The 112,032-nt window shown below is 59.0% G+C and carries 111 protein-coding genes, 1 tRNA gene and 1 other RNA gene (1 of these 113 only partly in view); 62 read left to right on the forward strand and 51 right to left on the reverse strand.

The genetic code is table 11. The features are described 5' to 3' along the window. The coding region (locus tag LIX91_RS19005) for an IS3 family transposase (RefSeq protein WP_226488966.1) at positions 1-418 on the forward strand (418 nt) is incomplete at its 5' end. Positions 419-597: 179 nt separating this feature from the next. Here LIX91_RS19005 and guaD read toward each other — a convergent pair. The 4 genes from guaD to xdhA are packed head-to-tail and all read right to left on the reverse strand — an operon-like array spanning position 598 to position 6,731. After that, positions 598-1,911, reverse strand: a complete 1,314-nt coding sequence (gene guaD, locus LIX91_RS19010) for a guanine deaminase (protein WP_226488967.1) — start codon at positions 1,909-1,911, stop codon at positions 598-600. A gap of 17 nt (positions 1,912-1,928) precedes the next feature. After that, positions 1,929-2,768 (reverse strand): xanthine dehydrogenase accessory protein XdhC, encoded by an 840-nt coding sequence (gene xdhC / locus LIX91_RS19015; protein ID WP_003415822.1) that lies wholly within the window; start codon positions 2,766-2,768, stop codon positions 1,929-1,931. Then, a complete protein-coding gene (gene xdhB / locus LIX91_RS19020; RefSeq protein WP_226488968.1) occupies positions 2,765-5,284 on the reverse strand; it encodes a xanthine dehydrogenase molybdopterin binding subunit in 2,520 nt (839 codons plus the stop codon). The genes xdhC and xdhB overlap by 4 nt, the downstream gene beginning before the upstream one ends. Then, positions 5,277-6,731 (reverse strand): xanthine dehydrogenase small subunit, encoded by a 1,455-nt coding sequence (gene xdhA / locus LIX91_RS19025; protein WP_226488969.1) that lies wholly within the window; start codon positions 6,729-6,731, stop codon positions 5,277-5,279. Before xdhA ends, xdhB begins: the two co-directional genes overlap by 8 nt. Positions 6,732-7,007: 276 nt before the next feature. Here xdhA and LIX91_RS19030 point away from each other — a divergent pair, with 276 nt between their 5' ends. From LIX91_RS19030 to LIX91_RS19050, 5 genes are all read left to right on the forward strand, one after another. Next, on the forward strand, positions 7,008-7,667 hold the full coding sequence (locus LIX91_RS19030) for a GntR family transcriptional regulator (protein ID WP_004410596.1): 660 nt from the start codon (positions 7,008-7,010) through the stop codon (positions 7,665-7,667). A 4-nt stretch (positions 7,668-7,671) separates the two neighbouring features. Then, positions 7,672-11,160 (forward strand): chromosome segregation protein SMC, encoded by a 3,489-nt coding sequence (smc, locus tag LIX91_RS19035; protein WP_226488970.1) that lies wholly within the window; start codon positions 7,672-7,674, stop codon positions 11,158-11,160. 250 nt (positions 11,161-11,410) lie between these two features. Then, positions 11,411-12,274 (forward strand): cell division protein ZipA, encoded by an 864-nt coding sequence (zipA, locus tag LIX91_RS19040; RefSeq protein WP_003415827.1) that lies wholly within the window; start codon positions 11,411-11,413, stop codon positions 12,272-12,274. Between the two features lie 129 nt (positions 12,275-12,403). Next, positions 12,404-14,767: an NAD-dependent DNA ligase LigA gene (gene ligA / locus LIX91_RS19045; RefSeq protein WP_003423394.1), complete on the forward strand. Its 2,364-nt coding sequence runs from the start codon at positions 12,404-12,406 to the stop codon at positions 14,765-14,767. A 297-nt stretch (positions 14,768-15,064) separates the two neighbouring features. Continuing rightward, positions 15,065-16,231, forward strand: a complete 1,167-nt coding sequence (locus LIX91_RS19050; protein WP_032698400.1) for a putative zinc-binding metallopeptidase — start codon at positions 15,065-15,067, stop codon at positions 16,229-16,231. Between the two features lie 56 nt (positions 16,232-16,287). On the opposite strand, the gene LIX91_RS19055 is transcribed toward LIX91_RS19050, so the two are convergent. Continuing rightward, positions 16,288-16,776, reverse strand: a complete 489-nt coding sequence (locus LIX91_RS19055) for a GNAT family N-acetyltransferase (RefSeq protein ID WP_226488971.1) — start codon at positions 16,774-16,776, stop codon at positions 16,288-16,290. Between LIX91_RS19055 and LIX91_RS19060 the strand changes: the two genes are divergently transcribed. After that, positions 16,775-16,939: a hypothetical protein gene (locus LIX91_RS19060; protein ID WP_163023250.1), complete on the forward strand. Its 165-nt coding sequence runs from the start codon at positions 16,775-16,777 to the stop codon at positions 16,937-16,939. The two genes, LIX91_RS19055 and LIX91_RS19060, sit on opposite strands and share 2 nt — an antisense overlap. 62 nt (positions 16,940-17,001) lie before the next feature. Next, positions 17,002-17,098, forward strand: an RNA gene (gene ffs / locus LIX91_RS19065) — signal recognition particle sRNA small type. A gap of 179 nt (positions 17,099-17,277) precedes the next feature. Here ffs and LIX91_RS19070 read toward each other — a convergent pair. After that, the gene (locus LIX91_RS19070) at positions 17,278-17,931 is read right to left on the reverse strand and encodes a DUF1826 domain-containing protein (RefSeq protein WP_003415832.1); all 654 of its coding nucleotides are present in this window, start codon (positions 17,929-17,931) and stop codon (positions 17,278-17,280) included. 336 nt (positions 17,932-18,267) lie between these two features. Here LIX91_RS19070 and LIX91_RS19075 point away from each other — a divergent pair, with 336 nt between their 5' ends. Continuing rightward, entirely contained in the window at positions 18,268-19,392 is a 1,125-nt protein-coding gene (locus LIX91_RS19075; RefSeq protein WP_226488972.1) for a mechanosensitive ion channel family protein, read from the forward strand. Between the two features lie 5 nt (positions 19,393-19,397). On the opposite strand, the gene acpA is transcribed toward LIX91_RS19075, so the two are convergent. After that, positions 19,398-21,083: an acid phosphatase gene (gene acpA / locus LIX91_RS19080; RefSeq protein WP_003415833.1), complete on the reverse strand. Its 1,686-nt coding sequence runs from the start codon at positions 21,081-21,083 to the stop codon at positions 19,398-19,400. Positions 21,084-21,176: 93 nt separating this feature from the next. Further along, a complete protein-coding gene (locus LIX91_RS19085) occupies positions 21,177-21,971 on the reverse strand; it encodes a substrate-binding periplasmic protein (protein ID WP_032698367.1) in 795 nt (264 codons plus the stop codon). A 100-nt stretch (positions 21,972-22,071) separates the two neighbouring features. Here LIX91_RS19085 and dnaX point away from each other — a divergent pair, with 100 nt between their 5' ends. The 4 genes from dnaX to pdxB all read left to right on the forward strand — a co-directional run bounded on the left by dnaX (position 22,072) and on the right by pdxB (position 26,305). Continuing rightward, on the forward strand, positions 22,072-24,282 hold the full coding sequence (gene dnaX, locus LIX91_RS19090) for a DNA polymerase III subunit gamma/tau (RefSeq protein ID WP_226488973.1): 2,211 nt from the start codon (positions 22,072-22,074) through the stop codon (positions 24,280-24,282). Between the two features lie 61 nt (positions 24,283-24,343). Then, the gene (locus LIX91_RS19095; protein ID WP_002552818.1) at positions 24,344-24,670 is read left to right on the forward strand and encodes a YbaB/EbfC family nucleoid-associated protein; all 327 of its coding nucleotides are present in this window, start codon (positions 24,344-24,346) and stop codon (positions 24,668-24,670) included. 148 nt (positions 24,671-24,818) lie between these two features. Next, positions 24,819-25,073 (forward strand): sulfurtransferase TusA, encoded by a 255-nt coding sequence (gene tusA, locus LIX91_RS19100; protein ID WP_003315171.1) that lies wholly within the window; start codon positions 24,819-24,821, stop codon positions 25,071-25,073. Positions 25,074-25,162: 89 nt separating this feature from the next. Next, complete coding sequence (pdxB, locus tag LIX91_RS19105) at positions 25,163-26,305, forward strand: 4-phosphoerythronate dehydrogenase PdxB (RefSeq protein WP_226488974.1); 1,143 nt, start codon at positions 25,163-25,165, stop codon at positions 26,303-26,305. 74 nt (positions 26,306-26,379) lie between these two features. On the opposite strand, the gene LIX91_RS19110 is transcribed toward pdxB, so the two are convergent. Beyond that, complete coding sequence (locus LIX91_RS19110) at positions 26,380-26,550, reverse strand: PA1571 family protein (RefSeq protein WP_226488975.1); 171 nt, start codon at positions 26,548-26,550, stop codon at positions 26,380-26,382. A 286-nt stretch (positions 26,551-26,836) separates the two neighbouring features. Here LIX91_RS19110 and LIX91_RS19115 point away from each other — a divergent pair, with 286 nt between their 5' ends. Beyond that, a complete protein-coding gene (locus LIX91_RS19115) occupies positions 26,837-28,606 on the forward strand; it encodes an ABC transporter transmembrane domain-containing protein (RefSeq protein WP_103696233.1) in 1,770 nt (589 codons plus the stop codon). Between the two features lie 59 nt (positions 28,607-28,665). On the opposite strand, the gene LIX91_RS19120 is transcribed toward LIX91_RS19115, so the two are convergent. Both LIX91_RS19120 and LIX91_RS19125 read right to left on the reverse strand, forming a co-directional pair. Continuing rightward, positions 28,666-28,947, reverse strand: coding sequence for a pyrimidine/purine nucleoside phosphorylase (locus LIX91_RS19120; RefSeq protein WP_003343080.1), 282 nt, complete (start codon positions 28,945-28,947; stop codon positions 28,666-28,668). A gap of 112 nt (positions 28,948-29,059) precedes the next feature. Next, positions 29,060-29,602 carry an exonuclease domain-containing protein gene (locus tag LIX91_RS19125; RefSeq protein WP_003315164.1) on the reverse strand — a complete coding sequence of 181 codons (543 nt, stop codon included), beginning with the start codon at positions 29,600-29,602 and terminating at the stop codon, positions 29,060-29,062. Positions 29,603-29,854: 252 nt separating this feature from the next. On the opposite strand from LIX91_RS19125, the gene LIX91_RS19130 reads away from it, so the two are divergent. Next, positions 29,855-30,694, forward strand: coding sequence for a substrate-binding periplasmic protein (locus tag LIX91_RS19130; protein ID WP_032702763.1), 840 nt, complete (start codon positions 29,855-29,857; stop codon positions 30,692-30,694). A 35-nt stretch (positions 30,695-30,729) separates the two neighbouring features. Here LIX91_RS19130 and LIX91_RS19135 read toward each other — a convergent pair whose 3' ends face one another. Together LIX91_RS19135 and eat are read right to left on the reverse strand one after the other, a co-directional pair. Then, complete coding sequence (locus tag LIX91_RS19135; RefSeq protein ID WP_226488976.1) at positions 30,730-30,897, reverse strand: DUF2897 family protein; 168 nt, start codon at positions 30,895-30,897, stop codon at positions 30,730-30,732. Positions 30,898-31,015: 118 nt separating this feature from the next. Beyond that, the gene (gene eat, locus LIX91_RS19140; RefSeq protein ID WP_003415841.1) at positions 31,016-32,380 is read right to left on the reverse strand and encodes an ethanolamine permease; all 1,365 of its coding nucleotides are present in this window, start codon (positions 32,378-32,380) and stop codon (positions 31,016-31,018) included. 291 nt (positions 32,381-32,671) lie between these two features. On the opposite strand from eat, the gene pyrF reads away from it, so the two are divergent. After that, positions 32,672-33,370 carry an orotidine-5'-phosphate decarboxylase gene (gene pyrF, locus LIX91_RS19145; RefSeq protein ID WP_003415842.1) on the forward strand — a complete coding sequence of 233 codons (699 nt, stop codon included), beginning with the start codon at positions 32,672-32,674 and terminating at the stop codon, positions 33,368-33,370. 77 nt (positions 33,371-33,447) lie between these two features. Here the strand turns inward: pyrF and LIX91_RS19150 are convergent, their stop codons facing one another. Then, positions 33,448-34,455, reverse strand: a complete 1,008-nt coding sequence (locus LIX91_RS19150; protein ID WP_024648185.1) for an NADP-dependent oxidoreductase — start codon at positions 34,453-34,455, stop codon at positions 33,448-33,450. Between the two features lie 232 nt (positions 34,456-34,687). On the opposite strand from LIX91_RS19150, the gene LIX91_RS19155 reads away from it, so the two are divergent. Further along, positions 34,688-35,623 carry an LD-carboxypeptidase gene (locus tag LIX91_RS19155; protein ID WP_032702765.1) on the forward strand — a complete coding sequence of 312 codons (936 nt, stop codon included), beginning with the start codon at positions 34,688-34,690 and terminating at the stop codon, positions 35,621-35,623. 28 nt (positions 35,624-35,651) lie between these two features. On the opposite strand, the gene LIX91_RS19160 is transcribed toward LIX91_RS19155, so the two are convergent. Continuing rightward, positions 35,652-36,845: a benzoate/H(+) symporter BenE family transporter gene (locus LIX91_RS19160; protein WP_226488977.1), complete on the reverse strand. Its 1,194-nt coding sequence runs from the start codon at positions 36,843-36,845 to the stop codon at positions 35,652-35,654. 116 nt (positions 36,846-36,961) lie between these two features. Further along, on the reverse strand, positions 36,962-37,432 hold the full coding sequence (locus tag LIX91_RS19165) for a MarR family transcriptional regulator (protein ID WP_103696238.1): 471 nt from the start codon (positions 37,430-37,432) through the stop codon (positions 36,962-36,964). Between the two features lie 82 nt (positions 37,433-37,514). Here LIX91_RS19165 and LIX91_RS19170 point away from each other — a divergent pair, with 82 nt between their 5' ends. From LIX91_RS19170 to LIX91_RS19180, 3 genes are read left to right on the forward strand one after another with little or no spacing between them, the layout of a single operon-like run. Further along, complete coding sequence (locus LIX91_RS19170; RefSeq protein WP_100072661.1) at positions 37,515-38,681, forward strand: PLP-dependent aminotransferase family protein; 1,167 nt, start codon at positions 37,515-37,517, stop codon at positions 38,679-38,681. 39 nt (positions 38,682-38,720) lie between these two features. Beyond that, the gene (locus LIX91_RS19175) at positions 38,721-39,323 is read left to right on the forward strand and encodes a glutathione S-transferase family protein (protein WP_003343108.1); all 603 of its coding nucleotides are present in this window, start codon (positions 38,721-38,723) and stop codon (positions 39,321-39,323) included. A 30-nt stretch (positions 39,324-39,353) separates the two neighbouring features. Continuing rightward, positions 39,354-39,740 carry a lysozyme inhibitor LprI family protein gene (locus tag LIX91_RS19180; RefSeq protein WP_003415849.1) on the forward strand — a complete coding sequence of 129 codons (387 nt, stop codon included), beginning with the start codon at positions 39,354-39,356 and terminating at the stop codon, positions 39,738-39,740. A 21-nt stretch (positions 39,741-39,761) separates the two neighbouring features. Here the strand turns inward: LIX91_RS19180 and LIX91_RS19185 are convergent, their stop codons facing one another. Further along, positions 39,762-40,139 (reverse strand): glutaredoxin family protein, encoded by a 378-nt coding sequence (locus LIX91_RS19185; RefSeq protein ID WP_003315148.1) that lies wholly within the window; start codon positions 40,137-40,139, stop codon positions 39,762-39,764. A 73-nt stretch (positions 40,140-40,212) separates the two neighbouring features. Further along, positions 40,213-40,758 carry a GTP cyclohydrolase I FolE gene (gene folE / locus LIX91_RS19190; RefSeq protein ID WP_003343112.1) on the reverse strand — a complete coding sequence of 182 codons (546 nt, stop codon included), beginning with the start codon at positions 40,756-40,758 and terminating at the stop codon, positions 40,213-40,215. A 488-nt stretch (positions 40,759-41,246) separates the two neighbouring features. Between folE and LIX91_RS19195 the strand changes: the two genes are divergently transcribed. Together LIX91_RS19195 and LIX91_RS19200 are read left to right on the forward strand one after the other, a co-directional pair. Continuing rightward, positions 41,247-41,456, forward strand: a complete 210-nt coding sequence (locus LIX91_RS19195; protein WP_046270653.1) for a hypothetical protein — start codon at positions 41,247-41,249, stop codon at positions 41,454-41,456. A 91-nt stretch (positions 41,457-41,547) separates the two neighbouring features. After that, positions 41,548-41,715 carry a hypothetical protein gene (locus tag LIX91_RS19200; RefSeq protein ID WP_003405800.1) on the forward strand — a complete coding sequence of 56 codons (168 nt, stop codon included), beginning with the start codon at positions 41,548-41,550 and terminating at the stop codon, positions 41,713-41,715. 463 nt (positions 41,716-42,178) lie between these two features. Here LIX91_RS19200 and LIX91_RS19205 read toward each other — a convergent pair whose 3' ends face one another. From LIX91_RS19205 to LIX91_RS19215, 3 genes are all read right to left on the reverse strand, one after another. Next, on the reverse strand, positions 42,179-42,736 hold the full coding sequence (locus LIX91_RS19205; protein ID WP_226488978.1) for a Smr/MutS family protein: 558 nt from the start codon (positions 42,734-42,736) through the stop codon (positions 42,179-42,181). Positions 42,737-42,781: 45 nt separating this feature from the next. Further along, positions 42,782-43,099, reverse strand: coding sequence for a hypothetical protein (locus tag LIX91_RS19210; RefSeq protein WP_003396385.1), 318 nt, complete (start codon positions 43,097-43,099; stop codon positions 42,782-42,784). Between the two features lie 148 nt (positions 43,100-43,247). Beyond that, entirely contained in the window at positions 43,248-43,838 is a 591-nt protein-coding gene (locus LIX91_RS19215; RefSeq protein ID WP_004410186.1) for a cysteine hydrolase family protein, read from the reverse strand. 261 nt (positions 43,839-44,099) lie between these two features. Here LIX91_RS19215 and prmB point away from each other — a divergent pair, with 261 nt between their 5' ends. Next, complete coding sequence (gene prmB / locus LIX91_RS19220) at positions 44,100-45,008, forward strand: 50S ribosomal protein L3 N(5)-glutamine methyltransferase (RefSeq protein WP_226488979.1); 909 nt, start codon at positions 44,100-44,102, stop codon at positions 45,006-45,008. Between the two features lie 74 nt (positions 45,009-45,082). On the opposite strand, the gene LIX91_RS19225 is transcribed toward prmB, so the two are convergent. Together LIX91_RS19225 and LIX91_RS19230 are read right to left on the reverse strand one after the other, a co-directional pair. Beyond that, positions 45,083-45,886, reverse strand: coding sequence for a hypothetical protein (locus LIX91_RS19225; RefSeq protein WP_003396390.1), 804 nt, complete (start codon positions 45,884-45,886; stop codon positions 45,083-45,085). Between the two features lie 133 nt (positions 45,887-46,019). Further along, on the reverse strand, positions 46,020-47,048 hold the full coding sequence (locus LIX91_RS19230) for an alpha/beta hydrolase (RefSeq protein ID WP_003415856.1): 1,029 nt from the start codon (positions 47,046-47,048) through the stop codon (positions 46,020-46,022). A gap of 141 nt (positions 47,049-47,189) precedes the next feature. On the opposite strand from LIX91_RS19230, the gene aroC reads away from it, so the two are divergent. The 6 genes from aroC (at position 47,190) to LIX91_RS19260 (ending at position 52,388) form a co-directional block, all read left to right on the forward strand. Further along, positions 47,190-48,281, forward strand: a complete 1,092-nt coding sequence (gene aroC, locus LIX91_RS19235; protein ID WP_003436716.1) for a chorismate synthase — start codon at positions 47,190-47,192, stop codon at positions 48,279-48,281. 30 nt (positions 48,282-48,311) lie between these two features. Beyond that, entirely contained in the window at positions 48,312-49,475 is a 1,164-nt protein-coding gene (locus LIX91_RS19240; protein WP_226488980.1) for an MFS transporter, read from the forward strand. Continuing rightward, positions 49,472-50,086, forward strand: coding sequence for a methylthioribulose 1-phosphate dehydratase (locus tag LIX91_RS19245; protein WP_003415859.1), 615 nt, complete (start codon positions 49,472-49,474; stop codon positions 50,084-50,086). Before LIX91_RS19240 ends, LIX91_RS19245 begins: the two co-directional genes overlap by 4 nt. 80 nt (positions 50,087-50,166) lie before the next feature. Continuing rightward, positions 50,167-50,712 carry a 1,2-dihydroxy-3-keto-5-methylthiopentene dioxygenase gene (locus LIX91_RS19250; RefSeq protein ID WP_226488981.1) on the forward strand — a complete coding sequence of 182 codons (546 nt, stop codon included), beginning with the start codon at positions 50,167-50,169 and terminating at the stop codon, positions 50,710-50,712. A 16-nt stretch (positions 50,713-50,728) separates the two neighbouring features. Further along, the gene (gene mtnC, locus LIX91_RS19255) at positions 50,729-51,412 is read left to right on the forward strand and encodes an acireductone synthase (protein ID WP_226488982.1); all 684 of its coding nucleotides are present in this window, start codon (positions 50,729-50,731) and stop codon (positions 51,410-51,412) included. Between the two features lie 253 nt (positions 51,413-51,665). Further along, positions 51,666-52,388 (forward strand): helix-turn-helix transcriptional regulator, encoded by a 723-nt coding sequence (locus tag LIX91_RS19260; protein WP_003415861.1) that lies wholly within the window; start codon positions 51,666-51,668, stop codon positions 52,386-52,388. Between the two features lie 111 nt (positions 52,389-52,499). Here the strand turns inward: LIX91_RS19260 and LIX91_RS19265 are convergent, their stop codons facing one another. Continuing rightward, positions 52,500-52,778, reverse strand: a complete 279-nt coding sequence (locus LIX91_RS19265; protein ID WP_003315128.1) for a DUF3509 domain-containing protein — start codon at positions 52,776-52,778, stop codon at positions 52,500-52,502. 346 nt (positions 52,779-53,124) lie between these two features. Between LIX91_RS19265 and LIX91_RS19270 the strand changes: the two genes are divergently transcribed. Beyond that, a complete protein-coding gene (locus LIX91_RS19270) occupies positions 53,125-53,670 on the forward strand; it encodes an ankyrin repeat domain-containing protein (protein WP_003415862.1) in 546 nt (181 codons plus the stop codon). A 100-nt stretch (positions 53,671-53,770) separates the two neighbouring features. Further along, a complete protein-coding gene (locus tag LIX91_RS19275; protein WP_103696244.1) occupies positions 53,771-54,289 on the forward strand; it encodes a hypothetical protein in 519 nt (172 codons plus the stop codon). On the opposite strand, the gene LIX91_RS19280 is transcribed toward LIX91_RS19275, so the two are convergent. Continuing rightward, complete coding sequence (locus LIX91_RS19280; RefSeq protein WP_004410207.1) at positions 54,286-55,212, reverse strand: ZIP family metal transporter; 927 nt, start codon at positions 55,210-55,212, stop codon at positions 54,286-54,288. The two genes, LIX91_RS19275 and LIX91_RS19280, sit on opposite strands and share 4 nt — an antisense overlap. Before the next feature lie 155 nt (positions 55,213-55,367). Here LIX91_RS19280 and LIX91_RS19285 point away from each other — a divergent pair, with 155 nt between their 5' ends. The 9 genes from LIX91_RS19285 to LIX91_RS19325 all read left to right on the forward strand — a co-directional run bounded on the left by LIX91_RS19285 (position 55,368) and on the right by LIX91_RS19325 (position 63,659). Then, positions 55,368-55,559, forward strand: coding sequence for a PLDc N-terminal domain-containing protein (locus tag LIX91_RS19285; RefSeq protein WP_003315122.1), 192 nt, complete (start codon positions 55,368-55,370; stop codon positions 55,557-55,559). Positions 55,560-55,759: 200 nt separating this feature from the next. Then, on the forward strand, positions 55,760-56,620 hold the full coding sequence (speE, locus tag LIX91_RS19290; RefSeq protein WP_004410209.1) for a polyamine aminopropyltransferase: 861 nt from the start codon (positions 55,760-55,762) through the stop codon (positions 56,618-56,620). A 263-nt stretch (positions 56,621-56,883) separates the two neighbouring features. Further along, positions 56,884-58,971, forward strand: a complete 2,088-nt coding sequence (locus LIX91_RS19295; RefSeq protein ID WP_063313644.1) for an LTA synthase family protein — start codon at positions 56,884-56,886, stop codon at positions 58,969-58,971. A 190-nt stretch (positions 58,972-59,161) separates the two neighbouring features. Further along, a complete protein-coding gene (locus LIX91_RS19300) occupies positions 59,162-59,410 on the forward strand; it encodes a hypothetical protein (protein ID WP_032698242.1) in 249 nt (82 codons plus the stop codon). A 237-nt stretch (positions 59,411-59,647) separates the two neighbouring features. Next, a complete protein-coding gene (locus LIX91_RS19305) occupies positions 59,648-59,989 on the forward strand; it encodes a ribonuclease E inhibitor RraB (protein WP_003315117.1) in 342 nt (113 codons plus the stop codon). Positions 59,990-60,072: 83 nt separating this feature from the next. Further along, positions 60,073-60,285 carry a hypothetical protein gene (locus LIX91_RS19310; RefSeq protein WP_226488983.1) on the forward strand — a complete coding sequence of 71 codons (213 nt, stop codon included), beginning with the start codon at positions 60,073-60,075 and terminating at the stop codon, positions 60,283-60,285. Positions 60,286-60,450: 165 nt separating this feature from the next. Continuing rightward, complete coding sequence (locus LIX91_RS19315; RefSeq protein ID WP_003371557.1) at positions 60,451-61,860, forward strand: circularly permuted type 2 ATP-grasp protein; 1,410 nt, start codon at positions 60,451-60,453, stop codon at positions 61,858-61,860. A 12-nt stretch (positions 61,861-61,872) separates the two neighbouring features. Beyond that, on the forward strand, positions 61,873-62,832 hold the full coding sequence (locus LIX91_RS19320; RefSeq protein WP_003415868.1) for an alpha-E domain-containing protein: 960 nt from the start codon (positions 61,873-61,875) through the stop codon (positions 62,830-62,832). Next, positions 62,829-63,659 carry a transglutaminase N-terminal domain-containing protein gene (locus LIX91_RS19325; protein WP_153221596.1) on the forward strand — a complete coding sequence of 277 codons (831 nt, stop codon included), beginning with the start codon at positions 62,829-62,831 and terminating at the stop codon, positions 63,657-63,659. The genes LIX91_RS19320 and LIX91_RS19325 overlap by 4 nt, the downstream gene beginning before the upstream one ends. A gap of 54 nt (positions 63,660-63,713) precedes the next feature. Here the strand turns inward: LIX91_RS19325 and LIX91_RS19330 are convergent, their stop codons facing one another. Beyond that, positions 63,714-64,085, reverse strand: coding sequence for a rhodanese-like domain-containing protein (locus tag LIX91_RS19330; RefSeq protein ID WP_003415870.1), 372 nt, complete (start codon positions 64,083-64,085; stop codon positions 63,714-63,716). Between the two features lie 609 nt (positions 64,086-64,694). Here LIX91_RS19330 and LIX91_RS19335 point away from each other — a divergent pair. Further along, positions 64,695-65,423, forward strand: coding sequence for an amidotransferase (locus LIX91_RS19335; RefSeq protein WP_003415871.1), 729 nt, complete (start codon positions 64,695-64,697; stop codon positions 65,421-65,423). Positions 65,424-65,486: 63 nt separating this feature from the next. Here LIX91_RS19335 and LIX91_RS19340 read toward each other — a convergent pair whose 3' ends face one another. The 3 genes from LIX91_RS19340 to LIX91_RS19350 form a co-directional block, all read right to left on the reverse strand. Beyond that, on the reverse strand, positions 65,487-66,458 hold the full coding sequence (locus LIX91_RS19340) for a magnesium and cobalt transport protein CorA (protein WP_003343166.1): 972 nt from the start codon (positions 66,456-66,458) through the stop codon (positions 65,487-65,489). Positions 66,459-66,581: 123 nt separating this feature from the next. Next, complete coding sequence (locus LIX91_RS19345) at positions 66,582-67,271, reverse strand: crotonase/enoyl-CoA hydratase family protein (RefSeq protein ID WP_226488984.1); 690 nt, start codon at positions 67,269-67,271, stop codon at positions 66,582-66,584. 125 nt (positions 67,272-67,396) lie between these two features. Continuing rightward, on the reverse strand, positions 67,397-67,690 hold the full coding sequence (locus tag LIX91_RS19350; protein WP_003315106.1) for a DUF6388 family protein: 294 nt from the start codon (positions 67,688-67,690) through the stop codon (positions 67,397-67,399). A gap of 152 nt (positions 67,691-67,842) precedes the next feature. Between LIX91_RS19350 and LIX91_RS19355 the strand changes: the two genes are divergently transcribed. Continuing rightward, on the forward strand, positions 67,843-68,172 hold the full coding sequence (locus tag LIX91_RS19355) for an EthD family reductase (protein WP_046270239.1): 330 nt from the start codon (positions 67,843-67,845) through the stop codon (positions 68,170-68,172). 1 nt (position 68,173) lies between these two features. Here the strand turns inward: LIX91_RS19355 and LIX91_RS19360 are convergent, their stop codons facing one another. Continuing rightward, a complete protein-coding gene (locus LIX91_RS19360) occupies positions 68,174-68,593 on the reverse strand; it encodes a hypothetical protein (protein WP_003415876.1) in 420 nt (139 codons plus the stop codon). A gap of 157 nt (positions 68,594-68,750) precedes the next feature. Between LIX91_RS19360 and LIX91_RS19365 the strand changes: the two genes are divergently transcribed. Next, on the forward strand, positions 68,751-68,921 hold the full coding sequence (locus tag LIX91_RS19365) for a DUF6021 family protein (RefSeq protein WP_032702768.1): 171 nt from the start codon (positions 68,751-68,753) through the stop codon (positions 68,919-68,921). 66 nt (positions 68,922-68,987) lie between these two features. On the opposite strand, the gene LIX91_RS19370 is transcribed toward LIX91_RS19365, so the two are convergent. The 3 genes from LIX91_RS19370 to LIX91_RS19380 all read right to left on the reverse strand — a co-directional run bounded on the left by LIX91_RS19370 (position 68,988) and on the right by LIX91_RS19380 (position 70,724). Then, complete coding sequence (locus LIX91_RS19370; protein ID WP_226488985.1) at positions 68,988-69,362, reverse strand: c-type cytochrome; 375 nt, start codon at positions 69,360-69,362, stop codon at positions 68,988-68,990. Positions 69,363-69,428: 66 nt separating this feature from the next. Next, positions 69,429-69,959: a hypothetical protein gene (locus LIX91_RS19375; RefSeq protein ID WP_103688194.1), complete on the reverse strand. Its 531-nt coding sequence runs from the start codon at positions 69,957-69,959 to the stop codon at positions 69,429-69,431. Positions 69,960-70,220: 261 nt separating this feature from the next. Further along, a complete protein-coding gene (locus tag LIX91_RS19380; protein ID WP_100072651.1) occupies positions 70,221-70,724 on the reverse strand; it encodes a cupin domain-containing protein in 504 nt (167 codons plus the stop codon). Between the two features lie 215 nt (positions 70,725-70,939). Here LIX91_RS19380 and LIX91_RS19385 point away from each other — a divergent pair, with 215 nt between their 5' ends. The 4 genes from LIX91_RS19385 to LIX91_RS19400 all read left to right on the forward strand — a co-directional run bounded on the left by LIX91_RS19385 (position 70,940) and on the right by LIX91_RS19400 (position 75,850). Continuing rightward, positions 70,940-71,197, forward strand: a complete 258-nt coding sequence (locus tag LIX91_RS19385) for a DUF1652 domain-containing protein (protein WP_046270234.1) — start codon at positions 70,940-70,942, stop codon at positions 71,195-71,197. A 979-nt stretch (positions 71,198-72,176) separates the two neighbouring features. Beyond that, positions 72,177-73,100, forward strand: coding sequence for a DUF4238 domain-containing protein (locus LIX91_RS19390; RefSeq protein WP_226488986.1), 924 nt, complete (start codon positions 72,177-72,179; stop codon positions 73,098-73,100). Positions 73,101-73,481: 381 nt separating this feature from the next. After that, entirely contained in the window at positions 73,482-74,003 is a 522-nt protein-coding gene (locus LIX91_RS19395; RefSeq protein ID WP_226488987.1) for a hypothetical protein, read from the forward strand. 1,082 nt (positions 74,004-75,085) lie between these two features. Beyond that, positions 75,086-75,850: a hypothetical protein gene (locus tag LIX91_RS19400; RefSeq protein WP_226488988.1), complete on the forward strand. Its 765-nt coding sequence runs from the start codon at positions 75,086-75,088 to the stop codon at positions 75,848-75,850. A gap of 301 nt (positions 75,851-76,151) precedes the next feature. Here the strand turns inward: LIX91_RS19400 and LIX91_RS19405 are convergent, their stop codons facing one another. Further along, complete coding sequence (locus tag LIX91_RS19405) at positions 76,152-77,921, reverse strand: DUF262 domain-containing protein (RefSeq protein WP_226488989.1); 1,770 nt, start codon at positions 77,919-77,921, stop codon at positions 76,152-76,154. Between the two features lie 222 nt (positions 77,922-78,143). Continuing rightward, positions 78,144-78,593: a hypothetical protein gene (locus LIX91_RS19410; protein ID WP_226488990.1), complete on the reverse strand. Its 450-nt coding sequence runs from the start codon at positions 78,591-78,593 to the stop codon at positions 78,144-78,146. Between the two features lie 79 nt (positions 78,594-78,672). Here LIX91_RS19410 and LIX91_RS19415 point away from each other — a divergent pair, with 79 nt between their 5' ends. Beyond that, positions 78,673-78,921, forward strand: coding sequence for a hypothetical protein (locus LIX91_RS19415; protein WP_003436658.1), 249 nt, complete (start codon positions 78,673-78,675; stop codon positions 78,919-78,921). A 34-nt stretch (positions 78,922-78,955) separates the two neighbouring features. Here LIX91_RS19415 and deoC read toward each other — a convergent pair whose 3' ends face one another. Then, entirely contained in the window at positions 78,956-79,636 is a 681-nt protein-coding gene (gene deoC / locus LIX91_RS19420; protein ID WP_226488991.1) for a deoxyribose-phosphate aldolase, read from the reverse strand. Positions 79,637-79,744: 108 nt separating this feature from the next. Here deoC and deoR point away from each other — a divergent pair, with 108 nt between their 5' ends. Next, complete coding sequence (gene deoR / locus LIX91_RS19425; protein ID WP_226489005.1) at positions 79,745-80,509, forward strand: DNA-binding transcriptional repressor DeoR; 765 nt, start codon at positions 79,745-79,747, stop codon at positions 80,507-80,509. Between the two features lie 5 nt (positions 80,510-80,514). Here the strand turns inward: deoR and LIX91_RS19430 are convergent, their stop codons facing one another. The 5 genes from LIX91_RS19430 to LIX91_RS19450 form a co-directional block, all read right to left on the reverse strand. Next, on the reverse strand, positions 80,515-81,582 hold the full coding sequence (locus LIX91_RS19430) for an aldose 1-epimerase family protein (protein ID WP_226488992.1): 1,068 nt from the start codon (positions 81,580-81,582) through the stop codon (positions 80,515-80,517). Next, the gene (gene fucP, locus LIX91_RS19435) at positions 81,579-82,910 is read right to left on the reverse strand and encodes an L-fucose:H+ symporter permease (RefSeq protein WP_226488993.1); all 1,332 of its coding nucleotides are present in this window, start codon (positions 82,908-82,910) and stop codon (positions 81,579-81,581) included. Before fucP ends, LIX91_RS19430 begins: the two co-directional genes overlap by 4 nt. Before the next feature lie 29 nt (positions 82,911-82,939). Further along, positions 82,940-83,866 (reverse strand): ribokinase, encoded by a 927-nt coding sequence (gene rbsK / locus LIX91_RS19440; RefSeq protein ID WP_003437257.1) that lies wholly within the window; start codon positions 83,864-83,866, stop codon positions 82,940-82,942. Positions 83,867-84,148: 282 nt separating this feature from the next. After that, positions 84,149-84,238, reverse strand: a tRNA-Ser gene (locus LIX91_RS19445). A gap of 178 nt (positions 84,239-84,416) precedes the next feature. Next, positions 84,417-85,166: a 3-oxoacyl-ACP reductase family protein gene (locus LIX91_RS19450; RefSeq protein WP_226488994.1), complete on the reverse strand. Its 750-nt coding sequence runs from the start codon at positions 85,164-85,166 to the stop codon at positions 84,417-84,419. Positions 85,167-85,279: 113 nt separating this feature from the next. Here LIX91_RS19450 and LIX91_RS19455 point away from each other — a divergent pair, with 113 nt between their 5' ends. Next, positions 85,280-85,846, forward strand: a complete 567-nt coding sequence (locus tag LIX91_RS19455; RefSeq protein WP_226488995.1) for a cysteine hydrolase family protein — start codon at positions 85,280-85,282, stop codon at positions 85,844-85,846. 13 nt (positions 85,847-85,859) lie between these two features. Here the strand turns inward: LIX91_RS19455 and LIX91_RS19460 are convergent, their stop codons facing one another. The 3 genes from LIX91_RS19460 to mfd form a co-directional block, all read right to left on the reverse strand. Further along, positions 85,860-88,604, reverse strand: coding sequence for a DEAD/DEAH box helicase (locus LIX91_RS19460; RefSeq protein WP_004418371.1), 2,745 nt, complete (start codon positions 88,602-88,604; stop codon positions 85,860-85,862). 75 nt (positions 88,605-88,679) lie between these two features. Further along, entirely contained in the window at positions 88,680-89,204 is a 525-nt protein-coding gene (locus tag LIX91_RS19465) for a CsiV family protein (protein WP_003349009.1), read from the reverse strand. Between the two features lie 11 nt (positions 89,205-89,215). Then, positions 89,216-92,668 (reverse strand): transcription-repair coupling factor, encoded by a 3,453-nt coding sequence (mfd, locus tag LIX91_RS19470; RefSeq protein ID WP_004410256.1) that lies wholly within the window; start codon positions 92,666-92,668, stop codon positions 89,216-89,218. Positions 92,669-92,858: 190 nt separating this feature from the next. Here mfd and LIX91_RS19475 point away from each other — a divergent pair, with 190 nt between their 5' ends. Next, on the forward strand, positions 92,859-94,322 hold the full coding sequence (locus tag LIX91_RS19475) for a glyceraldehyde-3-phosphate dehydrogenase (protein ID WP_003315085.1): 1,464 nt from the start codon (positions 92,859-92,861) through the stop codon (positions 94,320-94,322). A gap of 146 nt (positions 94,323-94,468) precedes the next feature. Further along, positions 94,469-95,731 (forward strand): MFS transporter, encoded by a 1,263-nt coding sequence (locus LIX91_RS19480; protein WP_226488996.1) that lies wholly within the window; start codon positions 94,469-94,471, stop codon positions 95,729-95,731. Positions 95,732-95,794: 63 nt separating this feature from the next. Here the strand turns inward: LIX91_RS19480 and LIX91_RS19485 are convergent, their stop codons facing one another. Then, positions 95,795-97,087, reverse strand: coding sequence for an MFS transporter (locus tag LIX91_RS19485; protein WP_003415899.1), 1,293 nt, complete (start codon positions 97,085-97,087; stop codon positions 95,795-95,797). Between the two features lie 392 nt (positions 97,088-97,479). On the opposite strand from LIX91_RS19485, the gene LIX91_RS19490 reads away from it, so the two are divergent. After that, positions 97,480-98,502: an FAD:protein FMN transferase gene (locus LIX91_RS19490; RefSeq protein WP_226488997.1), complete on the forward strand. Its 1,023-nt coding sequence runs from the start codon at positions 97,480-97,482 to the stop codon at positions 98,500-98,502. Positions 98,503-98,667: 165 nt separating this feature from the next. Beyond that, on the forward strand, positions 98,668-100,062 hold the full coding sequence (gene sthA / locus LIX91_RS19495; RefSeq protein WP_003436620.1) for a Si-specific NAD(P)(+) transhydrogenase: 1,395 nt from the start codon (positions 98,668-98,670) through the stop codon (positions 100,060-100,062). Positions 100,063-100,104: 42 nt separating this feature from the next. Here the strand turns inward: sthA and LIX91_RS19500 are convergent, their stop codons facing one another. Next, a complete protein-coding gene (locus tag LIX91_RS19500; protein WP_100072639.1) occupies positions 100,105-100,827 on the reverse strand; it encodes a glycerophosphodiester phosphodiesterase in 723 nt (240 codons plus the stop codon). Between the two features lie 44 nt (positions 100,828-100,871). After that, on the reverse strand, positions 100,872-101,459 hold the full coding sequence (locus tag LIX91_RS19505) for a PilZ domain-containing protein (protein ID WP_046270214.1): 588 nt from the start codon (positions 101,457-101,459) through the stop codon (positions 100,872-100,874). Between the two features lie 102 nt (positions 101,460-101,561). Here LIX91_RS19505 and LIX91_RS19510 point away from each other — a divergent pair, with 102 nt between their 5' ends. The 4 genes from LIX91_RS19510 to queF all read left to right on the forward strand — a co-directional run bounded on the left by LIX91_RS19510 (position 101,562) and on the right by queF (position 105,784). Beyond that, complete coding sequence (locus tag LIX91_RS19510) at positions 101,562-102,812, forward strand: lipoprotein-releasing ABC transporter permease subunit (protein WP_004410272.1); 1,251 nt, start codon at positions 101,562-101,564, stop codon at positions 102,810-102,812. 7 nt (positions 102,813-102,819) lie between these two features. Next, on the forward strand, positions 102,820-103,503 hold the full coding sequence (gene lolD, locus LIX91_RS19515) for a lipoprotein-releasing ABC transporter ATP-binding protein LolD (RefSeq protein ID WP_016567727.1): 684 nt from the start codon (positions 102,820-102,822) through the stop codon (positions 103,501-103,503). Between the two features lie 75 nt (positions 103,504-103,578). Further along, on the forward strand, positions 103,579-104,823 hold the full coding sequence (locus LIX91_RS19520; protein WP_065087527.1) for a lipoprotein-releasing ABC transporter permease subunit: 1,245 nt from the start codon (positions 103,579-103,581) through the stop codon (positions 104,821-104,823). 130 nt (positions 104,824-104,953) lie between these two features. Further along, on the forward strand, positions 104,954-105,784 hold the full coding sequence (gene queF / locus LIX91_RS19525) for an NADPH-dependent 7-cyano-7-deazaguanine reductase QueF (RefSeq protein WP_226488998.1): 831 nt from the start codon (positions 104,954-104,956) through the stop codon (positions 105,782-105,784). Positions 105,785-105,936: 152 nt separating this feature from the next. On the opposite strand, the gene LIX91_RS19530 is transcribed toward queF, so the two are convergent. Next, the gene (locus LIX91_RS19530; protein WP_003315072.1) at positions 105,937-106,206 is read right to left on the reverse strand and encodes a DUF4404 family protein; all 270 of its coding nucleotides are present in this window, start codon (positions 106,204-106,206) and stop codon (positions 105,937-105,939) included. Between the two features lie 103 nt (positions 106,207-106,309). Beyond that, complete coding sequence (locus LIX91_RS19535; protein WP_003415907.1) at positions 106,310-106,918, reverse strand: hypothetical protein; 609 nt, start codon at positions 106,916-106,918, stop codon at positions 106,310-106,312. A gap of 199 nt (positions 106,919-107,117) precedes the next feature. On the opposite strand from LIX91_RS19535, the gene LIX91_RS19540 reads away from it, so the two are divergent. Then, positions 107,118-107,819, forward strand: coding sequence for a VacJ family lipoprotein (locus LIX91_RS19540; RefSeq protein WP_003415908.1), 702 nt, complete (start codon positions 107,118-107,120; stop codon positions 107,817-107,819). Positions 107,820-107,907: 88 nt separating this feature from the next. On the opposite strand, the gene LIX91_RS19545 is transcribed toward LIX91_RS19540, so the two are convergent. Further along, entirely contained in the window at positions 107,908-108,207 is a 300-nt protein-coding gene (locus LIX91_RS19545; protein WP_003415910.1) for a PilZ domain-containing protein, read from the reverse strand. Positions 108,208-108,474: 267 nt separating this feature from the next. On the opposite strand from LIX91_RS19545, the gene rssB reads away from it, so the two are divergent. Together rssB and rssC are read left to right on the forward strand one after the other, a co-directional pair. Continuing rightward, on the forward strand, positions 108,475-109,659 hold the full coding sequence (gene rssB, locus LIX91_RS19550) for a two-component system response regulator RssB (protein ID WP_003407019.1): 1,185 nt from the start codon (positions 108,475-108,477) through the stop codon (positions 109,657-109,659). After that, positions 109,656-110,141: an anti-sigma factor antagonist RssC gene (gene rssC, locus LIX91_RS19555; protein ID WP_226488999.1), complete on the forward strand. Its 486-nt coding sequence runs from the start codon at positions 109,656-109,658 to the stop codon at positions 110,139-110,141. The genes rssB and rssC overlap by 4 nt, the downstream gene beginning before the upstream one ends. An 85-nt stretch (positions 110,142-110,226) precedes the next feature. Here the strand turns inward: rssC and tal are convergent, their stop codons facing one another. Next, a complete protein-coding gene (gene tal / locus LIX91_RS19560; protein ID WP_004410285.1) occupies positions 110,227-111,156 on the reverse strand; it encodes a transaldolase in 930 nt (309 codons plus the stop codon). 353 nt (positions 111,157-111,509) lie between these two features. On the opposite strand from tal, the gene LIX91_RS19565 reads away from it, so the two are divergent. Continuing rightward, a protein-coding gene (locus tag LIX91_RS19565) for a M20/M25/M40 family metallo-hydrolase (RefSeq protein ID WP_004410287.1) crosses the window boundary here: on the forward strand, positions 111,510-112,032 show its beginning. 740 nt of this gene lie beyond the right edge of the window; the window shows 523 of its 1,263 coding nt (coding positions 1-523); its start codon is at positions 111,510-111,512; its stop codon lies beyond the right edge, outside the window.

Here is a 112,032-nt window from a genome sequence, read left to right on the forward strand (position 1 = left end):
GCCTGTGATGGACTTGTACAACGCTGAAATCGTGGCGTACGAAGTGTCTACCCGGCCGTGCTTTGAGCTGGTCACCAATATGCTGGACAAGGCGTTGCAGCAGCTGCAAGACGAGCCGAAGCTTGTGATACATTCGGATCAAGGCTGGCAATATCAACACGCGCAGTACCGTCAAAAGCTGGCGGTAAAGGGCGTTAAGCAAAGCATGTCACGTAAAGGAAATTGCTTGGACAATGCCGCAATGGAAAGCTTCTTTGGTACGCTGAAGTCCGAGTTTTTCTATTTGAAACGATTTGAAAGCATAGAAGAGCTGAAGGCAGGCCTGGATGAGTACATCCGCTACTACAACCATGACCGCATCAAGCTGAAGCTAGACGGCCTGAGCCCCGTGAAATACAGGGCTCAGGCGGTAAGCTAAAACTGTCCAACTTTTGGGGGGCAGTCCACTGGAGCGTAGGGAACGATAATCTCAACTTCGTGCTGATGCTTTGCGTCGGTCTGGCCAGGAGAATCAACTATCGTGCGACGCTCCGCGTCGTCATGCCGTTCTGGACGCTCCGCGTCCTCTTGGCACGCTGGAGCGTGAGGAACGAGGTGCTAGCCTCTGTCATGCACCAATCGGCCACCCGACCAGGTCTGCTTCACCGTCCGGTCATCACCGATGGTCATCAGCACGAACAGAATCTCTTCGATGGTCTTCGCCTGCTTCAAGCGATACGACAGCAGCGGGGTGGCGTTGTAGTCGAGCACCAGAAAGTCGGCCTCGTTGCCGGGCTTCAGGCTGCCGACCTTGTCTTCCAGACGCAGCGCCCGCGCGCCGCCCAGTGTCGCCAGGTACAGTGACTTGAACGGATTGAGCCGCGCGCCCTGCATCTGCATGACTTTGTAGGCCTCGTTGAGGGTCTGCAGAATCGAAAAGCTGGTGCCGCCACCCACGTCGGTGCCCAGGCCGACATTCACCTTGTGCTTCTCGGTCATTGGCAGGTTGAACAAACCACTGCCCAGAAACAGGTTGGAGGTCGGGCAGAAGGCAATCGCCGAACCGGTCTGCGCCAGTCGGGCGCATTGTTCGTCGCACAGGTGCACGCCGTGGGCGAACACCGAGCGCTCGCCGAGCAGGTTGAAGTGATCGTAGACGTCCAGGTAATGCTTGCGCTCCGGGAACAGCGCCTTGACCCACTCGATCTCCTGAATGTTCTCGCTGATGTGGGTCTGCAGGTACAGGCCGGGATGCTCGGTGAGCAACTGGCCAGCCAGACTCAACTGCTCCGGGCTACTGGTCGGCGCGAATCGTGGGGTCACTGCGTAACTCAAACGTCCTTTGCCATGCCAGCGTTCGATCAGTGCCTTGCTGTCGGCGTATCCGGATTCTGGCGTATCGACCAGATAATCCGGCGCATTGCGGTCCATCATCACCTTGCCGGCGATCATGCGCAGATCAAGTGCCTGGGCCGCGCTGAAAAACGCCTCGACCGATGCCTTGTGCACGCTGCCGAACACCAGCGCCGTGGTCGTACCGTTGCGCAGCAATTCCTTGATGAAGATGTCGGCCACCTGCGCCGAATGCGCGGGGTCGGCGAACTGGCTTTCGCAGGGGAAGGTGTAGGTGTTGAGCCAATCCAGCAATTGCTCGCCGTAGGAGCCGATCATGCCGGTTTGCGGCAAGTGAATATGGGTGTCGATGAACCCCGGTGTGATCAGGGCGTCCGGGTATTCAATCAGCTCGACATCGTCGTCGAGGCGCTCCAGCAAATCGGCAGCGTGACCCACCGAAACGATCTTGCCGTCCTCGACCATTAGCAAGCCGTCGGCAAAGTATTCATAGGATGCCTCCAGCACCACTTCGGCCGGGTCGGCGAGGCTGTGAACGATGGCGGCGCGGTAGGCTTTACGGCAGGAAACTGAACTCATGGCACTCTCGTTGTGACTCATTGCGACTGACTGCGGCGCGATGCAGGCAGCAGTCTGGCGATAGGTTCGGCGTTGGCGGTGTGTTGGCCAAAGCTGACATTGTAAGTGGCGATTATTTCCGCGGCGATCGACACCGCGATCTCGATGGGCAGCTTGCCTTTGACCTCGGCCAGGCCCATCGGGCAACGCATGCGTTGCAGCAGACTGGCGTCGAAACCGCGTTCCCGCAAGCGATGTTCGAACTTGACCCGTTTGGTTTTCGAGCCGATCAGCCCGAAGTAACCGAAGTCGCCACGCCTGAGGATGGCGGCCGTCAGTTCCAGATCCAGCTGATGGTTGTGGGTCATCACGATGCAATAGGTGCCGACCGGCAGTTGTGCGACCTCGTCGACCGGCTCGTCGTTGATGATCTTCGTCACGCCCTCGGGCATCGACTCGGGGAATTCCTGCTCACGGCTGTCGATCCAGCGTACCCGGCAGGGCAGGCTGGCCAGCAGCGGCACCAGGGCGCGGCCGACGTGACCGGCACCGAACACGGCGATCTGCGCGACGGGCTCGCCCATCGGTTCGAACAACAGCACGTTCACGCCGCCGCAGCACTGGCCCAGGCTTGCACCTAGGTTGAAGCGTTCCAGGCGCGTCTGCCGGGTGCCGCTGGCAAGCATCTCGCGGGCGATTTCCATGGCCTTGTATTCCAGGTGGCCGCCACCGATGGTGTCGTGGATGTGCTCGGCGCAGACCACCATTTTCGATCCGGCATTACGTGGTGTGGAGCCCAGCTCCTCGATGATCGTCACCAGAATGCCGGGTTCTCCACGGGCCTGCAGCTCGGCCAGGGCGCTGATCCAGTTGTTCATTTCTGCTCCAGGACAGAGTGATCCAGGCCAGGCGCCTTCGCGAGCAAGCTCGCTCCCACGGGGGCGTCCTGAATAGGTGAAGACGAGCCTGGCGAAGCTTCACTTGCTCGCGAAGATGCAGAAACAGTCGGCTCGGCCCTTTCGCTGGGGGCACGACGCGCAGCGCTGTTCTGGCGCATCTGTTCACAGCCCCACAGCACTTTTTCCGGTGTCGCCGGGGCGTCGATGTTCGGTTGATGACGGTAGTCACCCAAGCTCGCCACGGCGTCCTTGATGGCGCACCAGGCGGCGATGCCGAGCATGAACGGCGGCTCGCCGACGGCCTTGGAATGGAACACCGTGTCTTCCGGGTTCTTGCGGTTCTCTACCAGCTTGATGCGCAGATCGAGCGGCATGTCCGCCACTGCCGGGATCTTGTAGGACGCCGGGCCGCTGGTCATCAGCTTGCCCTTGTCGTTCCACACCAGTTCCTCGGTGGTCAGCCAGCCGGCGCCCTGAATATAGCCGCCTTCGACCTGACCGATATCGATGGCCGGGTTCAGCGACGCGCCGACGTCGTGCAGGATGTCGGTGCGCAACATCTTGTATTCGCCGGTCAGCGTATCGACGATGACTTCCACGCAGGCAGCGCCAAAGGCGTAGTAATAGAACGGCCGGCCACGCGCCTGGCTGCGGTCGTAAAAAATCTTCGGCGTCTTGTAATAGCCGGTGCTCGACAGCGACACCTGGCCCATCCATGCCAATTGCGCCAGCTCGGCGAACGGCAGGAGCAGCTCGCCGATCCGCACATGGCCGTTGCGGAACTCGACCTCTGCTTCGCTCACCTGATAGTGCCTGGCAGCAAACTCCACCAGCCTTTGCTTGAGGATTTCAGCGGCATTCTGTGCCGCCTTGCCGTTCAGGTCCGTGCCGCTCGAAGCCGCAGTGGGCGAGGTGTTCGGCACCTTGTCGGTGTTGGTCGCGGTGATCTGGATGCGCTCGATGTCCACCTGGAACACCTCGGCCACGACCTGCGCGACCTTGGTGTTCAAACCCTGGCCCATTTCAGTGCCGCCATGGTTCAGGTGGATGCTGCCGTCGGTGTAGATATGAATCAGCGCACCGGCCTGATTGAGAAAGCTGGCGGTGAAGGAGATGCCGAACTTGACCGGTGTCAGCGCCAGGCCTTTTTTCAGCACCGGGCTGCCGGCATTGAACGCACGAATCGCTTCGCGGCGCTCGGCGTACTGGCTGCTTTGCTCAAGGTCGGCGGTCATCTCTTCCAGCAGGTTGTGTTCGACCGTCTGGTAATAGTGGGTGACGTTGCGCTCGGTCTTGCCGTAATAGTTGGCCTTGCGCACGTGCAGCGGGTCTTTGCCGAGGAAGCGTGCAATGCAGTCCATGACCTCTTCGATGGCGACCATGCCCTGCGGGCCGCCAAAGCCCCGGTAGGCGGTGTTGGACGCTGTGTGCGTCTTGCAGCGATGACCGTTGACGGTGGCTTCGCCCAGGTAATACGCGTTGTCGGCATGAAACATGGCGCGGTCGACGATGGACGCCGAGAGGTCCGGCGAATAGCCACAGTTGCCGGCCAGATCCAGCTGTATGCCCTGCAAACGACCGTCATCGTCGAAGCCCACGTCGTACTCGATGTAGAACGGGTGGCGCTTGCCGGTCATCTGCATGTCTTCGAAGCGTTGCAGGCGCATCTTGGTGGGCTGGCCGGTCAAGCGGGCAACCACTGCGCACAGGCAGGCCGGGCTGGCCGCCTGGGTTTCCTTGCCGCCAAAACCACCGCCCATGCGGCGCATGTCCACCACTATGCGGTTCATCGGCACGCCCAGTACCTCGGCCACCAGCTTCTGGATTTCCGTGGGGTTCTGGGTCGAGCAATAGACGATCATGCCGCCGTCTTCGGTCGGCATCACCGAAGAGATCTGTGTTTCCAGGTAAAAATGTTCCTGGCCGCCAATGTGCAGGTTGCCCTGCAGGCGGTGGGTTGCGCGCGCCAGCGCAGCGGCAGAGTCGCCACGCTTGTGGGTATGGCTGTCGAGCACGAAATGCTTCTGGCGCAGGGCCTGGACCACATCCAGCACCGGTTGCAGGTCTTCGTATTCGATGATCGCCGCCATGGCCGCCTGGCGTGCAATGTCCAGGTCGCGAGCCGCCACCGCGAGCACCGGTTGCCCGACGAACTCCACCTTGTCGATGGCCAGCAGCGGGTCGCCGGGCAGCAATGGCCCGATGTCCTTGAGCCCCGGAATATCCTGATGGGTAATCGCGATGCGTACACCTTCGAAGGCGTAGCAGGGCGAGGTATCGATGCTGACGATACGCGCATGGGCACGGTCGGAAAGGCGTGCGTAGACGTGCAACTGGTTGGGGAATTCCAGGCGGTCATCGATGTACACCGCCTCGCCGGACACGTGCTTGTCGGCACTGTCGTGCTTGACGCTGCGGCCCACGCCGGTGTTCAGACCCTGCTGAAATACCGCCAGCATCTCGGCCTGGGTGCTGTTTGGGGAATGCTCAGACATAGTCAGTCACCCGCGTTGGAACGACTGGGGTCTGTAATTCGATGAAGTACTTGCGCAGCAGGTTTTGCGCGCTCAACAGGCGGTATTCCTTGCTCGCCCGGAAATCCGACAGCGGAGTGAAGTCCTCGCTCAGTGCCGCGCAGGCGCGCTCGACGGTTGCATGGTTCCATGGTTGCCCGATCAGCGCCTGTTCGCAGGCCGCTGCACGCTTGGGAATCGCTGCCATACCACCGAACGCTACGCGAGCCTCGTGGATGACGCCGTCTTCCAGGGTCAGGCGAAAAGCCGCGCAGACCGCCGAGATATCGTCATCCAGCCGTTTGGAGACTTTATAGGCGCGGAAAATCTGTCGCGCAGAGGCGGTGGGGACGATGATCTTTTCGATGAACTCGCTTTCCTGACGGGCCGTGGCCTTGTAGTCGATGAAATAGTCTTCCAGCGCCAGGGTGCGCTGACTGTTGCCTTTGCGCAGCACGACCTGCGCGCCAAGGGCGATCAGCAGCGGCGGGGAATCGCCGATGGGGGAGGCGTTGCCGATGTTGCCACCCAGCGTGCCTTGATTACGGATCTGCAACGAGGCGAAGCGCTGCAGTAACTCGCCAAAGTCCGGGTATTCGGCTTTCAGCGCTGCATAGCAATCGGTCAGCGGGGTTGCTGCACCGATCTCCAGGCGGTCGTCGAAACGCTTCACACCCTTCATCTCGTTGATGTGTCCGACGTAAATCATCACCGGCAACTGTTTGTGAAACTGCGTGACTTCCAGGGCCAGATCGGTACCGCCGGCCAGCAGACGCGCCTGTGGATGGCGGTCGTAGAGGTCCGCCAGATCCGCCACGGTCAGCGGAATGAAGCAGCGTTTTTCGCCGTCATTCAGTTCATCGGTGCCGGCCGGGGCGATGGCGCGCAGGCGTTCGACGGTCTGCGCCTGGCGCTGATCGAACTGGTCCGGCAGGCGCTGCGCGCAAGACTGCTCGGCGGCGGCCAGAATAGGGCGATAGCCGGTGCAGCGACACAGGTTGCCGGCCAGTGCTTCGTGGGCCTGGTGGGCATCGGCTTCGCTGCTGTTCTTTTGCAGGGCAAACAGCGACATCACGAAACCCGGGGTACAAAAGCCGCATTGCGAGCCATGACACTCGACCATAGCCTTCTGCACGCTGTGCAACTGGCCCTGATGCTTGAGGTCTTCGACGCTGATCAATTGTTTGCCGTGTAGCGACGCCATGAATGTCAGGCACGAATTGAGGCTGCGATAACGCAGCGTTTGCCCGCCGTCGTCGTCACTGTGCAACTCGCCCACCACGACGGTGCAGGCACCGCAGTCACCACTGGCACAACCTTCCTTGGTACCGGGCTTGTGTGCCTGCTCACGCAGGTAGGTCAGCACGGTCATGTTCGGATTCAGGCTGCGCTCGGTTTTTAGCTCTTGGTTCAAAAGGAACTGAATCACGGCGCAAAGCCCTCACGTTTATTGTCATCAGACATGTCGATGAATCTATCAGCTCTGTTTATTGGGTCAATTTGTTTCTGACCTCAGAGTCAGGAAATTGAGTTTTTCGGTCATCTGCCGATCAAACAACCTCTGGTTCTTGAATCGCCTGCCGGCTGTATTCAAGGTTTTGCGTATTTCGTGCCAGTTTCCGTGTTTATGGCCCTGCGCCACTCGCGCCGGTTGCGATACACTCCGCGACTTGCATGCGGAACTGGTTTTTTCTGAAGGATAATCATGACGTTCAAGGCCCCGGACAGCCTCGCTGAGCAAATTGCTCATCATCTTGCCGAGCGGATCATTCGCGGTGAGCTCAAGCCTGGAGAGCGTATCCAGGAACAGAAAGTCACGCAGGCGTTGAACGTCAGCCGTGGCTCCGTGCGCGAAGCACTGCTGATTCTGGAGCGCCGCCACCTGGTGGTGATCCTGCCGCGTCGTGGCGCACAGGTTACGGTGCTCAACGCACACAATGTCACCAGCCTGTGCTGCCTGATGAGCGAGCTGTACATTCTGCTGGCCAATGCGGTGGTCGAGCGCTGGAAGACCGAGGAGGATCTTGCGCCGTTCGTGCAGATACAACAGCGTCTGCAGGGCAGTTTCGAGCAGCAGGACGTCAACGCATTCGTCGAAGAGAGCTTCAATGTGATGCGCGCGGCCTATCCGTTCGCCAACAACCCGTACCTCGAGGAAACCGTCGAGAACCTGCAGCCTTCCATGAGCCGCAGCTATTTCCTCGCGCTCGAGCAACGCAAGGCCGATATGGGCGACTACCTGGCGTTGTTCGACGAACTGCTTGGCGCAGTGGTGGCGCGGGATATACCGAAGATTCGTGTCGTGCTGGTCAGCTACTGTCAGCGCAGCTGCCAGCTGGTGCTGGCCGCCCTGGCAAAGGGCTGACGCCGTGCGCCTGAAGTGCATCAAGCTGGCGGGGTTCAAATCTTTCGTCGACCCCACCACGGTGAACTTCCCCAGCAACATGGCGGCTGTCGTCGGCCCCAATGGCTGTGGCAAATCCAACATCATCGACGCCGTGCGTTGGGTCATGGGCGAAAGCTCGGCCAAGAACCTGCGTGGCGAGTCGATGACCGACGTCATCTTCAACGGCTCCACCAGCCGTAAACCGGTCAGCCAGGCCAGCATCGAACTGGTCTTCGACAACTCCGACGGCACGCTGGTGGGCGAGTACGCGGCATATGCGGAAATCTCCATCCGCCGCAAAGTGACCCGCGATAGCCAGAACAGCTACTACCTCAACGGCACCAAATGCCGCCGTCGCGACATTACCGACATCTTCCTCGGCACCGGCCTGGGGCCGCGCAGCTATTCGATCATCGAACAGGGCATGATCTCCAAGCTGATCGAAGCCAAGCCCGAAGACCTGCGCAACTTCATCGAAGAAGCCGCAGGGATCTCCAAGTACAAGGAGCGGCGCCGGGAAACCGAAAACCGCATTCGTCGCACCCACGAGAACCTCGCGCGTCTGACCGACCTGCGTGAAGAGCTCGAGCGCCAGCTGGAGCGTCTGCACCGACAGGCTCAGGCCGCCGAGAAGTATCAGGAATACAAGGCTGAAGAGCGCCAGCTGAAAGCGCAATTGTCGGCCCTGCGCTGGCAGGCGCTGAATGATCTGGTGGGCCAGCGCGAGGCGGTGATCGGCAATCAGGAAGTGGGCTTCGAGGCGTTGGTGGCCGATCAGCGCAGTGCCGATGCCAGTATCGAAAGGCTGCGCGACGGCCACCATGACCTGTCTGAACGCTTCAACCTGGTGCAGGGCCGCTTCTATTCGGTCGGCGGCGACATTGCCCGCGTCGAGCAGAGCATTCAGCACGGTCAGCAGCGGCTGCGCCAATTGCAGGATGACCTGCGCGAAGCCGAGCGTGCCCGCCAGGAAACCGAATCGCACCTTGGGCACGACACCACCTTGCTCGCCACCCTCGGCGAAGAGCTGGAGATGCTCGAGCCCGAGCAGGAAATGACCAGCGCCGCCGCCGAGGAGTCGGCCATCGCTCTGGAAGACGCCGAAGCGGCCATGCAGGGCTGGCAGGAGAAGTGGGACGTCTTCAATCAACAATCCGCCGAGCCGCAGCGTCAGGCACAGGTCCAGCAGTCACGTATTCAGCAACTGGAACAGAGCATCGAACGCCTTGCAGAGCGCCAGCGGCGGCTGGCCGAAGAGCGTCAACTGCTGGCCGCGGACCCGGAAGATGCGGCCATTCTGCAATTGAGCGAAGACCTCGCCACCCGCGACATGACCCTTGAAGAGCTGCACATGGGCGAAGAGCAGGCGGTCGAGCGTCTTGAGCAATTGCGCGAGGCGTTGCAGCACGCCAGTCAGGCGCAACAGCAGGCGCAGGGCGAGCTGCAACGTCTCAATGGCCGGCTGGCGTCCCTGGAGGCGCTGCAACAGGCTGCACTTGATCCGGACACCGGCACTGCCGAGTGGCTGCGTGATCAGCAACTGGCCGAGCGACCGCGTCTGGTCGAGGGGCTGAGCGTCGAAGCCGGCTGGGAACTGGCCGTGGAAACCGTGCTTGGCGCGGATTTGCAGGCGGTGCTGGTGGATGACTTCGACGGGCTCGATCTGACCGGTTTTCAGCAGGGCGATCTGCGTTTGCTCAGCACGGGTGCTGACACGGTTCGCGCGCCGGGCAGCCTGCTGGAAAAGGTCGACAGCACGGTTGATCTGTCCGCCTGGCTGGGCCAGGTGATTCCGGTCGAGAACCTGGACGAGGCGCTGGCGCGACGCGCACAACTCAGCGCCGGGCAAAGCCTGATCAGTCGTGACGGCTACTGGGTGGGGCGGCACTTTTTGCGTGTACGCCGCGCCAGTGAAGCGCAGAGCGGTGTGCTGGCGCGCGGTCAGGAATTACAGCGGCTGGGTCTGGAACGCGATGAGCGCGAAGCGACGCTGGCCACTTTGGAAGAGCAATTACTGGTCTTGCGCGAGCAACAGTCGCAGGAGGAAGACGCGCGTGAGCAGTTGCGCCGTCGCGTGCAGGACGAAACCCGTCAGCAAAGCGAACTGAAAGCGCAGCTGTCGGCGGTCCGGGTAAAAGTCGAGCAATTGACCCTGCGGCGCACCCGCCTTGATGAGGAGCTGGCCGAGCTGGGCGAGCAGCGCGCTGTCGAGCACGAGCACCTTGGCGAGTCGCGCCTGCAATTGCAGGACGCACTGGACAGCATGGCGCAGGATACCGAACAGCGCGAGGTGCTACAGGCCCAGCGTGATGCGCTGCGTGAGCGTCTGGACCGGATACGTCAGGATGCTCGGCAACACAAGGATCACAGTCATCAGTTGGCGGTGCGTCTGGGCTCGATCAAGGCGCAATACGATTCGACCCGCCAGGCGCTGGAGCGCCTGCGCATGCAGTCCGAAAGGCTTACCGAGAAGCGCGAGCAACTGAGCCTGAATCTGGAGGAGGGCGAGGCACCGCTCGAAGAGCTGCGCCTCAAGCTTGAAGAGTTGCTGGAACGGCGCATGGTGGTCGATGACGAAATGCGCATCGCCAAGAATGCACTCGAAGACGCTGACCGCGAATTGCGTGAGGCAGAAAAACGCCGCACCCAGGCCGAGCAGCAATCGCAACTGCTGCGTGGCCAGCTGGAACAACAGCGTCTGGAGTGGCAGGCGCTGACGGTGCGTCGCACAGCTTTGCAGGACCAGCTGCATGAAGACGGCTACGACCTGCACGGCGTACTCGCCACGCTGACGTCGGAAGCCAGTGAGCAGGCCGCCGAGCAGCAACTGGAAAGCATCGCCGGGCGTATTCAGCGCTTGGGCGCGATCAACCTCGCGGCCATCGACGAGTATCAGCAGCAGTCCGAGCGCAAGCGCTATCTGGATGCGCAGGATGCCGATCTGGTCGAAGCGCTGGACACTCTGGAAAACGTCATCCGCAAGATCGACAAGGAGACCCGAAACCGCTTCAAGGATACCTTCGATCAGATAAATAGCGGAATTCAGGCACTTTTCCCAAAAGTTTTCGGTGGTGGCTCAGCTTATTTGGAACTGACAGGCGAAGATTTACTCGATACTGGGGTGACAATCATGGCGCGTCCCCCTGGCAAGAAGAACAGCACCATTCATTTGCTGTCGGGTGGTGAAAAAGCCCTGACGGCGCTGGCGCTGGTGTTTGCCATTTTCAAACTCAATCCTGCGCCGTTTTGCATGCTTGACGAGGTGGATGCGCCGCTGGATGACGCCAACGTGGGTCGCTATGCACGCTTGGTGAAAGAAATGTCACAAACGGTGCAGTTCATCTACATCACCCACAACAAGATCGCCATGGAAATGGCCGACCAACTGATGGGGGTGACGATGCACGAGCCCGGCTGTTCGCGGCTGGTCGCGGTGGATGTGGAGCAGGCGATGGCGCTGGTGGATGCCTGATTCGACGCCTCGTTCTGCGGACAAGTGGCCGCCCGGAGGCCTGAAAATGAGACGCTGGTACATAAGATGGCAATTTGGGCGGCGAAGAGACGTAACAGACGGTGTAAAGTTACCTTTGGTCGTGCTAGTTTAGTGACCACTTTTTATTTTCGCGTGGGCGAATTGCCAGTCAGAACATAGACTTGGCACCACGTATTAAAGGGGTTTAGGCCCTTATTTTCAGATTTCTTCATTAGAGGCACTGGATTACATGGAAATCGGTCTGCGCGAGTGGCTGATCGTCATCGGCATAATAGTCATCGCCGGTATTCTCTTTGATGGCTGGCGCCGTATGCGCGGCAGCAAGGGTAAATTGAAATTCAGACTGGATCGGAGCTTCTCCAACCTTCCGGATGAAGAAGAAACCACGTCTGCCGAAGTGCTGGGGCCGCCCCGTGTGCTGGATACGCACAAGGAGCCGCAGCTCGACGAGCACGATCTGCCGTCCATGAGCGCCAGCCCGCGTGAAGGCAAGCGCAGCAACAGCGACAAACGCAGTGACAAGAAGCGCAAGGACGAGCCACAGCAGGGCGACCTGAACCTGGATCTCGACGGCCCGAGCCTGTTCACCGGCCGCGACGACGATTTCCCGGACGACAAGCCTGCCCAGCGCATCACCGAAGACAAGGACCTGCCTCCGGTTGAGGAAGTACTGGTCATCAGCGTGATCTCGCGCAGCGAAGGCGGTTTCAAGGGCCCGGCACTGTTGCAGAACATTCTGGAAAGCGGCCTGCGTTTTGGCGAGATGGATATTTTCCACCGTCACGAGAGCATGGCTGGCAACGGCGAAGTGCTGTTCTCGATGGCCAATGCGGTCAAGCCCGGCGTGTTCGACCTGGACGATATCGACCATTTCAGCACCCGTGCAGTGAGCTTCTTCCTCGGCTTGCCAGGCCCTCGTCATCCCAAGCAGGCATTCGACGTGATGGTTGCCGCCGCTCGCAAACTGGCCCACGAGCTGGATGGCGAACTGAAGGATGATCAGCGCAGCGTCATGACCGCGCAGACCATCGAGCATTACCGCCAGCGCATCGTCGAGTTCGAGCGTCGTGCGTTGACCCAGCGTCGCGGTTAAGCAAGCCCTTGGGCAGGTCCCCGATCATGAGCGTGCTGCGGTACGCCCTGTCGGGGCCTGACCTGAACAGAACAGAGCCAACAGATTAAGCAGCCTCGGCTGCTTTTTTGCTTTTTGAGAGAACACCGTATGAAGGCCGTCGAAACCCGAATTCTGGAACTCCGTGCAGAGCTGGATCAGCACAACTACCGCTACCACGTTCTGGATGAACCGAGCATTCCGGATGTCGAGTACGACCGCCTGTTTCACGAGCTCAAGGCCCTGGAGGCGGAAAACCCCCATCTGGTTACTCCTGATTCGCCGACGCAACGGGTCGGAAGCGCTGCCTTGTCGGCGTTCACCCAGGTGCGTCACGAAATGCCGATGCTCAGCCTGGGCAACGCGTTCGAAGAAAACGACATGCTCGAATTCGATCGGCGGGTGACCGAGGGGCTGGACTTGCCGGCCGGCGACCTGTTTGGCGAAGGCAGCAAGGTGCAGTACAGCTGCGAACCCAAGCTGGACGGCCTGGCAGTCAGCCTGCTGTATCGCGACGGCGCGCTGGTGCGGGGCGCGACACGCGGCGACGGAACCACCGGCGAAGACATCAGTGTCAACGTGCGCACAGTGCGTAACATCCCGCTCAAGCTGCAAGGCAAGGGCTGGCCGGATGTGCTGGAAGTGCGCGGTGAAGTGTTCATGTCCAAGGCCGGTTTCGAGCGCCTCAACGCCAGTCAGCTGGAAATCGGCGGCAAGACCTTCGCCAACCCGCGCAACGCAGCAGCGGGCAGTCTGCGTCAGCTGGATTCCAAGATCACCGCCAACCGGCCGCTGGAGTTCTGTTGCTATGGTCTGGGCCAGACGTCGGCAGAAATCGCCGACACGCATATCGGCGTGCTTGAAGCGCTGAAAAAATGGGGCATGCCGGTCAGTCGCGAGCTGAAACTGGCGAATGGCGTCGAGGAGTGTCTGGCCTATTACCGCGATATAGGTGAGCGACGCCTGGCGCTGACTTACGAGATCGACGGCGTGGTGTTCAAGGTCAATAACCTGGCAGCGCAGCGCGAACTGGGCTTCCGCGCCCGTGAGCCACGCTGGGCGATTGCCCACAAATTCCCCGCCATGGAAGAGCTCACCGAACTGCTGGATGTCGAATTCCAGGTGGGCCGTACCGGCGCAGTGACGCCGGTCGCGCGGCTCAAGCCGGTCAAGGTGGCAGGCGTCATGGTCGCCAATGCCACGCTGCATAACATGGACGAAGTGGCGCGGCTCGGCCTGATGATTGGCGACACGGTGATCATCCGGCGTGCCGGTGACGTGATTCCGCAGGTGGTGCAGGTCGTTGCCGAGCGCCGCCCCGAGAATGCCAGGGCAGTGCAGGTTCCGCAGACCTGCCCGGTGTGCGGCTCGCACGTCGAGCGCACGCAACTGATCAAACGCAGCAAAGGCAAGGAAACCGTCACCGAGGGCGCAGTGTATCGCTGTGTCGGGCGTCTGGCCTGCGGTGCGCAACTCAAGCAGGCGATCATCCATTATGTGTCGCGTCGCGCCATGGACATCGAAGGGCTGGGTGACAAGACCATCGAGCAACTGGTGGATGAGAAACTCATCGGCTCGCCTGCCGATCTGTACAAGCTGAAATACGAACAGATCATCGACCTGGAAGGCTTCGCGGAAATCTCCAGCAACAAGCTGCTCAAGGCTATCGCCGACAGCCGACAGCCGACCCTGGCGCGCTTCATCTATGCCTTGGGCATTCCCGATGTGGGTGAAGAGACGGCCAAGGTCCTGGCGCGTTCGCTGGCGTCGCTGGAGCGTGTCAAACAGGCCTTGCCGGAAGTCCTGACCTACCTGCCGGATGTCGGCCTGGAAGTGGCTTACGAGATTCACAGCTTCTTCGAGGACGAGCACAACCGTAGCGTCATCGATGCGCTGCTCGGTGAATGCGGGCTGCAATTGCAGGACCAGGGCGAGCTGGGCGCCGAGTTCGCGGCCAGCACCACACTGGAAGGGCTGATCGACAAACTGCACATTCCGTCGGTAGGGCCGGGTGCTGCGCAGAAACTGGCGGACCGGTTCGGTACGCTGGAGGCCATCATCAGCGCCGACTGGCTGGACATGCGTCAGGCACTGCCGGAGAAACAGGCCAAGTCGGTCCGTGACTTCTTCGACGACAGCGCAAACGCCGAACGCGCCCGCGCCATCGAAGCCCAGCTCAAGGACTTCGGCATGCACTGGCGCAGCGAGAAAAAAACCGTTGAAGGCTTGCCGCTGGCTGGCCAGACCTGGGTGCTGACCGGCTCGCTGGAACGCATGAGCCGCGATGTCGCCAAGGAAAAGCTCGAAAGCCTCGGCGCCAAGGTGTCCGGCTCGGTCTCGGCCAAGACCCACACCGTGGTCGCCGGGCCTGGTGCCGGCTCGAAACTGACCAAGGCCAACGAACTGGGTCTTACCGTGCTGGACGAAGACGCACTGCTCAAACGCCTGACCGAGCTGGGCGTGGCGGTTGATTGAGGGAGGCCGACGCTCCGTATGCCCTGATGATCGTGCGACGCTCCGCGTCGCATGCAGTTCTGGATGCTCTGCGTCCGATCTTGAGTGTGAGGGTGCGGCGTAGATCTGTGACGCGGAGCGTCACGCACTGCAATCCCACGCTGGAGCGTGAGGAACGATAATCCCCACTACCGTGCGACGCACCGTTTTGGCCCATGAACACGCTGTCAGCCTTATCATCCATGCCGCTCGATAATATTTTTGAACCCCTGAAGCGTCGGCATGATCTAGTCCATGCAAGGCCAACGGGAGATCGCCATGTACCGCTTCTTCGAGCAATTGAGTTCACGCATCACCGCCCCATTTGTCGGCGAATCCAAACGTAACAGCAAGGTCTGGCAGTGCACCTGTGGCCAGTCGGTGTTTTTCCCCAATACCCAATGCCTGGCCTGTTCTGCAGCGCTGGGCTACCTGCCTGAGCAGGGGCGTGTCGCTACGCTCGAAGCGGGGCCTGAGCCTACTACCTGGCGCCTGAGCGATGAGCCGGGTGCCGGGCTGTATCGGCGTTGCGCCAACCTTGGCACCCCGGCAGCCTGTAACTGGCTTTTTCCAGAGCACAATGCCGGCGAATTCTGTGTCGCCTGCAGCCTCAATCACACCATTCCAGACCTGTCCGTGATTGAAAACGGCGAGCGCTGGCGCAAGGTCGAGACCGCCAAACGGCGTCTGGTCGCGCAATTGATTTCCCTGGGGCTGCAGGTCATTCCCAAGACGATTGACGAAGAAGCTGGCCTGGCCTTCGATTTTGTCGGTGTCGATCTGGAAGGCAACCTGCCAACCACAGGCCATGCCAACGGCCTGATTACCCTGAACATCGAAGAGGCCGACGACGCACACCGCGAAGCGATGCGCGTACAGATGCACGAACCCTATCGCACCTTGCTCGGCCATTTCCGTCATGAAGTCGGTCATTACTACTGGGATCGGCTCATCGCCAATACCCACTGGCAGGACAGCTATCGCAACCTGTTCGGCGACGAGCGCGCCAGCTATGCCGACGCCCTCGATCACCACTACAAGAACGGCGCGCCGGACAACTGGCAGGAAAGCTTCGTCAGTGCCTACGCGACCATGCACTCATGGGAAGACTGGGCCGAAACCTGGGCGCATTACCTGCACATGATGGATGCGGTCGACACCGCGCTGGGGTTTGGCATGAGTGCTCGCGACATGGAGCTCGATTACCAGCCGTTTCCGCTGGAAGTGCTCTACGACCCTCAGCATCCGGGCGGCCCGGCGTTCCTGTCGTTCGTCAATGCCTGGATCGAGCTGGCGAGCATGCTCAACGAGCTGTCACGCAGCATGGGGCAGCCGGATTTCTATCCGTTCGTGCTGCCGCCAGCGGTTATCGCCAAGCTGCACTTCATCCATCTGGTGATTCAGGATGCCGGTGGCAAGGCTGATGAGGTTCTGCAGGCCCAGTAACGGGGGGCGTGCCTGACACGCTTCGGCGGCGTGTCAGGCATGTGTTCAAAGCAGGTTCAAAGCGTCAGGGTCAGCCTGCGCTCGAAGCCGATTCTCCCGCGATACGCCTCGCCGGTATCCACCCAGCCCTGGCCTGTATAAAGCCCGATGGCAGCCGAGTTGTCCGCATCCACCGACAGCATCAATTGAGTGATGTCCGGCCATTTCAGGCGCAACGCCGCAGGCAGTGCTTGCAGGCACGCCTTGCCCAGCCCCTTGCCCTGTTCGCGGTGATCGATCTGCAACGCATGCAGTGTCGCCGTCAGATCCTCCTGAGCCCAGTGCGGCAGACAGTCATAGCGTTTGAGCAGGAAAAACCCGACGGGCTTCTCGTCACCGAGCAACACGAAGCCGCAAATGTTCGGGCTGGGTCTGACCAGAAGCGTATTGAGTGCTGTGTAGATGTCGCCGGAGAACTGGATCTGTTCCTGCGTAACCTCGAGGTATCCGAGCTGCTGGCGTTGAGAGGCGCTGAGGTCGTGGTAGTCGACCAATCGAGTCTGCATGAGCAACCTGCTGGCTGATTATGTTGAGGCGGGCAGGGTACAGGATCGAATGGGGCCGTTTCGAGGATTTGTCACGCCGCAGAGCAATACGCATTTGCCTTTCAGCCCCGGCACACAAGTGCTTGAGCCCCCTCGAAATTTTTATCCGCAGCAACGGTTGTAAACTCGCGCAAGACCGGTACAATGGCGCGGCTCGCCAACTGGTGAGTGTCGTTATGGTGACCCCATCGGTCCCCCCGCAACGATTACCCGTGAACCTGGTCAGAGCCGGAAGGCAGCAGCCACAGCGGGAACATTGTGTGCCGGGGTGTGGCTGGTGGGGGCACCACCCATCTCAAGGCCCTTTCTGAAAGGCGCCTGCTCGTAAAAATAACAGCCTGTTCCTGTTTCGACTGCGCCCTGCGCTGGCGAGAACTTCGTGCGTCTGTAAAAACAGTCTGCCCGTCACGGAGATAACCGCCGGATGTCTCCAATCCGGCGGTTAATCCTGCGTGGCCTGCCTTACTGCCATCGTGCCAGGAAGATGGAGCGACCACTCTGATGTGGCGAGCGGTGTACTAGTTTGGGAATGCTGTCTTCGCAAATACCTTTGCCCGCAAAGAAATAGAAGCGGTCTTGCTTGGCTTCCCTGGTCCTCTGCTCGACAGCCTTGGCGTCCAGAGGCGTCATTTTCCCAAAATACCCCGCTTCAAATATTCCTTCCGATTCTGCGCGCTTCACGTATTCGGTGCCGCGACCCTCGATAGTGGCGATGCAGATGACCTTTTTTGGCCCTTTATCCTGATGCCATTGGTCTGCGCCCTGATTTTTGGCCCTTCGCAGTTGGAACTCATGAGGTCTCAATTGTCGCTGTTCCCCGGTGAGCGTGGTTGCAATGTCCTTCGCTACGGCCGTTATTGATCGTTCGTAGTCGGTTGCTTTCAGATCAATAACCTTTCCAACGGTCTCCTGTCTCCAGGCCGGGTTACTGAGACTGCTTTGCTCATGCAAAAAACGTCTTGTAGGTTCTGCTATGGGAACGGTGAAATACCCTTTCTCCATGAGTTTTGCCGTCTTTTCCTGAATCTGTTCCGGCTTCAGCTTCAACTCATCAAAAGGCTGGGGCTGGGTGTAGTAAGCCGATGTGCCAACTCCGCCGCGAATGCCGTAGGTCACGGATATTTTCCTCTGGTTGAATGTGGTGTTAATCACGAATTGGCCTTTTGGGCCGCTTGAACGCTTGGGGCTTGGTAGCCCGTCGCTCGGGGCCGTGAGTGGCAACTCATTGAGGAGCAGTTCCATGCTGTCCGATCAGTTTCGACGAACAGTGAAAACTCGGTGTGCGTTCAGGTGATCGATCAATAGCCAATTCAACTGAACCCTCACTTCCACACATCCCCTAACCCCTTACGCGTCGCTTGAAACCGTTTTACGGCAAGGGGCAATTCAAGTCGCTGCGGGTGTCACGGGCTTTTCGGTCAGGCGTCTCGCAGCAGTGGAGCCGGGGGCCGGATGGAACAGGACATCATCAGATTTTTCACAGACTCGCAATTTCTGGGCATATCGCTCGCTAACTGGATATTGGCTATCTTCGCCTCGACCCTGAGTTTTATTCTGGTCAGGGGCGTGATCGGTTTTGTGCTCAGAAAGATGCGTTCGCGTGCGGATGCGCCCAGCACGCATATGCGATACATCGTGGTGCAGGTGCTGTCGGGCACCAGTAATACCTTATTGCTGCTGGCTTCGATTCTGATCGGCATCGGCATGCTCGACCTGCCGGAACGCTGGCTCGGGCGGGTCAGCAGCCTATGGTTCGTGGTCGCCGCATTGCAGGTCGGGTTGTGGGCGAACCGGGCGATCGCGCTGGCGTTGCAGCGCTACTTCGTGCGTCACAACGCTGGCGGCACTTTTCAGGGCAGTGCGCTGGCCACGTTGAGTCTGTGGGGCGCGAAAGTGTTGCTGTGGGCCACGGTGGTCATGGCGATGCTGTCGAACGTCGGGGTCAATATCACCGCGTTCGTCGCCAGCCTCGGGGTCGGTGGTATTGCGGTCGCGCTGGCGGTGCAGAACATTCTGGGTGACGTGTTTGCCTCGCTGTCCATCGCCGTGGACAAGCCTTTCGAGGTCGGCGACTTCATCGTCGTCGGCGCGCTGTCCGGCACGGTCGAGCACGTGGGCCTGAAGACCACGCGGATCCGCAGCCTGGGTGGCGAGCAGATCGTGATGGCCAACGCTGACATGATCAACAACACCATTCAGAACTACAAACGCTTGCAGGAACGACGCATCGTCTTCGAATTCAGGCTGACCTATGACTGCTCGGTCAATCAGATCAGGGAAGTGCCGAAGAAAGTCGAAGCGATCATCAACGCGCAGAAGCTGGCGCGTTTCGACCGTTCGCATTTTCGGGGTTTTGGCGAGACATCACTGGAGTTCGAGACCGTTTTCATCGTGCTCGACCCCAGCTACAACGTCTATATGGATGTGCAGCAGGCGATCAATCTGGACATCATGGAAGCCTTTGCCGAACTGGATGTGCGTTTCGCGTTCCCGTCCCGCACGGTGTACGTGGCGTCCCTGCCACCGGTTAAAACCGCTCGTCCGACTGCGCTGGAGGCTGCCGACGCGACGACCTGATGGAATCAGGCCGGAAACTGCAGCGCGTTGGTCAGGTCGCCCATCGGCGTCTGGCCTCGCGCGATCATGGCCTCGTCGCGGCGTTTCAGACCGTCGAGCTTCTCCAGGCCATGCACGCGGGTGATCAGGCGCAGGATCGAGGCGGTGTCGTAAACCGTGTGGTCGACCTTGCCCTTGCGGGCGAAAGGGGAGATGACCAGCGCCGGAACACGGGTACCGGGACCGAAGCGGTCGCCTTTTGGCGGCGCGACGTGGTCCCACCAGCCGCCGTTCTCGTCGACGGTGATGACGATCACCATGTTGTCCCACTGCGGGCTCTTGCGCAGCACCTTGACCACCCGGTCGATGTGCCGGTCACCCGCAGCCACATCGGCGTAACCGGCGTGCATGTTCAGGTTGCCCTGGGGCTTGTAGAAGGTCACCGCAGGCAACTTGCCCGCTTCGGCATCGGCGAGGAAGCGATTGGTGCTCGACTCGTCACCCAGCCCACCATCACGCAGGCGCTTCTTGCGCTCTTCAGGGTGCTGCGGACCCTGCTGCTTGAAGTAGTTGAACGGCTGGTGATGGTATTGAAAGTTGGGGATTTTCGGGATCCCGGTGGAGTCCTTGAACTCATCCAGCGTCACTTGCCAGGCGCCGGCATACCAGGCCCAGTCAACATTCCTTTTCGACAGCTTGTCACCGATGTGCTCGTGGCTTTGTGGAACCAGCACGTTGGGCAGATCCGGTTTCGAGTAATCAGGGTTCTGCGGGTCGCGCAGCCAGGTTGGCCAGTACGGCGGGGCCATGGTGTTGACCGCGTAGTTGTCCGGCGTAATGGCGCTGGGGCCGAATTGTGGCGGCCCGTCCATGGCGCTGGCCGGCGACTTGTCGAGCGGTTTGAGGCGCGGGTCCAGCGGGTTGAAGCTCTGCAGGGTGGCGATTTGCGACTTGGCCGGAGATTCGGCGGCGTTCGGGTAAACAGGCGCGGTGGCTGAAATCAGGTACTGGTGGTTGAGGAACGAGCCGCCGAAAGCACCCTGGAAGAAGTTGTCACACAGCACGAACTCCTTGGCCACGTCCCACAGGCGCAGCGAGTACTGAGTCTGTGCGTAGTTGCCCATGGTCAGGCCGCCCGCATCCGCCCAGGCCACGAAACGGTCGTTCTTGCCGTCGTTGATCTGCATCTGGTTCTGGTAAAAGACGTGCCACAGGTCGCGGGTCACCAGGCTCAGCGGCAGGTCTTCACCGTTTGGTCCCTTGAGCGGGAACGGCGCGTTGGGCAGGTCTTGCTGAAACTGCTCGCCCACCGGATAGGTCACGCCATCGACGGTTTGCGGTCCGACCTGGAGCACGCCGCCCCAGGCCGGTGGCAGTTTGGACAAGCGCGTACCGTCGCGGTCGCGCTGCTCGTAATCGGAAGGCCTGAGCGAGGAGAGCGGCTTTTCGACACCGGGGAAATCGCCGAACAGGTTATTGAAGCTGCGGTTCTCGGCGTAGATCACCACAATGGTTTTCACATTTTCGCGCAAGGCGCGATCCAGCGCGGGTCCGGCAAGGTGATGATGCCGTTCGTTGTCGCCAGGCGGCTTCTCGTGGGCGGAAACGTAACTGCTAAGGGTGACACCTGCACCCAAGGCAGCCATCCCGCCCAGAAAACGACGGCGGCTGGGGTTTTCGTTGGTATCTTCGTCGTCTGGTCTGTCGCTCATCGCCAAATACTCGCGCTGGTTAATGTGTTACCAAAGATTTCACGCGAGCGTAACCATGGAATATGACGCTATTGCGACAGCGCAGATCAAGGATCAGGGGGTGGTGGGCGTGGTGTAGTGATCGATGATCTGCTGGATCTCGCCAGACAGACGCATCTGCACCAACGTGCGCAAAATTCTGCCCACCGGCAGTTCGGGGTTATTGCGGATCATGCAGGCGGCCGGCTGTTCGGCGACCATTGATATCGGCATGAGCTTCTTGCCGACAGGCAGGTTCCGGTTGGTCCATTCGAGGATCAACTGATTGGTCACCGCATAGTTGTAGCGCCCGGCCATCAGTTTGCCGAGCGTCTGGTTCTGCGTGCGTGCATCTTCACGGACCAGTTTATGCGCCTCGAAAAGATGCTGCAGGGCCGGGTAGGTGTAGCCCAGCACGGTGCCGACGGTTTCGTTGTCGAACTGCTCGGGGTAGGGGCCGGCAGCCGTTGCCGCCGAAGCGACCAGCCAGTCGCGCTGATAGAGAATCGGCAGGCTCCACAGGTAGTCCCCGGACAGATCCGGGTACCACGCCTGGGCGCTGTAGCAGTGCATGTCGACTTCGCCGCGCTCGAGCGCCGACTGGATACGCAGGCGCGGCATCACGTGATAACGGGCTTCGAGGCCCACATGGTGCGCAAGGCTTTGCATGATGTCGAACAGAATGCCGGATTCGGGACGAAAGTCGGTAATGTGCATCATCGGCATGGTCCAGCCTTCGTTGACTGCAAAGCTCAAGGTCCCCTGCGCTGCGCGGCCGGTTTGCGGCAACAGCAATAGCAGACAGAGCGCTGCTGCACGAGGCAGCCGCGGCGTGGTGAAGGCCCGAATAAAGCGCGTCAATTGAGTCATTTGCACAGCTTAGCCACAATAGAGACGGACACCAGATGCAATTTTGCCCCTGCTCGGCTAGCATTGGCGGTCTTCCGCTTAACAGTTGCGACGGTTTTAAATGAGTTATCAGGTTCTTGCACGTAAATGGCGTCCGCGCTCGTTCCGCGAAATGGTCGGCCAGGCTCATGTGTTGAAGGCCCTGATCAACGCGCTGGACAGCCAGCGCCTGCACCATGCCTATCTGTTTACCGGCACCCGCGGCGTCGGCAAGACGACTATCGCGCGCATCATCGCCAAGTGCCTGAACTGTGAAACCGGCATTACTTCGACGCCCTGCGGCACCTGTTCGGTGTGCAAGGAGATCGACGAGGGCCGTTTCGTCGACCTGATCGAAATCGACGCCGCCAGCCGCACCAAGGTCGAAGATACGCGCGAGCTGCTGGATAACGTGCAATACGCGCCCAGCCGCGGCCGCTTCAAGGTCTACCTGATCGACGAAGTGCACATGCTTTCCAGCCACTCGTTCAACGCCTTGCTCAAGACGCTTGAAGAGCCGCCGCCCTACGTCAAGTTCATCCTCGCCACCACCGATCCGCAAAAGCTGCCGGCGACCATTCTTTCGCGCTGCCTGCAGTTCTCGCTGAAAAACATGACGCCTGAACGCGTGGTCGAGCATCTGACCCACGTGCTGGGCGTCGAGAACGTGCCCTTCGAAGACGACGCGCTGTGGCTGCTCGGGCGCGCCGCCGATGGTTCGATGCGTGATGCGATGAGCCTCACCGATCAGGCCATTGCCTTCGGTGAAGGCAAGGTCATGGCTGCCGATGTACGTGCGATGCTCGGCACGCTGGACCACGGTCAGGTGTTCGATGTACTGACCGCACTGCTGGAAGGCGATGCCCGCGGGGTGCTGGAGGCGGTGCGCCATCTGGCCGAGCAAGGCCCTGACTGGAATGGCGTGCTCTCGGAAATCCTCAACGTGCTGCACCGTGTGGCGATTGCCCAGGCGTTGCCGGAAGGCGTCGACAACGGTCATGGTGATCGTGATCGGGTGCTGGCCCTGGCTCAGGCCCTGCCTGCCGAAGACGTGCAGTTTTACTACCAGATGGGCTTGATTGGTCGTCGTGACCTGCCATTGGCCCCTGATCCGCGTGGCGGCTTCGAGATGGTCCTGCTGCGCATGCTGGCGTTCCGTCCTGCCGACAGCGAGGACGCGCCGAGGCAGCCGCTAAAGCCAGTGGGGATCAGCCAGGCCACGGTTGATTCCCGAAAAGTAGTGGCTGATGCGACACCTGTTGCATCGGCAGCTCCCGCAGTGTCGACCGCCCCGGTGATGGCTGCGCCCGATCCAGCCTTCGAAGCGCTGCCGCCTGCAGCAGCCCCAATGCCGGTCTCCGTCCGGCCAGAGCCCGCGGTACAGCCGGAATCGAAGCCTGAGCCACAAGCCGCGCCGGTCGAAGACCTCGACCTGCCGTGGAATGAACCGAAATCCCCGGCTGCCGAAACTGCGCCGCCTAGCGAATCTGTTGCAGAATCTGATGTCGAGCCAGTGGCCGAGCCGGTTCTGGAGACCGTTTCCGAGCAGCCCGACCTGACGCGCATGCCGACGCCTGCGCCCGCCAGCCCGGTGCCGGCCGCACCTGAAGCCGAGTCTGCACAGCCGGCCGCCGAGCAGCCGGTCACGCCGGCAATGCTCGAAGCCATCCCGGACTCTGCGTATCTGTCCACGCACACCGATTCGATGTCTTCCGACTCCGGGCCGATGGGGCGTGACGACGAGCCGCCAGCGGATGACGATTACGTCGAGCCGGATATCGACATAGACCCGGCGTCCTACAGCTATCTGGACGAGCTGGCCCACGAAAGTGTCGTTGAGCTTGAAGCCGTCGAGCCCGAGCCTGCTCCAGCCGCCAAACCGGCCACTGGTCTTGCGGCCGAGTGGCTGGACGTGTTCCCCAAGCTACCGATCTCCGGGATGACCGGCAGCATCGCGGCCAACTGCACACTGATCTCGGCCGATGGCGACAACTGGCTGCTGCACCTGGACCCGGCGCACAGCGCACTGTTCAACTCGACGCAGCAGCGGCGCCTGAACGATGCGTTGAACCAGTATCATGGGCGCACGATCAATCTGAGTATCGAGCTGATCAAGCCCGAGCAGGAAACCCCTGCGCAGGCTGCTTCACGATTGCGTGCCGAGCGCCAGCGCCAGGCCGAAGCCTCGATCCAGGCCGACCCGTATATCCAGCAGATGCTGCAACAGTTTGGCGCTGTGATCCGGGAAGACACGATCAAACCGGTGGACGCGCCTGCGGTGCCGGCTCAATAACTGAACACAGGGCGCCGCTGGCGCCACGCAAACGAACCATCCATTTTCGAGGAGATATCCCATGATGAAAGGTGGCATGGCTGGCCTGATGAAGCAGGCGCAGCAAATGCAGGAAAAAATGGCCAAGATGCAGGAAGAACTGGCCAACGCGGAAGTCACCGGTCAATCGGGCGCAGGCCTGGTGAGTGTGGTGATGACCGGTCGTCATGACGTCAAGCGCATCAATCTGGATGACAGCCTGATGCAGGAAGACAAGGAAGTGCTGGAAGACCTGATCGCCGCCGCCGTCAACGACGCTGTGCGCAAGATCGAGCAGGCCAGCCAGGACAAGACGGCTTCCATGACCGCTGGCATGCAGTTGCCGCCCGGTATGAAGCTGCCGTTCTGACGGTCGCCCGGCTTATGAACAATGCCAGGCCCTGTGCCTGGCATTTTTCTGTCTGCCATGCGCCGCCACTCGACCACAGTACAACCATCAGCATTTGGCCTGATCGACTGAATTGAGCGACAATCTTCCCCCGTCTCTGGAGTGCCCCATGTCTGAGCCCATTGAAAACCTCACTGTCGACGCCGAGCTGGATGCCGTCGGGCTGTTCTGTCCGGAACCGGTGATGATGTTGCACCAGAAGGTGCGTGATCTGCCTGCGGGCGGTCTGCTCAAGGTCACTGCAACCGATCCGTCCACGCGTCGCGATATCCCGAAATTCTGTGTATTTCTTGGCCATGAGCTGGTTGCGGAGCAAGCCGAAGAGGGCACGTTCCTCTACTGGATCCGCAAGAAGTCCGACTGATCGCCACATCGCTGCAACCCGCGCCTGTTCACGACGCACCTGTTCCCGATTCGAGCAGGTCCCTGTTCGCCAGACCCAGAGAGTCCTCCATGCGCATTGTTGCTGACGAAAATATTCCCCTGCTCGACGCCTTTTTTGCTCATTTCGGTGAGATTCATCGTTTGCCGGGCCGCGCCATGGACCGAGCCGCGGTGGCGGATGCCGACATCCTGCTGGTTCGCTCGGTCACCGCAGTGACTCGCGAACTGCTTGAAGGCAGCTCGGTGCGTTTTGTCGGGACCTGCACCATTGGCACCGATCACCTGGATCTGGACTGGTTTCAGCAAGCCGGTATCCAGTGGGCCAGCGCTCCGGGCTGCAATGCGCGCGGCGTGGTGGACTACGTGCTCGGCAGCCTGTTGACGCTGGCTGAAATCGAGGGTGTTGACCTTGCGCAGCGCACCTACGGAGTGGTCGGTGCGGGGCAGGTGGGTGGTCGGCTGATCAGCGTATTGAAGGCTCTGGGCTGGAACGTACTTGTTTGCGATCCGCCACGCCAGGCTGCCGAAGGCGGTGACTTCGTCAGCCTCGACGAGATCCTGCAGCGCTGTGACGTCATCAGCCTGCATACGCCGCTGAGCAAAACCGGGGCGTCACCAACCTGGCACCTGCTCGACGACGCGCGTCTGCGTCAGCTCCGGCAGGGTGCCTGGCTGATCAATGCCAGCCGTGGCGCCGTGGTGGATAACGCAGCGCTGCACGACATCCTGCTTGAGCGGGAAGACCTGCAGGCCGTGCTGGACGTGTGGGAAGGCGAGCCGCAGGTCAACGTCGCGCTGGCTGACTTGTGCGTTCTGGGTACACCGCATATCGCGGGTTACAGCCTGGATGGCAGGCAGCGCGGCACGGCGCAGATCTATCAGGCGCTGTGTGGCTTTCTTGATCAGCCTGCGACGATCAAGCTGGACGATCTGCTGCCAAGACCCTGGCTGGCGCAGGTCAGTCTTGACGCGGCCTGCGACCCGGTCTGGGCGCTCAATATGCTGTGCCGTGGCGTGTATGACCCGCGTCGTGACGATGCGGATTTCCGCCGCAGCCTGACCGGTAACACCGCCAGCCAGCGTCTGGCCTTCGATGCATTGCGCAAGCAGTACCCGCCACGCCGGGAAATCGAAGGGCTGAAGGTAAGCCTGGAGGGCGAGTCCGAACCATTGGCGCACCTGGTGCGGGCACTGGGCGCGGTGCTGGTCTGATCGTCAACCGGGCTATCGGGCAATAAAAAACCCGACCTGGTGGTCGGGTTTCAAATGTCTGGTACGGCTCGGTTTTATTTTTCCGGTGTTACCCAGTACTTGTCGCATTCCTGGCAGGCAGCCTGAACCATTTCTTCGGTGATCAGGACTTCTTGCCCGTGCTGGTCGAGAATGGCACCGCCAACCGGCAGATTGGGCGTGGCTCGAACGACTTGAACTTCGTTGCTGCGCTCTTGCGGGTTCATGGTTTTCTCCTTTCATCAGGTAACGGCGTTAAGTTAACCGCGCTTGATGACCGGTCCGTGACAGGTACTGTCAGCCGCTCAAACGCGCTCCAAGTGCAACAGATATGATGCAAATCTGCCAGCAGGCGCTTAGATCGATGTCTTATAGCGGCCTCTGTAAAGCAGTCATAACCTGACTCTGCAAGCCGGCCGCAAGTTCATTCGAAATGATGTTCGGCGCGCCCGGCAACACAGGTGTAGGCTTTGCAATTCAGACAGATCGGGCAGACAGGCAGGTTCATCGTTCATGATTTCACGGATTACCCGACGTCATCGCCAGGCCTTGCGTCTGGCTGCGAGTTTCATCGCGCCGTATCGCTGGCAGGCGCTCGGCGCATTGCTGGCACTGGTCATTACCGCGGGCATCACCCTGTCGATCGGGCAGGGCATCAAACTGATGGTCGATCAGGGATTCATGACCCGTTCACCGCAGTTGCTCGAACGCTCGATCGGTTTTTTCATGCTGCTGACGGTCGGCCTCGCCGTCGGAACCTTCGCCCGCTTCTATCTGGTGTCTTGGATCGGTGAGCGTGTGGTTGCCGACTTGCGCAAGAAAGTATTCGATCACCTGATCGAACTGCATCCGGGCTTCTACGAGAATAATCGCAGTTCGGAAATCCAGTCGCGACTGACCGCCGATACCACGTTGTTGCAGTCGGTGATCGGCTCGTCACTGTCGATGTTCCTGCGCAATGCGCTGATGGTCATCGGCGGCATCGTGCTGTTGTTCATCACCAACCCCAAACTCACCAGTATCGTGGTGGTGGCGTTGCCGCTGATCATCGCGCCCATTCTCATGTTCGGGCGGCGGGTACGAAACCTGTCGCGCGAGAGTCAGGACCGGGTCGCCAATGTGGGCAGCTACGTGGCCGAGGCCCTGGGGCAGATCAAGACGGTGCAGGCCTACAATCATCAGCAGCAGGACAAACAGCGCTTTTCGCATACTGTGGAGCAGGCGTTCGAGACCGCTCGTAAACGCATCCTGCAGCGCTCCTGGCTGATCACGCTGGTGATCGTCCTGGTGCTGGGTGCGGTGGCGGTGATGTTGTGGGTGGGCGGCATGGACGTGATCAGCGGCCGCATCTCCAGCGGCGAGCTGGCAGCGTTCGTGTTCTACGCGCTGATGGTCGGCATGGCGTTCGGCACGTTGAGCGAAGTGATTGGCGATCTGCAGCGTGCCGCCGGTGCGGCGGAGAGGATCGGCGAGCTGCTTCAGGCGCGCAGCGAGATCAGCGTGCCGACCACGGACCTGCAGAGCCTGCCGCAGCGCATCAGTGGGCGCCTGGCGCTGGAGAATGTCACCTTCGCCTACCCGTCGCGCCCCGAGCGCAATGCGCTGGATGACCTGACCCTGAGCATCGAGCCCGGTGAAACCCTGGCGCTGGTCGGGCCCTCCGGCGCGGGCAAGTCGACCATTCTGGATCTGCTGCTGCGTTTTTACGACCCGATTCAAGGGCGCATCCTGATCGAGGGCGTGCCGATCGCGCAGCTCGACCCCCATGATCTGCGCCGCTGCTTCGCGCTGGTTTCACAATCGCCCGCACTGTTTTTCGGCAGTGTCGAAGACAACATTCGTTACGGTAACGCCACCGCGAGCCTTGAGCAGGTAGAGGCGGCGGCGCGCATCGCCCATGCGCATGAGTTCATTCTCGACATGGCCGACGGCTATCGTACGCATCTGGGTGAGGGCGGTGTGGGCTTGTCCGGCGGACAGCGGCAGCGTCTGGCGATTGCCCGCGCCTTGCTGGTCGATGCGCCGATTCTGTTGCTGGACGAGGCGACCAGTGCGCTGGACGCGCAGAGTGAGCACTTGATTCAACAGGCCCTGCCGAGCCTGATGCAGGGGCGTACCACGCTGGTCATCGCCCACCGGCTGGCCACGGTGCAGAATGCCGACCGGATTGCCGTCATGGATCAGGGGCGGTTGGTGGCCGTGGGCACCCATCAGCAGTTGATCGCCAGCAACCCGCTTTATGCGCGACTGGCGGCGTTGCAGTTCAATGCCGGGGTTGAATAGGAGAGGGCGAGAAGGGCGTGTGGGCAACGTGGGAGGTCAAGCCTCCCACTCGCTGAGCCTCAGCGATATTCGCACAGGTAGGCGGTATCGACTTTGACCTTGATCTGGAACTTGCTGTTGGCCGGTACGTTGAACTGGTTGCCGGTGGCAAAGGTTTCCCAGTCAGTGCTGTCCGGAAGCTTCACGCTCAACTCGCCGGAGATCACATGCATGATTTCCCGTTGCGCCGTACCGAACTCATATTCGCCCGCTGCCATGACACCGATGGTTGCCTCACCATCGGCCTGGGTGAAGGCGATGGATTTGACGGTGCCGTCGAAGTACTCGTTGACCTTGAACATGGGCGATTCCTTTTGAAAGGGCTGAAAATGGCTCGCCAGTATGCCCAACACGGTAAAACTCGTCACGCCCCTTGCACGTCGATGCTGACGAAGCGTCGACCTGCAGCGGCATTCAATTGGGCAGGATCAACGGCAGCAGTCTGGCAGTATTGCGCGCATCGACCAGAGCGCGGTGCTGCTGCCCGCTGAACTGCATGCCTGCCAGTTGCAAGGCACTGTTCAGTCCCATCGGCTTCTGTAAGTGGCGGGCCTGGGCGAAACGCTGTTTGAGATTGACGTGCGGCATGCTGGACAGCGCACTGTCGAGGTGATGATGGCGCCATTCCTCCTCCAGTTGCTGGCGATCGTAATCCCCCCAACTGGCCCAGCCCACGATGCGTGCACGGTGATGGCTCAACCAGCGCTCGAACTGCGGCCACACCGTCGTCAGCGGCGCAGCGCTGTCGATGCTGCTCTGGTTGATATGGGTCAGCTCGCGGCAGAAATGGGTCAGCAACGGCCTGCGTGCCGGGCGCACGAAGCGCTCGAAATGGTCCAGCTCGCGTCCGTCCTGGTTGACCAGCGTCGCGCCTATCTCGATGACTTCCATTTCTGCGACCGGCCATCCACCTTCTTCGGTCGTGGCCTCAAGATCAATCACCAGCCAGTGCGGCATCATCAAGCTTCCTTACGATAGTCAATGGCTTCAGCGTAGCCAGATTAACCCGTTGCGCACACTCTGGGCTTTGCATCGGCACCCTTGTTGTTACAACTGCCCCTACAGTGACCACAGGTGATTGCATTGGTGCCTCGCGGGCCGCTGTCACTCGCCTGGACGAATACTGCAAGCGCACCGCAGAGCACTGACGCCGTCGATTTGACAGTTGTTTAAATCACGGAAACCGCATAGCTTGAACGGCTTTGATTGATGTCGTGTTTTATGAAAAGACTTGCAGTGTTAATTGACGGTGTGGCGCGCGGGATCGTTACCGGTGTCATGCTCTTCATTCCGTTGATGGCAACGCAGCAGGTCTTCGCCGCGCAAATCGTGCGGGTGGCCGCAGTGCATTTCCCCCCTTACATGGTGCGCCCTGAAAAAGGTGAGGACGCCGGTCTTTTACCCAGGCTGGTCGAGGCACTCAATGGCGAGCAGGACGAATATGAATTCGTGATGATTCCGACATCGGTGCCTCGGCGTTTTCGTGATTTCACGGAAGGGCGTTTCGATGTTGCAGTCTTCGAAAACCCCGAGTGGGGCTGGAAGGACATTCCCCATGAACAGCTCGATATGGGGCTCGAGGATGCCGAGGTCTATGTGGCGCGCCGGGTGGAAGGACGCGGGCAGGATTACTTCGACACTCTGGCTGACAAACGTCTGGCATTGTTCAGTGGCTATCATTATGGATTTGCCAACTTCAATACCGATCAGAAGTACCTGAGCGAGCACTTCACCATTACCTCCACGTACTCCCACGACAGCAACTTGCTGATGGTGGTGCGCGGCCGCGCCGATATTGCGCCTGTTACCCGTTCGTACCTGATTGATTTCATGGCGCATAACAAGGAAGAAGCGGCGCAGTTGATGGTGTCCGACCGTATCGATCAGGTCTATCGTCAATATGCGTTGTTGCGCCCGAATGGCAGCATCGACGTGCCACACTTCAAACAGCTACTGGAAAGGTTGCGTGCAGATGGGCAGTTGGCGAAGATTTTCGAGCCACTTCATATCAAGGTGCTTCCGGTGAATGCCGAGATGCCCGGCAACTAGCAGGGGCAGGTTTTGCACCTGCCACCCGGAGGCTCTCAACGGTCGTTGGCGTCCTTGGCATCCATTTCTGCGTTGCGCTCGTGGACGCGCTTGAGCTGTTCTTCAGTGAGGGGCAGTTTGTTGGCTGTGTCGCGCAGCATCATCAGACCGCCGACGACCGAGCCAATGGCTACGAGCAGAATTAACCAGGCATACCAGGGCATAGCGCTCTCCTTGTTGTGATACCGGTTTGAGCAGCACAGCTGCCCAATGGTTCAAGTGTATGCGCCTTGAAAGGGTTGCGTACGAAAGCATTCGCCTGCAACCCCAAGAGCCTGGCAATTACTTCCCGGTCAGCATCGCGTCGGTCGGCGCGTCGGCGCGCGATTTGGCGGTCAGGCTGAAATAGATGAAGCCGATGGCCATCAGGCCCAGGAAAATCAGGCCGATCAGTGCGTTGAACCAGGCCATTGCCACCAGGCACACGACGGCCAGCGCCAGCGCGATGCCGGGCACTACCGGATAACCGGGGGCGCGGAACGTGCGCTCCAGGCCAGGCTCGGTCTTGCGCAGTTTGAACAGGCTGAGCATGCTCATGATGTACATGACGATGGCGCCGAATACGGCCATGGTGATCATCGCAGCGGTCAGCGTCATGCCGCTCAGGTTGATCAGGCCATCGCTGTAGATCGCGGCGATGCCGATCAGGCCGCCGGCGATGATTGCCCGGTGCGGTGTCTGGAAGCGCGAGAGTCTGGCCAGCGAGGCGGGCAGGTAGCCGGCGCGGGCGAGGGCAAAGAACTGGCGCGAGTAGCCCATGATGATCCCGTGGAAGCTGGCGACCAGACCGAACAGGCCGATCCACACCAGCATGTGCAGCCAGCCGGAGCTGTCACCGACCACGGCTTTCATGGCCTGCGGCAGCGGATCGTTGATGTTGGCCAGGGTGCGCCAGTCGCCCACGCCACCGGCGAACAGCATGACGCCGATAGCCAGTATCACCAAGGTCAGAATGCCACTGATGTAGGCCTTCGGAATGGTGCGTTTCGGGTCCTTGGCTTCTTCGGCGGCCATTGCAGCGCCTTCGATGGCCAGGAAGAACCAGATGGCGAAGGGGATGGCAGCGAACATGCCGGCAATGGCTTCGGGTCCGAAAGTCTGTGAACCGGCCCAGCCGTTCAGGGCGAAATTGCTGAAACTGAATGCAGGTGCGACGACGCCCATGAACACCAGCAATTCGGCGACGGCCAGAATGCACACCACCAGCTCGAAGGTTGCTGCGAGCTTCACGCCCACGATGTTGAGCGCCATGAATACGATGTAGGCGCCAACTGCGGCATGCTTGGGGTCCAGCCCCGGGTATTGCACGTTAAGGTACGCACCGATCGCCATGGCAATGGCCGGTGGCGCAAAGACGAATTCGATCAGGGTGGCCATGCCGGCGATCAGTCCGCCTTTTTCGCCAAAGGCGCGACGGCTGTAGGCGAATGGACCGCCCGCGTGCGGGATGGCCGTGGTGAGCTCGGTAAAACTGAAGATGAAACAGGTGTACATGGTGGCAACCATCAGTGCTGTTACCAAAAAGCCCAACGTACCCGCGACGCCCCAGCCGTAGCTCCAGCCAAAGTATTCGCCGGAAATCACCAGCCCGACGGCGATCCCCCATAAGTGAATCGTGCCGAGTGTCGGCTTGAGTTGCGTGCTCATTGTTATCTCCCTGAGATTCGATAATCGTTGAAACATCCTGTTGCAGAGGCCGTGCCAGTGCACTGTTCATTGTCGTGTTGCTTCAAAACAGGTCGTTTGTGGAACGTCAGGATGAACAGATTCACCCTGTTGTGCAGATTCGGTGCAGGCTAACGTAGCGATGGTCGCTGCAGGTGCAGGAAATCGTGACTTTTTACGACCACCACTGGACAAATGCTGTTCTATGGGTCCCGCCAGTGCGCCGGTTCGGCTACAATGCGCGCCGATTTCGACTTACCTGAGACCACGCTCATGTCCGCCTGCCAGACTCCTGTCATCGTCGCCCTGGATTTTCCGACCCGTGAAGCCGCCTTGCGCCTGGCTGATCAGCTCGATCCCAAGCTGTGCAGGGTCAAAGTCGGCAAGGAACTGTTCACCAGTTGCGCGGCCGACATCGTCGAGACCCTGCGCCACAGGGGCTTCGAAGTATTTCTGGATCTCAAATTCCACGACATCCCCAACACCACGGCGATGGCGGTCAAGGCGGCGGCCGAGATGGGCGTGTGGATGGTCAATGTGCACTGCTCGGGCGGCTTGCGCATGATGGCGGCCTGCCGGGAAGTGCTTGAGCAGCGCACCGGTCCACAGCCGTTGCTGATCGGTGTGACCGTTCTGACCAGCATGGAACGTGAAGACCTGGCCGGTATCGGTCTGGACATCGATCCGCAGGTGCAGGTGCTGCGCCTCGCTGCTCTGGCCGAGAAAGCCGGGATGGATGGTCTGGTCTGCTCGGCGCTGGAAGCGCAGGCTCTGAAAGCCGCTCACCCGTCATTGCAACTGGTGACACCTGGCATCCGCCCGGCGGGCAGTGCGCAGGACGATCAGCGTCGTATCCTGACCCCTCGTCAGGCACTGGATGCAGGTTCTGACTACCTTGTCATCGGTCGCCCGATCAGCCAGGCGGCTGACCCGGCGAAGGCCTTGGCGGCGGTGGTTGCCGAGCTGGCTTGAGTGGATGGATGCGTAGCGTCACGGCGCATTACCCGCCTAGCGGAGAAGGGCTGTGACGCTGCGAAAAGCCTGCGGGTTTATTCCACTTTCAGGATCAGCTTGCCCTGATTCTCACCGCTGAACAGCATCTGGAAGGTTTCCGGGAACGTCTCGAGACCGTCCACGATGTGCTCCTTGCTCTTGAGCTTGCCTTCCTTGATCCAGCCGGCCATGACCTGACCCGCTTCTGCAAAGCGCTCCGGGTGGTCCAGTACGATGAAGCCTTCCATGCGAGCACGGTTGACCAGCAACGACATGTAGTTGGCCGGGCCTTTGATCGCCTTGGTGCTGTTGTACTGACTGATGGCGCCACAGATCACTACGCGCGCGCCGACCGCCAGCTGGCTGAGAGCCGCGTCGAGAATGTCGCCACCGACGTTGTCGAAGTACACGTTCACGCCATCCGGGCAGTGGCGTTTCAGACCGTCCATGACGTCCTCGGATTTGTAGTCGATGGCTGCGTCAAAGCCTAGTTCCTCGGTCAGCAGACGGCATTTTGCCGTGCCTCCCGCGATGCCGACGACCCGGCAGCCCTTGAGCTTGGCAATTTGCCCGGCCACGCTGCCGACAGCACCAGCCGCACCGGAAATCACCACGGTGTCACCGCTTTTCGGTTGGCCGACGTCCAGCAGCGCCAGGTACGCAGTCATGCCGGTCATGCCCAGTGCCGATAGATAAAGCGGCAGGGGGGCAAGGCTGGTATCCACCTTGTAGAAGCCCTTCGGCTCACCGGCAAAGTAGTCCTGCACGCCCAGAGCGCCCTGGACGTGGTCACCTACGGCGAACTTTGGGTTTTTCGATTCAAGTACTTCACCCACGCCGAGGGCACGCATCACTTCGCCCAGCTTTACGGCTGGAATATAGGATTTGCCGTCATTCATCCAGCCACGCATTGCCGGGTCCAGTGACAGGTATTTGTTCCTGACCAGAATCTGCCCGTCGGCAAGTGCGCTGACCGGGACTTCCTGATAGGTAAAGTCTTCACGGCGCGCATCGCCCGAAGGGCGCTTGGCGAGCAGGAACTGGCGGTTGGAAAGATCGGTCATGGCAGGGTCTCCTGAAAAGGGTTCAAGAATGGATTCAAACGCTCATCGCGCCATTCGGGCAAGAAGCGATCACCCAGCGAATGCCGTTTGATCCATGTGGTTGATAGGAGTACGTTGAGCCGCTGGCGTTCAGACGGATCTGCGGATGAAACATGCTGACGACGGATATGGCTTGAGTCGCCCCCCCTCAGTGCTCTAGATTCCTTGTTCGATCAACGCTTGGACGACCGTGATGCCTGCTACCTCTTCGAACACTCTCCACCCCCGGGCTCTGCGAGCTGGCGACGCCGTTGCGCTGGTATCTCCGGCAGGGCCTGTGGACCCCGGCAAAATCCAGGCTGCGGTGGCGGTACTCGAGGGGTGGGGGCTGCGTCCACGGGTCTATCCGCATGCGCTGGGCAACTACTCGTTCTATTCGGGGACCGATGAAGAGCGGCTCGCTGACCTCAACGACGCGCTGGCCGATCCGGAAATCCGCGCGGTCCTGTGCACTCGCGGTGGTTATGGCGTGCAAAGGATTGTCCAGCAGGTGGATATGGACGCGGTGCGTTGTGACCCCAAGCTGGTGACTGGCTTTTCTGACATCACCGCGTTGCACGGTGCGCTGTGGAACCACGCGCGCCTGGCGACCATCCATGGACCGGTCGCTTCGCAGCTGGAACGTGGTGGCCTGTTCGTCAGCGGTATGCGCCATGTGCTGATGAGCACCGAGCCGGTCTTGCTCAAGGCTGATGCGGCCTCGCCAACGGCCAGGGTCAGAACCGCTGGCAGCGCGCAGGGCCTGCTGTTGGGCGGCAACCTGTGCATCCTCGACACCTCTGTGGGTACGCCGTTCATGCCTGATCTGAGCGGCGCGATCCTGCTCATCGAAGAGGTCAACGAACCCGCCTACCGGGTCGACCGCATGCTCACCCACCTGGGCAACTGCGGAATCCTTGCGCGTCTGGCAGGTATCGCAGTTGGCGAATTTACGCCTGCCGCTAACACTGGCCGCACCATCAGCCCCGCGGACGTGCTGCTGGAGCGGCTGGGCAGTCTCGGCATCCCGGTGCTCGGCGGTCTGCCGGTAGGGCATGGAGATCCCAATCAGGCAGTGCCCCTGGGCACCCATGCGATACTCGATGCCGACGCCGGAACCCTGCTGGTAGCCGCCGCCGCGCGTAGTTGATGTCCCTGCCGCGCTGTTGGCGGTTGGCCTAGTCCGCCTTGCGTGCGTTGAGGATCAGCAAGGTCAGCAAGCCTGCGACGATGCCCCAGAATGCCGAGCCTATGGAAAACAGCGTCAGTCCTGAAGCGGTCACCATGAAAGTGATCAAGGCAGGTTCGCGTTCCCTCGGTTCGGCCATGGCAACAGTCAGGCCATTGGTGATCGACCCGAGCAATGCCAGGGCAGCAATCGAGAGCATCAGCTCCTTGGGGAACGCACTGAACAGACCCGCCAGGGTGGCACCGAAAATGCCGGCTATTGCATAGAAAATCCCGCACCAGATCGCCGCTGTATAGCGTTTGGATTTGTCCTCATGCGCATGAGGGCCGGTACAGATGGCGGCACTGATCGCCGCCAGATTGATCCCGTGGCAGCCAAACGGTGCCGTGAGCAGTGAGGCAAAGCCGGTCACCGATATCAGTGGTGAGGTCGGCGGGAAGTAGCCGTCGGCCCGTAACACGGCCACACCGGGCATGTTCTGCGAGGTCATGGCCACCACGAACAGCGGGATGCCGATGCTGACCGTTGCCGCCCATGAAAACTCGGGAGTGGTCCAGACCGGCATGGCGACTTCCAGCGCCAGGCCGTCAAAGTCCAGCAGCCCCAGCATGCCTGAAATGCCGATGCCGACCAGCAGCGCGAGCAGCACCGAGTAGCGCGGCGACAGGCGCTTGACCAGCAGGTAAGTGAAAAACATGCCCAGCACCAGGCTGGTGTGGTGCTGTGCGGCAATAAAGATCTCACTGCCGATCCGGAACAGAATCCCTGCCAGCAAGGCCGCGGCCAGCGAGGCTGGCAGACGCCGCACGATGCGCTCGAAACTGCCGGTCACCCCGCACAGAATCACCAGCAGCGCGCTGGTGATGAACGCGCCAATGGCCTGCGGGTAGCTGACACCGCCCAGGCTGGTGATCAGCAGTGCAGCGCCGGGTGTCGACCACGCCACGGTAATCGGCATGCGGTAGCGCAGCGAGAGGCCGATGCTGCACACCGCCATGCCCATGAACAGCGCCCACAGCCAGGATGAAATCTGCACGCTGCTCAGCCCTGCCGCCTGGCCCGCCTGGAACATCAGCACCAGCGAACTGGTGCAGCCGGTCATCATGGCGATGAAACCGGCCACCACCGCCGACGGCGATGAGTCTGTCAGCGGGCGCAATGGCACCTTGAGGGATTGGTTCATGCTGGGCGTTCCTTGAAACGGGCAGGTAGCAAAGGGCGCCAAGCCTAAACGCCTGGCCGCTCGGCCTTGCAATACAGCGACACGAGTAAACGCCAGCACAGTTACAGCCGTGGCGTTTACTCGGTGTCAGCCCCGGCCGGGCAGGCGCCGGACTGCAGGGTCTGGCCCAGCGCCCGATTGACCGTCAGCCAGCCATCCACGGCATCCTGACCCGCCTCGGCGAACACCCGCTGCAGCAGTTTGACCTGTTCGCGGCGCAAGCCCTGTTCAAAAAGAGCGCCTTCGTCGGTGAGGCCCAGCAGCCGTTTGCGCTTGTCATTCTCGGGGGCCGCGCTGTGCACCAGATTCATGGCGATCAGCTGGCGCAGCGGGGCATTGAGGGCCTGTTTGCTGACGCCCAATACGGTGAGCAGCTCCTTGACGCTCAGGCCGGGGTAGCGGGCAATGAAAAAGACGATGCGCTGGTGCACGCGACTGAAGCCGCGTCTGGCCAGTATTTCATCAGCCTTGGCAGTGAATGCCTGATAGCCGAAGAAGAACGCTTCCATGGCCATTTTTTGATTGGCAGGTTTTTTAAGGTCAAGCATGTTGACGTATCCGGGTTGATCGTCGTAATTTGAGTCAACCAGTTTGACGTATTTCCAATTGTCTCGGCTACAGGTAACTGCCATGGCTTTCTCCGAACGCGTTTCCCGTCTGAAAAGTTCTCTGATTCGCGAGATCCTCGCCGCCGCTCAGCGTCCGGAAGTGATGTCGTTCGCCGGTGGTTTGCCCGCTGAGGCGATGCTGCCCAAAGTAGAGTGGGCCGACATGCCTGTTGCGCTGGGCCAGTACGGCATGAGCGAGGGCGAACCTGCGTTGCGTGAAGCGCTGGCCGCCGATGCTCGCGCCCTGGGTATCGACTGCGACGCCCGTCAGGTCATGGTGGTCAGTGGTTCTCAGCAGACACTGGACCTGGCGGCCAAGCTGTACATCGACAAAGGCACCGAAATTCTTCTCGAGGCGCCCACCTATCTGGCGGCGCTGCAGATATTTCAGCTGTTCGGCGCCGACTGCATCACTGTGCCGCTGCAGGCCGAAGGCCCGGACCTGCTTGCCATGCGTCAGCGTCTGGAGCAGCACACGCCAGCGTTCGCCTACCTCATCCCGACGTTCCAGAACCCCTCGGCGGTGCGCTACAGCCAGGCCAGTCGCGATGCCGTTGCGGCCTTGCTCGACGAGTTCGGTGTCACGTTGATTGAGGACGAGCCGTATCGTGAGCTGAGCTTTGACGGCGGCAGTGCCAGGCCGATTGTCAGCAGTCTGAAGACGGCCAGCTGGATTTACACCGGAACGGTTTCCAAGACGCTGCTGCCGGGCCTGCGAGTGGGCTATCTGATCGCCAGCCCCGATCTGTTTCCGCACTTGCTGCGTCTGAAGCAGTCGGCCGATCTGCATACCAATCGCCTCGGCCAGTGGCAGGCCTTGCAGTGGATTGGTACTGAGCACTATCGTGAGCATCTGGTAACGCTGTGCGAGTTTTACCGGGGCCGTCGTGATGCGTTCGAGAGTGCCTTGCAAACGCATTTTTCCGACCTGGCCACCTGGAACAGCCCGCAAGGCGGACTGTTCTTCTGGTTGACGCTGAAGCAGCCGCTGGACACGCGCACCTTGCTGGATACAGCGCTGGCGCACGATGTGGCGTTCATGCCGGGCGAACCTTTCTTTGCCGATCCGGACGCCAATCACGGTCACTTGCGGCTCAATTTCAGCCATATCGACCCTGCACGGCTCGATGAGGGTATAAAACGTCTGGCGTCGGTGGTCCGCGCAGCACACCTTCTGCAGGCCGCCTGATTCAAGACGTCAACATAGACGCAGCAAGGGAGCAGTCTGATGTACAAGGTTTATGGCGATTACAACTCGGGCAACTGCTACAAGGTCAAGCTGATGCTTAACCTGCTGGGCAGCGAGTACGAGTGGGTGCCGGTGGATATTCTCAACGGCGAAACCCAGACCCCGGCGTTTCTGGAAAAGAACCCCAACGGCAAGATTCCGGTGCTGGAGCTGGAAGACGGCACTTGCCTGTGGGAGTCCAACGCGATTCTCAACTTTCTGGCTGATGGCTCTTCATACCTGCCGAGCGAACCGAGGTTGCGCACCCAGGTGCTGCAGTGGCAGTTCTTCGAACAATACAGCCATGAGCCGTCGGTCGCGGTGGCCCGTTTCATCCAGTTCTATCTGGGCCTGCCGGCCGAACGCATGACAGAGTACCGCGCCATGCAGAAGGCCGGCTATCGCGCACTGGCGGTCATGGAACAGCAGCTCGACCGTACGCCGTTTCTGGTCGGCGAGAACTTTTCCATCGCCGACATTGCCTTGTATGCCTACACCCACGTCGCGCATCAGGGCGGTTTCGATCTGGCACCCTATACCGGGATCCGCCGTTGGCTGGATCGGGTCAAGGCACAGCCGGGTTATATCGGTATGCTGGACTGACACAGCCGTCATTTGAACAAAGGGAAATGTATGCGCGTTCCAATCGTACTTCTGGGCGCTTTCATTGCGCTGGGTATCGGCTGCTCGGCCCAGGCCGAGGACTGCGACGCCAATCAGGCCAGCATGAACCGCTGCGCTGCCAATGAACAGGCAGCGCTCGATGCCGATCTCAACAAGCAGTACAACGCGCAAATGGCGTGGCTGAAGACCCCGGCGAAAAAGCAGGCACTCAAGGATGCGCAACGAAAGTGGATAGCCCTGCGTGATGCCGATTGCCTGTATCAGGCGGGCAAGCCCGAGGACTCAGGCTCTATCTGGCCATTGCTGCAGTCGCAATGCCTGGCCGAGCAGACCCGCGTAAGACTCAAGCAACTGCAAGCCTATGTGGCCTGTCGCGAGGAAGGTTGCCCGCGCTGAGAGGCGCCGGGCAAACAGCGGTCAGATCGCTCCGAAGCGCTGGTTCAGGTAGTCGATGATCACCTTGGATTCATACATCCACACAGTTTTGTCGCCTTCCTCGATACGCAGGCAAGGCACTTTGATCCTGCCGCCCTCGTTAAGCAGAGTCTGGCGATCGAGCTCGTTGTTTTTCGCATCGCGCAACGCGACCGGAACATTGAGGCGGCGCAGGGCGCGACGCGTCTTCACGCAGAACGGGCAGGCATGGAACTGATACAGCGTCAGGTCCTGAGCCGCTTCAGCGACAGCCGCCTGGGCCTGCGGGTCACGTTTTTTCCTGCTCGGGCGAGTCAGGAAATCAATGCCGATAACGAGTTGGCCAAGGCCGACTCTTAACGCTTTCATGAACAAGGTCATACCTCTTGCGGGCGGTGGCGTGCCCAGCCGTGCGTTCAGCGTGCCTCACGGCAGGTGAACGCAGGCTGAACGATCACTTGATCAGGCTGAGAAACTCACTGCGGGTGGCCGCGTTTTCACGGAACTCGCCCAGCATCACCGAGGTGATCATGGCCGAGTTCTGCTTCTCGACGCCACGCATCATCATGCACATGTGCTTGGCTTCGATCACCACAGCAACGCCCAGCGCGCCGGTGACCTGCTGAATGGCCTCGGCGATCTGGCGGCTGAGGTTTTCCTGGATCTGCAGACGACGGGCATACATGTCGACGATCCGTGCCACTTTCGACAAGCCAAGCACCTTGCCCTGCGGGATGTAGGCCACATGAGCCTTGCCAATGAACGGCAGCAGATGGTGCTCGCACAGCGAGTACAGCTCGATGTCCTTGACCATCACCATTTCACTGGCATCGGAGCTGAACAGCGCGCCGTTGGTCACTTCTTCCAGGGTCTGCGTGTAACCGCGACACAGATACTGCATGGCCTTGGCGGCGCGCTTGGGGGTGTCCAGCAGACCTTCGCGCGAGACGTCCTCGCCCAGTTGCCCGAGGATGGCGGTGTAATTCTGTTCCAGTGTCACAGAGGGTGATTCCGTATAGGTTTCAGAGCGGTACGTTTGGGGCTGTACCGATTTTTTACCAATCGAGCTGGTGTCCCGTTTGCCGATCCCGCTCCAGTGGAGTTGGGCGATTTCGCATACGTAACCTGCGGATCTCGTTGATTGGCGATGAATGCGGGGTTTATCCCGGCGATTGGGCACATGGTAGCGTAGGTGTGCTCGCAGTTGTACTGCCGTGGCCTCGTAATGCTTTCGCAATCAGCGCCGGTTTTTAGACTTTGCCCGGCGTTGCGCTATAGCCCGGTGCTTTTCAGTGTCGCAGAAAAGCGAATGCAGGGAGCATGCGTTTTGGCTTGGGCTCTCCGACATGCGTTTCTGTTGCCTTGATTGGAGCGCTGGAATGACATATGCCGTAGCTTTTTCAAGCGTTTGCAAAGCAGACGTGAAGCGTATCCTTACTTCATGAAGGCGGCTTGTGAGATGCAGGCCAGAGTCTGATAGGAGGTTGGATGCCGAGTCAAAAGGACGAGCTGGAACTTGAGAAACTCCAGGCTGAGGTTCACAAGTTTGTGGCTGAGGCACGAAAAATGATCGCGGAGACCAATAAGCTCCAGCGCGAAACGAGCTTTTATCCATTTGTGGCGGCTGGTGGGTTGATCACCGTAATCGTTACTGCTGCCGCTTTCATCCACAAGCTCCAGGCAGCCAGTACCCAGTAGCGGACAGCGACTTGCAGCGCTTGAGATTCAGTCTGGACCAAGCGAAAGTGTGTACGCAACGCATGAATCGGCATTTCGAGAGAAGATGAGTATGAGTCACGATCAAGTCATTAAGCGGATGCGCGAAGACCTCGAGCAGTTGGGCAACGAGGTCCGCAACATGCCTGCCCATGAACCACGAAACGTTCTGGTGTCTGCTGCATCCGGTGCAGTATTTGCTCTGGTTTTTTCATGGCTTGCATTCAAGGTCTGGTTCTGAACGCCTGCGATAGCTATGCCAGGGCAGTGAGTCGTCTGAGTCAGGTCCAAAGTCGTATGGCTTTTTTGTGTCTGGCAGTTGTCTTGTTTGCCCTGAAAAATCCGCTTTTACAGCTTTTGTATCCTCTCGCTTACACGTTGGCGACCAGATCGCTACCCACTTCCGGTGTCCATTGCGGTCTGAGTAGGCAGGTCATTAATCCATTGCCTGTCTTTAGAGAGTAAACCCGGATGTTGAGTCGAGTAGCAAAAATAGCGTTGTTCGCGATTGTACTGTCGTCGGTTTCCGGTTGCTGGCCGTTCTGGCCTGGTCCGGGTGGACATGGCGGCGGTGGCGGTGGCGGGCACCATGAAGGCGGTGGTCCTGGTCCTGGCGGTCCTGGCCCGGGTCGCTGAGTCACCAGCGGGGCGGCAGCATGCTGCCCCGCGTACGAGTCTGACTGACTGGAAGGGCGCGGCGGGTTCTACTCGTCGCGCCCTTCCATCATGGTGCGCCTGAGGATCACGTACACCGCGCCTGCACCGCCGTGTTTGGCCAGGCAGGAGCAAAAGCCCAGTACCTGCGGATGCTGACGCAGCCAGGTGTTGACGTGGCTCTTGATCATGGGTCGCTTGCCGTCCAGGCGTACCGCCTTGCCATGGGTGACGCGTACGCAGCGTACTTCCAGGCGGGTTGCTTCAGCCAGAAATTCCCATAGCGTTTCACGCGCCACTTCCACGCTCATGCCATGCAGGTCCAGGCTGCCCTCGAAGCTGATCTGCCCGAGTTTGAGCTTGCGCATCTGGCCTTCCTGCACGCCGTCACGCGACCAGCTCAGGACATCTTCAGGGCCGACGTCGATCACGAATTGATCCGACAAGCCGTCGACGGTCACCGAGTCGGTGCGCATAGTCGCCGACTGGCGCAGGCGGGCCAGCATTTTTCGATCGGTCTTGGGTTTGCCGACATCGGCGTGTTCATGCTTGAGCGGCTTGACGCCGCGTGTCTCGCTTCTGAACAGGGAAAAATCGTCGTCTTGCATGGGGCCTCCGCGAAGGAGGCCATTCTAACCGTTCAGGCGAGAGGGTCAGTTGTGTTTTTTCATCAGGTGCGAAGAGATGCTCAAGCCGCCGCCACTGCGCTGACGACGGCAGCGGCGCCACAGCCAGACGCCGATGTACAGCACCAGCAATCCGCCAATGGCGACAAATGCCGCGCCGCCCGGACTGGCATTGAGTTCGCCCAGCATCTGCGGATGAACCGTGAGGCTGGAGGCACCGGCAACCGCCAGCAACAGGCCGGCGACCACAAGGAGCAGTGCGATCAACGTGCCGATGCGTTTGCCCCAGTTGCCCTGACCCCTGGGGCGCAGGCGACGTGCATCGAAACCATCTGACGTTTTCATGCCTTTTCCTCAACAGGTATCAGCTCAATGGAGTATCGGCGCTCTGACCCGGGGAAGGAGGGGTGGTTCCCGCCTCCGGGGCGATGCATGACGGCAAAGGATGGGCGGTTATGTGAACGCTGTCACACGTTTCCTCGCCTGTGTAGCGTCAGACAAGGTCTTTGGTCAGTGCCAGGGTGGCGAAGTTGTCGGCCATGATTGCCATCTCGGTTCTGTGCACGATCTCCGCGCTGACCACGCCGTGCGGGCTCGGCAGGTCACGGGTTGCGCAGGCATCGTCGATCAGGGTGCAGCGATAACCGTAGTCCTTGGTGGCGCGAACTGTGGTGCTGATACTCGAATGGCTCATGAAGCCGCAGACGATCAGGTCCAGGTGCCCCAGACTCTGCAGCAGTTCATGCAGTCCGGTGCCATTGAAGGCATTGGGCAGGCGTTTCTCGACCAGGTGTTCATCGCCCTGCGGCAACAGCTCCGGCACCAGTTCCCCGCGCTCGCCATGTGGGTCGAACGGGCCGCCCACGGTGCCCAGATGGCGGATGTGAACGATCGGGCACTTGACCGCACGTGCCTTCTCGACCAGCCGGCCGATGTTGGCCATCGCTTCCCTGACGCCGGTCAGGGCCAGCGGGCCGCGGAGGTATTCTTTTTGCGCGTCGATGATGATCAGCGTCGCGTTACTCAGATGGGCGGGCGCATGCACCCGGCCGCTGAGCTGAAACATGGTCTTTAAATCGGACATTCACGGGCTCCTTTGTGTGGGGCTTTTGCGACATTGTCCTCTGGCTGAAGCGTTCTGGGAATGGCAACCATCGCAGGCCACGGTTTTTATGGCCTGCAGGGCAGTTGGAGGAGGGGGTGGCTGGCGGTTTGCCTTGATGGCGGTAGACGAATCATGGAAACTTCCCCGCCTATCGGGTACGAAGAATGCACGTTGTTCGTAACCAGACTGTTCACCGAGGCTCGTCTTACAGCAGTTCGTTGCCTTTCAAGGAGTTTGTCCATGATCACTTCCCGTCTGCGTACCGTGCGCGACCATATACGCTGGGCCGTCAGCCGCTTTCACGAGGAAGACGTATTTTTCGGTCATGGCACCGACAATGCGTGGGATGAAGCGCGGCAATTGGTGCTGGGGGCGCTGCACTTGCCTTGGGAAATTGCCGACAGCTACCTGGATTGCCGTCTGGAAGTCGACGAAATATCCCACCTGCAACGCTTGATCAAGCGGCGCATCGACGAGCGTGTGCCAACCCCGTATCTGCTGGGCGAGGCCTGGTTCTGTGGCATGTCGTTCATTGTCGATGACCGCGTGTTGATCCCGCGTTCGCCCATCGCCGAGCTGATCGAAGAGCGTTTCGCCCCCTGGCTGGCCGATGACCCGGCGCGGATTCTCGATCTGTGTACAGGCTCCGGTTGCATCGGTATCGCCTGCGCCGAGGTCTTTCCCGATGCCGAGGTGGCCCTGGCCGATCTGTCCTATGACGCACTGGAAGTGGCCAATCAGAACATCGAGCGTCACGGCATGGACGATCGCGTCTACACCGTTCAGGGCGACGGATTCGATGGCCTGCCGGGTCAGCGCTTTGACCTGATCGTGTCCAACCCGCCCTACGTGGACGCCGAAGACTTTGCCGACATGCCCGACGAGTATCAGCATGAGCCAGAGCTGGCGCTGGCCTGTGGCAGCGATGGTCTGAACCTGGTCCGCCGCATGCTCGCCCAGGCCGCCGATCATCTGAACGAGAAGGGCCTGTTGATCGTCGAGGTCGGCAATAGCCAGGTGCACGTGCAGGCACTGTACCCGGAGGTCGATTTCGCCTGGCTGGACTTCCAGCGGGGCGGGCATGGTGTGTTCATGCTCACGGCAGAACAGTGCCGCGACCATCAGGCACTGTTCCTGTCGAAGGTTTGAGCTCGACAGCCGCGATAAGCGGCTGAGGCTGAGACAAAAGGGAGGCTGATATCAGCCTCCCTTTTTTATCGGCTTTATCGGTGCGTTGCGATCCAGATCAGCAGCCCGGCCTGGAATACCGCGAAGGTCACCAGGCAGGCAATCGTGAAGCGCAGGCCGCTGTCTTCACGCTTGTACTTGCTGACCCGGTCTTCATGCTGGCGAATCGTCACTTCCTGCTCGATCAGATTTTTCTCGGCCTTTTCCAGCATCTGCGAGGCTTCGAGAATCTCGATGATCTGCACCTTGTCGTTGTTCCAGGTGCTGTGCAGGTTGCCGACGTGTACATCCTTGATCGCGCCTTTCATGTGCTGGGCATCGGCATACGTCACTTCAAAACCCAGAGTGCGCAGAAAGTGATCGCGACGCAGACGTGTGTCTTCGTTCAGACCGTCCTTGCTGGCCAACGCCACGCCTTCAATCTTGTAGGAAGACCATCTTTTCTGCGCCCAATGCACCGCATGAGCAATCATGAAGCGCCCGATGCCACGGTTCCATGGCTCGATCTGCAAGCCTGACTCGGGACCGAAGCGCACCATGCGTTTTTCGTGGTCGGCCCAGATATCCAGATGGTTCTGTTCCTTGCGGACCCGCTGACCTGGCAATTGCACCGTGATGCGCAGCAGGCTCAAAGCCTTGCTGTGCCGCTCGGCACGGCCGAACTGTACGAAGCGCAGAGGGCGGCCGCCGGTCGCGCGGTCGGTGGGCAGTGGCGACAGACGCAGCATCTGAAAGCTTTCGGGCAGAACGTCTTCCCACGGCTGCGGTGGCACCGGCACTGCGACTTCTGCGCTGGCCGGTTCTGCGAGGGTTTCAGTCATGGTATTTGCGTCTGTCATAAGGGTGTCCTTTCCTGGGCCTTGCCCCGCAGCACGTTTGCCGGGGCATAAAGGTGCCGAAACACTAAGGTGCCGGAACACAGGGCCAGCACATTGCTATCGGCCAGATTCGCCAGGACTGAAGGACTTTTGACTAACGCGCTGCCGATCTTTTTTCCGGGTTGGGCAGTGCCTTGATGAAGCTCAGGATCCGCTCGGTCACTTCACTGGCCAGCGGCTGGGTCGGATTGCGGTAGGAGAGCAATTGTTGCTGCAAATCGTCCGGGACGATGCGCAGCACATGATTCATACCGTCGATCAAGGCCAGTTGGGCATCCGGTTTGGCTTTCTGCAACAGCAGCGCGTCACCCACACCGACCTGAATGTCGTTGCGACCCTGAACGATCAGAGCCGGAATGTGCAAGGCACCGAAAGCCGCCGCCGGGTCCTGGCGGAACAGCGAGATCAGGTACGGCTGGACACTGGGGCGGAAGACCACTTCCAGCTCGGCGGGCACGTTGTCATCTGTCTTGCCGGCCTTGAGTTCGTCGAGCAACTGATCGCTGCGCTGCAGCAGGTCCGGTGGCAGGCGCTCCTGAAACTGTTCGCGCAGCACCTGATCCACCGGTCGCCCGGTGCCGGCCACGGAAATCAGTGCCGCTGCACCTACCTTTTCAGCCGCCAGCGTCGCCACCAGCGCGCCTTCGCTGTGGCCCAACAGAATCAACTGGCCAAGGCGCGGGTTGGCTTTCAGCGCTCTGGCCCAGAGTTGCACATCGGCCACGTAGCGCTCGACGCTCAGGTTGCGTTCATCCGGCGTGACCGCCTTGCTGGCCGCGACGCCGCGTTTGTCGTAGCGCACGCTGGCGATATTGTTGCTGGCCAGGATCACCGCCAGACGTTTCATGCTGTCGTTGCGTCCGCCTTCCGGGTTGTTGCCGTCGCGGTCAGTGGGGCCGGAACCGGCGACGATCAGCACCACCGGCACCGGTTTGTCGGAACGCGGCATGAGCAGCGTGCCGTACAGCTTGCCGTTTTCGGTGTCCACGCTTATCGGTCGCTGCACCGTGCTGGGCGCCGCAGCGCTGGCGGTTGCGGCGGTCAGGCTCAGGATCAGGGTTATCGGCAGGGCCAGCAGACGCAGCGCGTTGGGAACTCGAAGCAGGGAAATACCGGATAACATCGCAAGGCCATCATTGGGGGAGTCACGCTTGGACGCACGCGGTGACAGAAGGTTCGAGGATGAACTGAACCGCGAGCCTGCGTATACTGGCGCGCTTGGTTTAACGATCTGGTTTTTTGGCTGATTTTTCGGAGCGCCCGCATGTCCGGCAACACTTTCGGCAAGCTGTTCACTGTCACCACCGCCGGCGAAAGCCACGGCCCGGCGCTGGTCGCTATCGTCGACGGCTGCCCGCCGGGGCTGGAGCTGGACCTGCAAGACCTGCAGCGCGACCTGGACCGGCGCAAGCCGGGCACCAGCCGCCACACCACGCAGCGTCAGGAGGCCGATGAGGTCGAGATTCTCTCGGGTGTCTTCGAGGGCAAGACCACCGGCGCCTCCATCGGCCTGCTGATCCGCAACACCGATCAGAAATCCAAGGACTATTCGGCGATCAAAGACCTGTTCCGCCCGGCCCACGCCGATTACACCTATCACCACAAGTACGGCATCCGCGACTACCGGGGTGGCGGACGCAGTTCGGCAAGGGAAACCGCCATGCGTGTGGCTGCGGGGGCCATTGCCAAGAAGTATCTGGCAAGCCAGGGCATCGTCATTCGCGGCTACATGAGCCAGCTGGGCCCGATCCAGATCCCGTTCAAGACCTGGGATTCGGTAGAAGACAACGCGTTTTTCTGCCCCGACCCTGACAAGGTGCCGGAACTGGAAGCCTACATGGACCAGCTGCGACGTGATCAGGACTCGGTCGGTGCGAAAATCACCGTGGTCGCAGAAGGCGTGATGCCGGGTCTCGGCGAGCCGATCTTCGATCGTCTGGATGCTGAGCTGGCCCACGCGCTGATGAGCATCAACGCGGTCAAGGGTGTGGAAATCGGTGCCGGTTTCGACTGTGTTGCCCAGCGCGGCACCGAGCACCGCGACGAAATGACGCCACAGGGTTTCCTGTCCAATCACGCGGGCGGCATTCTCGGCGGCATTTCCTCCGGCCAGCCGATCATCGCGCATCTGGCGCTCAAGCCGACCTCAAGCATCACCACGCCAGGACGTTCGATCGATGTCGATGGCAACGCCGCCGACGTCATCACCAAGGGTCGGCATGACCCGTGTGTCGGCATCCGTGCCACGCCGATTGCCGAGGCAATGATGGCCATCGTTCTGCTCGATCACTTGTTGCGTCACCGCGGTCAGAACGCCGACGTCAGCGTCAACACACCTGTGCTGGGGCAGGTGTAATGCACGCCGTCGCGGTTGCGGACTGCTAGCGTGGCGCAACCTGCCGGCGGGCAGCTGCCTTACTGGCGGCTGTCCGGGTTCTACGTATGCTATTTCGCCTTGCTGGGCCTGTCGGCGCCTTTCATGGCTCTTTACCTGCATCATCTGGGTTTTTCCAGCGCACGGATCGGCGAGCTGGTCGCCATTCCCATGCTGATGCGCTGCGTCGCGCCCAATCTCTGGGGGTGGCTGGGTGATCACACCGGTTGGCGTCTGACCATTGTGCGGTCTGGCGCCATCTGCACGCTGCTGGCGTTTTCGCTGATCCTGGTCGAAAAAAGCTATGCCTGGCTGGCGATGGTCATGGCGCTCTATGCGTTCTTCTGGCACGCCGTCCTGCCGCAGTTCGAAGTCATCACCCTCGCACACCTGCAAGGCCAGACCTCGCGTTACAGCCAGATCCGCCTGTGGGGCTCGATCGGTTTCATTCTGGCCGTCGTGGTGCTGGGGCGGGTATTCGAATGGTTCAGCCTGGACCTGTTCCCCTACATCGCGCTGGCGATCATGTCGGGTATCGTTGTCAGCAGCTGGTGGGTGCCGAATGCGCATCCCGCACCGTCGAGCCGCGAAACCGGGGCGGGCGGCTTTCTCAGGCAACTGGCGCGACCCGGTGTATGGGCGTTCTACCTCAGTGTCGCGCTGATGGTGCTCAGCCATGGCCCTTATTACACCTTTTTGACCCTGCACCTCGAAGAACTCGGTTACAGCCGCGGCCTGATCGGCCTGCTATGGGCGGTCGGCGTGGTGGCTGAAGTGCTGATGTTCATGGTCATGAGCCGGGTTCTGCAGCGCTTTACCGTGCGCCAGGTACTGTTCGCCAGCTTCCTGCTGGCCGCATTGCGCTGGCTGCTGCTGGGTCTGTTCGCCGATCACCTCACCGCGCTGCTGATTGCGCAGGTGATGCACGCCGCCACGTTCGGCAGCTTTCACGCCGCTGCCATTCATTTCGTGCAAAGTAGCTTCGGTCCGCGTCAGCAAGGTCAGGGGCAAGCGCTTTATGCCGCCTTGTCCGGGGTCGGCGGGGCGTTGGGCGCTCTGTATTCCGGTTACAGCTGGAACGCGCTGGGGCCGGCCTGGACCTTTGCCATTGCCAGCCTTGCAGCGTTTGCTGCTGCCGTCATGATTGTCACACCCAAGAAAGAGGAAGGTGTATGAGCCGCGAACAATTGAGCCTGGAAATCATCGAGGCCGGGCGTTTTCTGTACGGCCGTGGCTGGTCGCCTGCCACCAGCAGCAATTACTCCGCGCGCCTTTCTGCCAGTGAGGCGCTGTTGACCGTGTCCGGCAAGCACAAGGGCCAGTTGGGCCCTGACGATGTGCTGGCCACCGATCTGGCTGGCAACAGCCTTGAGCCGGGTAAAAAGCCGTCTGCCGAAACCTTGCTGCATACCCAGTTATACAGCTGCAGGCCGCAGGTCGGCGCGGTGTTGCACACCCACTCGGTGAACGCGACGGTGTTGTCGAGGCTGACCACGGCCGATCATCTGGTGTTCGAGGATTACGAGCTGCAAAAGGCCTTTAGCGGCGTGGTCACTCATGAGTCGCAGGTCGTGGTGCCGATTTTCGACAACGATCAGGACATTGCCCGTCTCGCGGCAAAGGTGCAGCCTTGGCTGGACACCCATCCCGAGTGCGCTGGCTACCTGATCCGCGGTCATGGTCTCTACACCTGGGGGGCGAAAATGAGCGATGCCTTGCGCCAGATCGAAGCGTTCGAGTTCCTGTTCGAGTGCGAACTGAAAATGCGTGCGGTCTTGAACCGCTGACAACGTCTTGCCAAACCAGCCTGTAAGCCTGACCGGCCTGTAAAAGCCGGAGGGCGTTGCACCAAACCGAGGATTCACGCATGAGCAGCCTGTCCGTTTATCACGTTTCAAGCCCTGATATGCCCAACAAGGTTCTGACCCATCTGGAAGACATCGCGTCGACGCTGGCCGAGCATGGCGTGGCGTTCGACCGCTGGGAGGCCGCCACGCCGATCACTCCCGGTGCCAGTCAGGAAGAGGTGATCAGCGCCTATCGTACCCAGATCGACACGCTGATGAACGAACGCGGTTATGTCACCGTGGACGTCATCAGCCTCAACAGCGATCACCCGCAAAAAGCCGAATTGCGCGCCAAGTTTCTTGAAGAGCACCGCCACGGCGAAGACGAGGTGCGCTTTTTCGTTGCCGGGCGGGGCTTGTTTACCTTGCACATCGACGACTATGTGTACGCCGTGCTGTGCGAAAAGAACGACCTGATTTCCGTACCGGCCGGCACGCGGCACTGGTTCGATATGGGCGAAAACCCGCACTTCATTGCTATCCGCCTGTTCAATAATCCGGAAGGCTGGGTAGCAAACTTTACCGGTGAAGACATTGCCGGCCGTTTTCCACGGCTGGAAGACTGACAGGAGCCCCATTCTGATGCCCATCAAAGCTATCCTCACGGATATCGAAGGCACCACCAGTGCAGTGAGTTTCGTGTTCGACGTGTTGTTCCCGTTCGCCAGAAAGCACCTGCCCGCATTCGTTCGCGAAAATGCCGAGCAAGCGGCCGTGGCGCAGCAGTTGCAGGCGGTGCGCGACCTGGCCGGTGAGCCGGACGCCGATGTCGAGCGCGTCATTGCAATATTGCTGGAATGGATCGCCGAGGACCGCAAGGCCACACCGCTCAAGGCTCTGCAGGGGATGGTCTGGGAGCAGGGCTATAACGCCGGACAGCTCAAGGGCCATGTTTATCCGGATGCTGTCGATGCTCTGAAACACTGGCATCAACAAGGCTACCGACTTTACGTTTATTCCTCGGGCTCGATTCAGGCTCAGCAATTGATTTTCGGCTGTTCCGAGGCGGGCGATCTGTCCGGCCTGTTCAGCGGTTACTTCGATACGACTTCCGGCCCCAAGCGCGAAGCGCAGTCCTATCGCACGATCGCCCAGGCAATGGATTGTCCTGCCGAGGACATTCTGTTCCTGTCGGATATCGTCGAAGAACTCGATGCTGCACAGGCCGCCGGCATGGCCACCTGTGGTCTTGCGCGTGATGGCGGGGCGCTTGCCGGGCACCGGCACGTAGCCAGTTTTGCGCTTATCGACCCAGCCTCTTTCTAGAAGACTCCCGGCTGCTGTGCGCGGCATCGTCCTGATGCCGCTGCATTGAAACCTGCCTGCCGCAAGGCTCACACACTACTTTTGTAGGACGTTTCCTGCTTTCGAGTGAGCTGTTGCCTGGTTGAAAGTGCGTTGAATCTGTTTGTTCTGTTCGCCGTTTTTCAACGTGATTATTCGTGTAAGTTCTGCGCCATCGTCACTGGGTCACGGACAACACCTGTACCGATTCCCGGGCGAAGAAGGAGCGGCAGCGATGGGCAGTGCCATGACAGAAAGCGCGACCAGGGACTTATTGATACAGCAGATGGTGAGCACGATTAGCGAGCTCGATGGGCAGACCGCCATCGAAAATGCACTCGAATGGTTACGGCGCGAATGCAACAGCGAGCGCGCGATGTTCTTTCAGTTCAAGGGCCCGGTGTTGCTGACGTTCATCACCTCCAACGTCGACGATGCCTGGGGCGATGCCTACCGCCAGCACGATTTGATCACGCAAGACCCGGTGATCCGTTGTTATCGCAATCAACTGGGCTTCCTTAACTGGCAGGAGGCGTTCAGGCAATACCCGGTATCCGCCTTTTATGACGAGCTCGTCGACGCCTGTGAACTGCTTCCGGCCATCTCCTATGGCTACACCAATCATTGCCGTGGTGCCGACAGCGTGACATCGGTGTGTACCCTGGGCGAAGTGGAGCGGCCCATCAGCGCTGAACAAAAGTACCTCATGAGCAGTCTCATGCCGGTACTGCACAGTGTCGCGCGAGGTCTGAAGTTCTGTTCACGCGGTCTGACCCATCGCGAGCTGGAAGTATTGCAGTGGGCCAGAGACGGGAAAACGGCCTGGGAGATCTCGATGATTCGCGACGTGTCGGAGTCAACGGTGAAGTACCACCTCAAAACCATCTACTCCAAGCTGGGCGTTGCCAACAGGGCGCAGGCGGTGGGCGAAGCACTTTGTCGTGGTCTGATCAGGTAGCGTGTCGACAAAACGCAGGCAAAAAAAAGCCGCGAGAACAAAGTGTAATCGCGGCAAACAAGGGATGAGAGAGCGTATAGCGGGTGCCACCCCAGAGGGTGGCGGGCAAAATCAACGTGTGTGGTACGTCGGCAGATCAAAACGGTGCTGGCTTTGCAGCATCGAGATAGCTGGCAGCTCGCTGGCTTGTGCAGCCAGGTCACGGCGGATGGCGCTGATTACCCATTCCAGTTGAACCGGAGTGTGCAGCTGAGCATAAGAGACTGAGCGACGGATCTGCTTACCATCCTGGGTACGCAGTGACAACAGAACACCACCATCAGGACGCGGCTGAGTGGTTACTGTGTAGTCGGAGAATACGGAAGCGAATTTTTCTTGAATAAAAGTCATGTGAGGCGGCTCCATTGCTCATGGGATAACAAGCTTGCAAGTACTATTGCAGTGTCTGTGCCAGACTTTCTCTTAAATTAAATCCTTTAAAATCAATAACTTGAAATATCCTCTATTTTCAGGCTTCGTGCATTTTGCATGAGCACTCGTCGTGCGCCCTGCATTTTGCCGTTTCTTGCACGATGGGGATCGGGCAGAAGGGGGATTGCATAGCTTCTGGCGATCAAGAGCAGGCATTGCGCATCCGGATCGATGCTGATCGAACAGCTAGCGATAGTTGAGGTCAGTGTGTTTATCGATGCCGGGTCAACGCATACCCGGAGTACCGTGCGCCAAGGAGTAGTGAATGACCGATACAGATATCAGCGCTTCGAAAACCATGACTGAAGACGAAGCTGCCGAGTTCGCCGAGCAGGTATTCGATGTGGCTCGCCAAGGAAATGCAGTCATGCTCGAGCGTCTGCTTGAAAAGGGCCTGCCGGCAGATCTGCGCAACCACAAGGGCGATACGCTGCTGATGCTGGCCAGCTATCACTGCCATGCGGATGCGGTCCGTGTGCTGCTGAACCACAAGGCTGATCCTGAAATCCGCAACGATAACGGTCAGAGCCCCATCGCCGGCGCAGCGTTCAAGGGCGATCTGGCAGTGGTCAGGTTGCTGGTCGAGGCGGGTGCCGATATAGACGGTGCCTCTGCTGATGGCCGTACCGCACTGATGATGGCGGCGATGTTCAATCGAAACGAAATAGTCGATTACCTGATCAGTCAGGGCGCGGACCCGCATGCCACCGACGCCAAGGGCATCACTGCACTGGGCGCCGCTCAGGCAATGGGCGCGACCGTCACCATCGAGCAATTGACCAGAATGGGCGTGCAGGCAGCCCGGTCCTGACAGCGAGTGCACTGACAGCAAGGCATGAACACATAGAGGCGCGATGGATTTACCGTTATCCTTCGCGCCTCTTTTTTTGCCCGCTATCAGGATCGCCCCCATGAAAGACTCACTGGTCGAATTAATCAGCAAAGTCAGCTCCGGCTGCATGGGCGACGATGAAATCGTGCATATCGCCGATGAAGCCGCGCAGGCGTATGCCGATCCGCAGGCATTTCTGGCTGCCAACCCTGATATCAACTACGACGATACATTCCCGATCCCGCTGGGCGAGTGGGTCGTGGTGGGCAGTCTGCCGGAAACCGTTCTGTTCCAGGCCGACAGCTACATGGACCTGTTCGAGCAGATCGTTCAGTCGTTTGGCAAGGACGTGACCTTCAACATCAAGCCCAGGCAGCTGGCCAAGGTCGAGCCGCTGGTTGCGCTCAATCGCATTCAGATTCAGTTGAACAGCATGAACAAGGAGATGGGCGGCTATGTGCTGATGAACTTCAGCCAGCCACTGGATGACGAGTTGCAAGCGGTGCTGGTGTACGGCCGTGACGAAGCGCGCGTAGTCGAGCTGGCAGCATCGGCCGGCATCCATGCCGCACCTGCACTGCAAGCATTGCGCGGTTAACCCAGCGCCGTATCGAGAAACATCATCACCGCAAAGCCGCCCATCAGGCCCAGGGTTGCCGAGGTCTGATGGCCATTGCGGTGGGTTTCCGGGATGACTTCATGGGACACCACGAAAATCATCGCGCCTGCTGCCAGCCCCATGCTCAGCGGATAGGCGATGGCAAAGCCGCTGGAGATACCCAGGCCTACCAGTGAGCCCAGTGGCTCCATGAGGCCGGAACCGATGGCCACCAGCATTGCTTTGAAGGCCGACAGGCCGGTCGCACGCAGGGCCAGCGCAATGGCCAGACCTTCGGGAATGTCCTGAATGGCGATGGCGGTGGTCAATGGCAGGCCGACGTTCATGTCGCCGCTGGCGAAACTGACGCCAATCGCCATGCCCTCGGGCAGGTTATGCAAGGTGATCGCCAGCACGAACAGCCACACCCGGCTGATCCGTTCCGAATGAGGTCCCTGGCGGCCTACGCTTTCATGCTCGTGCGGGGTGAACTTGTCCAGCCCCAGCATCAGCAGCACACCCAATCCCAGACCGGCGACAACCGTCGCAGCGGCCCACGGCCCGCTGTCGGTAATGTCCCGGGCGGCTTCCAGGCCTGGAAGAATCAGCGAGAACGAGCTGGCCGCCAGCATCATCCCGGCGGCAAACCCTAGCATGATGTCCTGAACGCGTTGTGAGACGTTGCGCAGGGCAACCGCCATCACTGCGCCCAGCGCCGTCGCCAGAAAGCCCGCGATACCGCCCAGCAAGGCGTGATTGAAGTTGACCTGACTGGTGCCATAGAAGGCGTTGTAAAGACTGATGCCACCGAGGCCGACGACGATCAGCAGGGCGAGGGCGAAGCCCAGGCTTACCAGCGGGCTGCCCTGAAGCTGGTTTAACCAGGCCGCCCAGGGCGTTCGGGATGATGCGGGCGTAGGCATTGATAGGGCTACCTGTGTAAAGGGGGAGAAGCAATGGTGACTGAAATACAAAGTCGACCCCGTCTGGGAGCCCGAGAATATAAGGTTGGTTCAACGGAACCCCCGAACGGCGCTACTATCCTAGGAGGGTAAGCATTCAATTTAGGGGCAACACCATGGGTTCTAGCTTCAACGGCCTGGTCGGCTTGATCATTCTGGCGCTCGATATCTGGGCCATCATCAACGTCTTGAAAAGCGGTGCCGAGACGGGCAAGAAAATCCTCTGGGTATTGCTGATCGTACTGCTTCCTGTGGTGGGCCTGATCATCTGGGCAATCCTCGGGCCGCGTGGCAACGTACGCATGTGATACGTCCACACGCTGGGCAAACAACGCTTGATTACCCTGGGTAATCAGGCGTTTTTCGTTTTATGCGCGGGGCATTCGCGGCGGCAGTGACACGCTAAGCTGCACAGAGGTTCGACCTGTCATGTTCCTCGACGTAGAATGCGCGCCTTTGTTGCGGGCGGTCGGCCGTCCTGTCATCAGTACCCAGCGGGAGCTTACCCATGAGCGATTATCAGGAAACGTTATACGAAGGCTACGGCCAACGCTTTCGTATGGAAAAAATGCTTCACGAAGTACGTACCGATCACCAGCACCTGGTGATCTTCCAGAACCCGCGCATGGGCCGTGTCATGGCGCTGGACGGCGTCATTCAGACCACCGAAGCGGACGAATTCATCTACCACGAAATGCTCACCCATGTGCCGATTCTGGCACACGGTGCAGCCAAGCGTGTGCTGATCATCGGCGGCGGCGACGGCGGCATGCTGCGTGAAGTCGCCAAGCACATGAGCGTTGAACACATCACCATGGTCGAGATTGATGCGACCGTGGTCGAGATGTGCAAGGAATATCTGCCCAATCATTCCAGCGGTGCCTTCGACGATTCACGTCTGAACCTGGTCATCGATGATGGCATGCGCTTCGTCGCGACCACCGAAGAGAAGTTCGACGTGATCATCTCCGACTCCACCGATCCGATCGGCCCGGGTGAAGTCCTGTTCTCGGAAAACTTTTATCAGGCCTGCCATCGCTGCCTCAACGAAGGCGGGATTCTGGTCACCCAGAACGGCACGCCTTTCATGCAGTTGAGCGGTGTGCAGACCACGGCCGGGCGCATGAACGGTCTGTTTGCCGACTGGCATTTCTATCACGCTGCGATCCCTACTTACATCGGCGGAGCAATGACCTTCGCCTGGGGCTCAACCAACAAGAGCTATCGCAAACTGCCGCTGGAAACCCTGCGTCAGCGTTTCTCGGGCAGCGGTATTGTTACGCGTTATTACAATCCAGAAGTCCACATCGGTGCGTTCGCCTTGCCGCAGTACGTCCTGCAGGCCGTAGGCAAGGCCAGCAACGACTGATGAGTCGGTCCGGCTCCTCGAGCCGGATTTTCTCGAGCGTGGCCTGTGAGGCTTTATAAGCGCTTAATTCGCGACAGAAATTTCACACGATCTGTCACAAAATTGCGCGCGAAGCTGAACAGGCACGCGTCTTCATGGGCTGACCTGGCCCCTGGCGACCCGCAATCAAGTAATATCTGCGCCCTGTCGCGCGCCGTCTCCCTCAAGAGGAGGGCGGCTCTGCACTCTGAACCTACCCCTGAATCCACCGGATCCTGACAACCATGGCCAAAACGGACGCCCAGATTCATCGGCAAGCCCGCCTGCAAAACCCCACTGTCAAATCGCATCTGGCTTACATCCTGCTCAGCGGCTTCGCCCTGATGGTGATGTACACGCTGTTGCGCATCGGTCTGCTGGTCTACAACCGCGAGATGATTGGCGACACGCCTGCCTCGACGTTCCTTGAAGCACTGTTCAACGGCACGCGCTTCGACCTGCGCCTGACCGTGTACCTGCTCATTCCGCTGGTGCTGTCGCTGTTCAGCGCCCGCGCCATGGCGGCACGCGGGTTCTTCCGTTTCTGGCTGACGCTGGTCGGCAGCATCACGCTGTTCTTCGGCTTGATGGAAATGGACTTCTACCGTGAGTTTCACCAGCGCCTGAACGGCCTGGTGTTTCAATACGTCAAGGAAGACCCGAAGACTGTTCTGAGCATGCTCTGGTACGGTTTCCCGGTGGTCCGTTACCTGCTGGCATGGGCCGTGGTGACCTGGCTGCTGAGCCTGGTGTTCAAGGGGATTGACCGTGCAACCCGTCCACGTGTCGCGGCAAAAACCAGCCCGGAGGCCACTCGTTCCGTTGCGCCTTGGTATGTGCGCGCCGGTGTGTTCGTGCTGGTGTTGCTGGTCATGGTGGTCTGCATCCGTGGCACTCTGCGCCAGGGCCCGCCGCTGCGCTGGGGTGACGCTTACACCACTGACTCCAACTTCGCCAACCAGTTGGGCCTGAATGGCACACTGACGCTGATCACTGCGGCCAAGAGCCGTATGTCCGAAGATCGCGACAACATCTGGAAAGCCACGCTGCCACAGAACGAGGCCCAGCAGACCGTGCGCGACATGCTGCTGACGCCGAACGACAAGCTGGTCGAGCCGGATATTGCCGCTGTGCGCCGCGACTTCACGCCGCCGGCAGAGAACACCTTGCCGATCCGCAACGTGGTCGTGATCCTGATGGAAAGCTTCGCCGGTCACTCGGTGGGCGCCCTGGGCAACGATGCCAACATCACGCCGTACTTCGACAAGTTGTCCAAGGAAGGCCTGTTGTTCGATCACTTCTTCTCCAACGGTACCCACACCCACCAGGGCATGTTCGCCACCATGGCGTGCTTCCCGAACCTGCCGGGCTTCGAGTACCTGATGCAGACGCCGGAAGGCAGCCACAAGCTGTCGGGTCTTCCGCAATTGCTGAGTACAGGTCGCAACTACGACGATGTCTACGTCTATAACGGCAACTTTGCCTGGGACAACCAGTCGGGTTTCTTCAGCAACCAGGGCATGACCAACTTCGTCGGCCGTGAAGACTTCGTCAACCCGGTGTTTTCCGATCCGACCTGGGGCGTTTCCGACCAGGACATGTTCGACCGTGGCGCACAGGAGCTCAAGGCCCGTCAGGACGGCAAGCCGTTTTATGCCTTGCTGCAGACCCTGTCCAACCACACGCCGTATGCGCTGCCGGATCCTTTGCCGGTCGAGCGCGTCACCGGACACGGCTCGCTGGACGAGCATTTGACCGCCATGCGTTATGCCGACTGGGCGCTGGGCCAGTTCTTCGAGAAGGCCAAAAAAGAGCCTTACTACAAGAACACGCTGTTCGTGGTGCTGGGCGACCATGGTTTCGGTAACGACAAGCAACTGACCGAAATGGACCTGGGCCGTTTCAACGTGCCTCTGCTGTTGATCGGCCCTGGTGTGCAGGAGAAGTTCGGCCAGCGCAGCAGCATCGTGGGTACGCAGGTCGACGTCGTGCCGACCATCATGGGACGTCTGGGTGGCCTGAACCGCAACCAGTGCTGGGGCCGCGATCTGCTGAACCTGCCTGAGGGTGACAAGGGCTTCGGTGTGATCAAGCCGTCGGGCAGTGAGCAGGTGGTCGCTATCATCAGCGGCAACCGTATCCTGATCGAGCCGACCGAGATGCCTGCCAAGCTATTGACCTACACCCTTGGCGCCAAGCCGCATGCCGAAGAAGTGCCTGATGCGCCTGACACGCAGGAGCTCAAGCGCAAGCTGGAAAGCTTCCTGCAGACGGCCACCAAGAGCCTTCTGGATAACACGGCAGGTGTAGAAGCCAGCAAGAACCGCAACTGATGACAACCGACTCGTCCGGGCGACCGGCGAGTCGGATCAGTCAAGCGACAAGGGCCCTCGGCATTGACTGCGAGGGTCTTTTTTTTGCCCGGCATGGCTGGCCCTGCGGCGTAATCGGTTGAACGAATACGTGGACTGAAAGGTCCAGATCACATAAGCCAGAGTGCCTGGCTTCGTATGGGAGGCATTGATGAAACAGTGGACCATTGTGTATCTGGACAAGGATGGTGTGCGGCAGCACCTTGAGGCCGATTTTGAACAGCATCCCAGTGATGAGCAAGTTGCACGTCTACTGCGCAAGGGCCTGTATCCAGTGACTGATGAGCTGGATCTCAATGACCTTGATGGGCGTACTGATGATCCTACCGTGAAGACGCTCAAGGACCATAACAGTGTGCAGATCATTTCCATTACAGAAAAGTCGCCTGATCTGCGTTGATCAAAAACCTTTTCGTGGCAACCACTTGGCATCCGGCCCACGATGGGGCTACTCTGCAGATGAGGCTGTTCAGGCAGCCTCTGACATCTCGATACCCGACCGGCGCCAAGGCTGGTCCGGTCAGCTACATGCTTGATTCCCCGCGTCGGATTATCTGTCGTGAGGCGCCCGCCGAAGACTCGGCGGTCGCTCTGGAAGAGTTGAAACTCTATCTATCGTTGCATAGGAGGACGTTTCATGAGCACAGCCTATCAAGAGGACATCAGCAGTAACGTACTGCGCCGCATGAAAGAAGGCGGTTTTGACTTCGCGCGAATCTATCCCATCGAGTTCTACGCCATCTTCCCGGACGAGGAACGGGCACGGCAGGCCGCAGAGCAATTTCGCGGCGAATCCCTCAACACTCAGGTAAACGTACGTGATGACGGCCATTGGCACCTGCAATTGAGCAAAGTCATGTATGCGACCTATGACGGCATTGGTGACTTCGAGCAGGACTTCCAGACGGTCATTTCACCTATGGACGGCGAAGTCGAGGGATGGGGCGTTACTCAGGAGATCAGAAGACTGCACGCTTGATGGCTGCGGATTGTCAGGTAACACACCACCGGCTGATTCGGGATACTTTCCGGATCGGCCGGTTGTGTTTCTGGTGCTTGTTCATGAACAGTGGTCAAAAAAAAGCCACTCAAACGAGTGGCACAAAGGGAAGTCTGTTTAAAATCCGCAGGCATTTTTGGCGTGCTGGACAAAATATCGGTGGCGGCAAAAACGGCTTGTGGTGCCCTGTTTGCTCGGTTGCTGTGGAGTGTGGCGAACTAATGTCGTTGGCGGAAATCAACTCTGACTATGCTGATCATAGATTTCACGGTTGAATGACGCTTCCGAATGAGGCGTGAAAGAATTGGCTTGGGCGTTTAGTGCACAGGAATGGTGCGTAGAGCGTCGAGTGTTTACCTAACCTTTTGAAATCAAAGCGTTTATGCCGGTGGCACGGGCTTTGCGATGGTCTTGGTGTCCATGGTGACAAGGAGTACGGCATGATCCGCACCTTTTATGACGAGATGTACGATGCGGGCGGCGTAGTCCGTCCGCACTATCGGGAGTTCGCCCGCTGGCTGGGTGATACGCCTCCCGAACTTTTGGCTCAACGCAGGCGCGAAGCCGATCTGCTGTTTCACCGTGCCGGGATCACGTTCACACTCTATGGTGATGAGCAGGGCACCGAGCGGCTTATCCCTTTCGATACCATCCCGCGCAGCATCCCGGCCAGCGAATGGCGGGTTGTCGAGCGTGGCTGCATTCAGCGCGTCAAGGCGCTGAACATGTTTCTGGCTGATCTGTATCACGACCAGCGGATTATCAAGGCCGGGATAATTCCCGCCGAACAGGTGCTGGCCAACGAGCAGTACCAGTTGGCAATGCAGGGCCTGAATCTGCACCGCGATCTGTACTCGCATATTTCCGGCGTCGATCTGGTGCGCGACGGTGACGGCACCTATTACGTGCTGGAAGACAATCTGCGCACCCCGAGCGGCGTGAGCTACATGCTCGAAGACCGCAAGATGATGATGCGCCTGTTCCCGGAGCTGTTTTCCGCGCAGCGCATTGCGCCGATCGACCACTACCCGAACCTGTTGCTCGACACGCTCAAGAGTTCCAGCCATCTGGACAACCCGAGTGTCGTGGTGCTGACGCCTGGCCGCTTCAACAGCGCCTTTTTCGAGCATGCGTTTCTGGCTCGCGAGATGGGCGTTGAACTGGTGGAAGGTGCCGATCTGTTTGTCCGCGATGACCGCGTGTTCATGCGCACCACCGACGGCCCGAAAGCCGTTGACGTGATCTATCGTCGTCTTGATGACGCATTCCTCGATCCGCTGGCCTTCAATCCTGATTCGATGCTGGGCGTCCCTGGGCTGCTGTCTGCCTATCGATCCGGCAACGTGGTGCTGGCCAATGCCATCGGTACCGGCGTCGCGGATGACAAGTCGGTTTACCCCTATGTCACCGACATGATTCGTTTCTATCTGGACGAAGAGCCGATTCTCAAGAACGTGCCGACCTGGCAGTGCCGCAAGCCGGAAGAGCTGTCCCATGTGCTGGCCAACCTCGGCGATCTGGTCGTCAAGGAAACCCAGGGCTCCGGTGGCTACGGCATGCTGGTCGGCCCCGCAGCGACCGCCGCCGAGATCGAAGCCTTCCGGGCACGCCTCAAGGCCAAGCCGCATGCGTACATCGCCCAACCCACCTTGTGCCTGTCGACCTGTCCGACCTTTGTCGAGAACGGCATCGCCCCGCGACATATCGATTTGCGCCCGTTTGTTCTGTCCGGTCGTGAAACCCGTGTTGTGCCTGGCGGGCTTACCCGAGTCGCCTTGCGTGAAGGCTCACTGGTGGTCAATTCGTCACAGGGTGGCGGAACCAAAGACACCTGGGTGGTCGAGGATTAAGGATGCCTGCCAATGTTAAGTAGAACTGCCTCTGATCTTTTCTGGATGTCGCGTTACCTGGAGCGAGCGGAGAACCTCGCCCGCATGCTGGACGTGAGCTATTCGCTGTCGCTGATGCCGCAGGACGGGCGGGGCGACGGGCTGGATGAAATAGCCATGCCGTTGCTGATCACCGGAACGCTGGAAACCTATATCGAGCGTCATGGCGAGCTGCACGCCGAACGCATGCTGCACTTCTTTGCTCTGGACGCCACCAACCCGGCGAGCATCTACAGCTGCCTGGGCGCAGCGAGGGCCAGTGCGCACGCGGTGCGCGGGCGTATCACCGCAGACATGTGGGAGAACATCAACTCCACCTGGCTGGAGATTCGCGGCATCGCCCAGCAGGGCCTGACCCGCTACGGCATGAGCCGTTTCTGCGAGTGGGTCAAGGAGCGTTCGCACCTGTTCCGTGGCGCGACCTATGGCACCATCATGCGTAACGATGCGTTCCGCTTCATCCGTCTGGGCACGTTCATCGAGCGCGCCGACAACACCATGCGCATGCTCGATGCCCGTTATGAAATGCTTGAATTGCGTGGGCCACAGGCCAACGCTGCGGCAGACAACTCGGCGGCCGGGTATTACCAGTGGAGCGCCTTGCTGCGCGCACTGTCCTCCTTCGAGGCTTACACTGAGGTCTATCGGGATGCGCCAGGCGCGCGTCAGGTTGCCGAACTGTTGCTGCTGCGTGCCGATATTCCGCGCTCGCTGCGCGCGTGCCTGGAGGAGATGGACGTCATTCTGGCCAGCCTGCCGGGCGTCAACGGTCGACCCGCACAGCGCATGGCGGCCGAGATGGACGCCAGATTGCGTTATACCAGCATCGACGAGATTCTGGCTGAAGGCCTGCACGAGTGGTTGAACGAATTCATTCCGATGCTGGCTCAACTGGGTGATGCCATTCACACTTCGTATCTGGAGGCTGCATGAGACTTTCGATAAGCCATGAGACCACCTATCACTACGATGACCAGGTGCGCTCGAGTATCCAGTATCTGCGCCTGACACCTCACGACAGTGAGCGTCAGCAAGTGCTCAGCTGGCAGCTGACGTTGCCACGTCCGGTGCGTGCGCAGATCGACCCCTTTGGCAATATCTTGCATGTTCTGAGCCTGGAAGAGCCGCACGAATCGATCATCATCGGCGCGCGCGGGCAGGTGGAAATCGACGAGACCCGCGAGGCCGAGCACGAAAGCCAGTCGGCATTGCCGTTCTTGCGTGTGACCCGACTGACCGAGCCTGACGAGGCGATTCGCAGTTTTGCGGCCATGGAGTGCCGCAAGCGCGCTGACCGCACGGGGTTGATCGACCTGATGCAGGCGCTCAACCAGCACATGACCTACACCCAGGGCGCAACCGAAGTGGACACCAGTGCCGCGCAGGCTTTCGCCGGGCGCTCGGGCGTGTGTCAGGACCATACCCACGCGTTTCTGGCCTGTGCCCGCAGCCTTGGGGTGCCGGCTCGTTATGTCTCCGGTTATCTGTGCAGCGAAGACAGCGAACACCTGTCCAGCCACGCCTGGGCCGAGGCCTGGATAGACGACGCCTGGTACAGTTTCGATGTCACCAATCAGCTGGCCATCCCCGAGCGTCATTTGAAACTGGCGGTAGGCCTGGACTATCTGGACGCCTGTCCGGTGCGCGGCATGCGGCGCGGCGGCGGATCCGAGCATATGCACGCCAAGGTCGTGGTGTCGCCCATGACCGGCACGCCGAAAGTGAAAACCCGCGTGCAGGTCCAGACGCAGCATCAGTAAACCGTAACGGGCTGTGCATCATGAAATGGCCGGGCTCAACTGCCCGGCCATTGCTTATTCGGCGGGGTCGTCGGTGATGTCGTAGAGTGCGTTGTGCAGCTCTTCATAGTTGCCGCCATTGATGACGCTGAAGTAGCCCGCAGCCCTGAGCTGGTCCTGAGCCTTGTCGGCCTTGCTGTCCGTGCTGCTGAAAATCACGAACACCGCATTGCGGTCGTTGAGCACCTGTTTCATCTGATTGACCAGCCGTCGGTCATCGACGCGCACGGCGTTCAGTACCGTGCCTGCGTCATAGTCGGTCTGACTACGCACATCCATCGCCAGCTTGCCTTCCTTCAGCGCTGCCACGGCCGCAGCCTGATCGACCATCCCCGCGTGTGCTGCGAAACTGCTGACAAGTGCACAAACAGCAATCCATTGGCGCATACATTCAACCTCCCTCAGTGCGAAGGGAAAGAGTGGCACAGTTGAACGTTGATCGAAAGCGCGTGGATCAGCCAAACAATCGATTCAGGTTAGGCACGATCAATAACAGCGCAGTGGTGAAGAGGATCAATCCCGCCTGACGTACTTTGGAGTGTTTGTACTTGAACATGGCTGACCGCCTTTTGTTGTTATTCCTGAGCGACAGAAGCAGGCCCGATCTGCAAAACAGATAATCGACTGCTGGCAAGGTTGCGCATTGAACAGGTGGGTCCGGTCATTCGACCGCTGGCCCGAGCGCTGAAAGGATTTTGCGCGTCTCCTGTTACAGATATAACCATAGAGCCGAGGTGCCGTTCAGCTTAGAACTGTTGGGAATCTAACTGTGTTTATCTAGAAGCGAACGTTATTACCGGGTGCGGCGCTGAATGCACAGGCCTTTTCTAGACGCTTCGTCAGTGGCCGTCAGCTTTGCACCGTTCGTCCGGGACAGAATTTTCCTACATGGAATAAACGTCTGAAACGGGCCGGGGTGCAGCTTGATTTGCCGAGGTCTTCAAGGCAGGCTCTGCCGGTGCGCTATTGCCTCAATACTGCTTCAGGGTCCCTTTTATGTCTTTACGCATCTGTATTCTGGAAACCGACAATCTGCGGCCTGAACTGGTCGAGCAATATCATGGGTATGGGCGGATGTTCGAATTACTCTTCGCTCGTCAGCCCATCGCCGCAGAGCTGACGGTCTACAACGTGGTGCAAGGGGACTATCCACCTGCAGACGAGCAGTTCGATGCTTACCTGGTGACCGGCAGCAAGGCCGACTCATTTGGCACCGACCCGTGGATTCAGACCTTGAAGGTCTACCTGCTGGAGCTGTATCAGCGCGGCGAAAAACTGCTGGGCATCTGCTTCGGTCACCAGTTACTGGCCTTGCTGCTGGGCGGCAGGACCGAGCGTGCGGTGCAGGGGTGGGGCGTCGGCATTCACCATTATCAACTGGCCCCCGCCAGGCCGTGGATGACGCCGGCGATGGACAGTCTCACGCTGCTGATCAGCCATCAGGATCAGGTTACCGCGCTGCCCGAGAACGCGACGGTGCTTGCGTCCAGCGAGTTCTGCCCGTTTGCCGCCTACCATATCAATGATCAGGTGCTGTGCTTCCAGGGGCATCCCGAGTTCATCCATGACTTTTCCCGCACCTTGCTTGACCTTCGTCAGGAAGCGCTGGGCGAGCAGATTTACCAGCAGGGTGTCGCCAGCCTGGACCACGATCATCATGGCGCGACCGTGGCGGAGTGGATGATGCGCTTTGTGGCGCACAAGCCGGAAAAACAGTCCGTCTGACCCAGCGCATGGCTCATCGTCATGCGTTCGCCGGACTGTTTGAATGAGATTGCAGTGGCGGGGTTATAGCCAGCCGGAGCGCTTGAAGCTGGCGAATAGCGCCGTACACCCGCCCAGAATGACGCCCAGCACGATGAAGTAGCCGTATTCCCACTTGAGTTCAGGCATGTTCTCGAAATTCATGCCGTAGATGCCGGCAATGGCGGTCGGGAACGCCAGAATCGCTGCCCATCCGGCGAACTTGCGCTGCACGATGCTTTGCCGCGACGACTCCAGCAGCAGGCCTATTTCGATTGTCTGGCTGGCGATGTCACACAGGTTGCCCAGGTCTTCCATCTGGCGCTTGACGTGAATTTCGACATCGCGAAAGTAGGGGCGCATGTTCTTGTCGATAAACGGAAAACTCAGTCTCTGCAATTCTTCGCCCACTTCCACCATCGGTGCCACATAGCGGCGCATGCGTAACAGGTCGCGGCGCAGGGCGTGGATGTGCTGGATGTCGGACTCGCGCAACGAACCACCAATGACGCTCTGCTCCAGTTGCTCAAGCTCGGCGTGGATGGCTTCGGTCACCGGCTGATAGTTCTCGGTCACGAAGTCCAGAAGCGCGTAGAGCACGAAGTCTTCGCCGTGCTCCAGCAGCAGTGGTCTGGCCTCGCAGCGCTGACGCACCAGCCCGTAAGACTTGGAGTGGCCGTTGCGCGAGGTGATGATATAGCCCTTGCCGGCGAAGATATGAGTCTCGATGAACAGCAGCTTGCCGTTGTCGCGCACGGGCGCGTAAGTCACGATGAACAGCGCATCGCCAAAGGTTTCCAGCTTCGGACGGCTATGCACCTCCAGCGCGTCTTCAAGGGCCAGCTCATGCAGATTGAACTGCTCCTTGAGGCTGGTCAGCTCCGCGTTGGTGGGCTGTTCCAGTCCTATCCAGACGAAATGATCGGGCTTGGCTGCCCAGGCAGCGCCCTCATCGAGGGTAATATCACGGACTTTTTTGCCCTTGCTGTACACCGCTGCTGCAACAACTCGGCCCATGGCGCTATCGCTTCTTCAATTTGTCAGTGGCGCAAAAACATGCGCGGTCGCTGATCAGATTGATCAAACGCGTATGAGTTCGCCGATAAACGAAAGCCCGTTGACACGGGCTTTGGTTGAGGATCAGAGCATGTGCTGCCGATCCTGTTCGATCGCCGCCTCCAGCGTGTCGAGCAAGGCCTTTCTGACCTTGAGTTTGGTCTTCTTGTGCGCGCTCATATTGATCTTCTTCAACTGCCCGGCGACGGCCAGCGCGGTGCTCTGCAGCTCCTCGACGCTGACCACCCGGTCGAGGAAACCGGCGGCCATCGCTGCTTCAGGGTCGAACATCTCGGCGTTGATCACTGAGCGATTGAACGCCGATTTGCGCAGCCGATCGCGCGCCAGTTCGATACCGGCATGGTGCATGGTCATGCCGATCTGCACCTCGTTCAGGCCGATACTGAACGGTCCGGTGACACCGATTCGATAATCGGCAGACAGCAGCAGGAAGGCACCCTTGGCAACCGCGTGGCCGGGGCAGGCGACGATGATCGGGAAGGGGTGCGACAGCATGCGCCGCGCCAGCGTCGAGCCTTGTGCGACCAGCTCGATCGCGGCCTCGGCGCTGGAGGTCATGACCTTGAGGTCGTAACCGCCCGACAGAATGCCCGGCTGGCCGGTGAGAATAACGATGGCCCGGTCCTTTTCGGCCTGATCCAGCGCCGCGTTGAACGCAACGATCACGTCCGGGGAAATGGCATTGACCTTGCCGTTGTTCAGGGTCAGCGTGGCGACACCGTCGTCCAGATGGTACGAGACCAGATCACTCATGACGTGATTCCTTTATTGAAGTGAGCAGACGTTACTCATCCCTAAGGAACAGGTAAAGCGCTGACTGCCGGGTCACTGAATGGTGTGCCGATCAATGGCTGATTTAGCGCCGACTGCGCGCCGCGTCATGGCTGGATATCGTTGAATCCGCAATATTCTTCCCACTCCATCCCCAGCGCTTCGGCAACCTGGCGGTGTGCTTCAAGGCGCATGCTCTGCAACTGTTCGGGCGACTCGGCAATCAGCTCCAAGGCCAACTCCCAAGTCTCGATACCCTGGCTCTCGGCCTCGTCTTCGAACGCCCATTGCACTTGCTGCTGTTGCTCCTTGGGGCTCAAGGCGCTGATTTCATCCTTCAGGGTCGGATGGGTCGCAAGGTATTTCGCCAGCGCGGCCTCGTTCCACTCAAGTGTATTCATGTAGTTTTGCCTCAAACGTTTCGATAGCCAGGCTGTCTCTTTGAATAGTCTGGCAAGACCGCGTGATTGTGAGGGAGGTGGCTTTTGATGTCAGCACTTGCAAGCGGCTGTCCGCACGAATTTATCGACCACTTGAACAGGAACCTGTCGTTATGATCAAAATCAGCGTGCTGTATGCGTATGAAGAGGGTGCCCGTTTCGACCACGATTACTATCGTGACAAACACATGCCGCTGGTACAGGAACTGATGGGCAAGTACTGCAAGGGCTACAGCGTGGACCGCGGCATAGGCGGAGCCACACCAGGCTCCGACCCTGTGTATATCGGCATGTGCCACATTTACTGCGATTCCATTGAAGACTTTGAAGCCGGCATGGGGCCGCATTCAAAGCAGATCAATGCCGATATCATCAACTACACCGACCTTATCCCCGAAATTCAGATCAGCGAAGTGCGCGCCGATGTAAAAACCGCTCTGTAAGTTATCGAGCGGCGTCCCGAAACGCCGCCTGTTTTTTCGAGGACATTCCACCCGACGGATCGAAACACTGACTGTCGTAAAGCGGGCTTTGGCACTGCGAGGGAATGTTCGGGGGAGGCGGGCGGTTTCGCTGGAAAGCCTTGTAGCGCTCGGTCTCGATCACCTGCACGCGAGTGCGACCGCCGACCTTCAGGTATTCGGTCGCCTTGAGGTTGGTCTTGTGAACGTAGTCCAGCGGTTCGTCTGCGTGCCGCATATAGGCTGGGCCTTTTCGTTGCAGTGCGCTTTGCGCGCTTTCATCACACGGGATCGATGCATAACTCACCTTGCCCTGGGGTGATGTGCATTTGAAGATCTCGCCGTACGCTGCGCCGCTGACCAGCAAAGCGAACACCGACAGCGTTATTGAAAGCCTTTTCATTGTGTTATCCCTACTGGACGCGAGCATGGCGCAAGGCTACCACTTGCTCTTTGTCGCTGCCATATCCCTCTGCCAGGCCCGTTCGTCAGACACATCGCACGGCTGTGGCCGCAGGCTCTCTGAATATCAGGTCCTGAATTTAAAAACGGAGGCGCATATGACCGGCACTCAGCCAGGCAGCAGCAAACACCACAAGAATGATCCGGGTTTCGACGAGAAGTCGCCGAACGCAAAAGACCCGCAGATCGACCCTACCGAGCCTGCGAAAACTCCCGCCACCGAGAACGGCAGTAAGGATGATTACCCGCCTTACACACCGGACAAGTAACTGACAGATTGCCCTCGGTGAGTACCGGGGGCGATTTATATCCGGACCTCGCTTTACCCCCTCGTACTACTTGTTGGCGTCCAGGTATTCCAACAGATCTTCCATCCGCTCATCGCTACCCATCCACCACAGCTTCATGCGTGTGCCGGGGACAGCTTCGCTCGGGTCCTTGATATACGTGCGCAACTCTTCACGCGTCCAGACCAGCCCCGAGTTCTTCATCGCGTCCGTGTACACGTAGCCTTCCTGTTGCCCCGCCTGACGACCAATGATGCCGTTGAGCGGCGGGCCGAATGCGCTGCGTGCAGAGGGGCCGATCTTGTGACAGCCCGAGCAGAGGCGGGTGAACACGGCTTTCCCGGCCTCCGCATCGCCCGCGCCATGAGCAAGCGCAGGCAGGGCCAGTGCCAGTGCCAGCAGGAGTAATGCGGTTTTTTTCATCGGTCATCCACAGCGCGTTCGGCCTTTCGCTCAAAAGGGGTAAATGTTAGCGCAATTATCGCGGGATCACTTGCTGGCCGGTATCTGGCTCGACAGTTCGTCGAAGTCACGCTTGTAACTCGCCATCTCGGCTGCGCTGACAAAGCTCTGTTCAAGGACCACCTTCTTCGCGCCGGACTCGATGGTGTCCAGTTGATGAAGGAAGCGCTTCTTCTTTCTGGCCTCCATCCGTGTGCCAGCCTTATCGATAGCCGTGCGTAGCTCTGTTGCTCGCTGGTTTACAAAATCCTGGCCGCGACGATCAACCGTGAGCCCGTCATTTTCGACATAACCTTCCAGCCCGGTTTTTTTCAAGACCAGCCACAACGCCTGATCCGGGGTGAAGGTGCCCTTGAATTTCTTGACCTTTCTGCTGCTGTCCGCGCCCAGGTCGACCTTCACCGGGCAGCCGGATCGATGGGCCAGTTGCTGCAAGGCCTCGTCCAGGCGTTGCGAAGGCATGTCGTACTCCACTGGCGTCATCTGACACGCAGCGAACACGGGAGCAGCCGCCAGACACGCAACGGCGAGGAGCAGTTTTTTCAGGGTGTTTTTCATGATTGACGGGTTTCATCCGGGAGGTAGGGCTTGGAAATCGTTTTCTGCATGATGTTCCCTGTCTGCCCGACGCTTGCTTGAACAGTCGTGTCCCTGATGTCTCTTGACCCATGCCAAACGCTGCATGCTCAAATCGCAGACAAAGAAAAGCCCGCGATGGGGGGTAGCGGGCTTAAGGTCTTGCTGGGAATTGAGTTAACAATAAACCCGCGAACGTGAAAAAAGCGTGAACTGCCGGATACAATTTACAAACAATTCAAATCACGGCTCGCCGTCCCAGTAATCGAGGTTTTCCGTGGTCCGCTGGTTGGCGGTAAACACCCGGGTCCCTTGAACCGAAACCATCGCCTGGTACTTGCCCGAGTCCGGGTATTCACACACTTCGGGCGTCTCCCGCGTGCTGATCGACAGGTATTTCAGCGGCGCCTGCGAGGTATTGATTATCTGGTGCGGATAATCGGCACCCGCGGGGATAAACAAGACGTCCCCTGTCCTGATCGGCAGCATCTCGCCCGCAACACGCAAACTGCCTTCACCCTCGACGATCACGAACATCTCTTCCTGCACATGATGAAAATGATAAGGGCAGGAGCGCTTGCCCGGCGCCACGACATCAATCGAGGCCCCCAGCTTTTGCGCGGCCGTGCCAGTGCCCAGGCGGGCTGCCGAGCTTTCATAGAGCGGTTCACGAACTTCATGTGCGAGGGGGGCCTCATTGAAATTGCGAATCAGACGAGACGCCAGTTCACGTGCGCGTTCATTCATGTCGGTCGAGGCTCGGGGAGTTCAGAAGAGGGTACTTTAGACCAGAGAGCGTGATGCGTTGTGGGCAGTTGCCTTGATCAGGCAAAAACAGCCCCAGGCAGCCGCCACAAAAAGCCCCCCGCGCCGCGTGTATCCGTTGCGCAGGTCGGAAACCTATTCGCCTGAAACTCGTCTACACTTCACAACACGATTTGGCCCCTTCCAGAGGACGCACCATGTTTTCAAAACCCGATATTCAGCGAGTTCTTGAAACAGCTTTTCTGCCTTCAAAGTGCGAGTGCGTCGTCGCGCCCAATGAAACCTTCTCGGTGAAGCTTCTCCACCCCGAGTCAGGTGATATCCAGCTCTACGTAACGGGGCTGTCCCTGTCCGAGGTAGAGAGCAGCCGATCCATCGCACGGCTGGTGCTCTCTCTGAGAGAACAGAGAGATTTGATGGGACAGATGAATTTGTCTCTGAGGCGGATGGCTTGAGGACTGGGCTTTGCGTTTTATCGATATGGAGATGAAGGAGGGGGGCTCAAGTAATCGTCATGGCGTGATGCGATGTCGGAGCGTCTACCCTCGCGAGTCCATCACCAAGACAATGACGCGATGCTTTCCCGAGAAACGGGCCTTGAGTCGGGCCTGAGGTTGATTCCCTCACGTAACTAAAGCCGCGGTGCGCGCGGTTTGAATACCAATATGATGCACAACCACCGGCGCCCGATGACAGGAGTCGCACCTGCACATGGATTCTCAAAAATGATGGAAACTGCAATTACGGCGCCAGCAAGTCATGTCCCACCTTTTACCTCAGTTCGCACAGCCGCACAGGCGTTGCCATTCAGTGAGCTACGCTGAGAGAATTTCGAAACGCTCAACCGCATTGATTTAGAAGGCCTGTGTGGCTTTCTTCGCCGGATGCTGCTTGGCGAGGACTGATATGTTCTAAATTGCCGTGTAATATCTACTGGATTGCGTCGGATTACAGGCGCCTCCGCTTGGGTTTGAATGGCGACCGACCGCTGTCGGGCGATTCTGTTGGAAAAGTCGCTTCATCAAGATTGCCTGGGCACTGAACGATGAAAACGCCTTTTTGCGCGCCGCTACGCGAAATATGAGAACGGGGTCTTCTGCTCAACGTAAAGATTTCAATCTCAAGCCCGTGCTTTTCTGCCGTGAAAACCACGACCAACTGTTTTTAACAGAATCGGTCAAGAACTGTCAGCCAAGCTGGTATTTCGAATGCTTCGCCGGGTAGGCACAGAGACTTCCTGATCTGCAGGTACGGTTGCCAGTCAGATCCCCATAAGCGCCGATATGCGTATAGGTTCAAACTGAGCACTAAGATTAAGGAAAGGGTTATGCTTTGAGACGAGGCCGATGGTGTGGCCGCTCATCGCAATCATCGGAATGAAGATGACTTTCTATCATAATGAAAAACGAACAGTTCCTTGAGGCAGGTATCTAGATGATGAGACTGAAATCCGAGCGGCACCATTGGTGGCCAAGATGCGTATCTAAACATTGGGCTGATTCTAAAGGGTTTGTGCATCGAATAACTCCCGACGGGACATCGATACGTGTTCCGCCTGCACAGCTCGGCATGATTGGAAACGGGCATCACATCAAGCTCGGCCGGAACCCCGCAGACAGCACGCCTTGGGATACTAGTTTCGAGCGTGAGTTTGATTTGGCGGATAGTACCTTCCCATCGGTCATAACTTGGTTAAATAATCTCCAAATAAAGAAAATGCTTGGCCGTGAGTTACGGGCTCGCTTTGTGCCTCAGCCCAGCACTGATGATCAGCTAAAAACTTTGACTGAGTGTGTAGTTTCCTTGGCCGTCCGCAGCCCAAGAAATAGGGAGGCGGCTGTTTCTGTCGCAGAGAACCTCCGCGGGAAACTTCCTTCGCATGAGAGAAATGCGCTTATTGGTCTAAACATGCGGCAGTCACAACGGATAATTTCGGACAGTATTGGGTCGCGTGCTAAGTTCTGTGTTTTATTTTCATCTGGAAAAGAATTCATATATGGAGATGGGCTTTTTGATAACGTGGCGGGCTCTGTAAATCCTCCTCATAGTCCTAAGATAATCGCTCCCATTACCCCAATGATCAGCGTAATTATTAGCAGGCCAACTTCTTACAGTCCTGAGCCTAGGCTTTCTACCTTTGTTTTGTCTGATGAAGAAGTACAGAACTGTAATCATGCGATACAGGTTTATTCAAAAGGAGCGCTATTTTACAGGTCAGAGAAACCCATTTTGATCGATGCATTCACCAATGGCCAGCATTTAATCTACAGCCATCCAGATAATCCAATGGATACATTGATTGAAGGGATTCCAGGTATCTCTCCAAGAAACCGTTCATTAGACTTTCTTTTAGATTAGGTGTGAAGTGGCGGTAGCACAGCGTTGCAGATAGGAATAGTAGAACCATGGCGTAGCTGCTACTTTGGGCGCTTGTCGACGCATTCCATATTCACACGCTTTTTGCCAGCCCGCATCTATAAAGTCGATAATGCCTAGGCCCCGTCGATTTCAAATTCTGCCGGCCGGCTGAAATGGGTCGATTGCAGTGGGGGGTGATAGCCAACAGTCGACCTTTTGCTGACTGTTTCGCTCAGAAGCCTACGACGGCCATCTGGGCTCTTTAGTGTACGCACTGATTGCTATTGCCGATAGATTTTAAAGAGGCCGTCGAATGGCTCGTGGTCACCTCCGCGATTTCCGCTAAGTTGAATCAAACTGTGAATCACAGAGGATCTGAACGTGGGTCATCAGAAACAGAAGAAAAACCAAGCCATGATGGACGTGGCGACCGTTGATGACTTTAAATACGACAATCTTCCGTCAATCCTTTTCATTACGAACACCCTCCACTTCCATACGTTGCAGGAAATATTCCAACGGACGGCGCATGTTGCTAAAGAGTTAGGAGATGCTGCTGCAGGACGCGCCTACAGCGTGCTTTCTGTCACTTGCAGTTACCACTTCAATCCCAGTAGGACTGGCACATTTGGCCCTCAAATGATCATGGATCGTCGGAGTTCATTAATACCGAGTGATTACATAGGTCAGCAGCAGGACGATTTAATGCAAGTCACAGACTACATCGATCATCCATTGCTTTGTGCACGTGTCACAGACAGTTGCTGGTACACAAATAGAAAACTTCACGGAATGACGAAGACTGCACCTACTTCCTATCTCGATGCCGTGAACCTGTTCTTCACTGGAGGCTTGCTCTATCAATACGAGTCGGATTTAGAAATTCTTCCAAAAGAAAAGTAAATACTTACTGTCTTTTAGCATGGGAAAAGTTATTCCGACCAGCAAGGAAAGGTGATTGCTCAATCACTATCAGCTGGTTTCGGGGGTAAGCCTTCTGAAGAGTGGTTCGATCATGAAGCCCTCTCAGAAGTCGGGCTCCACTATCATGTTGAAATCGAAGCCTTAATTAAGCCTACATGCATCACCATGACTTAGTACGAGTGCATCCACGAGAGACATTTTGAGTCACTCGCTTACTACAGTGCTTTCGTACCGCCAGGGCGCGAGGCAATTTTTTGCACTGGGTTCGCTTGAATGATTAAAGGGGACATGGTTTCTGCTGTTCACGCACTCATTCCTCAATTGAAAAACTCTCTCCGATACTTGCTTGCTATCCGGGGCACCAGAGCAGCAAAGCTAAATGTCGACCTTACGCAGGAAGATCAGTCTCTTAGTAAAATTTACTCAAGTCGTAAGTATGAATTAGATCAGGTTTTTGGCAAGGAGATAACTTACATGTTCCATCTGCTTTTCAATCTAAAGGGTTGGCCTATGTTGAGGCACGAAATGGCTCACGGCAAACTCTCTGCTAGCAACTGCTACAGCGGCCCTTGCATCTATGCATTCTGGCTAATGTTTCACATCACTTGTAGCCTTCTCGTGAAACTTTGGGAACTCACAGTCAGCTGGCAATTCAAGAAGCAACTTACTAAAAAGAGACAGGCTCCGTCACCCTCTGCGGATTCACACTCATCGAAAGCGATTTTATGTTACCAATGATTAGCAAACTGCAATCAGCAGCGTCGACGTCGAAGAACTAGCGCTTTACGCATCAGGACATGAGTGCCTAGATGAATTACGCATCCGCCGCTGGTCAATCGTTGCTATTCGTCATCAGCAGCTTTTTTGGGTCAAAAACGGTCGTTCACTACTATAAAAAATATGAGTCGATTCACAGCATCCGTGATCGAGTAGCTAGCTACCGCGAGCGAGAGTACGATACGCAGACCGAGACTAAAAATTTAACAGTTAAGCTAATGGTTTGCTGTCGTTAGCCGATAACGTGAATTGAATCGCCCCCTAGCTCAATGGATGAACGGCCGATGAAAGCTGTATTGCGCAAATGCAAAATAGAAGACCTTAACTACGTTTCCAGTATTCTAGATAACTATATATCGCTCACTAATGATTCGCTGCGCAAGGAATTGCTTGCTAAGGCTGGGAGTTGTGGCGAAGTGAAAGAAGAATTGATTGCGCTGCTGGATAAGCAAATTCGTTATTTTGGCTCATCAGATTTGGCCTATCTCGCACGATCGCTTTTCGATAGCGATGGCGGTGTTTCTGCAAATGAGTTGGTTGCTGATGTATGCGCCAAAGCTAAAGTCAAAATTAAGCTGGGTGGCTCGGTTGAGTCACGACTGGAAAAACTTGTCGTGGCAGTCGTCGAGAAAGAACTTCTGAGTAAGTCGCCCGAAGAACTTGCCAAAGCTTTTAAGGAAATGGGTATTGAAGATGTTGACCGAGAGATGATTATGGAACATCTGAAAAGTAATGGGAAAGTCGCTATCCTCCCCATCATTTTCCAGATTCTCGGCCCCAAGGTTGCTTTGGGAATCATTGAAGTCATCATTATCAGCATTATTGCCCAGATCATTGGTCGTGAAGCTGCTAAGGCTCTCGTACAAGAGATCGTCAAGCGTAATCCGTGGCTCAATGCTCTAGGCCCATGGATGTGGGCATTATCTGCTGCGTGGCTTGCTTTTGACGTGCAAGGCCCGGCATACCGTAAAACTGTCCCCATCTGCCTCTACCTTGGTGTGGTGGGACTGCGTGACGGACCAGAGACATCAATTACTGATTTTGCTTAAAAAGGTGACTGAGGGATTATGGGTCTCCCGGAGTTGAGCGCACGGCCATAGCTATGGTCATCTTTAGGTCTAGTAGACACTTGTGATAGAGTGTTCACTTTTGGTCGACTCCTGCCTTTCGCAATCGGCAGATAGCGGCCAGAAGCGGACGCTCCTAGTCGTCAGCTTCCAACTCATTTCAACCGTTGCGAGGCCACTGAGATGAGCCGGTATGCCGAAGAATCATGCTCCGCCATAGCATCTCGAAGCCGCGCGCTCTATTCGTATAAACCTCTTATAAAGTGTTAACGATGGCCGCTAGTTAAAACCGTTTAGCTAAAGATGCAACGCGCCTTGCATCTTCTGCTTGCTTCGTCTCATCTCCATCCCGCCAATAAACATCGCCACCATAATAAGATAACTCTTTTTGCGGTGGGACTGTAATCACAATTACGCCAAGTCCGAAATACGTATTGTAATCAATATTGGATAGCACAGACGTTTTCAATGGTTCTGATAAGTCAGAGTCGCTTATATATGATTTCCAACGTGCATAATAATCTTCAACGCTGATGCCGAGCTGCTTTGCTTCTCTGGCAACGCCAACAACGTGGCGCCGGGCCACTTTGACTGCCTGAACGCCATCAAGCTTTAGTACCCGTTCAGAGTCTGCGACTTTATCAGTAACGCCAAGGATGAGTTTTCCAAGCTGGCCTGCACCGTTATTAGCAATAGCGCAGATGGTCTTAACGACCTTCTGGACCAGATTTTCATCGACATGACGGTCATCAGCTAGCGAAAGCATACCTTGTTTCAATTCATAGTTATAAAGCTCAATCTCGGAGCGTCGAATCACAGAGTCGATATCAGCAGTGGCGTGCCCGCCAAATGCTGGCCGTTCTGCCCCCATGTCTACGCAGAACGGGTTTATCAACGTCTTGATTGTATTTACACTAATTCTTCTTTCTTCAGATGAGGTTGATTTCCTACCCGTAGAAATTCGCCCGTTAAGATTCGTAATAGCCTTTCTAACTGCAGCGTAATCGGCGATTTTTCTATGTTCCTTAAATATGATCTCATGAACCGCAATGATAATCACCGCAAAGAAAGAAGGGAAAGCATTTGTTGTGCTCGTCTCGAAGACAATGTTTCTCAATTTTGAGGTCGGATGGATGTGGCAAATTTTTAAAATTTCGTCTACACAGTATTTAAACTCATGGGCGAAGCGCTCAGTTCCATAAACCTCAATAGCTGTTAGAACTTGATTGCTTTCTACTGAGTTAGCAGTATATATTTTATCTAAAGCGTCCTTCGATCTTTCGAGCAAAGCCGGGCTCACAATGCAGGCCGCAACATCCGCTATGCATTGCTCATCCATGCTATCTCGTAGATCGGTAGACTTCAGAATGCCCTGAGCTACCCAGAAAACTTCGTCGGCTTGAATCTCATAGCCATGCTTAGTCTTAGGGAGATCAATACTAATTGAAGGCATTGCTCGAAGCACAAGAGTATTCGAGGACTCATCTCCCCTCAAGCTACATGCGACAAGGCGTACCATATCGGACAAATCATTTTGTACGCCGGCTTGGCGCCTTTCCTGATCGCTTAGCCGATGACCGTATGTGTTGATTCTGTCGAAAACGTCGTTGATTTCTGCATCCGTGGCATTGCGCATAACTGAAAGTGCCAAAGGGTAATCTAGTAGTGTACCAATCTCTTTCTGTCCGATATAAGACTGTGCTAGCTCAGGCGTAAAATCGCCAGCATCTGCGTGCGCTTTAGCAGTAGGGAAGTACGTAAGGTCGAAATGATTCCCTTCAAGCGTAGGGAACGCTGTTTCTATAAATGAGACTATCGCATGGAGGCGCTGCAACCCGTCAATAATCTCGTAAGTGCCTGGCTCTTCTTCTCTTTCAGCTAGTAATATTGCTGGAATGGGATATTTTTTGATGATGGACTCTACCAGCTTTTGTTTTTCTTCAAGAGTCCAAACAAGCTTTCTTTGATATCGTCTATTTACATACAGTTTATCTTCTCGATACCAATTGTAAACTGACTGGATAGGTGTCTGTTGCGAAGCTAAGTCTGCCATGAATCCTTGTCCTTTATATATTTCTGGGCCGTGGCTCGCAGCATAGTGAATATCATGGAATAAAGGCAACCGTTCTTCCGACGGTAGCGCGATATTTTACTGGGCAGTGGATCAACTATCGGGCCAAATACCAGCTTCGCTAGACCTTCTGTTTCCTCACGCAAGCTCTCAGCTTTGCCTCTAGCAGCTGCAAGAGGTGAATGCGGCCATCAGGTGGCCGATTTATCCCGTTGTCGTTTGTGTGTTGGGTTCGGAAACAATCGCTTTCGAGCGGCTGGATTTTACCCATAGCAGCCTAATCACATCAGGCAGCCACCGACTCAAGGCGGCCATGTCTTGGATCCCTAATGTCTCATCAGGTGCTGATGATGGATGGGGCAGGCCAAATAGCTGCCCAGCTTTTTGATCGGATACGGTCAAGGCAGAGCGCCTTTTTCCTACCTGGAATTTTGCTGTTGATCTAACGACGAGGTTGAGAAAATCGTCGCGTTCGTGCCGTTGATGCCACAGATGATAAATACGAACACGATCCATCAGCTTCTGAAAAGTAATGGCCTTCGGACGGCTTACTTTCTCGACATACAGCTTCTCTGAAGCCTTCCGCGCAAGATAAATATGCAAATACCCGGAGGAGTGCAGGGGGGCTGGTGCAAAGCCGGAATGACAGCTCATTCGCAGCCTGCTCAAACCCGACTGAACTGTGGAGCCCTCACGGGGACTGAACTTAACACCCCTTGAAGGAGCCAGCCCCATGAACAGCGATCAACTCAATCAGCACGACGCCGAACGCCTCCACCAGCGAGTAGCGGCCGAACTGGGCATTACTGCCGAAGAGCTGACCACCTGGATGATCAACGATATCGAACGGGTGACCGAAGGCGGCAAGGACGTCGGGCACATGGTGGTCTTCCGCGAGTCGACCCCTGCGGAGGTTCTCGACAAGGTTCAGCACAAGCAAAGCCATTTCACGGCCATGACCGGTGTGATCGATCTGAGCTAAGTGCAGCGGGCTTTGATGTTCAAAGCCCGCAGACTCAATAGCCTGCCCCGGTGCCTGCGCCTGTCACGATCGCAATCCCGGAACTGGTGCCCAGGCGTGTTGCGCCAGCTTCGATCATCGCTCTGGCCGTGGCCACGTCACGCACTCCGCCAGACGCCTTGACGCCGATGTCAGGGCCGACCACCCGGCGCATCAGCGCCACATCCTCGAGCGTTGCGCCACTGCGGCTGAAGCCGGTGGAGGTCTTGACGAATGCCACACCCTGCTCGCGGCAGATCTCGCAGGCGCGCACCTTCTGCGCCTCATCGAGCAGGCAGGTTTCCAGGATCACCTTGAGCGGCACCTTGCCACAGGCCTGCAGCACCGCGGCGATATCGTCGCGGACCTCATCGAACAGGCCGTCCTTGAGCCAGCCGATGTTCAGCACCATGTCGATTTCCTGAGCGCCGGCAGCGATCGTCAGCGCTGCTTCCGACGCCTTGCTGGCACTCAGCCCGGCGCCCAGCGGAAAGCCCACCACCGCACAGACCTTCACGGCACACCCGGCGAGTTGTCGAGCGGCAAAAGGCACCTGGCTGGAGTTCACGCACACCGAGTAGAAGCCGTGGTTCCGGGCTTCGGCGCAAAGTGTGGCAATCTGCTCTCGGCTGGCATCCGCCGCCAACAAGGTGTGATCGATGGCCTGGGCCAGTGCAGCGGGTTCGAGTGAGTTCATCAAGGGATTCCTGTCATCAGTAAAAACACTTGGGTGGATACCCATAAGTTAAAAAATTAACACTTGGTGTTACTCTAGCGACACCTCCAACGGATTGCCGGGATGCCCATGGACGTCAAGAAAACCGACCGCATCAAACAGATTCAACAGGCCCTGCAAGATCAGAGAGCCATCCATCTGCGGGAGATGGCGGCGCTGCTTGAGGTGTCCGAAATGACCTTGCGCCGCGACCTCAGCCGGCACCCCGAGCAATTACGGCTGCTGGGCGGCTACATCACTCGCGCCCACGATGATCCTGAGCCGGGGGATTACCGGGTCAGCGAGCAGGGCACCCGCCATGTCGAGGAGAAGCGCCGCATCGGCAAGCTGGCCGCCACTTTCATCCGGCCCGGCGACACCGTGTTTTTCGACTGCGGTACGACGATCCCCTTCGTGGTCGACTTCATCCCCGACGAGCTTGAGTTCACTGCGGTGTGCAACTCGCTCAACGTGCTGCTCAAGCTGCAGCAGAAACCCAACTGCAGCATCGTCCTGTGCGGCGGCATGTTCCACCGCAAGAACCAGGTGTTCGAGAGCCATGCCGAAACCAGCATTCTCGACGGCGTGCGCCTGACCTGGGCCTTTGTTTCGGCGGCCGGGGTCAGCCTGGACTGCGGTGTCACTTGCTTCAATTTCCACGAGGTGGAGGTCAAGCAGAAGGTCATGCGCCAGGCCCGGCAAAGCCTGCTGCTGGCCGATCACTCCAAATTCGACGCCGTTCGCACTGCGCACTTCGGTGCCTTGAGCGATTTCCATTGCGTGGTCAGCGACAAGAAAATCCCGCGGAGCTACCGCGAGGCCATTGAGGCCGGCGGCGCGCAGTTGGTGCTCTAGATGCATCACGGTTGCAGCGCCCGGCGTTCGGGTGCGTTCAGGTAACCGGTGGTCAGGCTGAACTCGGCGCTGGCACCGGGCGCGAGGCTGCGCACGTTGCCTTTGGCGAGTTCGGCGCGGTAGCCCTCCGGTTCACAGGTGGCCGGCAAGATGAAGGCCGCCACCTGCTGATCGGTGTTGTGCAGGATCCAGCGCGCGGCGTGTTCAAATTGCCGCGGGCTGTAGCGGGTGTAGAACGCCGCGCCGTCGGGATGATCGAGGAAGAAATGCGCCTGTCCATGAGCGTCGCCGCGCACGTCATCGAAGAAGCAGACGATCTCCGGGTCATACAGCGCGGGCGAGTCGAGCACCTCGAGGCGGGTCGGGTCCTGACTGAGCTCGGCGATATAGGCGTTCCAGGCTGGGGTCGGCCGCACATGGGCCGGCACGCTGGCGCGTACCCGTGTGCGCTCGCAGCCCAGGGGCTGGGTGAGGCGCGCGCCGTCGACGTAGGCGTAGTTCATGTGCGCCATGTACATCAGGTCCATGGCCTTGCCGGCCAGATTGACCACCTGCATGTCGATCTCGAACAGCCCGCTGGCCGGGCGCAGGGTCACGCTCGGGCTGGCCCGGTAATGGTCGCCGAAACCCTGCACGTATTCGTAAGTGCCGCCGAGGCGCAGATAAGCGCCGTGCTCGTCTTCGCCTGCCTGCAGCCAGGCATCGTCCATCGGCGCGCAGGGCATTTCGCCGTGCAGCGCATGATCATCCTCGGGCCCCGGGCAACCGTTGCGCAGCAGGCCGCTGTGAAACATGAAACAGCCGTAGGTGCCGATCACGCTGGCACTGGGCCGCGGCTGGGTGAACATATTGAGCATGGTCAAATCAACGCCGTCGAATTCGGCCGACCAGATCATTTGCCCCTGCCAGGGCAGGATCACCAGCTTGCCGCGGCTGTTTTCCAGTGACAGCGCCTTGACCCCGCTGGGGTAGGTCCAGGCACGCACGCTGAAATTCGCGGATTCGAGCAGCAGCCGGCTGGCCTGGTCCCAGAGCTGTGGATAGAGCGGCAGGCGCAATGCTTCGCTACTCATTGCGCCACCGCCGTGGCCGAGCCACCCAGCAGCGGTTGCGGCTGACGCATGCAATACACTGCGTACATCACGATGGCCACGAAGCACAGCAGCGGCACCCTATAGGCAATCTGCATGTTGCCGCCATTGGCATCGCTGAGCAGACCCTGGAAGATCGGCATTACGCCACCGCCTACGATGCTCATCACCAGCAACGAGCCGCCGACACCTGTGTCCTCGCCGAGCCCGTCAATGGTCAGACCATAGATGGTCGGCCAGCAAGGCCCGAGAAACACACTGACCCCCACGGCGGCATACACCGCGGTGATGTTCGGCACCAGGATGGTGTAGGCCAGCAGCACGATGCACAGCACGCCATACACCGCGAGAACTTTGGCCGGGTGCATTTTGCGCATCAGCAGGTTGGCGATCATCTTGCCGATGAAATAGGCAGCAAAGGTGGTCAGCAGGAACCACGAGGCACTGCGCTCGTTCATCCCGCCCATTTGCATGGCCAGGCGAATGGTGAAGCTCCACACCCCGACCTGCGCGCCGACGTAGAGGAACTGCGCCAGCACACCGAAGCAGAAGCGCGGATTGCGCCGCAGGCGGCCGAGGCTCTGACCGATGCTCGCCCGCGGTTCGCTGACGGTGCCGTTGCCCTTGCACGCGGGAAAGCGGGTGATGGCGATCAGGATGAACATCAATATGAGTACCGCGATCATCCATTTGTACGGCAGCAGGGTCGACTGGATCATTTGCAATTGCTGCGCCGCCGCCTCACTGGCGCTCATCTGGGCCAACTGTTCGCGCGTGGCGTCGGTGTCCTTGAACATCACGAAGCTGCCGACGTACACCCCGGTCATGGCGCCGAATGGGTGGAAGGTCTGCGAGATGTTCAGGCGCCGTGTGCCGGTTTCCCGTGGCCCCATCAGTGTCGAATAGGTGTTGCACGCGGTCTCGAGAAACGACAGGCCGGCAGCGATGACGAACAGTGCCATCAGGAACATGCCGTACTTGGCGGTCGACGCCGCCGGAAAGAACAGGGCGCAGCCGAACAGGTACAGCATCAGGCCGATGAGGATGGTGGTCTTGTAGCTGAAGCGACGCACCACCAGTGCGGCCGGAATGGCGACGAAAAAGTAGCCCAGGTAGAACGCCGACTGGACGAAAGCGGTCTGGAAGTCGCTGAGCAGGAAGGCCTTCTTGAAGTGCGCGATGAGCACGTCGTTCATGCTCGCGGCCGCCGCCCACAGGGCGAAGATGCTGCAGAGCAGGATGAAGGCGAACCACGGCGTACGGTTCAGGTAGAACCCGTCCGGGGTTTGTTGCAGCGCAGGCTTATTCATTATTGTTCTCCGCGAGATGCTGGTGAGTGTCAGTTGGCCGATGCATCGAGGAAGCGCGCAAACGTCGGCGCATCGGGGTAAGAAGATTGCGTGCCGAGGCCGGTGACCGAGCAGGCCGAGTAGGCCACCGCTTGGTGCATGGCCTGGCGAATATTGCCGTCCTCGCTCCAGTGCCGGGCGAAGCAGCCAATGAAGGCGTCACCGGCACCGGTGGTGTCACGCGCCTGAACCTTGACCCCTGGCACCTGCCACTCGCCTTCGGCGCCGACGTACAGCGCCCCTTGTTCGCCCAGGGTGACGATGACGTGGCGTACGCCCAGCGCAACCAATTGGCGTGCAGCCTGAGCCGCTTCCTCGGCGCACGTCACCGGCTGGCCGCTGATCAGAGCCAGCTCGCTCTCGTTGGGGATCAGGAAATCCAGCTGCGCCAGGTGCTCGCGACTCAGGCCGGCCAAGGCCGGCGCCGGATTGAGCAGCACCGGGATGGCATGCCGATGAGCGAAGGCGATGGCGTGGTAAACGGTCGCCAGCTCGACTTCCAGTTGCAGCACGATCAATGCGCAATCGCGCAGCTGCGCCTCGGCGCGGTCGATGTCGGCCGGGCTCAGGTGGGCATTGGCGCCTTTGACGATGAGGATGCTGTTATGGGAGTTCTCCTGGACGAAGATCGGCGCCACGCCGCTCGACACGCCCGGCACCCGTTCAACGAAGCGCGTATCAATGCCCAGCCGTTGAAAATTGGCCAGGGTGGTATCGGCAAAAGCATCGTCGCCGACCTTGCTGAGCATCAGCACGTCGGCACCCAGCAGCGCAGCGGCGGCGGCCTGATTGGCGCCCTTGCCGCCGCACCCCATGGCAAAACGCGGTGCTTCGAGCGTTTCGCCCTGGGCAGGCATGCGTTCGATGTAAGTAATCAGGTCGACCATGTTGCTGCCGATGACTGCAATCTTGCTCATTGTTATTTTGACCTCACCAGCGCCGATGGAAGCCTCGGCGGCTTTATTTTTGTTATTTAAATAACATTTTCTGTGAGGATTCAATCTTTATTTTTTGATATGAGCGTGCGCTATCAAAACGCCTGCAGGGCGTTTTGGTGGCCGTTTTGGATTGGAGGAAGGGGTGTCGCGCGCGCAAGGCGTGTCCTTGAACAATTGATTCCACGGCCATTTTTTCAGACCCCGGAAACCACAAAACCCCTGAATTCGTTGAAGAATTCAGGGGTTTGTGTGTTTCAAATATGGCGGTGAAGGAGGGATTCGAACCCTCGATACAATTTCTTGTATACACACTTTCCAGGCGTGCTCCTTAAGCCACTCGGACACCTCACCGTATCTCGACGACAACGTTGTGTCTGTCGAGGCGCGCTAATGTAGTCGAAAGCTTTTCCTGACGCAAAACTTTTTTTCAGATTTTTCATGCGCTTAAGCAAAAAAACGCTGATTCGCCAGTAAAAGGCCCTGGCAGAGGATACGGCCCTTGGGCAAAGGGCCGCTTGTGGTGGTGGCGTCAGGCGCTGAAGCCGCCGTCGATGGTCAGGCTGGCACCGGTGATGTAGCCCGCTTCAGGGCCAGCGAGGTAGGCGACGAAGCTGGCGATTTCTTCGCTGGTGCCGTAGCGGGGCAGGGCCATCAGCGCTTTCAGGGTTTCGGCGAATTCGCCCTGCGCAGGGTTCATGTCGGTGTCCACCGGGCCGGGCTGGACGTTGTTGACGGTGATACCTTGCGGGCCGAGGTCGCGGGCCATGCCTTTGGTCAGGCCGATCAGCGCCGATTTGCTCATGGCGTACGTGGCGCCGCCCGCAAAGGGCATGCGATCGGCGTTGGTGCTGCCGATGTTGATGATGCGACCGCCTTCTTCCATGTGTCGCGCGGCTTCCTGGCTGGCGATGAATACGCTGCGCACGTTGATGGCCAGAGTCTTGTCGAAGTCCTGCATGCTGAATTCATTGAGCGGCGCAATGGCCAGAATGCCGGCGTTATTGACCAGGATATCCAGCCTGCCAAGGGTCTCGGCAGTGGTCTGCACGGCCTGGCTGATGGCTTTTTCGTCGGCGCTGTCTGCGCGAATGGCCAGTGCGCGGCCGCCATTGGCGACGATGCTGTCCTGAATCTCCAGAGCGCTGACCTCAGAGCTGACGTAGGTAAACGCCACGGCAGCGCCTTCTTTGGCCAGGCGCTGGACGATGGCTGCGCCGATACCACGTGAGCCGCCCTGCACGAGCGCTACTTTGCCGGCGAGTTTAAGGTGTTCGATCATGATGTTCTCCTTGGGGGCAGGTCTCGGACAAGCCTGGGGCTGTCGACGATTGCGACCAGAATAGACCTTGATTGCGATAGTCTTGCTGAACCAAAAGTTCGGACTGATTGATCATGGATATTCAAGACAACAGCGCGCTGATCCTTATCGACCTGCAGCAGGGCATCCATCATCCCAAGCTCGGGCGACGCAATAACCTACAGGCCGAGAGCCATGTCAGCGCTCTGCTCGGTGCCTGGCGGCAATCCGGGCGGCCGGTGATTCACGTCCGGCATTTCTCGACGTCGCCCGAATCAGTGTTCTGGCCGGAGCAGTCGGGGGTCGAGTACCAGCCAGCGTTCTTGCCACAAGCCGATGAGCGTGAGCTGAGCAAGCAGGTCCCCGACGCGTTTTGCGGGTCCTTTCTGGAAATGTGGTTACGCTCCGACGGGATCAGGCAGGTGGTGATAGCCGGTGTGGTCACCAACAACTCGGTCGAGTCCACCGCGCGCAGTGGCGGCAATCTGGGGTTTGACGTGCTGGTCGCGCACGATGCCTGCTTTACCTTCGATCAACAGGACTTCTTCGGCACGCCGCGCAGTGCCGAAGAAGTGCACGCGATGTCGCTGGCCAATCTGCACGGCGAGTACGCTAGGGTCCTGTCGACGGCGCAGATTCTCCAGCAGGTTGCTGTCGAATAAGCGCCTGACGGGCTTACTTGCGGGTTTTCTTCGGCGCAGCGGGCAGTGGGGCGAACAGGGCCTGCAGGTCTTCATCGCGCAGTTTCCAGTCGCCGGTTGTACGGCCGTCGAGCACGCCCGAGGCCAGCGCTGATTTCTCCCGCTGCAGGCGCTGGATTTTCTCTTCCACGGTGCCGCGCGCGATCATCTTGTAGACGAACACCGGCTTGTCCTGGCCGATACGGTACGCACGGTCGGTCGCCTGATTTTCCGCTGCCGGGTTCCACCACGGGTCGTAGTGGATCACTGTATCGGCGGCGGTCAGGTTGAGGCCGGTGCCGCCTGCTTTGAGGCTGATCAGGAAGATCGGCAGCTTGCCGCTCTGAAAATCATGAATCGGCGTGCGGCGATCGCGGGTCGAGCCGGTCAGCAGGGCGTAGGCGATACCGCGCTGCTTGAGCTCTTCCTCGATCAGGCTGAGCATCGAAGTGAACTGCGAGAACAACAGAATCTTGCGACCTTCGGCCAGCAGTTCTTCGAACATCTCCATCAGGCTGTTGAGCTTGCCCGAGGTGCCCTGTTTGCTGTTGACCGGCATGTCCTGATTGACCAGACGCAGGTCGCAGCACACCTGACGCAGCTTGAGCAGCGCTTCGAGAATGATGATTTGGCTGCGTGCCACGCCTTTGCGGGTGATTTCGTCCCTGACCTTCTTGTCCATCGCCAGGCGTACGGTTTCGTACACATCGCGCTGGGCGTCGTTGAGGTCGACCCAGTGGATGATCTCGGTCTTGGGCGGCAGTTCGGTCGCCACCTGCTCCTTGGTGCGACGCAGCAGGAACGGCTTGATACGCGCATTGAGGTGATGCAGGCGGTCCTGGTTGCCATGCTTTTCGATGGCGGTGCGGTAGTTGCTGTTGAATTCCTTGCTGTTGCCCAGCCAGCCGGGCATCAGGAAGTGAAACAGCGACCACAGCTCGCCCAGATGGTTTTCCAGCGGCGTACCGCTGAGGCACAGGCGCTGACGGGCGTTGAGGTTGCGTGCGGCCTGGGCTGCCTTGCTGTTGGGGTTCTTGATGTACTGCGCTTCATCGAGAATCAGTACGTGGAAGGGCTGTTTTTCGAGCAGCTCCAGGTCCCGTGGCAGCAAAGCGTAGGTGGTCAGGATCAGGTCGTAATCCTGAAGATTGCCGGCGTCCTGATGCCGGTTGGCGCCATACAGTGCCAGCACCTTGAGGTCCGGGGTGAAGTGCTCGGACTCGTCCAGCCAGTTGGGGATCAGGCTGGTCGGCATCACCGCCAGTGCCGGGCGATCGAGGCGTCCGGCCTGTTTTTCCATCAGCAGGTGAGCCAGGGTCTGCAGGGTCTTGCCCAAGCCCATGTCGTCGGCCAGCACGCCGCCGACTTCCAGCTCGCGCAGCGACTGCATCCAGCTCAGGCCTTCCAGCTGATACGGGCGCAGCGTGGCGTTCAGGCCATCGGGCAGGCTGACTGGCGCGTCCTTGATGTTGATCAGGCGTTCGGCAAAGTGACGCAGGCGGTCGCCGCCCTGCCAGGTCAGCGGCAGGTCTTCGAGCTGGGTAAGGCGCGCCGCATCTGCTTTACTCATGCGCAGCGCGTTGTTGCCCTCCTGACGCCAGTAGAAGTCCCCCAGCGTCGCCAGCACCGGCTTGAGCCGCCCGTAGGGCAGGGCGATCTGTACCGGGCTGCCGCCGCTTTGCGTGAAGTGGTTGAGCTGCACCAGCAGTTGTTCTTCGTCGCCGCGCTTGGCCACGGCCGACGGGCTCATCAGTTCGGGATGGCTGCGGATCAGGTTGATCAGGATCGGCAACAGGCTCAGGCGTTCGCCGTTGACGATGATGCCCAGTTCGAGGTCGAACCAGTCGCGCTCGTTCTCTTCGTCGATGACCGCATACCAGTCTTCCACCGGCGTGACGTCGAAACCGAACTCTTCCTGAATGTCGATTTCCCAGCCTTGCTCGCGCAGCCGCGGCAGGTCATCGAGGACAAAATGCAGCCAGGCCTTGTCATTGGGCAGTTCGTACATGTCGCCGGCGCTGTCGGGCAGTGCCTTGCTTTGCCGGGTGGCGACCTTGAAGCCCAGATCGGCCAGTTCCTGACGCAACTGCCGCTCCCGTTCACCCTGACGACGGATGCGCAAGGTTTCGGTGTCGGTGTGTTCGATGATGTCGCTTTTCTGGTTCACCAGATCGCTGCCCAGCGAACTTACCAGAATGCTGACGTTGGTGGTGCCAACCGCGTAATGCTTGCCGTAGGCAAAGGCCAGCGCGGCACGGTGCTGAATGTGCCGCTGCATGCGCCCGTTGCGTGGTTCGTAGGCACTGAACTCGATGCTGGCCAGAATCAGCCTCGGCCGTGGCTGGAGGTCATCGATCAGGCGCTCCGGCAATCTGGGCTTCTGCTCGACGGGCTTTTCCGGCTCTTGCTGGTGCGAGGCCAGTGCGGCCTGCAGCAGCGGACGGTTGTGCGGGTCCTGCAGAAACAGCAGGGCAGCCACGCAGTGTTTGCAATCGTTGCGAACCGGGCAGGTGCATTTGCAGGTCAGGTAGTTCTTGTAGCGATCGGGGTCCTTGAACAGCAGCGTCTGGGTATAGATTTCCAGGCCCGAGCCCCGACAGGCGGTGCGGATGATCTGCGGGCTGGAGTCTTCCAGCACGATGCGTTTTTGCCGGGCGTAGTCGCGCCCTCGCTCAAGCGTTCGCTCGTGGAATAGGTCTGTCCAGGCCGCAGCCAGGACTTTTTCGAGAATGGACGACAAGTTTTAAAAAGCCCTACGCCGCAGCGATGCTCAAAAAGAAAGGGGACGCCTGGGCGTCCCTTGCGTACGTAAAGATCAAAGAGGAGAAACCTTGATCAGCAACGCGAGGTTGCCGTTGTCCAGATAGGTCAGCTCACCGTTCTTTACCCTGGCAGTCTGCTTCAATCGTTCACTGCTGATGACCACGCCATGCGGGTCCAGCTGGTTGACCCAGAATTGTGCACCAATATCGGTGAAGCGTGCCATCGCCAGACTCACGGTACCCTCGATCGGGAAATGCCCAAGCCGCTCTTCACCACTGGTGATGGCGACTTTGCCCGGTTCGGTGCCTATGCTCTGCTGCCAGGCGCGCTGCATCAGCACTTCATAGTTGCCGCTGCCTTGCAGTTTGCTCGCCAGATCATTGAGCGCGGGGCTTCGTTCATCGTTCGCGTCGATCTTCTGTGCGCCTTTGTCCCAGTTTTCCGGTACAAGCTGGCGGGTCGAGGCCGGCTCGCCGTTCTGGCGAAACAGCAGAATCTCGACCTGATACAGGCCATCGGCGAACGCGGCTGGCGCTATAAGCGTCAGCAGCAGGATCAATGAACGAAACAGAAGCATGCGTGAATCCTTCAAGCAGTTTTCGGGGTCAGGCGCTCAAGCAGCGCTTCGATCGTGTTGAAGCGCTCTTCCGGGCGCTCCATGGGAACCATGAATTTGAACAGCGTGGCACCTTCGAACTTGTAGCGGTTGGGCTGGCTCTGGATCAGCTTGATCAGGGTCAGTGGATCAACCGGCGTCTCGGCCGCGAACTCGATACGGCCACCTTGCGGGCCACCGTCGATTTTCCGGATGCCGAGCTGTTCGGCGTGCAGTTTGAGCAGCGTGATACGCACCAGATTCTTGGTCGGTTCCGGAAGCAGGCCGAAGCGGTCGATCATTTCGACCTGCAGGTCCTTGAGGGCCTCTTCGTCAGCGGCGTTGGCAATGCGCTTGTAGAGAATCAGGCGCGTGTGCACATCCGGCAGGTAGGCTTCGGGGATCAGTGCCGGCACGCGCAGGTTGATTTCCGGCCCGCCGCCCAGCGGCTGATCGAGATTGGGCTGCTCGCCCTTGCGAATCGACTTCACCGCGCGCTCGAGCATTTCCATGTACAGGGTGAAGCCCACCGCCTGGATCTGACCGCTCTGGCCGTCCCCGAGCAGTTCGCCTGCGCCACGGATCTCCAGGTCGTTGGTGGCGAGCACGAAGCCCGCGCCCAGGTCCTGGGTGTTGGCGATCGCTTCCAGACGCTTTTCGGCATCGTGGGTGATCTGTTTGCGTGGCGGGGTCAGCAGGTAGGCGTAGGCCTGGTGGTGACTGCGCCCGACGCGACCGCGCAACTGGTGCAACTGGGCCAGACCGAACTTGTCGGCGCGCTCGATGATGATGGTGTTGGCGCTCGGTACGTCGATGCCGGTCTCGATGATGGTCGAGGCGATCAGCACATTGAAGCGCTTGTGGTAGAAGTCGCTCATCACCTGTTCGAGTTCGCGCTCGCGCATCTGCCCGTGGCCGATGCCGATACGCGCCTCCGGCACCAGCTCGGCCAGATCGGCAGCGCATTTCTCGATGGTCTTGACGTCGTTGTGCAGGTAATAGACCTGACCGCCGCGCAACAGCTCGCGCAGCAGGGCTTCCTTGATGGTCGGCTTGTTCTGCTCCATCACGAAAGTGCGCACCGACAGCCTGCGCGCCGGTGGCGTGGCGATGATCGACAGGTCACGCATGCCCGACACGGCCATGTTCAGGGTGCGCGGGATCGGCGTTGCGGTCAGGGTCAGAATATCGACCTCACTGCGCAGCGCCTTGAGCTGTTCTTTCTGGCGCACGCCAAACCGGTGTTCTTCGTCGATGATCACCAGACCGAGGTTCTTGATCTTGACGTCATCCTGCAACAGCTTGTGCGTCCCGATAACGATGTCGATCTTGCCCTCGGCCAGATCGGCAACCGCGGCGCTGACTTCCTTGGCCGACTTGAAGCGGCTCATCACCTCGACGGTCACCGGCCAGTCGGCGAAACGGTCGCGGAAACTGTTGTAGTGCTGCTGGGCGAGCAGGGTGGTCGGCACCAGAATGGCCACCTGACGCCCGCCATGCACGGCGATGAAGGCGGCACGCATGGCCACTTCGGTCTTGCCGAAACCCACGTCGCCACAGACCAGGCGATCCATTGGCTTGGGCGCCAGCATGTCGGCGCGCACGGCGTCGATAGTGGTTTGCTGATCCGGTGTCTCTTCAAACGGGAAGCCTGCGCTGAAGGTCGCGTAATCGGCTTTCGGGTCGGCAAACGCATAGCCTTCGCGGGCTGCGCGACGCGCGTAGATATCCAGCAACTCGGCCGCCACGTCACGGACCTGCTCGGCAGCCTTGCGTTTGGCTTTCTGCCAGGTTTCCGAGCCGAGGCGGTGCAGCGGCGCGGTTTCGTCGTCGCTGCCGGTGTAACGGGCAATCAGGTGCAGGTTGGCGACCGGGACGTACAGCTTGGCGTCTTCGGCGTAGGCCAGCATCAGGAATTCGGCGACCTGGTTTTCGACTTCCAGGGTCGCAAGCCCGAGATAACGACCTACGCCATGATCGATGTGCACCACCGGCGCTCCTTCGCGCAGCTCGGTGAGGTTCTTGATGACCGCGTCGTTATTGCCGCCGTCGGTGCGCTTTTCGCGGCGACGGCGCTGCATGACGCGCTGGCCGAACAGCGGGCTTTCTGCGATCAGCGCCAGGGCTGGTTGTTCCAGCAGCAGGCCTTCGTCAAGCGGCGCGATGGTGATTGCCAACCGGTCCTTGCCGTCGACGAAATCCAGCCAGCTGTCGACGGTCTTGGGGCGCAGCTTGAGGCGTTCGAGCAGCTCCAGCAGCACTTCCCGGCGTCCGGCGGACTCGGCGGTGAACAGTACGCGACCGGGGAAATCATCCAGAAAATTCGACAGGGCCGCCAGTGGTTGAGTGGCCTTGGCTTCGATGGACAGGTCCGGCAGGGACTGCGCCGGGAAACGCTCGCGTCCGGCACCGGCGTCGACATCCTGCTGGCTGGCGACCACGCGCGGCCAGTTTTTCAGGCGCGCGAAGCAGTCTTCCACCGGTAGAAACAACTCGGCCGGCGGCAACAGCGGCCGGGCAGGGTCGACGCGGCGTTCTTCATAGCGATTGCGCACGTCGTTCCAGAAGTTCTCGGCCGCCTGTTCGATGCCCGGCAGGGAGAACACCTGGGTGTCCTGCGGCAGGTAATCGAACAGCGTCGAGGTTTCCTCGAAGAACAACGGGATGTAGTACTCGATGCCGGCAGGTGTGATGCCGCTGCTCAAGTCCTGGAAAATCGGGCTGCGCCGGAAGTCCACGTCGAAGCGCTCGCGAAAGCGCGCCTTGAAGCGCGTGACTTCTTCTTTCTGCAACGGGAATTCACGGGCGGGCAACAGGCGCACCGACTCGACTTTGTCGATGGAGCGCTGGGTGTCCGGATCGAAGGTGCGCAGCGTTTCGATTTCATCGTCGAACAGGTCGATCCGAAACGGCAGTTTGCTGCCCATCGGGAACAGATCGATCAGCGCCCCGCGCACGGTGAACTCGCCGTGTTCGTAGACCGTGTCCACATACCGGTAGCCGCTGGCCTCCAGGCGCGTACGCATGGCTTCCACATCGAGCTTCTGGCCGACATCCAGCACCAGGCTGCTGCCGAGCAGAAATTTGGTCGGCGCCAGTCTGTGTAGGGCGGTGGTGATGGGGACTACCAAAACGCCATGCTCCAGTTCCGGCAGGCGATAGAGGCTGGCAATACGCTGGGAAATGATGTCCTGGTGCGGCGAAAACAGGTCGTAGGGCAGGGTTTCCCAGTCCGGGAAGTGCAGAACCGGCAGCGTAGGCGCAAAAAACTTCAGTTCTTGCTCGAGCCGCTCGGCGCTTTGGCTGTCGGCGGTCAGGAGCAGGGTGAAGCGCTTGGCCGCGCTGGCGGCTTCGGCAATGGCCAGGCTCAGTGTGGCACCGGGAAGATTGCCCCAGTGTTGTTTGCCTGCAGCGGCAGAAAGATGCGGTAGACGCAGAACTGGCACGGGAAGGTCGGGCTCCAGGCGTTGCAACAGGGGCGGCGATTGTAACGGGGGAAGGTGGTGGCTGTCAGTTTTCCGGAGTATTACCGAGTGTTTACGGGCGAAAATTATGTAGTGCGCGTCGATATGACAGCCGTGCATTGCTCATAAACAAAGGCGCGGTCATAATGTAGCCCCTTTTTTCAGCCCCTACATGTGGAAGGTTCCCGTGACTCAGAAGCCCGACCAGTGTCTTGGTGAATGGATTGATCGTGAAGCTCTCGCCGAAGCGATGATCCCGCTCATCGGTCAGCTCTACCGCAATAATAATGTGGTGAGCTCGATCTATGGCCGTAGCCTGATCAACCGTTCAGTCATCGCGATTCTCAAAGCTCACCGCTTTGCGCGTCATCGTCAGTCCGATGCGGTTGAGTTGTCCGTACACGAGACGTTCCCGCTGATCAAGGCGATGAGCGAGCTCAAGCTGGGTGCCGCTTCGGTGGACCTGGGCAAGCTGGCGGTGAAGTTCAAGACCGAAGGCAATGGCCGTACGCCAGAGCAGTTCGTTCGTGAAGAACTGGCCAGTGTAGTGGGTCAGCAGGGCACCAGCCCACGCAAGGGCACCGATGTCGTGCTGTACGGTTTCGGTCGTATCGGTCGCCTGCTGGCGCGGATCCTGATCGAGAAGACCGGTGGTGGCGACGGCCTGCGTCTGCGCGCCATCGTGGTCCGCAAGGGCGCGGAAAACGACCTGGTCAAGCGTGCCAGCCTGCTGCGCCGTGACTCGGTTCACGGTCCGTTCGATGGCACCATCACCATCGACGAAGCCAACAGCACGCTCACCGCCAACGGCAACCTGATTCAGGTGATCTACGCCAAGAACCCGTCCGAGGTGGATTACACCCAGTACGGTATCAAGGACGCTCTGCTGGTGGACAACACCGGTGTATGGCGTGATGCCGAAGGTCTGGGTCAGCATCTGGCCTGCCCGGGCATCGACCGCGTGGTCCTGACCGCGCCGGGCAAGGGCAAGCTGAAGAACATCGTGCACGGTATCAACCACGGTGAAATCACTGCGGACGACAAGATCGTCTCGGCGGCATCCTGCACCACCAACGCCATCGTGCCGGTGCTCAAAGCAGTCAACGACAAGTTCGGTATCACCAACGGTCACGTCGAAACGGTTCACTCGTACACCAACGACCAGAACCTGATCGACAACTTCCACAAGGGCGACCGTCGTGGTCGCAGCGCCGCGTTGAACATGGTCATCACCGAAACCGGTGCGGCTACCGCTGCTGCCAAGGCCTTGCCTGAGCTGGCCGGCAAGCTGACCGGCAACGCGATTCGCGTTCCGACGCCGAACGTGTCCATGGCCATTCTCAACCTCAACCTTGAGAAGCAGACCACTCGCGAAGAAATGAACGAGTACCTGCGCTACATGGCGCTGCACTCGGACCTGCACAAGCAGATCGACTTCGTGAACTCGCAGGAAGTGGTCTCCACTGACTTCGTCGGCTCGCGTCACGCCGGTGTGGTGGACGCCGAAGCGACCATCGTCAATGACAACCGCGTTGTGCTGTACGTCTGGTACGACAACGAATTCGGTTACAGCCACCAGGTGGTTCGCGTGATGGAAGACATGGCAGACGTCAATCCGCCAGCTTTCCCGCAGTAAACGTTGAACGCTTGAGCTGCCCGGCCTGACCGGGGCAGCAGATAAACGGGCCGAATCCTGCGCAGGCAGGCTTCGGCCCGTTTTGTTTTGTGGCTGACCATGAGAATCTGTCACGCGCAAAGTTTCTGGACGATGGAGTATCAAGGATGAGCAGTTCGGCCCTGGACGGTTCGCAACACCCCCTCAAAAGCAGCTTCTTCCTGCTGTTTCTGACGATCTTCATCCCCTTCGGGCTGGGGCATTTCGTTTCCTACCTGTTTCGTACCGTCAACGCGGTGATCTACGTCGACCTGCAAACCGACCTGAGCTTGCCCGCCAGCAGTCTGGGTTTGCTGACTGGCGTGTATTTTCTGACCTTCGCGGCCGCACAGATTCCGCTTGGCGTGATGCTGGACCGCTATGGGCCACGCAGCGTTCAGGCGCCGATGCTGCTGTTCGCGGTCGCCGGTTCGGTCATCTTCAGTATTTCCAGCACCGAGACCGGGTTGTTGATCGGGCGGGGGCTGATTGGCCTGGGGGTGGCGGGCTCGCTGATGAGTGCGATCAAAGCGTGTGCCATCTGGTTGCCGGTCGAGCGTTTGCCGCTGAGTACCGCCTGCCTGCTGTCGATTGGCGGGCTGGGCGCGATGGCGTCAACCACGCCATTACATGCGCTGCTGAACTGGTTGACCTGGCGAGAAGCGTTTCTGGTTCTGGCGCTGCTGACCTTTTGTGTGGCGGTGGTCATACACCTCAGCGTTCCCAAAGCCTACGAGAGCAAAAAAACGCGCTACAGCGATATGTTTGCCGCGGTCGGCAAACTGTATTCATCGTGGACGTTCTGGCGTCTGGCATTGTACTCGGTGTTCGCGCACGCCATCTACATGTCGGTCCTGTCGCTGTGGATGGGGCCGTGGCTACGCGATATGGCCGGCTTGAGTGATTCCGGAATGGCCAATGTGCTGTTGTTCGCAGCTATCGCGATGGCGGCGGGGTCCCTGACGTTCGGTGCGATCACCGATTATCTGCGCAGGTTCGGCGTGCAGCCAATCATGATCTGTGGCACCGGTATGCTGATCTTTATCGGTTTTCAGGCGCTGATGGCCAGCGGCTTGCCAGTATCGCCCTATCTGATTGCCATGGGCTTCAGCTTCTTCGGCACCTCGACGACCATGAACTACGCCATTGTGGCGCAATCGGTATCACCGGAACTGGCGGGCAGGGTGAGTTCTTCATTCAATCTGGTGGTGTTCGTGCTGGCGTTTTTCCTCCAGTGGCTGATGGGAGTCGTACTCAATCTATGGCCAGCGTCCCAGGGCGCCGGTCACTCGCTCGAGGCCTACCAGTGGTCGTTGGGCCTCATGATTGCCCTGCAATTGCCAGGCGTGCTGCTCTGGCTCAGCTTTCGTCCCTGGAAACGCAAGGTCTGAAAACGCAAAACCCCGGCCGAGAGACGCTCGAGCCGGGGTTTTCTTTTGCAACGCAGCGATTGATCAGCTGGCGGAAGCCGCCACAGGCGCTTCAAGCTTTTGCCCGCCCTTGCGGAACAGCACCAGCGTGGCCACCAGGCCCAGTACTGCTGCGCCAGTCAGCCAGATGCCAGGCGCTGCCTTGTTACCCAATTCGTGAATCAGGTAAGTACAGGCCGCCGGGGTGAAGCCGCCGAAGGTCGCCGTCGCCAGGCTGTAGGCCAGCGAGAAACCCGTGGTGCGGACTTCGACCGGCATGATCTCTGTCAGCGCCACGACCATCGCGCCGTTGTAGGAGCCGTACAGGAACGAGAACCACAGCTCGACCATCAGCAGATTGCCGAAGCTGGGGTGTGCAACCAGCCACGACAGGGCAGGGTAGGCAGTGGCGATGGCCAGCACGGTCGCGGCAATCAACAGCGGCTTGCGGCCGATGCGATCGGAGAACGATCCCATGATCGGCAGCCAGATGAAGTTAGACACGCCCACGCAGACCGTCACCAGCAGACTTTCCAGGTCGGTCAGGTTCAGTTCGTTCTTGCCGAAGGTCGGGGTGTAGGCGGTGATCAGGTAGAACGACACGGTGGTCATCACTACCAGCGCCATGCCGCCCAGCACCAGACCGAAGTTCTGACTGATGGAGCGCACCACTTCACGCAGCGTCGGGCGATGCGTGCGAGCTTCGAACTCTGGTGACTCTTCCAGCGAGCGACGGATGATGAAGATGGCCGGCACGATCAGGCAGCCGATCAGGAACGGCACGCGCCAGCCCCATTCGCCCATCTGCTCAGGGCTCAGCCAGTGGTTCAGACCCACGCCCAGCAAGCCGGCGAAGACCACGGCGGCCTGTTGGCTGGCGGACTGCCAGCTGACGAAGAAGCCTTTGCGGCCCGGTGTCGAAATTTCAGCCAGATACACCGAAACGCCGCCCAGTTCCACACCCGCCGAGAAACCTTGCAGCAAACGACCGAGCAGCACCAGCAAGGGAGCGATGACACCCAATGTGGCGTAGCCCGGCACGCAGGCAATCAACAGAGTGCCCATTGCCATCATCGCGAGGGTGATAATCAGCCCTTTGCGACGCCCGTGACGGTCGATGTAGGCACCGAGAAAGATCGCGCCCAGCGGACGCATCAGGAAGCCTGCGCCGAAGGTCGCCAGCGACAGCATCAACGAAGCGAAAGCGCTGTCGGAAGGGAAGAAGGTTTTTGCGATGGCCGTGGCATAGAAGCCGTAGACCATGAAATCGAACATCTCGAGGAAGTTACCGCTGACAACGCGAAAGATCGCTTTGCCCTTACTTGTTGTGGAGGCCATTTAGTTACTCGCTCAGGCTCGTCGGCTTGGAGTCCGTTGTCGTTTTTATCCCGTTCGCATCGCCATTTCGTGTGTGCAACTGGCGATGCGCACTTGTAACAGTATGTGTAACAGGGCTCAAAAACAACCGTTTCGGCGATTTGCTATCAGTTAACTGACGCTTGACAGGTCAAGACAATTGAGATCGTGCGGCGTGTCATTTTGATGAAACTTGATGAAACCTGATGAATAGATAGGGCACGCAGGGAGCATAAGTGGCCCTCGACCACTCAATATGCCGATCGGCGTTTTATCGGGCCGGTTCACTGGGTGTCAGAGCAGGTTATGGACGCTTTTCTGTCTTGTTCGCCAATGGCAGCAAGTCACTCTGAAGGTTTTTTATAGTGCGGGGCATGGGTTTGCGTAGGTTTGGCTGGGTTGCAGGGTGCCTCGTGTTGCTGGTGTGCGTTGGTTGTGGTCAGGCGCGCAAGCTGGAAAGCTTTGGCGGGCCGACCATGGGCAGCCATTATTCCGTGGTGTATGCGCGCGCGTCCGGGCAGCCAGAGCCTGCGGCTGTACGTCCTCAGGTTGAGGCGATTCTGGACGAGGTCGATCAGCAGATGTCGCTCTGGCGCACGGATTCGGATATCGAGCGCTTCAATGCATTGCCTGCCAATAGCTGCCAGGTGATGCCGGAACCGGTCTTGAAAATGATCGGCGTGGGCGAACAGTTGGCGCAGGAGAGCGACGGCGCCTTCGACCTGACGGTCAAGCCGTTGATGGACCTGTGGGGGTTGGGGCCTCATATGCTGTTCGAGCAGATGCCGCTGGTGCGGCAACTGGCCCGGACCCAGACGCTGGTCGGTTATCGCAACCTGCGCATCGTCGGCGCCCGGTTGTGCAAGAGTGCCGCCGTGCAAGTGGACCTCAACAGCATCGCCGCCGGCTATGCGGTAGATCGCATCAGCGAACGGATGGACGCGCTCGGCTTGCACGATTATCTGGTGCAGGCCACGGGTGAGCTGAAAGTCAGCGGGCTCAAGCCCGACGGCTCGCCCTGGCGGGTGACCCTGGACGCGCCGCTCGATGATGGCACTGTCACGCAAAAAGTATTTCCGCTCGAAGGCTACGCCGTGTCTACGTCGGGGGACTTTCGGCGTTACATCGACCATGACGGGTGGCGCATTTCCGATACGCTCGATGCCTTGACCGGTAAGCCGATCAGCCACGGCCTGGCGTCGGTGACCGTCATTCATCCCTCGGCGCTGATGGCCGACGGTCTGTCCTCCCTGCTGTTGATTCTCGGCCCGCAGCGCGGCTGGAATTATGCGCAAGAACATAAAATCCCTGCTTTTTTTGTGATTCGTGCCGATAAGCGCTTTATCATCCGCAGCAACGCGTCGTTTGATCGCCTGGTTGTGGAGCAGCCGCGATAAGTCAGCGGGCCGGATCAGCCGGTCACTGGCGCCAGGTGCAGACAAAAATTGGCCTTCGACGCGACCAAGGGTTAATGTTCGCCGCCTCGGTGCAGCGCTAGACTGCGCCGCGTGATTTAGCCAGAGATGCCAGAGTGGCGCCTCGGTCTGTTTAAAGGAGTACGCATGGCTGTCTACAACTACGACGTAGTGGTACTGGGTTCCGGCCCTGCCGGAGAAGGCGCGGCAATGAACGCCGCCAAGGCGGGGCGCAAGGTCGCCATGGTCGACAGCCGTCGGCAAGTGGGTGGTAACTGCACCCATTTGGGCACCATTCCGTCCAAGGCCCTGCGTCACTCGGTCAAGCAGATCATTCAGTTCAACACCAATCCCATGTTTCGTGCCATCGGCGAGCCGCGCTGGTTTTCGTTTCCGGATGTGTTGAAAAACGCCGAAATGGTCATCTCCAAGCAAGTGGCCTCGCGCACCAGTTACTACGCCCGTAATCGCGTCGACGTGTTCTTCGGCACCGGCAGCTTTGCCGACGAGACCAGCATCAACGTGGTCTGCACCAACGGTGTGGTGGAAAAGCTGGTGGCCAACCAGATCATCATCGCCACCGGTTCGCGCCCTTATCGGCCGGCCGATATCGATTTCAGTCACAAGCGCATCTACGACAGCGACACCATCCTCAGCCTGGGCCATACCCCGCGCAAGCTGATCATTTATGGCGCCGGTGTGATCGGCTGCGAATACGCCTCGATCTTCAGCGGCCTTGGCGTGCTGGTCGAGCTGGTGGATAACCGTGACCAGTTGCTGAGCTTCCTGGATTCGGAAATTTCCCAGGCGCTGAGCTATCACTTCAGCAACAACAACGTGATGGTTCGCCACAACGAAGAGTACGAGAAGGTCGAAGGTCTGGATAACGGCGTTATCCTGCACCTCAAGTCCGGCAAAAAGATCAAGGCCGATGCCTTGCTGTGGTGCAACGGCCGTACTGGCAACACCGACAAGCTGGGTCTTGAGAACATCGGTCTGAAGGCCAACGGCCGTGGTCAGATCGAAGTGGACGAGACCTACCGCACCAGCGTTTCCAACGTCTACGGCGCCGGCGACGTGATTGGTTGGCCAAGCCTGGCCAGTGCGGCTTACGACCAGGGTCGTTCGGCAGCGGGCAGCATGGTCGACAATGGCAGCTGGCGTTATGTCAACGATGTGCCGACCGGGATCTACACCATTCCCGAGATCAGCTCGATCGGCAAGAACGAACACGAACTGACGCAGGCCAAAGTGCCTTACGAAGTGGGCAAGGCGTTCTTCAAGGGCATGGCGCGTGCGCAGATTTCCGGTGAGCGGGTCGGGATGCTGAAGATCCTGTTCCACCGCGAGACGCTCGAGGTGCTGGGCGTGCATTGCTTCGGCGACCAGGCGTCCGAGATCGTGCACATCGGTCAGGCAATCATGAGTCAGCCGGGTGAAGCGAACACCATGAAGTACTTCGTCAACACCACGTTCAACTACCCGACCATGGCCGAAGCCTATCGGGTAGCCGCATACGACGGCCTCAACCGGCTTTTTTAAGCGACTCCGGCCGGTGGCCTGAGCCGGCCGGGGAGACCGATTTCAGTGATTCCCGAGCGTGGCGGTGGCCAAACCGGGAAAGTCTGTAATCAGGCTGTCGACGCCGAAATCAGCGAGCCTGCGCATCAGTGCAGGCTCGTTGACTGTCCATACCGACACATGCAGGCCCTGACGCTGTGCTTTCTGCAGGCGCTCCGGGGTACACAGTGTCCAGTTCAATGCCAGAATTTCACAGCCGTAGCTCTGGGCGACCTTCAACGGGTCGAGCCAGGCGTATTCGGCTACCAGCCCGCGCGAGATGTCCGGCGTCAGGTCCAGGGCGGCGCGCAGTACTTCGCGAGAGCTGGAGGTAATCGTCACCTTGTCCAGCAAGCCATGGCGCTGAGCCATTTCACGAATCGCCAGCACGGTGTTGGCGGCACGAGTGCGTGAAGCGCTTTTGACTTCCAGCTGCCAGTGCTCGAAAGCGCATTGTTCGAAGAGTTCTTCCAGGCGTGGAATCGGGCAGGGCGAGACCCAGCCAGGGCCACCCTTGCGCGCGTCATAGGTCACCAGATCGCCTGCCAGGTGTTCATTGACCTTGCCGCGTCGGTCGGTGGTGCGCTTGAGGGTCGGGTCATGAATGACCATCAACTCTCCATCCTTTGAAAGATGCAGGTCCAGTTCACAGCGGCGCACGCCGTGCTTGAGGCATTCCTGAAAGCTGGTCAGGGTGTTTTCCGGTGCTTCGCCCTTGGCGCCGCGGTGGCCGTAGATAAGGGTCACGTTTACTCCTGGCTACTGCTGATAGTGATAAAGGGGCAGGGCGTTCAATTTCCGGAGGGCTGGCCCTGTTCCAGCGCCTGACGCCGCTGCTGAGCCTGACGCTGCAACACGTGGCGGGCGAGTAACTGGCGCTGGGCGTCCGGAAGATTGACGAACTCGGTACTGATATCGAAATTGCCGTCTGCCAGCGCGTCGCACTGGCAAACCCTGGCGCGCAGCATCAGACCCGCGGCCTGAGGCATGAGCACCATCTTGATCGACAACTGTTCGCCGACTGCAAAATCCTGTTGCGAATTGAACTGAATACCGCCTTCTGACAGTTTGACCGGCTGAGGAGCGCCCAGCTTGCCCAGTGCGGTGTGGGCAACCACTTCGCCCAGCAGGTCGATGCGCTTGCTCAGCGACTTGAGAAAACTGTTCAGCACCCGGTCGCGCTCATCGAGCTGGCGCATCAGATGCTGCGACTCGAACTCGCTGACGTGCAGCTCGCTGAGCAGGTCGAACAGCGTCGAGGTATCCTGCATGGCATCCTGGCTTGCCTGGTCGGCGGCAGACAGGGGGTTAATTTCCAGTGCGACGCTGTCATCGATACGGTAGTATTCGCGGCGTCCTGCTTCATCTAATGTCGACATGGCGAACCCAAGCTAGCGGCGGTGGTCAGAGAGTTTCGAGTGTAAAGCTGCACGTCAAGGCCCGCCACACGGACGTCCTCATTCCTGCGAACAAATTCCTACATGTTCAGACCTCTTTTTGTATTTATCGGCACGCGCTACACCCGTGCGAAGCGACGCAATCATTTTGTTTCCTTCATCTCCCTGACCTCCATGATCGGCCTCGCCCTGGGCGTTGTGGTCATGATAGTCGTGTTATCGGTGATGAACGGTTTCGATCACGAAATGCGTACCCGCGTGCTTGGCATGGTGCCGCACGCGACCATCGAATCGGCTGATCCGATCACCGACTGGCGCGGTCTGGCCGCCAAAGTTCAGGAAAACCCGCAGGTGCTGGCCGTTGCGCCGTTCACCCAGATGCAGGGTTTGCTGACCCACGACGGCAAGGTGCAGAAAGTGTTGCTCAACGGTATCGATCCGGTTGAAGAGCGCAAGGTCTCGATCATTGACCACTTCATCAAGCAGGGCGAGCTCGACAGCCTGTCGCCCGGCAGCTTCGGCATCATGATCGGCGACAAGGCCGCGGCCAAGCTGGGCGTCGGCATCGGTGACAAACTGACCTTCGTTGCGCCTGAAGTGACGGTGACGCCGGCCGGGATGTTTCCGCGCATGAAGCGTTTCGAGGTGACCGGCATCTTTCACGTCGGCGCTGGCGAAATCGACGGCTTTCTGGGGCTGACCAATCTCGATGACCTGGGGCGTCTGCATCGCTGGAAGCCCAATCAGGTGCAGGGCCTGCGTCTCAAGTTCGACGACCTGTTCGCGGCGCCACGTACCTCGTGGGAAATCGCGCAGAAGCTGGGCGAAAACAATTTCTACTCGCGTGACTGGACGCGCACCCACGGCAACCTGTATCAGGCCATCCGCATGGAAAAAGCCATGATCGGTCTGTTGCTGCTGCTGATCGTGGCGGTGGCGGCCTTCAACATCATTTCCACGCTGGTGATGGTGGTCAATGACAAGAAGGGCGACATCGCGATTCTGCGTACCCTGGGCGCTACGCCGCGACAGATCATGGCGATATTCATGGTCCAGGGCACGGTGATCGGCGTGGTCGGCACGCTGATCGGCGCGGCACTGGGTATTCTGGCGGCGCTCAATGTCAGTGCTGCCATTGCTGCACTCGAAGGGCTGATCGGCCACAAGTTTCTCAACGCCGACGTCTACTTCATTGATTACCTGCCTTCGCAACTGATGGCCCAGGACGTGTTCCAGGTCTGCGGTGCAGCGTTGGTCCTGAGTTTCCTCGCCACCCTGTATCCCGCCTGGCGTGCTGCGCGCACCCAGCCGGCGGAGGCGTTACGTTATGAGTGAGTCGGGCATGTCTGATAAAGCAGTATTGAGTTGCCGCAACCTGGGTAAATCCTACGAGGAAGGCCCGGAGTCAGTGGTGGTGTTGTCAGGCCTGCAACTGGAGTTGCACCCTGGCGAGCGTGTCGCGATCGTCGGCAGTTCGGGGTCGGGCAAAAGTACCTTGCTCAACCTGCTGGGCGGGCTGGACACGCCGTCCGAAGGCAGTGTCTGGCTGGCAGGCGAAGAGTTGTCGGCGCTGGGCGAAAAGGCTCGCGGCCTGCTGCGTAACCGGGCGCTGGGTTTCGTCTACCAGTTCCACCATCTGCTGCCCGAATTCACCGCGCTTGAAAACGTCTGCATGCCGTTGTTGATCGGTCGTACGCCGATCCCCGAAGCCCGCAAGCGCTCCACCGCATTGCTGGAGCGTGTCGGCCTCGGTCATCGTCTGGCGCACAAGCCTTCGGAGCTGTCCGGTGGCGAGCGTCAACGTGTGGCGATTGCCCGTGCCCTGATCAATCAGCCGGGTCTGGTGATGCTTGACGAGCCGACCGGCAACCTCGATCACCACACGGCGCAGGGCATTCAGGACCTGATGCGTGAACTGAGCACGTCGTCGCGCACGGCGTTTCTGATCGTGACCCACGACATGAACCTGGCCCGGCAAATGGACCGCGTCCTGCGTCTGGAAGACGGCCGCCTCGTCGAGGCCTGATCGACCCGGCCCGGCGCAATTCATCGCGCCGGGTTCCAGTTTTTATACGGTGTATTTTCCCACGGTGCTTCGCGAATGTTCAGACCGTTACCCATCTTCATCGGCATGCGCTATACCCGCGCCAAACGCCGCAAAAGCTTCATCTCGTTCATTTCGATGACCTCGATGATCGGTCTGGCACTCGGTGTCCTGGCGATGATCGTGGTGCTGTCGGTCATGAACGGTTTCCAGCGGGAAATGAGCTCGCGGATTCTCGGCATGGTGCCGCACGCGGTCATTGCCGGTAACACTCCGGTCGATGACTGGAAACCGCTGGCCGACGCTGCGCTGAAAAACCCTGAAGTCACCGCTGCCGTACCGTTCACCGACATGGAAGGCATGCTGTCCTACAAGGGCTCGATGCAGCCGATCCAGATCAGCGGCGTAGACCCGGCGCTGGAACATGAAGTATCGATCGTCACGCAGCACATCACCCGCGGAAGCCTCGAAGACCTCAAGCCGGGCGAGTTCGGCGTGGTACTGGGCGACATTACCGCGCGCCGCTTTCGCTTGACCATCGGCGACAAGCTGACCCTGATCGTCCCGGAAGTCAGCAGCGCCCCTGGCGGCATCACGCCGCGCCTGCAACGCCTGACCGTCGTGGGTATCTTCAAGGTCGGGGCCGAGCTGGACGGTTCGATGGGCCTGATCAATATCGCCGATGCGGCGCAGATGCAGCGCTGGCAGCCCAATCAGGTTCAAGGCGTGCGACTGGCGCTCAAGGATCTGTACAAGGCGCCCCAGGTGTCCACCGCCATTGCCGCCGGTCTGGGTGATGGCTATCGCGCCGACGACTGGACCCACACCCAGGGCAGCCTGTTCAGTGCCATGAAGATGGAAAAGACCATGATCGGTCTGTTGCTGCTGATGATCGTCGCTGTGGCTGCGTTCAACATCATTGCCACGTTGATCATGGTGGTCAACGACAAGGGCGCAGACATCGCCATCCTGCGCACCATCGGCGCCACGCCGCGGCAGATCATGGCGATCTTTGTGGTTCAGGGCACCGTCATCGGCATCGTCGGTACATTGATCGGCGGCATCCTGGGGATTATTGCGGCGCTGAACGTCAGCAGCCTGGTGGGCTGGATCGAGCGGGTCAGCGGTCAGCACATCTTCAGTTCCGATGTGTACTTCATCAGCAACCTGCCTTCCGAACTGCAGGCCGGTGACGTGCTGCTGATCTGCAGTGCCGGGTTTATCCTGAGCTTTCTGGCGACCATCTACCCCGCGTGGCGCGCCGCGCAGATCCAGCCGGCGCACGCACTGCGTTACGAGTGACAGGGCCTGAGTCACCTTCGCCGAGGCCGCAGGGCGGCCCGCGAGGGTGGCGGGGCAGCGCGGATTTTCGCTGAAAGCCCCACGCAAACGCTATAAACTCGCCGCGTTAATTCATGATCCAGGTATCGCCATGCATCCCGCAGCCGAACACTCGCCGCTGGGCAAGTCCAGTGAGTACATCGCCACCTACACGCCGTCGCTGTTGTTCCCGATCCCTCGTGCCGCAAAATGGGCCGAGCTTGGGCTCACCGCGCAGACGCTGCCTTATCAGGGAGTCGATTTCTGGAACTGCTACGAGCTGTCATGGCTGCTGCCGTCCGGCAAGCCGGTGGTGGCCATTGGCGAGTTCAGTATTCCGGCCGAATCGCCGAACATCATCGAATCGAAGTCCTTCAAGCTGTACCTCAATTCGTTGAATCAGACGGCTTTCGCGAGCGTCGACCAACTGCAGACCACGCTCGAAAAGGACTTGTCGGCTGCGGCGGGCAAGCCGGTCGGCGTGCGTATTCGCAGCCTGGCGGAAATCGAAGAAGAAGGTGTCGCGGCATTGCCAGGCCTGTGTATCGACGACCTGGACATCTCGGTCAGCAGCTATGACCGACCGCAGCCCGAGTTGCTGCGTTGTGATGACTCGCGGGTGATGGAAGAGAGCGTGCACAGTCATCTGCTCAAATCCAACTGCCCGGTCACCAGCCAGCCTGACTGGGGCAGTGTGGTGGTCGAATATCGCGGCGCGGCGCTGGATCATGCCAGCCTGCTGGCGTATATCGTCAGCTTTCGCCAGCACTCGGATTTTCATGAGCAGTGCGTGGAAAGAATCTTCCTCGACCTGCAGCGCTTGCTCAAGCCGGAGAAGCTCACCGTGTATGCGCGCTACGTGCGCCGCGGTGGTCTGGACATCAACCCGTACCGCAGCACTGAAACGCTCGACGTGGACAATCGCAGGCTGGCGCGGCAGTAATATTGTCTGAGGCCCGAGGAGCGAACGCAGAGCGTCCGGAACGGCATCCCCACGCGGAGCGTGAGGAACGACAGGTATCAGTAGTGCTGATGCTCCGCGTCGCACCGCGCATCAGCGGCCGAACGCAGAGCTATCAGAACGGCATCTCCCAATCAGACTCCGATATTGCCCAGCGTCTGCACGATGTTGCGCAGAGTGCCGGCGATGGTCGGATGCTCCAGCTCGAAACGCTCGACGGCCAGATTCACGCCATCAGCCAGGCTGCTGTCCTGCTCGTGGGTGGCCTGTTCCAGCTGAATTTTAGTTTCAATTTGTTGCATGAGCTCGTGCAGGTTTTCCCGCTCGGACTCTGACATCGGCGGGTTATGCTCCAGTTGCTCGCGCAGGGTATTGAGTTGTTCTTGCAGTTCGCGGGCGGGCATGACGTGCTCCTTGATTGATAAGTCTGTCTCATGGACTTCGCCGGAGAGCTAAAGGTCCATGTTCAATCAAGACTAATCCAGTCTGCGCCCGGCTGCATATGTATCAGGGTTTTTCGCCCTTGCTGCGTCGCAGGGCAATGTCGGCCAGGCAGGATTCCAGTTCGCCCAAGTGGTCGATCACCGAGTGCACCCCCAGCGAATAGAGTTTGAGTGTGGCCTGCGCGCGTCGCTGTTCACGTTCGGCATTGCTGAGTGCCTGCCATTGTGAAGGCGAGAGCCCGCACAGCGGTCCGCAGGATGCCAGGCCAATGGTCCACAGCCCGGCGTTCAGCCCGGACTGCAACAGGCGCGGGTCGCCGCTGATCAGTACGCAGCCATCCAGATGGCTGACTTTCAGGGCCATCAATGCCATCCAGCAAGCATCCGGTGCGGGCCAGCCTGCGGTCGGGCGGGGGGCGGGAATCATCCAGTCATTGACCGGCACAGCCAGTGCGGCGCTCACGCTTTCAGGCAGTTCATCGAGCCAGGCGCATGGCATGCTTTGGTCACGCAGCGTTTGCAGAATAGCCTTTGCACCCGGTGTGAACTGCGTGTGCTCATCGCCGGGTGTGCGCGAATTTGCGGCCTGCGCACCGAAGTCCACCAGGCAGCCGCTGAGGCCGAACAGCAGGGCAGGGAAGGTTGGCAAAGGCGTGAGGACCGGGGCGAGCATGGGGATCTCTCTGAAATATCGAGAAACGCTACCGATCTTTTGTGACACTTCGATGAATGTGCGATGACGGAGTTTATCCGGAACCCTTTGCTGACAGACCTGCCTTATTCTCGACAGAAGGCTTTATACTCCCTGTCCTAGCGTGTGGGGGCGTAGCACCCGCGTCATTATTTCGATATCTCGATCAGGAGTGTCAGCTATGCCCGTGACCGGTGCAGGCTTTATCAAACGTTTGCTGCAATTGTCCCTGTGTGCCGGCATCGCGCTGGTTCCGGTGGCCGTGCAGGCCGCTGAAGATGATCCGTGGGAAGGCATCAACCGTCCCATTTTCAAATTCAACGACACCCTTGACGCTTACACGCTCAAGCCGCTGGCCAAGGGGTATCAGTACATTGCACCGCAATTCGTCGAAGACGGTATCCATAACTTCTTCAGCAACATCGGCGATGTCGGCAACCTGGCGAACAACGTGCTGCAGGCCAAGCCTGAAGCGGCGGGCGTCGACACTGCGCGTCTGATCGTCAACACCACCTTCGGCCTGCTGGGCTTCATCGACGTGGGTACCCGCATGGGCCTGCAACGCAACGATGAAGACTTCGGTCAGACGCTGGGCTACTGGGGCGTGCCGAGCGGCCCGTTCGTGGTCATTCCGTTCCTGGGGCCAAGCACCGTACGTGATGCGTTCGCCAAGTACCCGGACACCTATACCTCGCCCTACCGCTACATCGATCACGTCCCGACCCGTAACACGGCGCTGGGCGTCAACCTGATCGATACACGTGCCAGCCTGCTGTCTGCCGAGCGCATGGTCAGCGGTGATCGCTACACCTTCATTCGCAATGCCTATTTGCAGAACCGCGAGTTCAAGGTCAAGGATGGCAAGGTCGAAGACGATTTTTAATCGCTACTTTGCCGCTGCATGAATCAATAAAGGCGACCCTGGGTCGCCTTTATTATTTTGTAAAAGTGTGAACCGGTTCCGCCCGTTTTCATTTCATCGAGACGATTGAAAGCCCCAGTTTCTGTCCACCACCTTCTTCATCGTTCACCCAGACCACCTCGGTTTCGGCTTCAAGCCCCTTGAGCGCAGGATGGTCGGAGTCAATACTCACGCTGAGTTTGTCTCCCACCTGGAACGAGCGTGGCGCCTGAACCTGCATGCCCGAGCTGGAAAGGTCAATGCACACGGCGGGAATCACTTGGCCGGCATGGATCAGGTTTACGTCAGCATCGACGCGCATGCGGATGTAATCCCGCTTTTCCTCGTAGTCGCGATCATTTCGACTCATGTACAGTCCTTCGTTTTAGTTGCTGATTTGTGAGTTCTTATAACTCTGGGTGATTTGCGATGTAAAGAGCGCAAAGCGAGGGTAGGAGCATGCTTGAAACACCCGTCGGATGGGAGTACCGTCTGCGCCTTGAAGGGCACCTCTGAAACACGACAGACTTATCAAGTTGTTGCGTGTTATTGCGGAGAGGCTAGAAGCGAATCCAGTAAGCGGGTTCCGGTAATCCCGGGCCGCCTACGCCAACCTGATCTGGCGCCGTTTGCCCCCATGCCAAAAACCAGTGCCAAGCTGCTGATTATCGATGACGACGACGTAGTGCGCGCAAGCCTTGCCGCCTACCTTGAAGACAGTGGCTTCAGCGTTCTGCAAGCAAGCAATGGCTTGCAGGGAATTCAGATCTTCGAGCAGGAGAACCCCGATCTGGTGGTCTGCGACTTACGCATGCCACAGATGGGCGGGCTTGAGCTGATCCGTCAGGTCACCGCCATCGCTCCGCAAACGCCTGTCATCGTCGTTTCCGGCGCAGGCGTGATGAGCGATGCAGTCGAGGCCTTGCGCCTTGGCGCTGCCGACTACCTGATCAAGCCCCTCGAAGATCTTGCCGTACTCGAGCATTCAGTGCGTCGTGCGCTGGATCGGGCGCGCCTGCTCACTGAAAACCAGGTCTATCGCGAAAAGCTGGAAAAGGCCAATCGCGAGCTGGAAGCCAGCCTGCACCTGTTGCAGGAAGACCAGGACGCGGGTCGGCAAGTGCAGATGAACATGCTGCCGATCACACCGTGGTCGATTGACGCGTTCAAGTTTGCGCACCAGATCATTCCGTCGTTGTACCTGTCCGGCGATTTTGTCGATTATTTCAGGGTCGACGAACGGCGCGTCGCTTTTTACCTGGCTGATGTTTCAGGCCATGGCGCGTCATCGGCATTCATTACCGTGCTGCTGAAGTTCATGACCACGCGGCTGCTGTTCGAGTCCAAGCGTGGCGGAACGCTTCCGGAGTTCAAGCCTTCGGATGTGCTGGGGCATATCAACCGTGGCCTTATCAGTTGCAAGCTGGGCAAGCACGTTACGATGGTCGGCGGTGTTATCGATGAAGAGTCAGGTAAACTGACGTACGCAGTGGGCGGACATCTGCCATTGCCTGTGCTGTACTCCGAAGGGCAGGCGCATTATCTGGAAGGTCGTGGACTCCCGGTAGGGTTGTTCAATGAAGCCACCTACCAGGATCATGAAATCGATCTGCCCGAGTCCTTCAGTCTGACCATGTTGTCTGATGGCATACTGGACTTGTTACCCGGTGATACACTCAAAGAGAAAGAAGCTGTCCTTCCCGAACTGGTCAAGGCGGCTGGCGGCAGCCTGGATGGCTTGCAGCGGGTTTTTGAATTGGCAACGCTAGGGGAGATGCCGGATGATATCGCCTTGTTAGTGTTAAGCAGGAATCTTGAATGAGTACCGGTAGAATCCAGTTCGCCGAGCAGGAAGGCACCTTCGTTCTCAAGTTCGTGGGTGAAGTGCGGTTGACGCTGTGTTCGGCCCTGGATGCGACTATCGAGCGCATCTTCACTGCGCTGAATTTCTCGGCGGTGGTCATTGATCTGACTGAAACGCGCAGCATTGACAGCACCACGCTTGGCCTGCTGGCCAAACTGTCGATTCTGTCGCGCCAGAAGGTAGGACTGTTGCCGACCCTCGTGACCACTCACGAGGACATCACGCGCCTGTTGCAGTCGATGGGCTTCGATCAGGTCTTCAACATCGTTGACCTGCCTCTGCCGCGTCCTGAGTGCCTGACTGATCTGCCTTCACAGGACCAATGCGAAGAAGTGGTGAAAGCCAAGGTGCTTGAAGCGCACAAGATTCTCATGGGCCTCAACGACTCCAATCGTGAAGCGTTCCATGATCTGGTCAATGCACTGGAAGGTCAGCGCTAGGCACCAGTTGCGTCTGTCTCTCTGATCTCAGAACGGCAGGCAGCAAAAAGGGCGACACCTGCGAAGGTGTCGCCCTTTTTCATGTTCAGGCTTTTTTGGCGGAGAGCAGTGCTTCCAGCTTTTCCTGATCGCGAGCGAACTGGCGAATACCTTCAGCCAGCTTTTCAGTGGCCATGGCGTCTTCGTTGGAAGCCCAGCGGAACTGGCTCTCGGTCAGGCTCTGACGCGCTTCGCCGGCGTTGCCCGGTGCAAGCTTGCGTTCCAGAGTGCCGGTGTCTTCGGCCAGCTTCTTGAGCAGGTCGGTGCTGATGGTCAGGCGATCACAACCGGCCAGCTGTTCGATCTGGTTCAGGTTGCGAAAGCTCGCACCCATGACCACGGTCTTGAAGTCGTTGGCCTTGTAGTAGTTGTAGATGCGCGTTACCGATTGCACGCCCGGGTCTTCTGCGCCGGTGTAGTCGGTGCCTGTCGACTTCTTGTACCAGTCGTAGATACGGCCCACGAACGGCGAAATCAGGAACACCCCGGCCTCGGCGCAGGCGACTGCCTGGGCGAAGGAGAACAGCAAGGTCAGGTTGGTCTGGATGCCATCCTTCTCGAGCTTTTCAGCTGCGCGGATACCTTCCCAGGTGGCGGCCAGTTTGATCAGCACCCGATCACGCTTGATGCCTGCAGCGTCGTACAGACCGATCAAACGCTCGCTGCGTTCGATCAGGGCGTTGGTGTCGAAGGAGAGGCGTGCGTCCACTTCAGTGGATACGCGACCCGGAACCACCTTGAGAATCTCCTGACCGATGGCGACTGCAAAACGGTCGCAGGCCAGGCCGATGTCGCCCTTGCTACCGTCGAACGCTTCGCCCAGCATCTTGGCGTTGTTCGCGTCGGAAGCGGCCTTGAGCAGCAGGGAAGGGTTGGTGGTGGCGTCCTCGGGTTCGAGGCTCTTGATTGCGCCGAAGTCGCCGGTGTCAGCAACAACGGTGGTGAATTTCTTGAGTTGATCCAGCTTGGAAGTCATGAGCGTGCTCTGTCCTGTGCGGTTGGATGACATTACCCGAGCGCTGCCGACCACTCAAGGCCGCAGCGTTTACTGCTGTCGATGATAGGCCCTGAGGGACGGCATTGTCGTGAATACCTTTGTCTAGACTGTTTTTGAGCCTCGCACCGACTGCTTGTTCCCTTGATATGAATTTAACGCCTCTCAAGCGGCCTGCACGCTGCGGGATGGGTGCGACTATCAGACTATCGGTCCTGTAAAAGAGGGTTGCTGCATTGAGATGAGCCGGACTCGCAATCGGGCCCGCCTGTGGCGTCGAGCGGCGCATTGGGGTAAAGATGCTGTTCAACTCGCGATCATCTGAAGGAACCAGCATGCATTCACGACGCTTCCCCATCACTGCCGCAATCGGATTTTCCCTGGCGTCCATGGGCCTGTTTTCCATGGCTGCCAACGCCGCCGAGCTGTCACCCGATCAGTTGCTGAAAAAAGCCCAGGCCGAACAACCGGCCTACCTCGACACGGTCCGGCAACTGGTCGATATCGACACAGGCACCGGCCAGGCACCCGGGCTGAAGACCGTCAGCGCCATGCTGGTCGAACGTCTCAAGGCACTGGGCGCAGAAGTCTCCACCACGCCGGCAGAGCCTTCGGCGGGGGACAATATCGTCGGTACCTTCAAAGGCAACGGCACGCGGTCTTTTCTGTTGATGGTCCACTACGACACAGTGTTCGGGCCGGGCACCGCCGCCAAGCGTCCCTTCAGACTCGACAGCGAGCGCGCCTATGGCCCTGGGGTGGCAGATGCCAAGGGCGGCGTAGCGATGATTCTGCACGCGCTGAAACTGTTGCAGAATGAGCAGTTCAAGGCGTTCGGTACGCTCACTGTGCTCTTCA

The organism is Pseudomonas sp. B20 (assembly GCF_020515755.1).
GTDB lineage: Bacteria > Pseudomonadota > Gammaproteobacteria > Pseudomonadales > Pseudomonadaceae > Aquipseudomonas > Aquipseudomonas syringae.

Bases quoted from the DNA above. Each gene is read 5' to 3' on its own strand.
- LIX91_RS19245 (WP_003415859.1), top strand. From the start codon at position 49,472: ATGAGCCGCGAACAATTGAGCCTGGAAATCATCGAGGCCGGGCGTTTT.
- LIX91_RS19370 (WP_226488985.1), bottom strand. From the start codon at position 69,362: ATGAAAAAAACCGCATTACTCCTGCTGGCACTGGCACTGGCCCTGCCT.
- LIX91_RS19520 (WP_065087527.1), top strand. From the start codon at position 103,579: ATGTTCAGACCGTTACCCATCTTCATCGGCATGCGCTATACCCGCGCC.
- LIX91_RS19275 (WP_103696244.1), top strand. From the start codon at position 53,771: ATGAAAGACTCACTGGTCGAATTAATCAGCAAAGTCAGCTCCGGCTGC.
- queF (WP_226488998.1), top strand. From the start codon at position 104,954: ATGCATCCCGCAGCCGAACACTCGCCGCTGGGCAAGTCCAGTGAGTAC.
- LIX91_RS19175 (WP_003343108.1), top strand. From the start codon at position 38,721: ATGTACAAGGTTTATGGCGATTACAACTCGGGCAACTGCTACAAGGTC.
- LIX91_RS19150 (WP_024648185.1), bottom strand. From the start codon at position 34,455: ATGACCGATCTTTCCAACCGCCAGTTCCTGCTCGCCAAGCGCCCTTCG.
- LIX91_RS19230 (WP_003415856.1), bottom strand. From the start codon at position 47,048: ATGTTATCCGGTATTTCCCTGCTTCGAGTTCCCAACGCGCTGCGTCTG.
- LIX91_RS19340 (WP_003343166.1), bottom strand. From the start codon at position 66,458: ATGGGCCGAGTTGTTGCAGCAGCGGTGTACAGCAAGGGCAAAAAAGTC.
- LIX91_RS19535 (WP_003415907.1), bottom strand. From the start codon at position 106,918: ATGCTCGCCCCGGTCCTCACGCCTTTGCCAACCTTCCCTGCCCTGCTG.
- lolD (WP_016567727.1), top strand. From the start codon at position 102,820: ATGTCTGATAAAGCAGTATTGAGTTGCCGCAACCTGGGTAAATCCTAC.
- LIX91_RS19185 (WP_003315148.1), bottom strand. From the start codon at position 40,139: ATGACCTTGTTCATGAAAGCGTTAAGAGTCGGCCTTGGCCAACTCGTT.
- LIX91_RS19485 (WP_003415899.1), bottom strand. From the start codon at position 97,087: ATGGCCTCCACAACAAGTAAGGGCAAAGCGATCTTTCGCGTTGTCAGC.
- LIX91_RS19400 (WP_226488988.1), top strand. From the start codon at position 75,086: ATGAAAGCTGTATTGCGCAAATGCAAAATAGAAGACCTTAACTACGTT.
- LIX91_RS19270 (WP_003415862.1), top strand. From the start codon at position 53,125: ATGACCGATACAGATATCAGCGCTTCGAAAACCATGACTGAAGACGAA.
- tusA (WP_003315171.1), top strand. From the start codon at position 24,819: ATGTCTGAGCCCATTGAAAACCTCACTGTCGACGCCGAGCTGGATGCC.
- LIX91_RS19265 (WP_003315128.1), bottom strand. From the start codon at position 52,778: ATGACTTTTATTCAAGAAAAATTCGCTTCCGTATTCTCCGACTACACA.
- LIX91_RS19125 (WP_003315164.1), bottom strand. From the start codon at position 29,602: ATGCCGCACTGGCTGGTGATTGATCTTGAGGCCACGACCGAAGAAGGT.
- LIX91_RS19060 (WP_163023250.1), top strand. From the start codon at position 16,775: ATGAGCAACCTGCTGGCTGATTATGTTGAGGCGGGCAGGGTACAGGAT.
- LIX91_RS19135 (WP_226488976.1), bottom strand. From the start codon at position 30,897: ATGCCCTGGTATGCCTGGTTAATTCTGCTCGTAGCCATTGGCTCGGTC.
- LIX91_RS19225 (WP_003396390.1), bottom strand. From the start codon at position 45,886: ATGACAGACGCAAATACCATGACTGAAACCCTCGCAGAACCGGCCAGC.
- LIX91_RS19205 (WP_226488978.1), bottom strand. From the start codon at position 42,736: ATGCAAGACGACGATTTTTCCCTGTTCAGAAGCGAGACACGCGGCGTC.
- LIX91_RS19170 (WP_100072661.1), top strand. From the start codon at position 37,515: ATGGCTTTCTCCGAACGCGTTTCCCGTCTGAAAAGTTCTCTGATTCGC.
- LIX91_RS19310 (WP_226488983.1), top strand. From the start codon at position 60,073: ATGAACAGTGGTCAAAAAAAAGCCACTCAAACGAGTGGCACAAAGGGA.
- LIX91_RS19505 (WP_046270214.1), bottom strand. From the start codon at position 101,459: ATGTCGACATTAGATGAAGCAGGACGCCGCGAATACTACCGTATCGAT.
- LIX91_RS19160 (WP_226488977.1), bottom strand. From the start codon at position 36,845: ATGAACCAATCCCTCAAGGTGCCATTGCGCCCGCTGACAGACTCATCG.
- LIX91_RS19410 (WP_226488990.1), bottom strand. From the start codon at position 78,593: ATGAGCTGTCATTCCGGCTTTGCACCAGCCCCCCTGCACTCCTCCGGG.
- LIX91_RS19095 (WP_002552818.1), top strand. From the start codon at position 24,344: ATGATGAAAGGTGGCATGGCTGGCCTGATGAAGCAGGCGCAGCAAATG.
- LIX91_RS19510 (WP_004410272.1), top strand. From the start codon at position 101,562: ATGTTCAGACCTCTTTTTGTATTTATCGGCACGCGCTACACCCGTGCG.
- LIX91_RS19120 (WP_003343080.1), bottom strand. From the start codon at position 28,947: ATGTTCAAGGTCAACGAGTACTTCGACGGCACCGTCAAATCCATCGCC.
- LIX91_RS19475 (WP_003315085.1), top strand. From the start codon at position 92,859: ATGTGGAAGGTTCCCGTGACTCAGAAGCCCGACCAGTGTCTTGGTGAA.
- LIX91_RS19250 (WP_226488981.1), top strand. From the start codon at position 50,167: ATGAGCAGCCTGTCCGTTTATCACGTTTCAAGCCCTGATATGCCCAAC.
- fucP (WP_226488993.1), bottom strand. From the start codon at position 82,910: ATGAATAAGCCTGCGCTGCAACAAACCCCGGACGGGTTCTACCTGAAC.
- LIX91_RS19465 (WP_003349009.1), bottom strand. From the start codon at position 89,204: ATGCTTCTGTTTCGTTCATTGATCCTGCTGCTGACGCTTATAGCGCCA.
- LIX91_RS19335 (WP_003415871.1), top strand. From the start codon at position 64,695: ATGTCTTTACGCATCTGTATTCTGGAAACCGACAATCTGCGGCCTGAA.
- LIX91_RS19345 (WP_226488984.1), bottom strand. From the start codon at position 67,271: ATGAGTGATCTGGTCTCGTACCATCTGGACGACGGTGTCGCCACGCTG.
- LIX91_RS19315 (WP_003371557.1), top strand. From the start codon at position 60,451: ATGATCCGCACCTTTTATGACGAGATGTACGATGCGGGCGGCGTAGTC.
- LIX91_RS19415 (WP_003436658.1), top strand. From the start codon at position 78,673: ATGAACAGCGATCAACTCAATCAGCACGACGCCGAACGCCTCCACCAG.
- LIX91_RS19115 (WP_103696233.1), top strand. From the start codon at position 26,837: ATGATTTCACGGATTACCCGACGTCATCGCCAGGCCTTGCGTCTGGCT.
- LIX91_RS19405 (WP_226488989.1), bottom strand. From the start codon at position 77,921: ATGGCAGACTTAGCTTCGCAACAGACACCTATCCAGTCAGTTTACAAT.
- ligA (WP_003423394.1), top strand. From the start codon at position 12,404: ATGAAGGCCGTCGAAACCCGAATTCTGGAACTCCGTGCAGAGCTGGAT.
- LIX91_RS19490 (WP_226488997.1), top strand. From the start codon at position 97,480: ATGGGTTTGCGTAGGTTTGGCTGGGTTGCAGGGTGCCTCGTGTTGCTG.
- LIX91_RS19480 (WP_226488996.1), top strand. From the start codon at position 94,469: ATGAGCAGTTCGGCCCTGGACGGTTCGCAACACCCCCTCAAAAGCAGC.
- LIX91_RS19330 (WP_003415870.1), bottom strand. From the start codon at position 64,085: ATGCGCCAATGGATTGCTGTTTGTGCACTTGTCAGCAGTTTCGCAGCA.
- LIX91_RS19180 (WP_003415849.1), top strand. From the start codon at position 39,354: ATGCGCGTTCCAATCGTACTTCTGGGCGCTTTCATTGCGCTGGGTATC.
- LIX91_RS19450 (WP_226488994.1), bottom strand. From the start codon at position 85,166: ATGATCGAACACCTTAAACTCGCCGGCAAAGTAGCGCTCGTGCAGGGC.
- LIX91_RS19300 (WP_032698242.1), top strand. From the start codon at position 59,162: ATGAAACAGTGGACCATTGTGTATCTGGACAAGGATGGTGTGCGGCAG.
- LIX91_RS19325 (WP_153221596.1), top strand. From the start codon at position 62,829: ATGAGACTTTCGATAAGCCATGAGACCACCTATCACTACGATGACCAG.
- LIX91_RS19050 (WP_032698400.1), top strand. From the start codon at position 15,065: ATGTACCGCTTCTTCGAGCAATTGAGTTCACGCATCACCGCCCCATTT.
- LIX91_RS19075 (WP_226488972.1), top strand. From the start codon at position 18,268: ATGGAACAGGACATCATCAGATTTTTCACAGACTCGCAATTTCTGGGC.
- LIX91_RS19195 (WP_046270653.1), top strand. From the start codon at position 41,247: ATGCCGAGTCAAAAGGACGAGCTGGAACTTGAGAAACTCCAGGCTGAG.
- LIX91_RS19215 (WP_004410186.1), bottom strand. From the start codon at position 43,838: ATGTCCGATTTAAAGACCATGTTTCAGCTCAGCGGCCGGGTGCATGCG.
- rbsK (WP_003437257.1), bottom strand. From the start codon at position 83,866: ATGAGCAAGATTGCAGTCATCGGCAGCAACATGGTCGACCTGATTACT.
- LIX91_RS19350 (WP_003315106.1), bottom strand. From the start codon at position 67,690: ATGAATACACTTGAGTGGAACGAGGCCGCGCTGGCGAAATACCTTGCG.
- sthA (WP_003436620.1), top strand. From the start codon at position 98,668: ATGGCTGTCTACAACTACGACGTAGTGGTACTGGGTTCCGGCCCTGCC.
- deoR (WP_226489005.1), top strand. From the start codon at position 79,745: ATGGACGTCAAGAAAACCGACCGCATCAAACAGATTCAACAGGCCCTG.
- guaD (WP_226488967.1), bottom strand. From the start codon at position 1,911: ATGAGTTCAGTTTCCTGCCGTAAAGCCTACCGCGCCGCCATCGTTCAC.
- LIX91_RS19305 (WP_003315117.1), top strand. From the start codon at position 59,648: ATGAGCACAGCCTATCAAGAGGACATCAGCAGTAACGTACTGCGCCGC.
- eat (WP_003415841.1), bottom strand. From the start codon at position 32,380: ATGAGCACGCAACTCAAGCCGACACTCGGCACGATTCACTTATGGGGG.
- LIX91_RS19380 (WP_100072651.1), bottom strand. From the start codon at position 70,724: ATGAATGAACGCGCACGTGAACTGGCGTCTCGTCTGATTCGCAATTTC.
- LIX91_RS19385 (WP_046270234.1), top strand. From the start codon at position 70,940: ATGTTTTCAAAACCCGATATTCAGCGAGTTCTTGAAACAGCTTTTCTG.
- LIX91_RS19085 (WP_032698367.1), bottom strand. From the start codon at position 21,971: ATGACTCAATTGACGCGCTTTATTCGGGCCTTCACCACGCCGCGGCTG.
- LIX91_RS19285 (WP_003315122.1), top strand. From the start codon at position 55,368: ATGGGTTCTAGCTTCAACGGCCTGGTCGGCTTGATCATTCTGGCGCTC.
- mtnC (WP_226488982.1), top strand. From the start codon at position 50,729: ATGCCCATCAAAGCTATCCTCACGGATATCGAAGGCACCACCAGTGCA.
- LIX91_RS19210 (WP_003396385.1), bottom strand. From the start codon at position 43,099: ATGAAAACGTCAGATGGTTTCGATGCACGTCGCCTGCGCCCCAGGGGT.
- LIX91_RS19430 (WP_226488992.1), bottom strand. From the start codon at position 81,582: ATGAGTAGCGAAGCATTGCGCCTGCCGCTCTATCCACAGCTCTGGGAC.
- LIX91_RS19165 (WP_103696238.1), bottom strand. From the start codon at position 37,432: ATGCTTGACCTTAAAAAACCTGCCAATCAAAAAATGGCCATGGAAGCG.
- LIX91_RS19455 (WP_226488995.1), top strand. From the start codon at position 85,280: ATGGATATTCAAGACAACAGCGCGCTGATCCTTATCGACCTGCAGCAG.
- LIX91_RS19360 (WP_003415876.1), bottom strand. From the start codon at position 68,593: ATGAAAAGGCTTTCAATAACGCTGTCGGTGTTCGCTTTGCTGGTCAGC.
- LIX91_RS19110 (WP_226488975.1), bottom strand. From the start codon at position 26,550: ATGAACCCGCAAGAGCGCAGCAACGAAGTTCAAGTCGTTCGAGCCACG.
- speE (WP_004410209.1), top strand. From the start codon at position 55,760: ATGAGCGATTATCAGGAAACGTTATACGAAGGCTACGGCCAACGCTTT.
- LIX91_RS19545 (WP_003415910.1), bottom strand. From the start codon at position 108,207: ATGAGTCGAAATGATCGCGACTACGAGGAAAAGCGGGATTACATCCGC.
- pyrF (WP_003415842.1), top strand. From the start codon at position 32,672: ATGTCCGCCTGCCAGACTCCTGTCATCGTCGCCCTGGATTTTCCGACC.
- LIX91_RS19055 (WP_226488971.1), bottom strand. From the start codon at position 16,776: ATGCAGACTCGATTGGTCGACTACCACGACCTCAGCGCCTCTCAACGC.
- LIX91_RS19295 (WP_063313644.1), top strand. From the start codon at position 56,884: ATGGCCAAAACGGACGCCCAGATTCATCGGCAAGCCCGCCTGCAAAAC.
- LIX91_RS19540 (WP_003415908.1), top strand. From the start codon at position 107,118: ATGCCCGTGACCGGTGCAGGCTTTATCAAACGTTTGCTGCAATTGTCC.
- LIX91_RS19200 (WP_003405800.1), top strand. From the start codon at position 41,548: ATGAGTCACGATCAAGTCATTAAGCGGATGCGCGAAGACCTCGAGCAG.
- LIX91_RS19280 (WP_004410207.1), bottom strand. From the start codon at position 55,212: ATGCCTACGCCCGCATCATCCCGAACGCCCTGGGCGGCCTGGTTAAAC.
- pdxB (WP_226488974.1), top strand. From the start codon at position 25,163: ATGCGCATTGTTGCTGACGAAAATATTCCCCTGCTCGACGCCTTTTTT.
- zipA (WP_003415827.1), top strand. From the start codon at position 11,411: ATGGAAATCGGTCTGCGCGAGTGGCTGATCGTCATCGGCATAATAGTC.
- LIX91_RS19375 (WP_103688194.1), bottom strand. From the start codon at position 69,959: ATGAAAAACACCCTGAAAAAACTGCTCCTCGCCGTTGCGTGTCTGGCG.
- dnaX (WP_226488973.1), top strand. From the start codon at position 22,072: ATGAGTTATCAGGTTCTTGCACGTAAATGGCGTCCGCGCTCGTTCCGC.
- rssB (WP_003407019.1), top strand. From the start codon at position 108,475: ATGCCAAAAACCAGTGCCAAGCTGCTGATTATCGATGACGACGACGTA.
- xdhC (WP_003415822.1), bottom strand. From the start codon at position 2,768: ATGAACAACTGGATCAGCGCCCTGGCCGAGCTGCAGGCCCGTGGAGAA.
- LIX91_RS19260 (WP_003415861.1), top strand. From the start codon at position 51,666: ATGGGCAGTGCCATGACAGAAAGCGCGACCAGGGACTTATTGATACAG.
- LIX91_RS19030 (WP_004410596.1), top strand. From the start codon at position 7,008: ATGACGTTCAAGGCCCCGGACAGCCTCGCTGAGCAAATTGCTCATCAT.
- LIX91_RS19390 (WP_226488986.1), top strand. From the start codon at position 72,177: ATGATGAGACTGAAATCCGAGCGGCACCATTGGTGGCCAAGATGCGTA.
- deoC (WP_226488991.1), bottom strand. From the start codon at position 79,636: ATGAACTCACTCGAACCCGCTGCACTGGCCCAGGCCATCGATCACACC.
- LIX91_RS19320 (WP_003415868.1), top strand. From the start codon at position 61,873: ATGTTAAGTAGAACTGCCTCTGATCTTTTCTGGATGTCGCGTTACCTG.
- LIX91_RS19365 (WP_032702768.1), top strand. From the start codon at position 68,751: ATGACCGGCACTCAGCCAGGCAGCAGCAAACACCACAAGAATGATCCG.
- xdhB (WP_226488968.1), bottom strand. From the start codon at position 5,284: ATGTCTGAGCATTCCCCAAACAGCACCCAGGCCGAGATGCTGGCGGTA.
- acpA (WP_003415833.1), bottom strand. From the start codon at position 21,083: ATGAGCGACAGACCAGACGACGAAGATACCAACGAAAACCCCAGCCGC.
- LIX91_RS19355 (WP_046270239.1), top strand. From the start codon at position 67,843: ATGATCAAAATCAGCGTGCTGTATGCGTATGAAGAGGGTGCCCGTTTC.
- aroC (WP_003436716.1), top strand. From the start codon at position 47,190: ATGTCCGGCAACACTTTCGGCAAGCTGTTCACTGTCACCACCGCCGGC.
- tal (WP_004410285.1), bottom strand. From the start codon at position 111,156: ATGACTTCCAAGCTGGATCAACTCAAGAAATTCACCACCGTTGTTGCT.
- rssC (WP_226488999.1), top strand. From the start codon at position 109,656: ATGAGTACCGGTAGAATCCAGTTCGCCGAGCAGGAAGGCACCTTCGTT.
- LIX91_RS19130 (WP_032702763.1), top strand. From the start codon at position 29,855: ATGTCGTGTTTTATGAAAAGACTTGCAGTGTTAATTGACGGTGTGGCG.
- LIX91_RS19530 (WP_003315072.1), bottom strand. From the start codon at position 106,206: ATGCCCGCCCGCGAACTGCAAGAACAACTCAATACCCTGCGCGAGCAA.
- LIX91_RS19155 (WP_032702765.1), top strand. From the start codon at position 34,688: ATGCCTGCTACCTCTTCGAACACTCTCCACCCCCGGGCTCTGCGAGCT.
- prmB (WP_226488979.1), top strand. From the start codon at position 44,100: ATGATCACTTCCCGTCTGCGTACCGTGCGCGACCATATACGCTGGGCC.